This window comes from Candidatus Sulfurimonas baltica (genome assembly GCF_015265455.1).
GTDB classification, from domain to species: Bacteria; Campylobacterota; Campylobacteria; order Campylobacterales; family Sulfurimonadaceae; genus Sulfurimonas; species Sulfurimonas baltica.
Genome location: NZ_CP054492.1, coordinates 2,016,249 through 2,131,591, shown reverse-complemented (window position 1 = coordinate 2,131,591; position 115,343 = coordinate 2,016,249). Strand labels below are relative to the sequence as shown.

Below are 115,343 nucleotides of genomic sequence, written 5' to 3'. Positions count from 1 at the left end.
TGGTCAGTATATAATGTGGGATTTAAGTGGCGGTAAATTTAGACTTCCACATGTACCTTTATTCTCTTGGGAAGAGCTTGGAAAAATGGACCCATCAGTTTTAAGAACTTTAAGACATCTCTATTTTGCAAAATATGAGCCGTCGGCCGATGGAGCATACTGGCTGGCTGACAAAGGTAATTTTGATATGCAGTTAACAGATGAGGCAAAAGCATCGGATGTACCAGAGTCTATTAAGCCACCATTGAAAGAAGAGGAACTTCCTACATTTCTTAAAGAGGATGATGTAGCAACGCTCTCAAAAATAGGTGAAGAAAGATTATATAATGTAGTTGATATTTCTTTAACAGAGCTTATGACACTTGAGGGCATGGAAGAGGATGTAGCAGTGAATATTAAAGAGTTGGTTGAGGAAAAAAAGATTACAACATTTGAAAAGCTGGCTGATTACTTTATATCATCAAAAGAGCAGATCCAGCAGTGGTCTAAATTTTTTCTAAAATAGTATAAGGCGAATAATTGAGACAACAGTATAGTTCGTATGGCGAATGCGTAGAGTTTTTTGAGCGGGCTCAAAAAAGTAATCCAAACCTTTTCAGAGTAGAGTCAATAGGCAAAACTTGGGAAAACAGGGATATTATAGCTGTAAGCATTACCAAAGACATAGATACTCACTTAGACAAACCAGCACTTTTTTATACAGGTACAATTCATGCAAGGGAGTGGGTCGGAATAGAGCTCTCTCTGCACCTTGCAAAATATATATTAGAGCATATAGATTATGATCCTCAGCTTAATAATATTTTAAACAGAGCAACTTTGTATATGGTTCCATGTGCAAATCCAGATGGATTTGAATATTCTAGAAACCATTTCTCTTTTTGGAGAAAAAACAGAAGAAAAAATGCAGATGGAAGTTTTGGTGTTGATTTAAACAGAAACTTCAGTGTAGGTTTTACTACAAATAATGAAACAACATCAAATGTATACTCCGGGCCAAGTGCTTTTAGTGAGCCAGAAACTGTAGCAATTAGGGATTTTGTTCTCTCTCATAAAAATATAACAATTGCGTTGGATTACCATTCACAAGGAAATGTTTTCTTCCCTGCTCATAACTTTATACATGAAGATGCGGTCGATGCGGTCGATTTAAATCTGCTTGCTGGTAATATGGCCGAAGAGATTAGAAAAGAGTCTGGTCGTGAATATGGCATTCATATGGGGAAACCGCCAGTACATCTTATATCAGGAAGCGCAAGAGAGTTTTACTACTCCCAAGGTGCTCTCTCTTTAGTTGCTGAAGTTGGAACTAGAAATATTAGTGACTATATAGAGCACATGAGTGAAAATCTTGATGAAAATATTCCAGCATTAATATTTGCACTCTCTGAGGTTAATAACTATAATAAAAACAATGCAGTCCCAAGAGTAGAGAACTTTGTAGCAGTTGATGTTAGTTCAAGGGAAGTTGAACTATCCTGGGATTACATCAGTGATGAAACTATTTATTTTGAAATATATCGCTCAAATAAGATAAAAGGTTTTACTCAAGCTTCAAATAGAATAGGGATGACAAAGCTAAAGACATATGTTGACAAAAATTTAAGATTTTCAACAAACTATTACTATTATATTCGAGCGGTATGTAAAGACAGAAATGTAAAGTCAGCATATGGACAGATTTTAGGGGTAAGAACCAAACCAGCGTATAACATGTTTTCTAAAATTCTTTATCCGTTGGCCGAAAGTATAGGTTACGTCGGCGAAAAGACAAAGAAAAATGCAGAACACTTTGGAAATAATTCCTTATTTGTTGGAATAAGCGAAGGCAAAGGGGAATGCTTTGGTATTTGTGGATTCTCTTTAAAAACGGTACCACAAAACGCAATTATGACAAGTGCTTCTATCTCATTTTACCCTATGAATAGAGTTTCAGTTCAAGTTGAGAGTTATGGGGAGTGGCGAGTTTCACAAATAGATGAGAGAACACTTGGCAGTATAAGTAGTTTCGAAGATGTTAAAAATGTAAGTGCTCTAAGCTATATAGATAGACCAGTAGGCTCAGCACAGCTATCTCAAGGTGTATGGAAAACATATAATTTTGCAAAACAAGAATTAGACATACTACAGGAGTCATTAAGAAGAGAAGAAGCGTACTTTAAAATGCAAGGCCCATCTTCGCTTCCGCTAGACCGAGCATCACAGTTGATGCAATGGGATATAGGATATGGAAAATTTAGCGGAGGACTTTCATATAGGCCTAAACTTGATATATCATATACAATAAGTGAAACTAAGACAGAACTTAGATCATCATATGAGTATACTGCCTACAAAGATAAATTAGTTGAAAACAAATTGGTAGTAGGTTTTGACAAAGCTGGTAATAAAAAATATGCTTGTTTTGAGTTTGATCTTTCTCAATTGCCAGAGATGGATAATACTGTTATTTCAACTTCTTATATAGAATTGGATGTTCAAACAGTAAACTCAGATAACAGTCTCCGTTTTCATATAGAGATGATTACTCCATATGAAGGTGAAAAAAGTTATGACAAGATTAAATATAGAAAGATAATTGAAAGGATAGGATATGATGTTAGCGTAAGTGATATAAAAAAAGAATCTAAGCAGAGGTTCGTTTTTGATACTCATGCTATAAATGAAATGGTAGAGAAAGCTAAAGCGACAAGAATAAATTCAAAAGCCGTTTTCATTATTTCAGCTTCAACTCAAAAACTGTTTTCAAAAGCACAAAATGTAGATTGGTGCGATAAAAAAAGAGAGAAACGCCCCTCTTTAATAATAAATTATATTAAAAAACGAAGAGTTGCACCAGCTAAAGTTGATAATTTAAGATACTCAATAGAAAATAATATGATAAAGTTAGATTGGGATACGCCAAAGGATGATGGGTATAAAGGTGCAATAGTTGTTAAAAATCCTTTTAAAATTCCATGTTCACCATATGATGGGCAAAAACTTTATGGTGGATTAGACAGTTACACATACGATAATTTTGGAGATACAAAAATACATAAGTATTATGCAGTTTTTTCATATGATGATGTTCCAAACTTTTCAGAGCCTGCATATATAGAAATTAATAGAGAAAAGTAGGTTGTTTTTACTATCTACTTTTCTCTTAACAAATTTTTTTAAATAACTTTCAGCGATTAAGAAATAACTAAGCACAACTTGCCTATAATTCCCATCCACAAACACAGAGACCTTAAGTTAAGGCCTAGAGAGACTTCGAGTAGAAGCTTTTGAATATGTTTGAGATCATTGAAAACTAAGCAAGTAAACAGACGAAATAACTAATATAGTTTAGTTAGTCACTATAAGTTTACTTAGAAATAACTAATATAACAACAACCGTCTATTCTGTTTGGTCTATAGCAATATAGATACCCAATAGAAATAGATACTATACAAAAAGTCCACTAGCTATTTATAGCAAGTGGCAACAAAGCCAATGATTTAATAATCTTGGGCAATGATCAGTAATGCACAGCAATGTGTTCTTTACATAATTAATTATGGAGAGTTTGATCCTGGCTCAGAGTGAACGCTGGCGGCGTGCTTAACACATGCAAGTCGAACGATGATTAAGAGCTTGCTCTTATGATTAGTGGCGCACGGGTGAGTAATATATAGTTAATGTACCTTCAAGACCGGGATAGCCATTGGAAACGATGATTAATACTGGATATACCTTCTCTACTTAAGTAGAGTCGGGAAACGTTTTTTCGCTTGAAGATCAGACTATATCCCATCAGTTTGTTGGTGAGGTAAGAGCTCACCAAGGCAATGACGGGTAGCGGGTTTGAGAGGATGATCCGCCACACTGGTACTGAGACACGGACCAGACTCCTACGGGAGGCAGCAGTGAGGAATATTGCACAATGGGGGAAACCCTGATGCAGCAACGCCGCGTGGAGGATGACGCATTTCGGTGTGTAAACTCCTTTTATGAGTCAAGAAAATGACGGTAGCTCATGAATAAGCACCGGCTAACTCCGTGCCAGCAGCCGCGGTAATACGGAGGGTGCAAGCGTTACTCGGAATCACTGGGCGTAAAGGACGCGTAGGCGGGTTGGAAAGTCAGGTGTGAAATCCTACAGCTTAACTGTAGAACTGCACTTGAAACTTCCAACCTAGAGTATGGGAGGGGGAGATGGAATTAGTGGTGTAGGGGTAAAATCCGTAGATATCACTAGGAATACCTAAAGCGAAGGCGATCTCCTGGAACATTACTGACGCTAAGGCGTGAAAGCGTGGGGAGCAAACGGGATTAGATACCCCGGTAGTCCACGCCCTAAACGATGAACACTAGTCGTCGGGATGCTTGTCATCTCGGTGATGCACTTAACAGATTAAGTGTTCCGCCTGGGGAGTACGGTCGCAAGATTAAAACTCAAAGGAATAGACGGGGACCCGCACAAGTGGTGGAGCATGTGGTTTAATTCGAAGATACGCGAAGAACCTTACCTAGCCTTGACATTGATAGAACACACCAGAGATGGAGTGGTGCCCTTCGGGGAACTTGAAAACAGGTGCTGCACGGCTGTCGTCAGCTCGTGTCGTGAGATGTTGGGTTAAGTCCCGCAACGAGCGCAACCCTCGTCCTTAGTTGCCAGCAGGTTAAGCTGGGCACTCTAGGGAGACTGCCTTCGCAAGGAGGAGGAAGGTGAGGACGACGTCAAGTCATCATGGCCCTTATGGCTAGGGCTACACACGTGCTACAATGGGGCGTACAGAGAGTTGCAATACCGCGAGGTGGAGCCAATCTCACAAAGCGTCTCTCAGTTCGGATTGAAGTCTGCAACTCGACTTCATGAAGCTGGAATCACTAGTAATCGTAGATCAGCAATGCTACGGTGAATACGTTCCCGGGTCTTGTACTCACCGCCCGTCACACCATGGGAGTTGATTTCACCCGAAATTGGGAAGCTAACCTTCGGGGGGCTACCACTTACGGTGGAATTAGCGACTGGGGTGAAGTCGTAACAAGGTAACCGTAGGAGAACCTGCGGTTGGATCACCTCCTTTCTAGAGTAAAGTCAATCATTCATTTGAATTGACATACAAAGAAAATCTCACGAGAGATAATATTAGTTATTAGTTTGTTTGCTTGCTTAGTTTTCAGTGATCTGTGTTCATTTGAAATGGGGAATTAGCTCAGCTGGGAGAGCGCCTGCCTTGCACGCAGGAGGTCAGCGGTTCGATCCCGCTATTCTCCACCATTTCATCATTTATTAATAGAAAAAGCTTAATCTAAGTTCTTAACAGAGAGTTTAGATTAGACTTCAAAGTCTATCGTTCATTAAATTATTATTGTCAAAGTCAACATATATAAAAGATAAAAGAATTTATTCAATTATTAATTATATTAACTAAATAACTACAATCAACAGTACACTGACTTGCTTTAAGTAGAGATACATTAAGTAAGGTAGTGAACGCAAATTAGAAAAAAAGATATTAAGGGCCATAGGTGGATGCCTTGGCTAGTAGAGGCGATGAAAGACGTATTAGGCTGCGATAAGCCTCGGGGAGCTGCCAAAGAGCTTTGATCCGGGGATTTCTGAATGGGGCGACCCAGCATGGCGCGAGTCATGTTACCCTACGGGGGGCGAACTCAGGGAAGTGAAACATCTCAGTACCTGAAGGAAAAGAAATCAAACGAGATTCCCATAGTAGCGGCGAGCGAAATGGGATTAGGGCACTTAGTGATAATATATTTGTTAGCCGAACACTTTGGAAAGAGTGGACATAGAGGGTGATATCCCCGTAAGCGAAAACATTTATATGGTACTAGACTAAGGAACGAGTAGGTCGGGACACGTGTTATCTTGACTGAATATGGGGGGACCACCCTCCAACCCTAAATACTACTACTAGACCGATAGCGAACAAGTACCGTGAGGGAAAGGTGAAAAGGACCGCGGTGAGCGGAGTGAAATAGAACCTGAAACCTATGGCTTACAATCATTCGGAGCACTATTGTCGTAAGACAAGTGTGACGGACTGCCTTTTGCATAATGAGCCTGCGAGTTGTGGTATCTGGCAAGGTTAATCAAACGAGAAGCCGTAGCGAAAGCGAGTCTTAATAGGGCGAATTAGTCAGATGCTGCAGACCCGAAACTGAGTGATCTATCCATGAGCAGGTTGAAGCTGGTGTAAGAGCCAGTGGAGGACCGAACCCGTAAAGGTTGAAAACTTTTGGGATGACTTGTGGATAGGGGTGAAAGGCCAATCAAACTCAGTGATAGCTGGTTCTCTCCGAAATATATTTAGGTATAGCCTCGAGCATTAGCATGAAGGGGTAGAGCACTGACAGGGCTAGGGCTGCTTACCGCGGTACCAAACCCTATCAAACTCCGAATACTTCATGTGTAACCTCGGGAGTCAGGCGGTGGGTGATAAAATCCATCGTCGAGAGGGGAACAACCCAGACTAGCAGCTAAGGTCCCAAAGTCTTGTCTAAGTGGAAAAGGATGTGAAGTTGCTGTGACAACCAGGAGGTTGGCTTAGAAGCAGCCACCCTTTAAAGAAAGCGTAACAGCTCACTGGTCTAGCGATTTTGCGCCGAAAATATAACGGGGCTAAGACAAGCACCGAAGCTCTAGATTCATAGTTTACTATGAGTGGTAGGAGAGCGTTCCATTCAGCGTTGAAGGTACACCGGTAAGGAGTGCTGGAGCGGATGGAAGTGAGCATGCAGGCATGAGTAGCGAGAAAAGAAGTGAGAATCTTCTTCGCCGTAAACCCAAGGTTTCCTACGCGATGCTCGTCATCGTAGGGTTAGTCGGGACCTAAGTCGAGTCCGAAAGGGGTAGACGATGGCAAATCGGTTAATATTCCGATACCGACGGTTGTTCGTTTGAGTGATGGGGGGACGCATAGAGTTAATCGAGCTCACTGATGGAATAGTGGGTCGAAGGACGTAGGTCGACAAATAGGAAAATCCGTTTGTCATTCGACCGAGATCTTACAGGCTCTGCAATGGCTTCGGCCAGCGCGGAGAATCGATGATACTGTCGTGCCGAGAAAAGCCTCTAAACGAGAACAACCGTTGCCCGTACCGTAAACCAACACAGGTGGGTGAGATGAGTATTCTAAGGCGCGTGGATGAACCATTGTTAAGGAACTCTGCAAACTAGCACCGTATCTTCGGTATAAGGTGTGCCCTATTTGTTAGGAGATTTACTCTCCAAAGCATTGACGGGTCGCAGCAAAGTGTCCCTCCCGACTGTTTACCAAAAACACAGCACTCTGCTAACTCGTAAGAGGATGTATAGGGTGTGACGCCTGCCCGGTGCTTGAATGTTAAATGGATTTGTTAGCTCTGCGAAGCATTGAAATGAAGCACAAGTAAACGGCGGCCGTAACTATAACGGTCCTAAGGTAGCGAAATTCCTTGTCGGTTAAATACCGACCTGCATGAATGGCGTAACGAGATGGGAGCTGTCTCAACAATGGATCCAGTGAAATTGTAGTGGAGGTGAAAATTCCTCCTACCCGCGGAAAGACGGAAAGACCCCGTGCACCTTTACTATAGCTTGACACTGCTATTGGGATATTCACGTGCAGGATAGGTGGGAGCCTTTGATTCATAGACGCCAGTTTATGATGAGGCATCCTTGAGATACCACCCTTGAATATTCTGATAGCTAACTCGGTACAATTATCTTGTGCGAGGACAATGTCTGGTGGGTAGTTTGACTGGGGCGGTCGCCTCCTAAAAAGTAACGGAGGCTTACAAAGTTCGGCTCAGGTGGGTTGGAAATCCACCGTAGAGTATAATGGCACAAGCCGGACTGACTGTGAGACATACAAGTCGAGCAGAGTCGAAAGACGGTCATAGTGATCCGGTGGTTCTGTGTGGAAGGGCCATCGCTCAAAGGATAAAAGGTACGCCGGGGATAACAGGCTGATCTCCCCCAAGAGCTCACATCGACGGGGAGGTTTGGCACCTCGATGTCGGCTCATCGCATCCTGGGGCTGGAGCAGGTCCCAAGGGTATGGCTGTTCGCCATTTAAAGCGGTACGCGAGCTGGGTTCAGAACGTCGTGAGACAGTTCGGTCCCTATCTTCCGTGGGCGTAGGAACGTTGAGGAGAGCTGACCCTAGTACGAGAGGACCGGGTTGGACATGCCACTGGTGCACCAGTTGTTCTGCCAAGAGCATCGCTGGGTAGCTACGCATGGATGAGATAACCGCTGAAAGCATCTAAGCGGGAAGCCAACTCCAAGATGAACGTTCCCTGAAGTACGCTTGAAGACTACAAGCTTGATAGGCTGGGTGTGTACGCATAGTAATATGTTTAGCTGACCAGTACTAATAGTACGTTTGTCTTTTTTTACAGTTCTTTGAATAGAACACAACTTCGTTCACTACCTTACTTAGTGTAAACACACTATTTAATGAACCGTGTACTGATACAGTTATTTAGAAAAAATGTTGACTTAAACAATAATGTATACTAGAAATAGTATAAACACTCACTTTAATTGACTCTAACAGTCAAATGTAAGAACATCTAGATGTCTTTACACTTGATTGTCTAGGTGGCTATAGAGAGAGGGAAACGCCTGGCTCCATTCCGAACCCAGAAGCTAAGCCTCTCATCGCTGATAATACTGCATCTTTCAGGTGTGGAAATGTAGGTCGCTGCCTAGTTGATCAATTTACTTCTAATCTTTACTAACAATCATTTAATTAACTTTTTTTCAAACTAACTTTTTTACTAATTATCTAATAAAGAATTTTCTATCTCCCAATAGTGCTCTATAGTTTGCATATTTACTTTATGAAGTCTATCTAAAAAGTATTCTCTATTTACTTCTATTGCTCCTAAACTTTTAAGATGATCAGTTGGTACCTGACAGTCAATAAAGTCATAGCCCCAATATTTTAGATGTTTCACTAAAATTGCATAAGCAGACTTTGATGAATCACTTACAAAAGAGAACATTGACTCTCCACAAAATACTTTTCCAACTACTACGCCATATAATCCACCAACAAGATTACCATCTAAATAACTTTCAATACTATGAGCTATTCCCATTCCGTTAAGTACACTATACGCTTCTATAATTTCAGTACTAATCCAAGTTCCATTTTGATTGTTTCTTGATACTGAACTGCAGTTTTTCATAACTTGTATAAAATCTGTGTCAAATTTATATTCAAATTTTTTAATACTTTTTCTTAGGGATCTAGTTATTTTGAAGTCATCTAACTCCATTATTAAACGTGGGTTTGTAGACCACCATATAATTGGGTCGTTCTTGCTGTACCATGGAAATATTCCTGCTTGATAGGCACGGATTAGCCTTGAAGGATTCAAGTCTCCACCCCAAGCTACGATACCATCTTCGTTTGCATCGTTTGGATTTGGAAAAATCAGCTCATGTTTTTCTATCTTTGGAATCATACTACTAAATTATTCTATATAGATTTGGCAAGTTTAAACAGTATATACTCATTCTGATTCCTTAAACTTTAATATCAACTTTTTATTAAATGATACTTGCACACTACCGCCATTTTTTAATTTTCCAAATAGTATTTCATCACTTAGTTTATTAGTAATATTGTCTTGTATATATCTTTTCAATGGTCTTGCTCCCATCTCTGCCGAGTAAGAACTCTCAGCAATAAAATCAATTGCTCTTTGAGAGGCTGAGACTGTAATTTTTTTCTTTTTTAGTTCGTTATTTAGCTCATTAATGAATTTGCCAACTATACCTTTTACAGTTTGCATATTCAGTTGTTCAAATTCAACTATTGCATCTAGTCTATTTCTAAATTCTGGGGTAAAGAAAGACTTGAGCTCTTCACCTTTAGAGAGTGAGCTGTCTTTATTGAAGCCCATTACATTTCTAGAAGTTGCACCTATATTTGATGTCATTATTAGAATTACGTTTTGAAAATCTGCTTTATACCCATTGTTGTCTGTAAGGGTAGCACTATCCATTATCTGAAGTAGTATATTGACTAAATCAGGATGTGCTTTTTCTATCTCATCTAATAGTAAAACAGTGTATGGATGTTTTTTAATAGCTTCTGTTAAAAGTCCTCCTTGTTCATACCCTACATAACCAGGTGGAGCACCTACTAATCTGCTTAGTGCGTGTTTTTCCATATATTCACTCATGTCAAATCTTTCAAAGTTAATTCCAAGAGTTTTGCTTAGCGATATGGCGAGTTCAGTTTTTCCAACACCTGTAGGTCCTGAGAACAAAAACGATGCAATTGGCTTACTTTGCGGAGTAAGTCCGGCTTTTGATATCTTTATAGCTTTTACAACCTCTTCAACTGCTGCATCTTGCCCTATAACAGATTTTTTTAAATCTGATTGCAGGTTTAATAATGAAACCGTTTCGTCTTTTGTAAATTTAGAGCTCGATATTCCTACTATTTTAGAAATAGTTTTTTCAATATCGTAAGCTTGAACTATATTTTTTTTATTTTTTTTAAGATGAAATGATGCAGCAGTCTCATCTATAAGATCAATTGCTATATCTGGTAAAAACCTGTCCGTAATATATCTTTTGGATAACTCTACAGCAGCTTTTAGCGCCTTGTCTGTGTAGGTAACATTATGATGCGCCTCATACTTGCTTTTTAAACCTTTTAAGATTTTATAACTAGTTTTTAGTGATGGCTCATTAATATCAACTTTCGCAAATCTTCTACTTAGTGCTTTGTCTTTTTCAAAGCCATTTCTGTACTCTGCAAATGTTGTAGCTCCCATGCATCGCAACTCTCCAGAGGCGAGAGCCGGTTTTAGCTGGTTTGCTGCATCCATTGTCCCGCTAGTTGCTCCGGCACCTATAATTGTGTGAATTTCATCAATAAAAAGAATCGCTTCAGGTGTTGATTTTAACTCATCCATTACACCTTTTAGTCTTTTTTCAAAATCACCTCTATATTTTGTTCCAGCCAACATTGCACCTAAATCAAGAGCATATAGTTTGGAGTTTTGTATAATTTTGGGAACATTACCTGCAACTATATTAAGTGCAAGCCCTTCAGCTATCGCCGTTTTTCCGACTCCAGCCTCTCCTACTAAAATAGGGTTGTTTTTCTTTCTTCTACATAAAATCTGAGTAACTCTTTGTATCTCATCTTCTCGCCCTATAACAGGGTCTATTTTCCCCTCTTTTGCTTTTTGCAGTAGGTCAATTGAATATTTGTCAAGAAATGATTCAATTTCATTGGAAGAGGTCTCTGTAGAATCAGTATGCGAGATAGCCTCTAAGATATCTAACCTTGAAATTTTATAATGATTTAGAAGCATATATGTAAATGTGTTTTCTTCATTGAAAAGAGCTGCTAAGAGATCTCCTATATCAGCTGCGCTTTGCTGAGATGCTTGCGTATGCTTTATCATGCTGTCAATCAGACGTGAAAGAGCAACGCTTTCAAAAGGTTCTTTATGTGTATCAGGAGGAAGCTTCTCAATATTAGTATATATATAGTTCTTTATAAGCTCTTTCATTTTTTCTACATCTCCGCCACAGTTAAAAATGATTTTGGCACCGTTGGGAGAGGTGAGAAGTTGATAAAATACATGCTCAACTGTTAAATATTCATGTTTTAACTCTTGTGCATAAAGGATTGATTTTTGAAATATCTCATTTAAATCCGGACTTATCACTACTCTTCCTCCATCTCTGCTCTAAGTGGAAAACCACTGTCTCTAGCTAGTTTATGAACCTGCATTATTTTTGTTTCTGCTATCTCATTTGTATAAACTCCACACACACCTTTATCTTTTTTATGTACCTCTAGCATAACTAGTTCAGCTTCTTGATAGCTTTTATGAAATATTGTCATTAATATATCTATGACAAAATCCATGGAGGTATAGTCATCATTTAAAATTAAAACTTTATATTTTTTAGGGTATTTAATAAGAGTCTCTTCTTTGAGCTCCAATTCTGTATTTGTTGCCATAATTTTCCTATAATAATTACATATTTCGTAAATTATAACAAAATAGAGATAACTATGACCAAAAGAATTTTTGTTACAGCAACGAATACAGATATCGGCAAGACATATACGACTAAACTTATCATGAAAGAGTTTGCTTCGCGTGGTTTTCGAGTTGGTGTGATAAAGCCTATAGAAACAGGTGTTCAAATAAAAGCTGCTGATGGTGAAGAGCTTTTGAAATGTATAAAAGAGATTAATAAAGAATTTTCAGAGCTACATTTAGAAGATATTGTGCCAATTACTTATGAGCTTCCCGCAGCTCCTTATGTTGCTTCTAGCGGTAAAAAATTAGATTTAAAGAAGATTGATGAAGCGATAGAAAAAATAGAAAAGTTGTGTGATGTTTTGATTATTGAGGGTGCTGGCGGATTGTACGTTCCGCTTGATGAAGAATATATGATTATTGATTTAATAAAATATTTTAGAGCTTCTGCCCTTTTTGTAACTCACTGTTCACTTGGTTGCATAAATGATACGTTGCTAAGTAAAAAAGCTCTGGAAGATAAAAAAATTCCACATGTGATTGCATTTAATTGTCGAAAAAACGACGATAGTTTTTCTGTTGTTTCTGAACCCTATTTTTTAAAAACAGGAGTTGAAGTGTTAAAAGTTGATAAAAATATTGACACGATTTGCGATGTCTTGTATAATCTACAAATTATTTAATAAAGATAAAAAAGAAGTATCATGCAACACTTGATTCGTACAGATGATTTCACCATTTCAGAGATAGAAGAGATTTTAGAAGATGCTAAAAAGTTTAGTGATGGAAGATTCGAAAGGATACTTCAAGATAAAATAATTATTACACTGTTCTTTGAAAACTCTACGAGAACAAAAAGCTCTTTTGAGATTGCCGCAAAAAGATTAGGTGCTGAGATTGTCCATTTGGATGTGGCTCAAAGCTCCACAAAAAAAGGGGAAACCTTAGTTGACACTGCAGCAAATTTAGATGCAATGCACCCAGATGCTATAATAGTAAGGCACCAAAACTCAGGTGTTCCAAAAATGCTTTCAAACAATATAAAAGCCTCGATAATAAATGCCGGAGATGGAGCACATGCCCATCCAACGCAAGCACTTTTGGACTTGTATACTTTGAGAGAACATTTTGGTGATTTGAGAGGTAAAAAAATTGCAATTGTAGGGGATATAAAAAATTCACGTGTAGCAAACTCAAATATAGAGCTTTTAAGCAGATTTGGCATGGAAGTGATACTTGCTGCTCCACCACATTTTTTACCAAAGACAGAGTTAAGAACAACACATTTTTTAGAGAGTATCGTGGATGAGGTGGATGTCATTATGAGTCTGCGTACTCAGACAGAGAGACACTCCTCTCAAAGTTATGCTTCGCTTAAAGATTATGCAAGTGATTTTTGTATAACAACCGAATTAATAGGCGACAGAGATATAGTTCTTCTACATCCAGGTCCGGTACATAGAAATATTGACATCTGCGATGCGCTTTTAGCAGATAAAAGATGTAAAGTTTTGAAGCAGGTCACAAACGGCGTATCTATTAGGATGGCCGTTCTCAAAAAGTTGATAACGCAAAGTTAATGAGCTTTGATGACTTAAACTCTTTAGGAAAACAAAGAGAGCCATTTTTATTTATTTGTGACTTTAAAGCAGAAAATTTAAAAATTATCCGTTTGGTTGAACTTGATAAATATGATATTGAGTACTCTATAGATGAAAACTATAATATAAAACAATACAATAACAAAATAAAAAAGTATCCTCTAGAATTTGTCGAATATAAAAAAAAATTTGATTATGTGCAAGAGAGAATCAAATCCGGTGATACATATTTGCTAAATTTGACGGCTCCGACACCAATAAAAACAGAGTTAAGCTTAAAAGAGATTTTTCAAAATGCAAATGCACACTATAAGTTAAGATATGAGGATAAAGAGAATAAATTTGTATGCTTCTCTCCTGAAAAATTTATTCAGATAAAAGATGATTATATTCATACTTACCCTATGAAGGGGACAATTGACGCCTCTGTGATTAATGCTGAACAAAAAATATTGGATAACAAAAAAGAGATGGCAGAGCATGTTATGGTGGTCGATTTGCTTAGAAATGATCTCTCTATAGTTGCAAACGATGTACATGTAAAGAGGTTCAGGTATGTCAATAAAATTGAAGCAGGGGATAAGAAACTTCTACATGTAAGCTCTCATATAAGTGGAAGCATCGGTGAAAATTGGCATGAAAGAATTGGGGATATCTTAAAATCACTCTTGCCGGCAGGAAGTATAAGCGGTGCTCCAAAAAAAAGTACGTTAGAGATAATTAAAGAGGTTGAAAATTACGAGCGTGGCTATTTCAGCGGTGTATTTGGCGTTTATGACGGAGAGTCACTTGATAGCGGAGTTATGATTAGATTTATTGAAAAAATTAATGAGGGGTATATATATAAAAGTGGTGGTGGAATTACGTTAGATAGTGATGTCAAAAGTGAATATAAGGAACTTTTAGATAAAGTATATTTGCCATAAATTGTTAACGAGGAAGATATGAAATACAATATTAAAAATTTTTTCACTAGTGGACATGAATTTAGTGAATTTGAACTAGACTTGAAATATAGATATCAGATTATAAATATAGGTCTTGTTATCTCTGCTATTATACTTATTTACGGAATCACTGGAAATGTTATAAGAGGGATTGAAGGTTTTATCCCTGTTGAGATAGGAATGCTTTTTATTGTTTTTGTACTAATGTTTTTATTGAGAAAATATCGTTTTATTCTTAAATATGTTGCTGTTATTATGACTACTCAATTTTTATTTTTATTTTTATACCTTATTTACTATGGGGACCCTGTAGACTTAAAACATATATGGGTTATAGTATTTCCGGCTGTTTTGCTCTATTTTCAAACATCAAAAAAAATATTTTGTTGGTTGTTTGTAATGCTTTTCCTAATTCTTATAGCACCCTTGCAGACAATGATAGAAGTGCACTACAGTATGTATCAGGTTTCATATATCGCTTTTGTTTTAGTCATTGAAAGTGTAATGATTTATTTTTATCAACTTAAAATGGATGAGTCGCAAAAACTTATTTTAGAACAACAGAAGATGCTTTTGGATTTTAACTCTAAGCTTGAGAAGCAGGTCAAAGAAAAAACTTCTGCACTAACAGAGCTCAATGAACTCTTAGAGAAAAAAGTAGCAAACAAACTAGAAGAGTTAACAAAAAAAGATAAAATTCTAGAGACACAGTCCAAGCAGGCGGTCATGGGTGAGATGATAAGTATGATAGCTCATCAGTGGAGACAGCCACTCTCTACAATCACTCTTCAAATAGCAAATTTACAGCTTGACAAACTATTGGGAAAAGAGGTTAGCAGTGAAGATACTGACGGAGCCTTAAGTAATATAAGTGATACGATAGTATATCTTTCTGAAACAATAGATGATTTTTTAACATATTTTAATAACGATAAAGAGTTGGTTGATGTTGAGGTGCATGAATTGCTTCAAAAAGCAGTTAATTTTGCTATGCCTAGAGTTAAAGGCAAAGGTATTAATATAACTATAGATAAAAAAGCCGACATCCATATAAAAACATATATAAATGAGTTTATTCAGGTTGTGCTCAATATTTTAAACAATGCTATAGATGCTATGGATGAATCTAAAAATGAGAATAAGTATATAAATATTAGTGTTAAAAGTAAAGACGATTTTATTTTACTTGATATTTCAGATAACGCAGGCGGTATTAAAAGCGAAAATGTACCAAAACTTTTTGAGCCATACTTTAGTACCAAAGGGAAGAATGGGACAGGCCTCGGTCTATATATGAGTCAGATGATTGTGCAAAAGCAGTTTAACGGCAGCATAGATGTGCAAACTTCTGAAAAAGGCACTATGTTTACCATAAAGGTTCCAAAAAATATATCTTAGTATGAAACTGTTAAAAAATCTCATATTTTTTATCTTCGCATTGACTCTACATGTAGAGTTGATATGTGTTTTTTCATTAAGCTTTTATCTGCTTTACTTTGTAAATCTGTTTATTGTAATGTACCTGCTACATTTTAGATTTAGCGACTACTCATCTACATTTTTTTTACTATCCTCATTAGCAATTATAATGCTAATCAATCAAGATTTATACGAGGAGCATTTATTTGATTTTTATCTTTTACTTGATATTGTAGATAAAGTACCTTTTATAAGTAGTGAAGTTATGTATTATTTAATTGTAGTTCACTTGATACTTTTTACCAATTTAAAATTTTTTGAGAATGTTTGGGATATAATAGATAAAAAATTATTTAGGATTTGAGATTATGTATATAAAAGATTTAAAGTTTTCGCTCTGGGCTGATTTTATAGAGAGAGACTATCTAGATAATGAATTTAAAGATTTAATAAATAGCGCAACTGTAAATGGCGCAACCTCTAATCCAGCAATATTTAAAAATGCCATTTTAAATTCACCTGCATATAAAGAGTAGTTGTCAACTTTAAGCTCTTTAACTCCAAAGCAAAAGTATGAAGCAGTGGCAATATACGATATACAAAAAGCGGCAGATATACTTAAACCTCTTTATGATGCTGGAAATGACGGCTATGTAAGCATAGAGGTCGACCCATTTTTATGTGACGATGCATCTGCAACGATAGAGGAAGGAAAAAGGCTTTTTGCAGATATAGGGCGAAAAAATGTGATGATTAAAGTACCTGCAACAGATGCCGGCTACATAGCAATGCAAGAGCTTACCTCTTGTGGAATTCCAGTAAACGCGACTCTTATATTTAAAAAAGAACAGGCTCTCTCTTGCGCGAAAGCTTTTGAGGCGGGAGTTGCAAAGTACGGGGATAAAGTAGACACTGTTATAAGTGTCTTTGTAAGTCGTGTTGATAGAGCGTTGGATGAAGAGCTTGCAAAACATGGAGTAGAAGTTGCACTTAGCGGAATATATAACAGTGCAGATATTTATGCGAAAATTCAGAGCATGAATGTCAATGGTTGTAGAACCCTCTTTGCAAGCACAGGTGTAAAGGATGATTCACTTCCTGCACACTATTATATAGAAAAGCTTTTAGCATACAACAGTGTTAATACCGCACCCATCGATACCATAAAAGCATTTGCGAAAAACGGCACAGCCAAAGCTGCTCTGCCTATATCACCTTTGACTATGGAGGAGCATTTCAAAAAGATAGAGAGTTTAGGGATTAACTTTAGTGAAGTTTTGGATAAGCAGATAGTTGATGGATTAGAACAATTTAAAGATGCTTTTAAAGAGATATTGGAGTCATTATGAGTGATAATAAAAATGAAGTAGATATAAGTCAATTAACATTTGAGCAGCTAAAAAAGATAAGAGCATACCTTAAAAAGCTTATTGATAATGGTGGAAGTGACTTACATGTAAAGGCTAACGGGGTAATACGTGCAAGAATTAATGGAAAAATTGTACAGTTTTCCGGAAGTGTATTTACATACGATGAAGCGATGACACTGGCTAAAGAGATTTTAAGAGGCAGATATGCAGAATTTGTTGAAAACAAAGAGGTGGACTTAGTATACCAATTTGATGAGCATAATCGTTTTCGTGTAAATATTTTCTTTCAGATGGATGGACCATCAGCAGTCTTCCGTGTAATCCCAATGAAGGTACCTAACTTTGATGAGATGGGTTATCCAGAAATTGTAAGAACTCTTACCGATGAGGGAAGGGGGATGGTTCTTGTTACCGGAGCAACAGGTAGTGGAAAATCAACAACTCTCGCAGCTATGATAAATGAGATTAACACAAAAGAGCAGCAGCATATTATAACAATTGAAGATCCTATTGAGTTTGTTCATAAAGATAGGGGTTGTATAATTAATCAGCGCTCTATAGGTCAAGATACTCTCTCTTTTGATAGAGCACTAAGAGCTGCACTTCGTGAAGATCCTGATATTATCCTTGTTGGGGAGATGCGTGACCGTGAGACGGTAGAGCTTGCCCTGCATGCTGCAGACACAGGTCACTTAGTGTTTTCAACACTACACACGATAGATGCAAAAGAGACTATTAATCGTATCATAGCGATGTTTCCAACTGATGAGCAAAATCGTGTCAGACTCTCTTTGGCCGGAGTTTTAAAAGGTATCGTATCGCAAAGGCTTATTCCAACCATAGACAATAAGCGAGTTGCTGCCATGGAAATTTTAGTTAAAACACCGATGATAGAAAAGCTCATAACTGAAAACCGTGATTATGAGATAAAAGACGCTATAGAAAAAGGACGTGAACATTATGGGTCACAAAGTTTTGATCAGCATATTTTAGATATATACAATGCAGGTTTAATCACAAAAGAAAAAGCAAAAGATTATGCAACAAGCGCGTCTGATTTAGAACTTAGAATGAGTGGACTAAATAGCGGAAAAGCTAGTGGAAATAAGCCTGGCGACAAAGACGATGGAAGAGCTTACAACGAAGATGTATTTGATTTAAAATAATTTAACAGAATATAAAGTTTAAAGAGGTATAATTCCAAATATTTTTATTAAGGATTCAATATGTTAGAAGGCATTATTAGAGAGAGTATTGGCAAAAAAGGCACGAAAGCGCTTCGCCGCGATGGATATCTAGTTGCAAACATTTACGGAAAAGGGCTTGAAAATATTCATGCTGCATTCAAAATGAATGAGTATATCCGTACAGTTCGCAAAAAAGAGACTTTAGCATTTCCAGTAAGTATAGATGGAAAAGAGATGAACGTTGTAGTACAATCGTATGAGGCACATCCAGTAACATCTTTACTTTTACATGTAGATTTAATGGTTGCACAACCAGGTGTTGTAACTCACTACCACGTACCAGTTGTACCACAAGGTGAGGCATTTGGTCTTAAAAACAAAGGTCTTGTAAATATTTCAAAGCCTCGTTTAAGAGTTAAAGCTGCAATTGAAAATGTTCCAAACAGCATTAATATTGATGTGACTCCTATGGATCTTGGCGATTCTAGACTTATCCGTGATTTAGCTTTAATTGAAAATGTTAAATTTACTGATTCAGATCGTGTAGCTGTAGTAAGTATAATCAAAGCTAAGTAATTATGTTAATAGTCGGACTGGGTAATCCTGGCCCGAACTATGAGCAAACCCGCCATAATATTGGGTTTATGGTCATAGATGAGCTAGTTAAAAGACAAAATGCTCAAAAACTCTCTTCATCACTATTTAATGGTGAGCTTTTCAAATTTTCAAATCATTTTTTATTAAAACCACTAACATTTATGAACCTCTCTGGCAACTCTATTTCAGCAGTTAAAAAATTTTATAAAATTGAAGATGTTGTTGTAATACATGATGATTTAGATTTACCATTTGGAACGCTAAGATTTAAAAAAGGTGGTGGACATGGTGGACATAATGGCCTTAAATCTACAGATGAGAAGATATCTCGCGAATATATTAGAGTTAGAATGGGTATAGGAAAACCAGAACATAAAGGGGAAGTCTCATCTTATGTTTTAAGCAATTTTAACTCTAAAGAACAGACACATCTTAGTGAGTGGATCTCTCTTACATGTGAGGCAGTTGAATATTTATTGCAAAATTCACTAGAAGATGTTAGCTCTATATATACAATTAAAAAATTTCAGCTAAAATAGTGCCAAACTTCTTACACGGACGCAAATGTTAGCTTTTAAATATATATCTTTTCATTATATAAAATACTTTGTAATTATTTTATTGGCACTTATACTATTCCTAGTTGGATTTGATTATATGGGAAGTATGGATAAGTTAGATATATCTGCAAACTTGCTTCTAATTTATTTAGTCTATAAAGCTTTTTACGCCATAGATTTACTTCTCCCTCTCTCACTTATTTTTGCTATGATATCTACAAAAATGTTATTAATACGCTCAAATTCACTGGTCTCTTTTTATTCTCTAGGTTATTCCAGAGTTGATATCCTAAAACCTTTTGTGGTTGTGTCAACATTAGTAATAGTATCATTTATCTCTATTCATGCTATTTCAAATTTCGCGAGAGCAAATGAATTTGCAAATAATATTCGTAAAAATGCACAGTATTTGAGCCCAACAAGAGATCTGTTCTTCACATATAAAGATAAATTCATCTATTTCTCGAAGATGCTTCCACTACAAGAGAGTGCAGAAAATATAAGAGTCTTCAGTTTTAAAAACAACTCTTTAAAAGAAGTTTTAGTTGCCTCAAAAGCTATGTATCGAGATGAGTTTTGGAACATAGACAAGGCAGATATTATTACAAAACCTGATAATGTTAACTTTGATTCACTTGGTATTGAGGTGACTGAGAGTAAAGATTTGAAAATCCTTAAAGGGTTTCGCCCTAAAATGCTAGATCAGGTTTATGAAGGCAAAGTAAACTTTACAATAAAAGATGCTTTTGATGCATATATTCTCTTGCGGGCTCAAAATATAAATACAGATATTATTAAAAGTGTGATTTACAAAATTTTTATTTATCCGTTTTTCGTGCCATTTTTGATTATAATAATTTTTTTCTTTGTCCCAATAAGTGTAAGGTTTTTAAATGTATCAATATTTAGTTTTGCTGCAATAATTGCTTCACTAATGGTATGGGCAATTCTTTTTACACTAAGTGAATTATCTAGCCATAAAACAATTCCAAGTGAAATTGGTATAATTGCCCCAATAGTCATTCTTTTTCTAGTGTCAATGCGTCAATGGAAAAGGTACAGCGTATCTGCGTAGAATAAATTAAAAAATAAAATTATAAGTACTTTTTGGATAAAATTGCTAAAAATTATTTGGGACTTTTATGATAAATTTTAAAGAGTTAGCAAACGAGTATAAAACTCCACTTTATATATATAATTTAGACTATATGACTAAGCAGTATGAGGAGTTGAAAGATGCCTTTAAGGGCAGAAAATCAATTATGGCTTATGCAGTAAAATCAAATTCAAACCTTAGTGTAGTAAAACATTTTGCAGATTTGGGTAGTGGAGCAGATTGTGTTTCCATCGGTGAAGTTCGACGTGCGTTCTTAGCCGGAATTCCTCCTTACAAAATTATTTTTTCTGGTGTGGGAAAGAGTGATGATGAGATTCGTGAAGCAATAAATAAAGACATTCTTTATATTAATGTTGAGAGTGAAGCTGAACTTGGCCGTGTAGAACTTATAGCAAAAGAGTTAAATTCTACATGTAGGATTAGCATAAGAGTAAATCCGAACATTGATCCACAAACTCATCCATATATATCAACTGGACTGCATGACAACAAGTTTGGTGTTGAAATTGATGCAGCAAAAAGAATGTATATTCGTGCAAAAAATTCCCAAAACTTAGATCCTGTTGGAATACATTTTCATATAGGCTCTCAGCTTACAGAACTTAAGCCAATTTATGAATCTGCCGAGATTGTTGCTGACTTGGTTCGCTCTCTCTCAAACATAAAAATTGAGCTAAAGTTTTTTGATATCGGTGGCGGACTTGGAGTGAAATATGACAATGAAACTACAATAACTCCATACGATTATGCCCAAGCGATACTTTCAACATTAAAAGGCTTGGACTTAACAGTAATCTGCGAACCGGGAAGATTTTTAACAGCAAATGCTGGATACTTTTTAACAAAAGTCTTGTATGAAAAACAAAATGGGACAAAAAGATTTGTAGTAGTTGATGGTGCTATGAATGATCTTCTTCGTCCAAGCCTTTATAATGCTTATCATAAAATAGAAGCTATAACAGATAGTAAGTCAGAGCTAAGTAAAGCGGATGTAGTTGGTCCAGTTTGTGAGAGCGGTGACTTTTTTGCAAAAAACTACCCACTGCCAATTTTAGAGCACAATGATTTATTGGTTGTTCATAGTGCCGGTGCATATGGCTTTGGTATGGGCAGTAACTACAACACAAGAGGAAGAAGTGCTGAGATTGCGTTAAAAGATGGCAAAGCAAGACTTATACGCAAACGTGAAAATTTTGAAGATTTAGTAGCTTTAGAAAAAGAATTTTTGGTTTAGGTATCAGAATGACATATCTTGCCAGAGGCAAAGCTTTAGTGACTGAATATTATATGGTTGAGTTCATGCTATACGAGACAAGGGGATAGATTTGTATTTCATAGATGTTCAAGGTACTTTGATTAGTGATACAGATAAATCGCCAATACGCGGGAGTATAGAGTTTATTGATATGCTAAATGAAAAAAAAATCCCATATATGGTAATTACAAATAACACCAAAAAAGACTCTTTAGATTTTTATTCATTTTTGCAATCAATAGGTTTTAGTTTTGAATTTTCTAAGTACCTTGACCCTTTAATGCTTTTGGACTCTCGTGTAAAAAAAGAAGCTGTTGCTGCTTATGGCACAAATGAATTTTTAGAGACGTTGGTCAAAAGAGGGTATTTACTCAATTATAAAAATCCAAAAACGGTATTGGTCTCAGTAAAAGATGATTTTACAGCTGATGAGTATGCGCAGATGATAGATTTTTTATTGAGTGGAGCCTCTTTGGTAGGAATGCATGAAACATCAATATATGCTAAAAACAACAAAAGATACCCAGGTGTTGGAGCAATTTTAAAGATGCTTGAGTTTGCTACATCTGCAAATTATGAAGTTGTGGGAAAACCTAGTGAAATTTTTTACAAAGAGGCTTTAAAAATGCTGCGTAATCAGGCTAGAAATGCTGAGTTTAGCGAAATAACTATAATTAGTGATGATGTTAAGGGAGATCTCGGCGGAGCCAAGGAGATGGGGATGAAAACTGTATTTGTAACAAGCGGAAAATATAAATCAGCAGATGAGATAGTTCCATTTTTAGAGCCATCTCTAAGACCAGACTCTATATATGGTGATATGCAAGAAATTTTGGAATACAAGAATATGGAGATAATATGAAAACTTTAGATGATTGTCGGGTTATTATAGATTCTATTGATGATGAAATATTAGAACTTCTCAACAAAAGAATGAAAGTTGTTGAGCGTGTTGGCGAGATAAAAAGTAACACTGGCGGAGCAATATACAGACCTGAGAGAGAAAAAGCAATCATACAAAGGTTGTCTGAAAATAGTTTAAGAAGTGGAGGGCTTTTAAACAGGAATGCGATTGAAGCAATATTTTTAGAAGTTTTTGCAGTTTCTAGAAACTTAGAACTTCCAGAGAGAATTGCCTATTTGGGACCAGAAGGAAGCTTTACTCATCAAGCTGCTGAGAGCCGTTTCGGAGCTATGAGTGACTATCTATCTTTGGGCTCTATATATTCAGTATTTAAGACATTAGAAGCAAAGAGAGCAAAGTTTGGTGTTGTGCCAATTGAAAACTCAAGAGATGGAATTGTAGGTGAAACATTGGACTTGCTTGCAAAAAGTTCCGTAAAAATTGTTGCTGAATTATACATGCCAATCCATATGTCTTTTGCAACCAAAGCTAGAAATCTTGAAAGTATCAAAAAAATATACTCTAAAGATAAGGGTTTTGGACAGTGTAGAGAGTTCCTTCAAGAGCATGGGCTATCAAATGTAGAGCTTATACCAGTTGAATCAACAGCTAAGGCAGCAATATTAGCGACAGAAGATGAGAATTCTGCAGCAATATGCAGTCATATAGCTGCAAAACTATATGGTATTCCAACAATGTTTGATGATATTGAGGATGACATAGGCTCTCAAACAAGGTTTGTTATACTTAGTGACTTTAAAAATGAAATAAGCGACGAGGATAAAACTTCAATCTTAGTTAGACTAAAAGATGGAGTTAAGGCTGGATCTCTTGTCCATTTTTTACAAGATTTTGATGAAAAGAAAATAAACTTATCTAAAATTGAGTCTCGTCCATCTAAGGATGAGGGCGGATTTGGTTATTGGTTTTTTATAGATTTTTACGGGCATATTGATGATGTTGATATTCAGAGTGTTTTACAAAAACATGATGGAGAAGTGACTTGGTTAGGCAGTTATATTAGAGGTGATAATAGTGAAATTTAATAAAAATTTAGAAAGTATAAGTACATATGAGGCTGGAAAGCCCATAGAATTAGTAGTCAGAGAGTTTGGAATAGATGCAAAAGATGTTGTAAAGCTTGCTTCAAACGAGAATCCTTATGGATGTTCAATTAAAGTGCAAAATGCCGTAGGTGCTATATTAGCGAATATGGCTCTTTATCCTGATGATTCAATGATAAAATTAAAAAATGCCATAAGTTTAAGATTTGGTGTTGAATCAAGTAATGTTATTATTGGCTCAGGTAGTGATCAAGTAATAGAGTTTTTAATGCATGCGAAGGCAAACTCAAGCTCTAAAATTTTAGTCAACAGTGTAACCTTTGCAATGTATGAGATATATGCAAAACATGTTGGTGCTAAGATAATAAAAACAGCTTCTCAAAAACATGATTTAGATGAGTTTTATAAAATTTATAAAGAACAAAAACCAGAAATTATTTTTTTATGTACACCAAATAATCCGACTGGTGATGCGATTGATAGAGATGAGCTTTTTGAGTTTATTGAAAAGATTGATAGTGACACATTAGTTGTAGTTGATGGCGCTTACATGGAGTATGCGATTGCTAAGGATAGTTCAAAAGAGATTTCAGCAAAAGAGCTTGTGAATAAATTCAGCAACGTGATATACCTTGGTACTTTTTCCAAAGCTTACGGTCTTGGTGGAATGAGAGTTGGATACGGTATAGCAGATGAAAAAATAATAAAAGAGTTGTATAAGCTCAGACCGCCATTTAACATAACTACTCTCTCTCTTGAAGCTGCTACAATAGCACTTAGTGATGAAGAGTTTGTGCAAAAAAGTGTTACTCTTAATTTTGAGCAGATGAAACGTTATGAAGAGTTTGCTTTAGAGCAAAAAATAGATATAATAAACAGTTATACAAATTTTGTTACTTTATGTCTAAATAATAATCAAAACTCCACAGAAATATCAAACTCTCTTTTACAAAAAGGGATGATAGTTAGAAATTTAAGTGGTTACGGTATGAATGCAATTAGAGTTACTGTTGGAACAAAAGATCAAAATAGTCGTTTTTTTGAGTTGCTAAAACAGTGTTTATAATTTTTAAAATGGGAACTTGATGGATTTTAAAGTACTTTTTTCACAGTTAGTTATTCTATATGACAAACTGACCAATCAGCAGAAGGTTATTATTGCTTCAGCTATTATAGGGATAGTCTCATTTTTGATATTTATGGTTGTTTATACAGCTAAAAAAGATGAAAACAACAAATATGAAACTCTTTTCGATTCTTTAAGTTCAGAAGAGGCAGCTAAAATTGTTGAGCATCTGGAAAAAGACAATATACCTTACCAACTATTGGACAAAAATGTTATAAAAGTTCCAAAAAATGTAGTATACAGAGAGCGAATTGCTATTGCTTCGCTTGGTATACCAAAGAATAGCGGTGTAGGCTTTGAACTTTTTGATACTCAAGAGTTTGGAGCAACTTCGTTTGACCAAAATATTAAGTTTCTACGTGCAATTGAAGGTGAACTATCTAGGACAATCAATGCTCTTGCTCCTATAGAATCAGCAAGTGTAAGCTTGGCTTTACCAAAAGAGACGCTTTTTGTATCTAAGCAGGTAGAGCCGACTGCCTCAATAATGGTTAGTATGGTTGAAGGGCGCAGGCTGTCTGCTAAGCAAATAAGAGGAATAAAAAATCTCGTAGCTGCTGCTGTCCCTAAGCTGACTCCCGCAAATGTAATGTTGATAGACAATGAAGGCGAAACGTTAGGGGATGAGGATGAGATGGCTCAGATGGGCGAACTCTCAGCGACACAACAAAAATATAAAGCAAAAGAAGAGAAAAAAAATCAGAATAAAATTATAGATGTAATATCTCCTTTTGTCGGTGGAAGTAAAAAAGTAGTAGCTCAGGTAACTATTGATTTTGATTTTTCAATACAAAGTTCTACTTCTGAGGTTTATGACCCTGAAAATGTTGTAAGAAGTGAGCAGGTTAGTGAAGAGAAGAGAGAGGGAGCAACTCCGGCAGAAGTTGGAGGTGTTCCAGGAACTGTCAGTAATATAGGCCCAGTAGAAGGGCTAAAGAGCAATAAAACTAATGAAAAATATGAGAAAAACTCTGGTACAACAAATTATGAAGTTGGAAAAACTGTTTCAACAACAAAAAGTCAGTTTGCTCGTATAAAAAGAGTTACAGCCGCTGTTATGGTTGATGGAAAATATAAATATAAAACTGATGAAAATGGCAATGTAACTGAAGAGTTGGAATATGAGGCACTCTCAGAGAGCGATTTGCAGGCGCTAACTTCTCTTGTTAGTCGCTCAATCGGTGTTGATGAAGCCAGAGGCGATCAGATAACTGTTAAAAATTTACAATTCAAAAGAACTGCTGGTCTAATTGGAGAAGATGGAGTAAGTAAAGCAATGAAATTTTCTCAAACATACTTAACTCCTTTCTCTGCAGTTTTCAAGTATATGTTTGTACTTTTGATGCTTTTAATTTTATACAAAAAAGTTATTAGTCCGTTTGCAGAGAGAATGTTAGAGATTTCCAAAGAAGAGGATGATCATATTAAACCTTATTTGGATATTGAGGATAGTGATGATGAAGATTTGGTGGAAAAAGTTCAATCAATGCGTAAAAAAGTTGAGGATCAGCTTGGCTTAGGCGAGGGCTTTAGTGAAGATGCCTTAAAATATGAAGTTCTTCTTGAAAAAGTTAAAACTATGGCTGAGGAATCTCCTGAGCAGATTGCATTAGTATTGCAGGCTCTTTTAACAGAAGAAGCTGACGGTATAATTAGATAAAAGGGGGTCGCATGAACTTAAATCCATTACAGCAAGCAGCATTTGATGAGATGAGTATGGGAGAGAAGGCAGCAATCCTTTTAATGCAACTCGGAGAAGATATAACCGCTTCACTATTTGCGCTGATGAGTGTTGAAACAATTACAGAGATATCCAAATATATTGCAGGTAACAGGACGGTAGATAAAGCAGTCGCAGCAGCAGTTCTCGAAGAGTTTCATGCAATAATACAGTCGGGTCAGTTTATTACATCTGGCGGTATGGAGTATGCTAGAGAGTTGTTGTATAGGACACTTGGTCCAGAAGAGGCAAAAGTAATTTTAGAAAAACTATCAAAAAGTATGCAGGAGACTCAAAATTTTTCATATCTATCAAAAATTAAGCCTCAACAACTTTCAGACTTTATTATAAATGAGCACCCGCAAACAATAGCACTTATACTGGCACATATGGATGCAACGCAGGCTGCTGACACTATTCAGTATTTTCCGGATGATTTACGCTCTGAAGTTGCAATGAGAATGGCAAAACTTGGAGATATATCCCCTTCTGTTATCAAAAGGGTTTCCGCGGTTCTTGAGTCTAAGCTTGAATCACTTGCGACCTACAAAGTTGAGGTTGGTGGACCTCGTGCTGTTGCCGATATCTTCAATCGTCTTGGCGCAAAAGCATCTAAAGACACTCTCTCTAAGATTGAGGAGAGAGATGAAGAGATGTCAACACTTATTAAAGAGATGATGTTTACATTTGAAGATATTGTTACTCTTGATAAGAATGCTATCGTAGAGCTACTCAAAACAGTTGAGAAGCCTGACTTAATGCTTGCTCTCAAGAGTGCTCCTGAAGATTTAAAAGAGAAATTCTTCTCTGCAATGAGTGAAAGAGCTAAGGCTGCATTCGATGAAGAGATGCAGTTTATGGGTGCTGTTAAGATGAAAGATGTAGAAACAGCTCAGAGAAAAATTGTTGAGCTTGTTAATGGTCTTGCTGAAGCTGGGGCTATACAAATGGGTTCAAGTGAAGAGATGGTGGAATAGTTTTGGCTCCTATAATCAGTAACGAAAACAGAGAAAATCATACTGTTAGCAAGTATAGCTTTAAAGTGCTGGCTGTTGGACCTCATGAACCTCAAGATGATATGTTTGAGTCTAGCCTGATACATGAGAAAAAAGATGTGTTTACAAAAGATGTGCACCCTGATAGAAGAGAGAATGATATTGACGCTAGTGCTATGAGTCAAAGTTCTAAAGACTCATTAATTGAGTCGCTGATGAAAAAAACTGATGAGATGTCATCTAACTTTATTAAACTTCAAATGAAGTTAGAAGAGATGACAGATGAGCATAAAAAAGAGCTTATTAAAGCTGAAGAAGACTCATTTGCAAAGGGTATTGAAGCTGGTAAAAAACTCTCATCTGAGAATGATGATAATAATATGACAAAGGTATTGAATCAGTTTTCATCTTCTGTTGCAACCTTAGAGAGTAGTGCAAAAGAGTTTTACAGTGCATTAGAGGGGATAAAAAAAGAGTTAATTAGCGCAGCGATAGACATATCAAAAGAAGTTATAAATATAGAACTAGGTGAAAATTCTAACCATATAGCTACAATCTTATCCAACGAACTAATTAGAGAGTTGCAGAGTGCCTCAAAAATAAAGTTAAAAGTAAATCCAAAAGACCATGGTGCTTTGTCGGAGAGTCTTGGTTCCATGAAACATGTAGAGATTATATCCGACAGTGCAGTTAGTCCAGGCGGTGTAATAGCAATAAGTGATGCCGGCAATATTGATGCTGAGATTTCAAAAAGATTTGAACGTGTTAAAAGAGCTGCATTAAGTGAGTAAAGTAATAAAATGAATATAAAAGAAAAAAGTATATTAGAACTAGATAATATTTGTAAAGATATCAGGTCAGAGATATTAAGAGTTGTAAGTAAAAATGGGGGACATCTAAGTTCAACTTTGGGCGCTACAGAGTTAATTGTTGCAATGCATAAAGTATTTGATTCGAAAAAAGACCCTTTTGTTTTTGATGTTTCACATCAATCATACGCACATAAACTTTTAACAGATAGATGGGATGAGTTTGATACTCTGCGTCAGTTTAATGGATTATGCGGATATACGAAGCCAAGTGAGAGTGACGATGACTATTTTGTGGCTGGGCATAGTTCTACTTCTATATCTTTAGGGGTTGGAGCAGCTAAGGCAATAGCTCTAAAAGGTGAGCAAGATTCACGTGTACCGGTTATTATGATTGGTGATGGCTCTATGACAGCCGGTATGGTTTATGAGGCACTAAATGAGTTGGGTGATAGAAAGTACCCGATGGTTATTATACTTAATGATAACGAGATGAGCATCGCTAAGCCAATTGGGGCAATAAGCAGAATGTTGAGTTCTGCAATGGCAAGCCCCTTTTATCAAAAATTCAAAAAACATACTGAAAATTTTGTTGATAATTTTGGTGAGGCTGCTCATTATATGGCGAAGAAAGCCGAAGAGTCCCTTAAGCTAATTACACCAGGTATAATGTTTGAAGAGATGGGAATTAACTATATTGGTCCGGTAGACGGTCATAATTTAACTCAGCTGATAGAGATATTTGAAAAAGCAAAAGAGTTAAAAAGGCCCGTGATAGTTCATGCTCAAACTATTAAAGGCAAGGGGTATGATATTGCGGAGGGTCAAGAAGAGAAGTGGCACGGTGTCGGTCCATTTGATTTAGATAGTGGAAATGCATCTAAAAAAAGTGCTGCAAAAAGTGCAACTCAAATCTATACAGAGGCTCTTCTTCACCTTGCAAAACATAATGACAAAATAGTAGGTGCTACAGCTGCAATGCCAAGCGGAACAGGTTTGACAGAACTGATGGAGCTATACCCTGATAGATTTTGGGATGTAGCAATTGCAGAGCAGCACGCTGTAACATCAATGAGTGCTCTTGCAAAAGAGGGCTTTAAACCATTCTGTACAATCTACTCAACATTTTTACAACGAGGATATGATCAGATAATTCACGATACATGTCTTATGGACTTACCAGTTGTTTTTGCACTTGACCGTGCCGGAATAGTTGGTGAAGACGGGGAGACACATCAGGGTGTCTTTGATATTAGTTTTTTAAGAGCTATTCCAAATATGACACTTTTAGCTCCAAGAGACGAGAAGTCTATGCATCAGTCACTTGCATTTGCAGCTGAGTATAATCACCCTTGTTCTGTCCGCTATCCAAGAGGTGCATTTACTCAAACAGATTTACCTGAATCTTCTCCTTTTGAATTGGCAAAATCTCAGCTTCTTCGCTCGTGTGATACAGATATACTTTTTATCGGTTACGGAAATGGTGTTGGCCGTGCATATGAAACAGCAGAAATTTTAGAGAGTGAAGTAAGTATTTTAGATTTACGCTTTGTAAAACCTCTTGATGAAACTATGCTTAGAGCTATGGCTAAAAAACATAAAAAATGGTTTGTGTTTAGCGATAGCTCAAAAATGGGCGGAGTCGGTTCTGCAATCTTAGAGTTTTTAGCAAAAGAAAAAATTCTACATGTAGAAGTTGAAAGCTTCGAATATGAAGACAGTTTCATAACTCATGGAAATACAAAGTTGGTAGAGGAGTCTTTGGGGCTTTTACCGAAGCAACTTGCTAAGAGAGTTCAAGAGCTACTTTAGCTCTATAACACCGGCAAATCTTCCAGTAAGAGAGTCGTCTCTGTAGGAAAAATATTTATCGGAGTTGCATTTTGTGCACTCGGTAGAGATCTCAATATTGTCTTTTTTAATCCCACATGCCAAAAGTTGTTTTTTTAAAATTTTACTTATATCAAGATAAAAACTCTCATCTTTTTTCTCAATTGCATACTCTAAGTTCAGCTCTTTGGCTTCATAGAAAATTTCAGTTCCAACTTCATAGCAGCAAGAACCTATACTGGCTCCGATAGTTACATGTATATTATTTATTTCACTGTTAAAATTGTTTACAAAAGAGTCAATTACATTTTTAACTATATTTTTAAAAGCTCCAGCACGTCCAGCATGAGCAACTGCTATTACTTTTTTTTTATCATCATAAAAGAGAATTGGGCTACAATCAGCAACCATAACCATAAGTGGAGTGTTTAACCTGTCTGTTATTATTGCATCACATGTAGGGGGATTCGTAAAGCTGTCATTATCATTTACTACATGTACAATATCGGAATGGATTTGTTTCATATGAATAAGTGAGTTTAGATTGTAGCTTAGCTCTTTGGCTAAAATATCATGATTCGTCCTTACATGTAGAATGTTGTCATTTACATGAAAGGCTAAATTCCCACTCTCTCTTAATGTGAAAACCTGACTAATATTCGAAAAGTTATTTAATAAGTTACTTTGATAAAATTTCATATAATGATTATAACAAAATAAAAGGGTGTTTTTTGAGCAAGTTTAGTTTATATCCCGTCACGCTAGATGGTGGTGACATACAAAAAAAACGAGAAGAGATAAGGGAATATTTTTACAATACAAATATGATATTTGAAAAAGTGTTCGAGTTGTTAAAAAGTGATGAAGTCTTTTATAAAAAATCTGAAATAACTCGCCATCCTATGATATTTTATTTCGGACATACGGCAACTTTTTACATAAATAAACTTATAAATATGAAGATAATAGACGAAAGAATAAATCCAGATTTTGAGTCTATTTTTGCCATCGGTGTAGATGAGATGGATTGGGATGATACTGAGTCTAAAAACTATACTTGGCCAAAAGTGCAAGATGTTAGAGAGTACAGAACAAAAGTAAGGGATTTGGTTGATAAATTAATTATGAATATACCTTTATCTCTTCCTATAACGCAGGACTCTGATATGTGGATTATCCTTATGGGAATTGAACATGAGAGAATTCATATAGAGACTTCTTTGGTTCTTCATAGACAGATGCCATTAGAATATATAAAAGAAGTGGATGGACTCACTCCTTGCTTCGAAGCAGGCGATGCTCCTAAAAATGAGATGGTAGAGATACCTGAAGCTCAAGTCAATTTAGGAAAAGATAGTTCTCATAATCTTTATGGCTGGGATAACGAGTACGGAGAAGAGTCCATACATGTAGATAAGTTTCAAGCTTCAAAATATCTTGTCTCAAACAGTGAGTTTATGGAGTTCGTCAAAGATGGAGGATACGATAACGAGGAGTATTGGGATGAAGAGGGGAAAAAGTTTTTAGATATTACATCTGCGAAACATCCCCCATTTTGGGTTATGCAAAACGGCGTCTACAGATATAGAGCTTTAAGTAAAATTATTGACATGCCAAGCAACTGGCCTGTTGATGTAAATGCTTTGGAAGCCGAAGCCTTTTGCAGATATAAAACGCAAAAAGAGGGTATTGCTTATACTTTGCCAAGTGAAGCGGAGTACGGTGCAATAACTCTACATGTAGGACTTAAAGATATTCCAGAGTTTGATGAAAATAGTGCGAACTTGAACCTAAATAATTTTAGTTCATGCCCAGTAGATAAGCATAACTTCGGCGATATTTATGATGTTGTTGGTAATGTATGGCAGTGGAGCTCAACACCTATACATGGCTTTGAAGGTTTCAAAGTGCATGAGGCATATGATGACTTTTCGGTCCCAACTTTTGACAACAAACACGCACTTATTTTAGGTTCTTCATGGGCTAGCAGCGGAAACCTGATAATGAAGCACTCCCGTTACGCCTTTAGAAGACACTTCTATCAACATGCAGGTTTCAGGTATGTTGTTTCGGCTTTGCATAAAGAGGCGAAGATAGATATCTATGAGAGTGATGAGCTTGTTTCTCAGTATTGTGAATTTCAGTACGGCGAGGAGAAGTTTGGAGTTGAAAATTTTGCAATTGCATGTGCAAAACTGGCCTCTAAGTTTGCGATTAACAGAGGCAAAGCGCTTGATTTAGGATGTGCCACCGGTCGAGCAACATTTGAGCTGGCAAAAACATTTGATGAGGTTGAGGGGTTAGACTTTTCTGTTCGTTTTGTCCAAGTCGGTTCAAAGCTGAAAAATGATGGTTATGTGGCTTTTCATACCTATGAAGAGGGTGAAATTTTTACAAATAAAAAGGTTACAATTGAAGAGTTAGGCTATGAGAAGATAAGAGAAAAAGTCTCTTTTTGGCAGGGCGATGCTTGTAATCTGAAGCCTAACTTCAACTCATATGATTTAGTTATAGCAACCAACCTAATAGACAGACTCTACAACCCTAAACTCTTTTTGGAGACTGTTGTCGATAGGCTAAACAGAGATGGAATCTTGATTTTAACATCACCATACACTTGGCAGGAGAGCTCAACAAAAAAAGAGTTTTGGCTTGGAGGCTACAGAGATAAGAATGGCAAAGAGGTTAGGACTTTAGAGGCATTAAAAGAGATACTAGGCGCTAAGTTTGAGCTGATACATACTCAAGATATTGAGTTTGTTATAAAAGAGACAAGCAGAAAGTATCAGCATACTATCTCTCAGGCTACTGTTTGGAAAAAAAATTGAGTTATGATTTTTCAGAGTCTGCATGTAGGAAAGATACAAATGCAGAAAAATACACACTAAGAGAGAAGCTTTTCAAAACAGAAGATGTACAGCCTGTTTGGGTCGCAGATATGGATATAAATACTCCGGATTTTGTTATAGAAGCTGTAAAACAGAGGCTTAACCATCCTATATTTGGATACGAAGATGTTCCGCAAAGTGCATTTAAAGCTCAGATAGAGTGGATGAAGAGAGAGCATAGTATAGAGTTTTTATTAGAAGATATGCTCTACTCCCATTCCGTAGTAGCATCCATGAATGTGGCTATTGAAGCGTTTAGCGAGATTGGCGACAAGATTATAGTACAAACTCCTGTCTATCCTCCGTTTTTTCACAGTGTAATTGAGCATGACAGAGAGCTGCTGAAAAATCCACTCAAGCAAAACAGTGATGGGAAATATGTTTTTGACATAGAAGATTTAAAGTCAAAAATAGACAAAAAAACTAAGCTGCTGCTTTTGTGCTCTCCACACAACCCTGTCGGCAGAACCTGGCGAAGAGAAGAACTTGAGGAGATATTAAGTGTGTGTCTTCAACATAATATTGTAGTGTTTAGTGATGAGATCCACTCCGACTTGGTATATAAACCGAATATACATATCCCTTTTGCCTCTTTAAATGATAAGGCAAGAGATATAACTATTACGGCAATCGGCGCAGGAAAAACATTTAATATGGCTGGTTTTGCTATGAGCAGTGTAGTAATTACAAATAAAAAGCTTCGTGAACAATATTTAAAAATTTATAAACGTGTCCATTTTGCTCAGGGCAGTGTACTCTCACATGTAGCATATGAATCAGCATATAAAAATGGCAAAGAGTGGTTGGAGGAGTTAAAAGTTCATCTGCAAAAAAATTATAATATGTTAGAAGCAGTATGTTCTCGATACCCGTACATGATAAAGATAGTACCTATAGAGGCGACATATCTGGCATGGCTTGACTGCCGGGGTATGAATCTAAGTGATAAAGCTTTACGAAATTTTTTTGTAAAAGAGGCAAAACTCGGCTTAAATGCAGGTCTTAGTTTCGGCAGAGAGGGGAGTGGCTTTATGAGATTGAATTTTGCACTCTCTTGTGCTAAAATGTCACAAGTTATTGACAAACTGGAATATGCATTAGAAAAAAAAGGGAAATATAGTTGATTGATATAAATTGGGAAGAGTTTAAAATTTTTAAGCAGCACTCCGCAAAACAAGATAATAATTTTGAGACACTTTTAGATTTTTTAAAAAGTTACTACAGTATGACAAACCCTTCGGAGATGTATGAGACAATGGCTAATGATGATATAGCTAAACTTATGCTTAGAAAAAGAGATCTCAACAGCAATGCTGATTTAGAGAAGCATTTGTTTAAATGTTTTGAGTAGTAACCTAGATAAAATAGACTCTTTCTTACAAGAGCATCATGTACTGAGTTTAGCCACAATGAGTGAGAATGAGCTAAGCGCATGTAATCTTTTTTATGCATTTGACAAAGAGAAACTATCATTTGTTGTAGCTAGCAGCGATGATACAACTCATATTAAAAATATTCTAAAGAACTCCTCTGTTGCCGGGAGTGTAGTCTTGGAGACTAAAATTGTCGGTAAGATACAGGGAATTCAGTTTACAGGGGAGTTTGTAAGTTTGGATGAACAAGCTCTTAAAAACCTATACTTCAAGAGATTTCCTTATGCTCTAGCAATGAATCCAAAACTTTGGTCAATAAAGATAAAAGAGTTTAAAATGACAGATAATAAGCTAGGTTTTGGTAAAAAAATTATTTGGACGTGCTCTTAAGTTTAAACATTGTGCAATCAGTGCCGCTGCTTTGAAAAACCACAATTGATGGTATTTGTGGAGATTTAAAGCCATAAGCTTTACAACCGTAAGGTTTACTGGCTTCCCAAGTAATAAAAAAATATTCACATCTTCTACAATTAATTCTCTTCATAATTACCTATACACCTGCTTTAAGTGTGGTATTTTATCATATTTGGTACAATACGTAAATTAATTTCACAAGATATATATAGTAAATTTTTGTGTAATAAACTAAAGGAAAACAGTGGATAAAATTTTATTAATGTTACAACTTCAAGCTGGGCTTAATGAGGCTACAAATGGTGAAAACTGGACTGATGGAATAACTAAAAACGGCAAAATTATCAACTGGAGAAGATGCATATATATGGAGTGCGCTGAGATGATTGACAGTTTTGTCTGGAAGCACTGGAAAAATATAGATGCCCAGGCTGATTGGGATAACCTTCAGATTGAGGTTATAGATGTTTGGCATTTTATAATGAGTTTAGCAATAGAGAACTACTCACAAAACTTAAAAGGTGGCGTTGAAGACTTAGCAATAAATATATCTCAGCTAAATAGTTTTAATAAAATTGATATACAAAGCGAGCTGTTTGCTCCCCAAAATGATGTTATAGCTAAGGTTGAAGATATTATGCTTTGCACGCTATCCAAAGATGCACTAAACATAGAAGAACTGATAGAAGATTTTTTTGATTTAGTTTTAATGAGTGGCTTGGATTTGCAGAGTCTCTATAAACTATACGTTGGAAAAAATATTTTAAACCAGCTTCGCCAAGATAATGGGTATAAAGACGGCTCATATAACAAAATGTGGGGCGCAGAAGAGGACAATGTAGTTATGAAAAGAGTTTGGGAAGAAAACAGTGAGTTAAAACCTGATTCTCTCTATATAGAACTTACTAAAATATACCACTCTTTTAATAAGTAAGAGTTCTCCTTTGAAAAATATTTTAGAGGTAAAAAATCTATCTTTCGGGTATAAAAAAGATTCTTTACTTTTTGATAATTTTTCTATAACTCTAAAAAAAGGTGAGATAAAAGCTATAGTAGGGGCAAGCGGAGCTGGTAAAAGCACACTTTTTGAATTGATATTAAGCAATTTAAAGCCATTTTCAGGTTCACTCTATTGTGCAAAATCCTCAGAAGTTTTTCAAGACCCTTATAGCTCATTTCATCCTAGTTTCACCCTTTTAAATCAAATATCAGATGTAGCACCATTAGATGAACTAGATAATTATTTAAAAAGTATAAATCTTGAGTATGAGCTACTCTTAAAACTGCCACATGAACTATCCGGTGGACAACTTCAGCGTGCTTCAATCTTGAGAGCGATGCTTATGAAGCCAGATTTACTTTTGCTTGATGAGCCAACATCTGCCCTTGATAATGTTATTCAGCTAGAGGTTATGAGTATGTTGATGAAAAATCTAAACTCTATGGGAATGCTGTTGATTACACATGATTTAGAGCTTGCTAAGTGGTGTGCCGATGATATTATTATGATATAATTATAATAATTATAATAATTATAATAGAAAGTGAACAGTACATTTTAAGTATATTTACACATTATTTTTTATTTAAGCGATGATATTTTCAAGGATTCAAATATATGATAGGATGGGAACTCTTAGCTGTAGTATCGGTATTGTTTGCAATTTTTATTTACAGATATATAGAGATAAAAAAGTACAATAAAAAAATAAATAACGATATGAAGATAATAGATAAATATGTTCTTCTCTCGTATTCTGATACTAAAGGGAGAATCACCTATGTTAGTGAAGCTCTGTGTGAATTAAACGGCTATACAAAAGAGGAACTTATTGGAAGACCTTATAATATATTTAGACATCCAGATAGCGAAGAAGAACTTTTTAGAGATTTATGGAAAACAATTCAAAGCGGTAAAAATTGGAGAGGAGAAGTAAAAAACATACGCAAAGACTCGAGTACATATTGGGTTGATTTGTTTATCTCACCAAATTTTGATGACAGCGGAATTATAGAGGGTTATACCGCCCTTAGATATGATATAACAGATAAAAAGCGTATTGAAGAACTCTCTGTAACCGATCAATTAACCAAACTCTCTAACAGACTGTTTTTGGACAAAAGTTATGACGCTGAGCTAAAGCGTGCTTTAAGATACAATAGTAAATTCTCTGTAATTATTTTAGATGTAGATAATTTTAAAAATGTTAATGATACTTTTGGTCATGACGTTGGAGACAAAGTTTTAGTAGAGATGGCAAATATATTAGCAAGTAGCGTAAGAAACACAGATAGTCTAGGTAGATGGGGAGGGGAAGAGTTTATGATTATTTGTTATGAAGCCGAACTTAAGCAATGTGTTGAACTGGCAAATAAAATAAGAATAAAAATTCAAGAGTCTGAGTTTAACAGTGTAGGAAAGATGACATGTAGTTTTGGTGTCTCACAATTTCAAGCAGATGACAAATCAAAAGAGGTAATTAAGCGCGCAGATATAGCCCTTTACAAAGCAAAAAATAGAGGTAAAAACTGTGTGGTATTTGAGTAAAGCTATTATTTTACAAAATACTTTACAATATAAAAGCCACTTCCGGCCATAAAAATAGTTCCTAATGCATTAAGTGAAATATTTGCTAGAGCCAGCATTATATGACCACCCTCCAAAAGAAAAAAGCTCTCTATTGCAAAAGTTGAATAAGTCGTTAACGCACCCAATATACCTGTTGATAAAAATGACTTTACATGTAAAGAAAAAAATGATGTGTACATAAAGTATGCTATTAAAACACCCATTAAAAAACTGCCGACTAAATTTACGCCAAGAGTCCCATATGGTAAATCATGAGGAAGTTTATGTGAAATAAGGCCGTTCAGGTAAGCACGAAGTACCGCACCTATAAATCCACCGCTACCTATGGCTAGGATTGTTTGCCAGCTCATTGTCATACGTCCTTTGCATTTTTTCTCTTAAGTTATTCAACCAATCTTTATCGCTTTTATCAGCAATAAACGAATCAAGAAAAATTACTTTTATCCTTCCTGGTTTGTAGTACAAGTTTTTAACATTATAGTATTTTGAGGTCTGCATTAAAATAACAGGCTGCACGCAAAGTTTATACTTATCTGCAACCATTTTCGCACCACTTTTAAAAGGGAGCATTTTTTCTTTAGTTGAGCGAGTCCCTTCTGGAAACATAGTAATCACTCTATTGTTGTCTAAAACATGTTTGGCATCTCTTACAAGCTTAATCAGCGAAGTTTTACTCTCTCTCTCAACTGCTATATCTTTTGCCAGCTTAAGAGATAGTCCAAAAAACGGTATATCAAAAAGTTCTTTTTTTGCAACCCAAGCGAGATCTCTTCTTGAGATTGTCTCCATTATTGCTATATCCAAATCACTTTGATGATTAAGCAAAAACATTTGAGCTTTTGGGTCCTCTTCCCCTTCAACATCTACATGAAATAAAGTAGAGAGTCTGATTATCCACGCAGAGAGTTTTCTGCTGTAAGGTTTTGGTAGAAAATAAAAAGTTAATATCATTAAAGCAAGGGATGCAAAAATGACTATTGTGGCAAATAGCCAACTAATGTGAGCAAATATCTTCATTTTTAACCCATCCTATTTTTTCATTTTTTAGTTTTACTTTGGTGAACTCTTTTGTGCTACCCTCTTTTTGAAAGTACTGCATATTTGATGTAGTGTCAAAAATTGTACCATTTGATACCGGAAGAAGATGTATATCAGAACCTTCTTTGATGCATACATCTTTAGATGGCAAACCTATATAGATTATATATGCTAAAGGAATAATTACTAAAATCAAATATATATATTTTTTTCTCCATAAAATTATTAAAAATCCAATAGCAGCAACGGCAGCTGCTATACTCATTTTTAGTCTTTCACGAGATTGGTCTTTGGGTTTTAGGTCACTTTGCGTTGTTACGCTATCATCATTTACTATTATTGGAATATTTACAAGTATAAATTTATTTTTTTTGAGATTGAAGTATGAAAATGAGAAACTTTCTACATTTTTATCTATAACCGCATAGTATGTAATTTTTGAATCAAAATAGGAGTCTATCACAGACTCAATCCCTTGCTTGAAAATATTTTTCAGTTTAAACGAAGTGATGTCACAATTTGTTGCAATAGCTGCAAAAACTACTATATTGTGTCTCTGATCATAGCTGGTAGTCTTGTAGTCTAAAAGCTCGAATGAGTTTGCTAGTATATTTGAAAAATCTTTTTTTGGATTGAGTGCAATAACATTTAATTTGCTTCCGGCAAGCGTTGTATTCCTAAACTGTTTATTGCTATAGCTTAATAATGTGGCAGTAAAATTTGGCAGTTTAGCATTATCTTCAGTGGTTAAAAAATAAAAAGTATCATAGTAGTATTTTGAGTCTATCTCTCTTGATGGGTACTCGTTTAGTAGTCTTAATCCAGCTGAATCAGTAAGTTCATATATGATATCTGTGAACTCTTTGTATGTGGAGAGTGCTTTTAGAGTTACTGTGAATATTTCACCTTTTAGAACTCTTGTAGGGATTTTCTCATAGCTTAGATAAATAACTTTTGGTAACTTTAGTAACTCTTCTTCGCTAAGTTGATTTTCACTGTTATCTAGAGTAGAGTTGTTCTCAAGAACTACAGAAATATTACTATCTTCAATATTTATTGCATTTGCACTTAAAGCATTAAATAGTAATAGCCCTGCTATAAGAAAACGAATCACGCTTTTAAGAAACCTTGTAGCATTTTAATACCATCGTCACTACCTAAAAGCAACTCCATTGCACGCTCTGGATGAGGCATAAGACCAAAAATATTTTTTTCTTTATTACAAATACCGGCAATAGAGTCAACGCTGCCGTTAGGGTTGCTTATCTCTCCATTTTTGTCCGTATACTTTAGAAGAACCTGATTGTTGTCGTACATCTCTCTAAGTCCGTCTTCATTTATGTAGTAGTTTCCATCATGGTGGGCGATAGGGACATTAACAACATCATTATTATTTAGCTTTTCTAAAAATATGTTGTCATTATTTACAACTTTTAGGTGGTGATATTTAGAGATGAAGTGCAAATGCTCATTTCTTTTTAGAGCACCAGGCAGCAGTCCTGCTTCTGTCAAAACTTGAAACCCATTACATATCCCGAGCACTTTCCCGCCATTTTTAGCATATTCTACTACAGCTTTCATAACAGGGCTGAACTTTGCAATAGCCCCACTTCTAAGGTAGTCTCCATAGCTAAAGCCACCGGCCACTACTAAAAGGCTAGTGTCACTAGGTATTGATTCAGATTTGTGCCATACTATCTCTGTTTTCGCACCAAGCTTTTCAAATGCATGTTGCGTGTCATACTCACAGTTAGTTCCAGGAAATTGAAGTATAGAGACTTTCATTATACTAGCTCTATCTCATAATCTTCGATTACAGTATTTGCCAAAAGGTCTTCACACATTTGTTTTACATCAGCCATAGCTTTTGTTTTATCAGTTTCATTTAGTTTAAGAATTATTTGTTTTCCAACGCGAACATCGGTTACGCTGTTAAAGTGCAGAGAGTCTAGAGCATGATGAACTGCTTTACCTTGAGAGTCTAAAACACCTGCTTTTAAAGATACATTTACTATTGCTGTCATAATTATTTTCCTAAAATTCTATTTAATACTTGTTCGTATGCTACTGTTAAGCCACCAAGACCTTGACGAAATCTGTCTTTATCCATTTTTTCACCACTTTTCATATCCCAAAAGCGACAGTTATCTGGACTTATCTCATCTACAAGGATAATATTGCCACTTTTGTCTTTTCCAAACTCAAGTTTAAAATCAACTAAATTTAAACCCTTCTCTGCAAAATATGGCTTAAGTATGTCGTTTATCTGTCTTGCCATTCTACGAAGCTTGTCCAGCTCATCTTGGTAATCAACAAGTCCTAATATTAGTGCATGTTGGTCATTTAATTTTGGATCACCAAGAGCATCATCTTTGTAATCAAACTCTACTAGAGTGAACGGAAGAACTGTCCCATCTTTTATACCTAGATTACGAGTAAGACTGCCCGTTGCAATATTGCGAACAATTACTTCTATTAAGATAACATCAACTTTAGTGTGCAACATGTGGTTATCATCAATCATCTTTACAAAGTGAGTTTGAATGCCGTTTGCCTCTAGCAGTTTAAAAAGCTCAGTAGAGATTTTATTGTTTAGTGCACCTTTGCCTGCTTCACTAGATTTCTTTTCACCGTTAAACGCAGTTAAATCATCTTTGAATTCTGAGATTACTAAATTCTCATCATCTGTTAAAAATAATTTTTTTGCTTTTCCCTCATAAAGTAATTCTCTTTTTTCCATTATTCTGTCATCCTTTTGTTATTATTAGTGCTTTTAAAATATTTGCAGCCTCTTTTAGCTGCATGTCTTTATTCATCATTTCTTGTGTTATTATAAGTTTCGAATCTTTTTTACCCTCTTCTTTTCCATCAACTTTTTCTAATTCTTCTTCAAGATGCTTTTTTAAGTCGGCCTCTTTAAGTGCATACTCATTACTACGAGTTTTAACTTCACCAGGTAAAACTTCTATGTCCGGAATTACGCCCACAGCTTGAATAGTCCTTCCGCTTGGAAGATAGTATCTTGCAATTGTAAGCTTAATTGCTTCATTATCTGTTATTGGAAGGATAACTTGCACACTCCCTTTTCCAAATGTATTTTGACCAACTACAATACCGCGTTTGTGATCTTGAAGTGCGCCACTTACAATTTCACTAGCACTAGCACTTCCTCCGTTTATTAAAACAACCAACGGCACTTTCGTTATAGTATTTGAAGATTTTGCAGAGTAGACTTCATTGTCCGACTCTTTTCTCCCTTTTTGAGAGACTATATCTCCGTTGTCAACAAATAGGTCAACAAGCCCAACAGCCTGATCAAGAAGTCCACCTGGATTATTTCTTAAATCAAGAATAATTCCTTTTGTGGATGTAGCTCTTTTTTTGATTGCTTTAGCTACATCATCAACAACTTTTTTATCAAAGCTTGTAACTCTTATGTATTGAATATCATCACCTATAGTCTTCGCATACACAGACTCAATTGTTATTATTCCTCTGATAATGTCAATTTTAATAGGTTTTGCTTCACCTTCTCTAACTATTGTTATATTGATTGGCTCACCAACTTTTCCACGCATAATCGCTACAGCTTCGTCTATAGTCATACTCAGTGTAGACTTTTCATTTATTTTTAATATGATGTCACCGGCTTTTAATCCGGCTTTATCTGCCGGAGTCCCTTCAATAGGAGCTATAACAGTAAGCGCACCGTCTTTTATCCCCACTGTAATCCCAAGACCACCAAATTCTCCATTAGTCTGCACTGTTAAATTTTTATAATCTTTTTGCTTTAAAAAGTTTGAGTGAGCATCAAGATTACTCATCATGCCCTCAAGTGCTTTGTCCATTAGCTCTTCAATAGTTATATCATCAACATTGTATTGTTCAACAATACTTATGACTTTTGTAAATTTTGCTAGAGCTTCAAGTCTAGTAGCCTCTTTTTTGGCACTACTATCTTTTGGCGCTGCAAATACATTTGTAGAAAACAGTATCGATAAAGCAACCGTAACAGAGGCAAAACCAAGGGTTATAAACTTTTTGTTTTTCATAATTTATCCTATATTTGTATAATTAAATTTAAAAAGGATATTATAGTAAAAAGCTGTTTAAATAACAATGATAAGAAAATAGATTAAATAATAAAACCTCTTTAATATATCTACATGTGGGCTATTACGTTTGCGAAAACATTAGCTTTGCCCAAAATCAAAAGAAGGGGGTTAACTTTATTGAGTTTATTTTGTATATAATTTCAATAATTATTAATAAAGGTGTCAACATGAGTACAATTAAAGAGTATTTAAGCGAAGACCATAAGCGTTGCGATGAACTGTTTGCCAATATGGAAGATGCAGTGGCAAAATCAATAGATAGCGCAAGAGAGGCTTATGAGCTTTTCGCAGGGGAGACAGAGAGACACTTCCAGATGGAGGAGCGTGTAATGTTTTTAGAGTTTGAGACAAAAACAGGAATGACACAAGGTCCTACAGCTATGATGAGGATGGAACATTCTCAAATGAGAAATTTGATTAAAGATATGGGCTTAGCAATCGATAACAAGGACAAAGATAAATTTTTCTCAAACAGTGAAACTTTAATGATATTGATGCAGCAACACAATATGAAAGAGGAACAGATGCTTTATACAATGGCTCAGCAACACTTAAGTGCGGAATCTGATCGAATAGTAGACATGATGCAGTCAATGGTGGTAGAGAAGTAGGAAATAAAATTGGATTTAAATGGCTTAAGTGCAGATCAAGCACCACCGATATCAGTACCTTTTAGATTTTTTTTAACAGCGCCTCTTTTTGGAATTTTAGCTGGAATATTGATTCTTTTTAGTGATGCCAGTACGCTAAGTAACCGTTTTTCTATGGAATCAATAGCAGTGACACACGCTCTAACAATTGGATTTTTAGGTTTTGTAATGCTAGGGGCATTGACTCAGATGCTTCCTGTATTGGCAGGTGTAAAAGTTCCAAAGGTTGGGATAATATCAAAAATTTCTTATCCGTTTTTACTCCTTGGAACAATTTTTATGATCATCGGTCTTATGCAAGAGTTCTCAATATTTACTCTGATTTCCGCAGTTTTATTAGGTGCAGGTTTTTTAGTTTTGACAATCTCTATGCTAATAGGATTAAGCAAAGTAACAAATGTCACTTCTAGTGTAAGAGCCATAATAACAAGTTTGATTTTTTCAATTTTTGTAGTTTTAATGGGTATATATCTCCTTTTTTCTCATGGAATTAACAGTTTTTCATCTCTACATGTAGTAATTGCGAATGTGCATAGTGTTTGGGGTGTTTTTGGCTTTGCCGGACTCTTGATTATTGGAGTTGCATTTCATGTATTGCCAATGTTTTATGTAGCACCAAGATTCAAAAATTTTTGTAAAACAAAAGTTGTTGGTCTTGTAACTATTGGGTTAATTATGTGGCTTGTTTTAAACCTCTTTGTAGATTCTCACAGCATAATAGCAAAGATTTGGATAGCAGTTTTTTTCTGGGCATTTGCTACAACTGTCTGGAAAAAATTAAACGATAGACGCCGCCCCATTGTAGATGTTACCATCTGGTACTGGAGAAGTTCAGCCGTGTTTATGACACTGGGTGCATTTGCTTGGGCATTTAACGACTTATATGATTCAGTTTACATAGTTGTTGTTTCTATCTTAATTGGCAGTTTTATTCTCTCTATTATGATGGGAATGCTTTATAAAATAATCCCTTTTCTTGTATGGTTTCATCTAAATGCAAGAGGTTACATGTCAATTCCAACTATAACAGAGATGATAAATAAAAAGTTAGCAAAAACTCAGTTTGCATTTTTTATTATCTCTGTCTTTGGTTTTATAGTTTCATTTTTTATGCCAACTCTTTTACCACTGTTCGCAACTACTTTTATAATCAGTATGCTCATGCTTGAGTACAACATTATCTCTCCAGTTTTAATATATGCTAGAATTGTAAAAACAAAACCAGATTTTGATATGAGTCTGTTTTCAATACCGATAGAAGGAAGTTAGTGAGAAATATTATTTTAATTGGTTTTATGGGTGTAGGAAAAGGCAGTGTGGCTCGTGAAGTTGTTAAGAACTCAGACTACATTGCAATAGATACGGATGATCTTATAGAGAGTATGGAAAACAAAAGCATAAAAAAAGTTTTTGCAGATGACGGGGAAGAGTATTTCAGAGCATTAGAGTATAAACTGTCAAAATGGCTTGAGAGTAGTGTTCAAAATACTCTTATATCTACAGGTGGCGGATTTTATAAACAAAAAAATTTAAAAGAGATAGGAATAGTTGTGTTTCTTAACTCTCCTTTTGATAAAATACTAAAACGGATTAAAGCTCACCCGAATTCAGCAAGTAAACTCAAAAAAAGACCACTTTTAGCTGATATGAAAAAAGCTAAAGAGTTATACAATGAGCGTTTGCCTGAGTATTTGGCTTTAGCTGATGTGGTAATAGACGTTACAAATAAAAGTGCAATGGATTGTTCTAAAGAGATTTTAAAAAAGGTAAAAAAATATGCGTAAAATTTTTATATATTTGTTGTTAGTGTTTTCAATTGGACTAACTGCTTCAGAGATAACATGGGCAAAAGACTTCAATTCTGGAATGGAAGAGGCGGCAAATGTTAATAAGCCTGTATTATTTGTTTCATCAAGACATACATGTAAGTACTGTGTTATGTTGGAAGAGACTACATTTAAAGACGAGGAAGTTATAGCAGAACTAAATAAAGAGTTTATCTCAATCGTTGCATATAGTGATGAACAGGACTTTATGCCTAAAGAGTTGTGGCAACCCGGAACACCGGCTATATGGTTTTTGTATCCGAATGGACAACCGATGTTTCAGCCGCTAATGGGTGCTGTTGATGCAAAGAATTTTTTAGAAGCATTAAAAATTGTAAAAGAAGACTTCAATAAAAGGAAAAATGCAAAATGATTTTCACTGATTCAAAAAGTAGTAATTTTAGAGCTGAGTTTGAAGAGCTTTTGCAAAGAGGGAAGATGGATATAGCCCATGTCAGTGCAATAGTGGGAAATATAATAGGCGAAATTAGAACTGACAAAAACAAAGCATTAAAAGAGCATATAGCAAAGTTTGACAATTGGACTCCCGTAGATGATAGTGATTTGAAAATATCTACAGAGTCTATGAAAATAGCTTATGACAACATTGATGAAAAACTAAAAAAAGCCTTGCATTTGTCTTATGACAGAATTAAAGCTTACCATGAAAAACAAAAACCAAAATCTTGGTTTGATACAGAAGAAAATGGAACAATTTTAGGTCAAAAAGTTACAGCCGTTGACAGTGCAGGGCTTTATATTCCTGGTGGAAAAGCTGCATATCCATCTTCGCTTTTGATGAATGTTATTCCGGCTCAAGTCGCTGGAGTTGAAAATATTGTGGTCTGTACGCCAACCCCAGATAATGAGCCAAATGAGCTTCTTCTTGCTGCTTGTCATCTGTGCGGAGTTGAACAAGTTTATAAAGTTGGAGGTGCTAGTGCAATTGCCGCTATGGCTTATGGGACAGAAAATATACCTAAAGTTGATGTAATAACGGGACCAGGAAATATTTTTGTTGCAACTGCAAAAAAGATGGTTTTCGGTGATGTCAACATTGATATGATCGCAGGCCCAAGTGAGATAGGAATTCTAGCAGATGAAAGTGCAAATGCGAACCATTTGGCCATAGATTTGCTTTCTCAGGCTGAACATGATGAAATGGCAAGCTCAATCTTAATCACACCATCGCAGAAGTTGGCTGATGAGGTAAAAATTGAACTTGAAGTTTGGTTGCAAAAACTTCCTCGCCAAGAGATTGCTAGAAAATCTATAGAAGAGAGAGGTGCTATCATAGTTACCTCTGATATGGATGAAGCAATTGCTTTAATGAATGAGATAGCACCTGAGCATTTGGAAGTAGCAACTGCTTCACCTTTTGAACTGCTCCCATTTATAAAGCACGCTGGAGCTATTTTTCTTGGACACAACACTCCTGAAGCAATTGGAGACTACGTTGCAGGCCCTAACCATACTTTACCTACTGGTGGTACAGCTAAGTTTTTCTCCCCGCTTGGAGTTGAAAACTTTATGAAAAAGACATCTATTATCTCATTTAGCCAAAAAGCTATTAATGAAGTAGGTGAGGAGTGCGCACTTATTGCTAATACGGAAGGTTTAACCGCACATGAACAATCAGTCAGAGTTAGGCTTAAAAAATAAAATTAGTTTTACTATTGTAAATAAAGATAATCTTTAAAGTGTAAAATTTCTTTATAATTCAATATAAGGATTTTTACATGATACATCCGGCAGTAGCTCACTTCGCGGTATCTCTACCAATCATCTCTTTAGTTTTAGGATTGCTTTATCTTTTCAAACCGACAGAGATAATGTCAAAAATATCAACACGCTTTATAGCTTTTGCAGCAGTTTTTGTTGTAATAGCATATTTTACAGGTAAAGAAGACGGGAGTGAAGTATACAAGTTTTTATCGATAGAGGGTAAAGAGTTATTAAAAGAACATGCTCAACTAGGTTTGTATTTAGCAATCTCAATGACTATAGTAGCATTAGTGAAAATATTTGGCTGTTTTAAAAATATTTTTAAAGTTGAAATTTTTGCAGTTGTATTGCTTGCCTTAATCAGTGCAGGAATTCTTAGTCAAGGTAAAATTGGTGGTGAGCTTACATACAGCTATGGAGCACATGTAAAGGATCACGCTGAAGGTCGTGCATGCCTTGCTGAAAACAGTATGGATGATTAGTAATAAACTTCAATTATCAACTTCTTAAAGGCATACCATTTTAAATGGTGTGCCATAGATGTTTTCAAATCATAAAAATCATATAATATTCATTCTTCTTCTGCAAATATTCAAATATACACAAGTATATTTTTATATAATATTTTTATCACTTTTTATAACTAGTTTAAGCTTTATGTAGGTAGTATTCCCTCAGTAAGATATCCTATATTATTATTAATAAGGGATTCTTTTTTTAGAGATTAGTTATAGTTATAAATCTTAACAATTGCCAAGCAAAAGGCTATAAGGAGAATATATGCAATTAGGCTTCCTAGTTGATTTGCATCTGTGTATGGGATGTAAAGGGTGTGAAATCGCATGTAAGGTGGAAAATGAAGTTCCACTAAGCACATGGAGACTTCGTGTTAAATATGTAGATGTGGGAACTTTCCCAGAAACTAAAAGAACATTTACTCCACTTAGATGTAATCATTGTGAGAATGCACCATGTGAGAGAATATGTCCAGTATCTGCACTTCACTATTTAGATAATGGTATTGTAAATATTGACAAAGAGCGTTGTATTGGTTGTGCTGGTTGTGTTATGGCTTGTCCATACGGAGCTATCTACATTGATCCACAAACTCAAACTGCTGATAAGTGTACATATTGTGCGCATAGAGTTGCTTCATCAATGATGCCAGCTTGTGTTGTAGCATGTCCAGTTCAAGCAAATATTTTTGGAGATTTAGATGATCCTAAATCAAATATATCTAAATATATAATGAAAAACCAAGGTGGAGTGCAAGTGCGTAAGCCTGAAAAGGGAACTAATCCTCATCACTATTACGTTGGAGGCGGTAATGTTAACTTGAACCCACTTGCTTCTCATAGAGTTGATGGACACTCCCTGTTTAACAAAATTACAACACTTCCTGTAGGAGGACACCACTAATGGCGGCACATGAAATATTAGCAGCTACAAACGCTGTAGTAACTTTAGATGTAGCATTACCAGGTATAGTTTGGCCTTGGTTGGTTACGGTTAATACATGGGCAAAAAGTATAGGTACGGGTGTTATTTTTATGCTATTTATGCTTTTAAGAATGTACCCTGCGCAAAGTGAAAAATTAAGACTTCCAACAGCTATAGTAGCTTTTGTATTTATTAATATTTTCTTGCTGTTTACACTTGCAGATTTACATCAACCACTTAGAATGTGGCATATATTTGTTTATTCACATTTTACATCTGCTATTGCAATTGGTTCGTTTATGGCTTCAGGCTTCTTAGGTCTGTTGACTCTTCTTGTGTTTTTAGGATGGAAGAAAAACTATGAAGCTTATGATAAAGTCTTGTTTTGGACAACGCTTCTTGCTATTCCAGTAACACTTTATACAGCAGCACTTCTGTCTCAATGTACAGCTCGTGAATTATGGCAAATGCCAGCAGAGTCTGCACAGATGATTTTAGCTGCTCTTCTTTCTGGCGCAGCAGCTATGATTTTACTTTCTGGAAACAAGCTTACTTATGAGGCTAAACAAACATTAGGCGTAGTTCTTGGATTAAGTGCGCTAATGGCATTTATTATCTACATGTCAGAGTATGTATTTGGACCAATGAAAGCAGAAGAGGTTGCGGCAACTTTAGAGTATATTAAAGGTGACGGACCATATACTGTTATGTTCTGGTTAGGTCAATGGATGACTTACATTTTACCAATGTTACTTATAGTATTAAGTAGAGCAAGTAAAAGTGAAAGTCTTTTGAAACTAGCAGCTATTTTATCACTAGTGGGTCTATATTTAGTTAAACATGTATGGCTAATGATTCCACAATTATTACCAATGAGTTAGGGAGAATATTTTAATGTATTTACAAAGTAGAAGAACATTTTTAAAAGGCGCTGCATTCACTGTTGCGGGTGCTAGTATTGCGAAGGGTGTGTTTACATCAGATGCTATCGCTGATTCAATCAGCGATAGCAAGTTTACAAATACACCAGACTCACTATCATTTTATCCTCCGATGGATCAATGGGCTGACTTTAAAGAGTTAGATGGAGATGATTGGAAAAGAGGCGGTATTGACCGTAAAGGCGTTAGAAGTGATTCTAATCCAGATGGTATTGAAGTAAACGATTATGCTATTGTTCCAACAGCATGTTCAAACTGTGAAGCTTCTTGTGGTTTGACTGCGTGGATTGATAAAAAAACTTTTACAGTTAAAAAGTATATGGGTAACCCTCTTCATCCAGGTTCTCGTGGTCGTAACTGTGCTAAAGGTTATGCAACACAATCTCAAATGTATGATCCAGATCGTATAGCATTCCCACTTAAAAGAGCTCCAGGTTCTTCTCGTGGTGAAGGTAAATGGATTCGTACTACTTGGGACGAGGCAATGACTACAATCGGAAACAAGATGCATGATGCAATGAAGGGTGACGATGAGTTATCTAAAAAATCATGTATGTTCCATGTTGGTCGCCCAAATGAGAATGGGTTTACTGGTAAAGTATGGCAAACTCTAGGTCAAGATTGTTTTAATTCACATACAAATATTTGTTCTGCTGGTGGTCGTACACCTACTATTCAATGGGCAAATGATGATAGAAGTTCTCCTGACTGGGCTAATGCGAAACTAATTTTCCTTAACTCATCTCATGCTGCAGATGCTGGTCACTATTTCCAACAAGCAGCTGGACATATAGCGGATGCTCGTTCAAAAGGTGCTAAACTTGTAGTTATGGATCCTCGTATGTCAAACTCTGCTGGTATGGCAGATTTATGGATTGCTGCATGGCCTGGTACTGAAGCTGCCATTTACCTTTACTTAGTTCAACGTATGTTAACTGAGAATAAAGTGAATAAAGCTTTCGTAAAAAAATGGTTTAACTGGGAAGTTATGATGGATAATAAAAATTATCTAAACTTTATGGTAGAAAAAGGGTATATCTCTAAAGCACCTAAAGGTAACGATTTTGAATCATATTTAGATATGCTAAAAGAGCTTTATACCCCATATACACTTGATTATGCCGTAAAAGAAACACATGTTCCAGCTTATAAATTAGAGCAGTTATATGATATGGTTATTTGGGCTGATACGTCTGTTTCTACATACTTCTGGCGTGCAGCTGCTGCTGGTAACCTTGGTGGTTGGACATCTGGTCGCTCAGGTTTCTTAATGCTTGGTTTACGTGGTGCAATCGGCCCAGTAGGTGGTACATTCTTTCATCACTTCCATGTTATTTCTGTGGCTGGAAAAGGTGGTAGTGCAACTGTTGGTCAAGGTAAACGTGGTTCAGATGTACCTAAAATTGATGTATATAATGAACTTTCGTGGCCACCTGAATGGCCTCTGTCAACTTATGAAATGTCATATCTTTTACCACACCTTCTTGCTGATAAAAAATGGCAGAAAAAATGGCAAGATAAAGGTCTAAAAGTAGCTGAGAAATTAGCTGTTTGGATTCCTCGTATGTACAACCCGGTTTGGATTAATCCAGATGGTTTTAGATGGATTGAGACTATTAAAGATGAGTCTAAAATGGAACTTACATTTAACTTGTCTCCTACATGGTCTGAGACTAACTGGTATGTTGATTATATCTTGCCTGTAGGTTTAGCTGGTGAGAGACACGATCAGCACTCGGAAGCTACTATGCCTGCAAGATGGACTTCTTTCCGTCAACCGGTTATGCGTGTTGCTTTAGAAAAAGCTGGATGGAAGCCTAAGAACCCTGCAAGGGCTACACTTGAGGCTCACATTAAAGCTGGTCTTGGTGAAGTTTGGGAAGAGAATGAGTTCTGGTTTGATATGTGTGTTAACTACATCGACCCTAAGGGTGATATATTCTTAGACGCTGCTAAAACTAAAACTATCAAGTCTATGTGGGAATCTAAGAAAACTCCTGGTACTCCTGTAACAATTGCGGAGTGGTATAATGCTGCATTTGGTGACAACTTACCAAATCTAAAGAAAACTGCTACTTCTGATGACAGATATAAAAATGCAGAATTTCCAGTTTATGAGTATATGAGAGATCATGGTGCTTGGATGGAAGAGAACCATATCTACTCTTCTCAAGAGAAAGTGATTAAAGATGATGGCGAAAACTATATTTCTCACGGTCATAAATATGATAAAAAACATGTAACTATTAATAAGCGTACGGGTGTTATGACTGCAGATTCTCATGGCAAGAAAAAATCTATCGGTATTGAAATCGATGGTGTTAAGATGGAAGGTTTCGCTACACTTGATAAGAAACTTGACTTCTTCTGTGAGTGGTTCGCTGATGACTGGAAATGGCCAGAATATGCTATTCCAATTTATCCAAGAAATGAAGCTGAGAAAAAAGAGATGAAACACATTGTGTCACATGTTAATCACTCTTATATGACAGAGAAAGATTCGTATGCACTTAATACAGTTTTCCGTTTGCCATATAATATTCATACTCGTTCTGCTAATAGCAAGCACCTTATGGAGATTTCACAAAACCATGACCCTATCTGGATTTCGACTCCGGATGCTAAACGTCAAGGGTTTAAACGTGGTGATGCAATTCGTGTAAGAATTACAGACAGTATAACTGGCTTAGATTCTGGTTACTTTGTAGCTATGGCTGTTCCAACTGAGGGTGTACTTCCAGGTACACTTGCTTGTTCACACCATGGTGGTCGCTGGAAACTTGTTAACTCTATTACTATCCCTAACGGTGTTACGGACGGTAAGGTTGACTCTCAGCCTATTGTTAGAAATATGAACGATCCTAAATTTATGGCACACTCACCTGAGAATGCTGGTAAAGTTGCTGGACAAATTAAGATTGAAGATTATGATGGAACTTCTGGGCTAAATAGCTATGGTGTTCCAACAGCAGAACTTCAGATGGATGGTAAAGAGGGTAAACTTAAATATATTAAGGGAATTACACCTTTCCATACAGACAGATTCGCTGATCAAAATAGAGATAGTGGAAATATCTGGTGGGATGGACTAAGTGGTTCATGGCAAAATGCTGTTGCTGCTGCTCATCCAGATCCAATTTCAGGTATGCATTGTTGGCATCAAAAAGTTATCTTAGAAGCTGCACAACCAGGTGATAAGATAGGTGATATCTATGTTAATTATGACAATAACTTTAAAATATATCAGGGTTGGAGAGACGACCTTACTCGTGGGTTAGATGAAAATTCTACGCTACGTCGTCCTCAACACATCAAGAGACCTTGGGTACCACTTTCAGACAAAGCATATGCTGTAAAAATTACTAAGTAGCCCCCTTAGTAATGCATAGCTGTAAGACTAAAATATAGCCTCTTAAGAGGCTATATTTAGTTGCTGAACGCAGCGATTATAAATGAGCTTTTCCTCATTTATGAATTAAAGTAAGTAGCCCACCACATTCTCATCCACAATCCAAAAGTACTTGTATATCCAACATCACTAAATAGAACTTTTCTATTCTTATCATATATAATAGTTGTTGGAAATATCGAAACATCAAAATCAGCAGTAACTAAACCACTGCTGTCATTAATAACTTTATAATTTAAATTATTGACAGATAAATACTCTTGTATTTCACTGTCACTACCTGATTTAAGCGCGATAGTTATAACCTGAAAATTATCAGATATTGTTTGAATATTGCTTGCTTCTGCCTTACATACAGGGCACCAGGTGGCCCAAAAATGAACTAATATAGGTCTATCATCTTTTAGTATATAATCTATGTTATTTAAAAGTGTCACTGTTTTAATTGATAAAGGCTGTTTATTTAAATCTACACTTCTGTACAGGCTAAGAAGATTAGCAAATATAGTTATAATTACAATAAATACTAGAATCTCTTTTATATATTTAATTATTTTTTCTTTCATATTAATCCAATGTTTTATAGTTTTATTTTCGTAGTAATTGTACTATGATTAGCGAGGTATATTGATAAGAAAATTGAAGGATTATTTTGGAAATAGACTATTGACATGTAAGTCACACTTACATGTCATGAAGTTGATTATGACATTATGCCTTTTATCATAAAAAATAGTATTCCTGAAAGAACTGCTGCCGCTGGGACAGTTATAACCCAAGCAGCAACAATTTTCTTTATAGCATCTCTTCTAACATACTCAACTTTTTTAGATTTTTTAATATTTTTCTTAGTAGATTTAATTATTCTTTTTTCGTTAGCAATTAGTTTATACAGCTCCACTATCCTAGTGTAATCTTCTTTTTCTTTGTTGCTTTTTTCCTCTAAAGTTTTAAGCTCTGCACTATATGCTTCTTTATTCTCCTGCTCATCTTTTATTATTAGTTGGTCCTCTTCGACCGTATTCCCTTTATCATCTGTTACATGTAGCCACTCTCTTAAAAAACCGACTCCAAATACACCACCAATTGCAATATGTGTAGAACTAACTGGAAGACCAAGTTGTGATGCAATAATAACAGTTATCGATGCTGCCATAGCTATAGAAAATGCTCTGATTTGGTCAAGTTCAGTAATTTCGCTACCGACAGTTTTTATAAGCTTAGGGCCATACAGTGCAAGTCCTATAGCTATACCTATTGCTCCTACTCCCATTACCCATAATGGAATAGCAGCCTTGGAGGAAACACCACCGCTCACTATAGCATCATGTATAGCTGCTAATGGCCCTACCGCATTTGCTACATCATTAGCACCATGAGCAAAGCTAAGAAGAGCTGCTGAAAATATAAGAGGAATAGTGAACATAGTATTTACTGATGCTCGACTGTTCTCAAGAGTAGTAGTTTTTGAATTTATTCTATTTTTTACAAGAGCATAAACAATCACAGATATTATAAATCCTAGGGTCAGCGCTGTCATAAGAGTTGGTTTTTTTGTCATCTCCATTGATACCAGGGGAATCATATTTAAAACTTCAACAACATGAGGCCATATTTTTTTAAGTCCTTTTAGTGTTAAATAGGTTACAAAGGCCCATGACATAATTGCAACAAATAGAGGTACCCATTTTTTTGCTGCAGCTACCTTGTCCTCTTGAAAAACAATAGATTTCTTTATAGAATACAAAAACAGAGCTGCAATAGCACCCCCTAGAATTGGAGAGATAACCCAAGATGCAGCAATTTTACCCATTGTAGCCCAATTAACAATGCTAAATCCGGCGGCAGCAATACCTGCACCCATAACACCACCAACAATAGAGTGAGTTGTTGAAACCGGAGCACGCATCATAGTAGCAAAATTAAGCCATAGCGCTGCTGCTAAAAGAGCAGCCATCATCGCCCATATAAAAGTATCAGCATGTCCTCCAAAAGCCGCAATATCAATAATCCCTTTTTTGATAGTCTCTACAACTTCACCGCCTGCTATCATTGCTCCAGATGCTTCAAAAATAGCAGCAATTATTATTGCAGTAGTCATTGTTAGTGCTTTGGAGCCAACCGCCGGACCTACATTGTTTGCTACATCATTAGCGCCGATATTCATGGCCATATAAGCACCAATAAGTGCAGCTACAGCCAAGAACATATTGTTAGATATTCCACCATTGCTTAGTAAACTAAATGTTAAAACACCTATCATGAAAAATAGTGCAAATCCTAATCTTGTAAAATCAGTTCCGCTCTTCTTAAGTGCCTCTTGTTCAAGTTTCTTAATAGTCTGTATTTCCATAAATCTCTCTCTTTTTTAATTTGTGGTATTGTATGCAACTCGTCTGCATATAGATTTAAAAGTTATTTTTTAATATATGCTTTGATTATAACTTGATTTTCAATTGGTCTATCTCCTCTGGAGCGACCGGATGTAGGAACATTTTCAAGCTTTTCTACCGTTGCTAGGGATGGTGTCGTTACTCTGCCAAAAATAGTATGTTTTCCATTTAACCAAGGTGTCGGAGCTGTTGTTATAAAAAACTGACTTCCATTTGTATGAGGTCCAGAGTTTGCCATAGCAACTACTCCGGAACGGGAAAAAACTTCACTTTTGAACTCATCTTCAAAAGCTTCTCCCCAGATGCTATTGCCACCTCGACCTGTTCCTGTTGGATCTCCACCCTGAATCATGAAGTTTTTAATTATACGGTGAAATATAATTCCATTATAGTAGCCATTCTTTACATGTGTAGTGAAGTTTTCAACAGCTAATGGTGCTATTTCTGGGAATAACTCCATCTCAATTACCCCTTGTGTTGTTTCTAAAACTACAAAAGGGTTTTTAGTTTCCGCAAAAAGATTTACAGATAATACCAGCAGCAGTGTAAGTATAATGTTTTTCATTGTCTCTCCTAAGAAAATTTACTGCAATTGTATCTATATTAGACTAATTTAGTTATAAGATTATTTATTTTTTCAGATTCATTATCATATATAATATATGTGGTGTCGCTACATCTCTTGGCAATGTATTCTACTATTTCCAATGGAATACTCTCAACATCAAGCAGTAGAATAAATTTTGAGCTTATTGTAGAGATGTTCTCATATGTGTGAAGAAGTAGTTTGTTTAAATCTTGGTCTATTAGGTTGTTTGAACTATCAAACAGTCCGCTTTTGCCGGGAATTAAAAGTTCTAACTGATTTAGAATTATTTCTCTGTTGTCTGAATTGCAAAAGAGTAAAATATCTTTGGCACTGTTGCTATAAAGAAGATTGGTTATTATCTCTAGAGCTTTATCAATATGATTTGATTGTTCAAACAAAAAGTTTTGAGTTTTACATATAAATTTTTTAGTGAACGAGAAATCAGCATCAGCATCCTTCTTACTAGTGACTAATATAAGTGGACGATTTTTTTGTATGGTTTTTATTTTAGTTAAAAAGTTTTGCTCTAGCAGTTCTATATCATCACAAATAATTAAATCGGTTTTTTTTATTTTTTTAGAAATAAAATCTTTTGGAGTAATTATATCTATAGAATCAATATCTATTTCTATCATTGAATGCTCTATGGTTATATTGAGCAAATGTTTCAATACGTCACAATCAAATAGAGTTGGCTTAATTATCAGCAGATTCTTTTTTGGATGTTTTAATATATAAAGTAAAGCTTTCAAAACAATAGCACTTGTTTTTCCTGAACCTTCTTCAGCATAGAGTGTTACAGTATTATTAAACTCATGATCTATAAATTCAATTTGTTCTAGTGTAGCAATATATTTTTGCCCATTATAATCGAGCACTGTATATTGGACAAATAGATTACCGATTATATCTATTAATTTAGATGGCTTAATCTGTAGTGATATATTTTCTTGAAGCTTTGTAGACATTTCTAATTCATTAGAATCTTTAAATATTATTTTTTCAAAAGGGAGCAATCTTTTAAAAGAATCATCAAGGTGCTCATATTGATCTCTATCTAAATTTTCCATAAGTAAAAAGTTATAGATATGAACCCCATCACAATGAATCAACTCATTAAATTTTTGTTTTATAAACTCTTGTCTATTTTCATAAGATAGCCCATTGTCAGTAGAGGCTTGATGGCTTGATTCTGATATAGTAGAGTTTTTTAAATCATCAAACGACCACAATTTTTGCTCAAATATGTAAAGTCCTCGATTGATATCAATTAGCAGTAGGGGGAATGTAAGTTTTTTTGAATGATGATATATTGTAATATCTTCATATATTAAAATAGAATTTTTTTTACAGATTTTTCTTAGATTTTTTATTAAAATTGTTTCTAAATATTTTGTAGAAAGAGTATTTTGTTTAAATATAGAGTGAAGAAAAGATAATTTCATTTATCTAAGAGAGAGCCTATCATAAGAGTTGTTATGATAGGCCAAGGTTTTTATTTGCCAGCTGCAATACGGTCTTTAAGACCTTTACCAGCTTTGAATTTAGGAACCATTTTATCTTGTGTAGTATAAGTTTTATCAGTACCAGGTACTTTTCCACTTTTACCTTTTTGAAGATTTGCTGAAAAATTACCAAATCCCACTAAAGAAACATCTTCTTTTTTTACTAAAGCTGCCGTAACCGCCTCTGTAAATGCTTTTATAGCTGCTTCTGCTTCAACTTTAGTTTTATATCCACCACTTGTTTGTACTAGTTCAACGAATTGAGCTTTATTCATAAATCGACCCTTGAATTTATAAAGATTTTCCGAAACTATAAAGACAAAAACAGATGTTTGTTGCCAAATAGTTCAGCTAGAGATACTTTATAGTTTATTTGCTTAAAGATTTCTTCTTTTTATCAAATAATGATATAAATTGTGATGTTTTAGCTTTTTTTAGTCCGAATTTCGCACGTTTGAGTAGTTTTGATACAACAGTGCTAATTTCACTAGCTATTATTAAAGATGATAAATCTTTGATTTTTTTATACCCGCTAACATTTGAATGTATGGATAAAAATACATCTTCTAAAGCATCTCTCTCTTGTTTTGTTAGTGTTCCCATCAACTTAATCCTCAAGCCTATTTATTTTTCTTACAGCTCTTATAATCTCAGCATCTTCTAATCTTCCAAGCATTCTTATTACAGCAGAAGCAGCCTGCGGTTTCGCACGACCAAGTTTCCAGTCTTGATATGTACGCATAGAAATGCCTAATGAAAGGGCCATATCTTTAAGAGATATTTTCTTTCCATTATTTTGGGATTCTATGGAGTTATGAAGAATATTAAATAGATCATTAATTTGCATTCAAGTATTGTAGGGAATAAATACTTAAATATACATTTAAATCATATTAATATGATATATATATACTATAAAACAGTGTATAGCGTATTAAATATAATCATTAAGCAATTAAAAATATACAATATTATACAAAACATACGGTAAACCGTATTATAATTGCGTTAAAATATCTATGCTATTTTCGTTTTTTAAACTTTATGTGTATATATTTAAGATTCTGTAGGGATTTTTTTATTTGTGGGGTGGAGGATAATATAATCTTCTGATTCTTCTATGTAAAAAGGCTTATACAATCTAGCATCAGTTTTATATGTAAGTTCATCTTTATCATTTAGAGTGAATGTTATTGTGTTTAGCCCTTTTAGTGGCTCTGTAATAGTTATTTTTGCACTTTTTGCACTGTTTACTATTTTGTATTTTTGATTTTGTAGTTTTTTTATCTTATCTTTAAGAATTGGAACTTGAGATTGAGTATGCTTTAATGCTCCATCAAGCGTATACTTAAGATCCTCTATCTCCTTATCTAAAAAGTTAAGTTTACTATTCAAAGTTGGGATGTCTCTATAATTAATCTTAAAAAGATTATCTTCACCACTGACAAGTCTTATGGTGATTGAATTTGAAGCATAAACTTTCAGATTGTTTTTAACATGTCCTATTATTACATCTTCGGCATATATAGTGCCGCCTAGAGATGCCTCTACCTCTACATGTGTTGCGTGAATCACTCCACCTTCTAATAGTTTTATTTTTGCTTTATGACACCTCAGTTTTCCTTTGTGTCTGTTTATATCAGCAAATTTTGCTTTTTGAATAGACTCAGTATGCGTTGCTCCGTCAATTTTTAGGTTAACAGCTTCAAGTACGCTTTTAGCACCGATGTGCCCATTTATGTGGATACTCTCTGATGTCAATCTAACACCCTCACCAATACTATCTATGGATGTGTCATTTTGAGATACTGTCACTTCTATATTATTGTCTTCATCTTTTGCCAAAGCATTTTGAACACGTGAAAGCTTGCTAATCTTTAATTTATTGTCAATATACAACTCTTTTTTATTGAACTGTACATATCCTTTGATTTTGCTTTTGTAGATTTTTGTTTTTTCATCTTCTATTATCTCTATTGTATCGCTGTCAATATCCGCTTCTAAATCATCTTTATTATTTGAATAATTATTTGTGATAATCTCACCAAAAGCATTAAGGCCATTTTTTCCAAAAATCGGTTTTATAAACTCAACTAGCACCTCTCCTTCATTAACTTCTGCAACTTGATGATTATTTTGTTTTTTTAAAAAGTGCATTATAAGTTTGCTATTTCTGCTAATCTCCGGCTCAATACCATCAAAAAGAGGAATCTTGATTTTTTTACTAAACTTACCCTGATATAGGTGTTTAGTAAAAGCTTTTAATTTATCTTTCATCTGATTGTCAAAAATATTTACTAAAATTTTATTTTGAGCTTTTATTTTATTTAGCTCTTTTAATAGAAGCAAATATATCTCTTTGGGTTTGTATGTTTTGTAAGGTATGTGAGAGTCGGGATTTAAAATTATATAAGCGCTCGTGTTGTTGTCCGTATATTTGATGGTGTAGTCAAGGCTAAGTACACACTTTATCGGTGCTTTTATTGTTATGATATAAAATTGCTGAAACTGTACATGTTCATTGATTAATTTATTTTTATCATTATAGTAATTTTTAGGATCATCTTTGTAAAGCAAAAAGTCATCATCAGCAATTGTTTTTATGTAAGTGTCAACCTGGTTTATATTGAAATCATATTCTGATGTTTTCAGTAAATGTTCTGCGGCAAACTTGCCTATGGAGTTACTGATATTTTTGGTCTTTATTTTTTTATTATGCAAGTAAATCACTATAATCATATTTTGAAAAATCTAAGTATAGTTTTCCAGATTCTCTAATTATTCTTATGTCACTGTCATATACTTCTAAAAAACGATTTTTTATAATTTTTCTTTGAGAAGACTTTATGCCTAGTGATTTTAGATACTCTTTAAGCTCTACTTTCCCATTCTCTACAAGTTCAGCCTCGCCCTGGTGCACAAAACTTTCCAATTCATGCATTTTAGTGTGTTCGCGCTCAAGCATCATTTTATTATTCACAAGTTCTAAAATATTTTTTAACTGTGCATCTTTAGCGCTGTAAACTTGCTCTATTTTATCCCTTTCATCCCGAAGCATCTGCTCTTTGTCACCTATGAGTTTATCTACTTTCATCTCTAGTTGCATTATTTTCTCTTTAAGAAAAGCATTCTCTTTTTGGTAAAGAGCAATAACGGTCGCAACGGTAGTTTTAGTTTTGATTACTTCTACCTCTTTTTTTCCTTGATCAATTCCGACTCTTCTGTCACTCTCAAGAGAGCTTCTTGTTACTATTATAAATGTAGCGCCATCTTCGATAATATAGTTTAATTTTTTTGCTTTTAGTTTTGAGTTAACCATCTCTTTTGACATTTTAAAGTGCTTGCAGTATTCATCTAGTGTTAATCTCATGAGGCTTCCCAACTTGTTTTTTAGTATTTTAGCATAAAAAGTTTTTAAAAAAGTTATTTTAAATGTACCCTACAATATAATGGCACAATAATAAATATATAAAAAGTAGGGATTTGATTATGGGTATTTTAGATATTGTGAAACCAGGTGTATTATTTGGTGATGATGTGCAAAAAGTTTATCAACATGCAAAGGATGCGGGGTTTGCTATTCCAGCAGTAAATGTTGTAGGTACCGACTCCATAAATGCGATACTAGAGTCTGCTGCAAAAGTTAATTCTCCTGTAATTATTCAGTTTAGTAATGGCGGTGCATCATTTTATGCTGGTAAGGGTTTAAGTAATGAAAATGAAAAAGCAGCGATAGCAGGTGCAATTTCTGGTGCCATGCATGTTCACATGATGGCAGAGGCTTACGGTGTTGCGGTAATTCTTCATACTGACCACGCTGCAAAAAAGTTGCTTCCATGGATAGATGCATTGCTTAGCGCAAGCGAAGATTACTTTAAAACTCATGGAAAACCTCTTTTCTCATCTCACATGTTAGACCTCTCTGAAGAATCGTTGGAAGAGAATATATCTACATGTAAAGCTTACTTGTCACGCATGAGTAAAATAGGAATGAGCATCGAGATTGAGCTAGGTTGTACAGGCGGAGAAGAAGATGGTGTTGACAACAGCAGTATCGACAATGCTCTTTTATACACTCAGCCAGAAGACGTTGCCTATGCATATGCAGAGTTAAAAGAAATCTCACCAAACTTTACAATTGCTGCATCATTTGGAAATGTTCATGGTGTTTATAAGCCTGGTAATGTGCAATTGACTCCAAAAATTTTAGACAACTCCCAAAAATATATTCAAGAAAAATTCAAAACAGGTGAAAAGCCTGTAAACTTTGTATTTCATGGCGGTTCTGGTTCAGAGCCTAGCGAAATTGAAGAGGCTATCGGTTATGGTGTTATTAAAATGAACATAGATACAGATACTCAGTGGGCTACTTGGATTGGTGTAAAAGATTATTATGAGAAGAATAAAGATTACCTACAAGGTCAAATTGGAAATCCACAAGGTGAAGATAAACCAAATAAAAATTATTACGATCCAAGAAAATGGCTAAGAGCAGGGCAAACTACGCTTATTTCCAGAGTAGAAGAGGCATACTCAAACTTAAATGCAAAAAATAGAAACTAAGCTATTTTAAATTTTCATAAATATCCGCGATGCTTTTAGCATGTGGATATTTTATGTAATAGCTATTTAAAATAATATTTAGCCTATTTTTATTAAATCTCCAGTAATGTTTTTCATTAAAATTTTCACTACTTTTTATTTTTTCATACAACTCATCTAAAGAGAGTTCAGCACTGTTTGATTTTATTACATGTAGAACTAGTTTTGTAAGTTCTTCTTTGGACTCTTGAGTAGTGTCATCATCTTCTAGTTGCTCATTTGGTAAAAAAGCATAAATTTTCCACATACTAATGACAAATAATATAATGAAAAATACAATCATAAGAGTTGATATATCAAATTCCATAATAGTTAAACCTTTATTCATAATTGTATCATAAGAATTTTGCTAGAATTGCGTTATGAATGATAAAGTATTTACAAAACCAATAAAAAAACAATTTGAGTTTGATGAAGAAGTTGCAGCAGTTTTTGATGACATGTTAAACAGAAGTGTCCCTTATTATAGAGAGTCACAAAAAATTACTGAGTTCTTCTCCCTAAAGCACTTAGAAGATGGCTCTATTATGTATGATTTAGGTTCATCAACAGCATCTCTGCTTATAAATATAAGTAAACAACTAAAATGCAAAGCTACTTTAGTTGGACTTGATAATTCAGAAGCCATGCTAGAACAAGCAAGGAAAAAGTGCTTGGCACTTGGTGCTAATGTTGAGCTTGAAAATGCTGATATATTAGAATATGATTATAAAAAGGCTGATGTAATCGTTAGTAATTATACTCTTCAGTTTATCCGTCCGCTTGTTCGTGAGGAGCTCGTAAAGAAGATAGCAGACTCACTAAAAAAAGAGAAAGTTTTTATATTTAGTGAAAAGGTGATAAGTCACCATTCAAAACTCAATAAAGATTTGATAGAGTGTTATTACGACTTTAAAAAAGAGCAGGGCTACTCGGAGTATGAGATAATGCAAAAACGAGAAGCACTAGAGAACGTCTTAGTCCCATATAGTGAAGAAGAGAATATTAAAATGGCTAAAAATTGTGGGTTTTCTCATTGTGAAGTAGTATTTAGATGGGCAAATTTCGCAACATTTATAGCAATAAAGTAAAAGCCACTTTATTGCTAAGTGTTAATGAAGCATAAGGATTATGCTTCATCACTCCACGAAGCATTCATTGCTTCTTCTATTGGACAAGTAGAATTACTTAGTTTAGCATTACTAGCTATAGTGTTTCTTTCAGTTGAATGACCTTCGCCATTACAATAACCTGATTTTAAAGCTTTTTCAAGAACTAAATCAGATCCGCTTTTCTCATATTTAACAAGAAGAGCTCTAGCATTGTCAGACATACTCACCTTATGACCTTCACCATTGCAGTAACCTGCGTCTAAAGCGATTTCAACTACATTTGCATTTAATGCACCTATCATTATCATACTAGCTAATACTACTTTTTTCATTTTATTTCCTCTTAATTGCAGTTTGTTAATTTAAGATATTTTATTGATACCTTGTTTGCATTCGAAAGTTTATAGTTATAAAGTAAATGAATAGTAAAGATAATTATACACTATAATAGTCAGTAAAAAGTCGTTATTTATGTTATATTATAAGTAGAATGTGACTAAAAACTTATAATTGTAGTGTTTAATAGAAAATAGATTAGTTTTGTTTTTAGTATAGCGTTTTGTACTAATATGAAAGTAGTAGATTTATTAAGAAGATTTTACTTACCAAACATTACCTTTTGGTTTTTCATCCTCACCGCTAACATAGTCAATAGCTTTTTTAGCCACATCTTCTAGTTGCTTATATGTGACAATGTCATCATCTCCACATTTTTTATGGTAGAAGCCCTGTAAATCATAATACTCATTGCAGTCACTATAGTATTTAGCTGAGATGCCGTGCTTATTCACACATGCCGATAATAGGAAAAGTGTTGAAGTAAGTAATAATAATTTAATCATAAGGTGTACTAAGCAAATAGTAATCCAATATTAATACTAAACCTTGAAACTCTCTTTAGTTTTACAATACTGAGTTAAAAAACACTCTTCGCAAGAAGGGTTTTTTGCTTTACAAATATAGCGACCAAACAGCACCATCCCCTGATGAAGCGCATGGAGATTATTTTTAAACTTTTTAACTAAAGTGGCTTCTGTTTTTATAGCAGTTTTGTCATCACTTAGACCAAGACGGTGCGAAACTCGAAATACATGAGTGTCAACTGCCATAAGGTTTGCCCCCGTGTACTCTATCATGACAACATTTGCAGTTTTTTGACCGACACCAGCAAGTGTTATTAACTCTTTTTCATCCATCGGTATTTCACCATTATATATTTCAACAACTCTTTTTGCCATCAGTAATATATTTTTCGCTTTATTATTAAAAAATGAGCAGCTATTTATAAGTGCTTTTACATCATCTAGTTTTGCATTCGCCAAAGATAACGGGTCTGGATATTTTAAAAACAGTTCAGGAGTTATAAGGTTTACTCGTTTGTCGGTACACTGAGCAGATAGCGCAACAGCAACAACTAATTCATAGGCATTTTTGTATTCAAGCTCGGTTACTGCGTCACTGTATCTATCAATAAATAGCTGATGAATCTCTGTAATTTCTTTTTTTGTTGCTTTTTTTATTTTAATCATATAAGCAATATTACACTCTGTTTAATAATCATTAGTATTAAGTTACTAAAATTTTTAACTTAATAAGGAATCTTAATGAAAATAACAACTAAATTGGTAGTGTCTTTGGCACTTCTATCGACAATTGTGACAGCACAAACACTAGCAACGGTTAATGATACCGCGATTACTCAAGAAGATGTTGACAGAGAGTTAATGCAAGCAACACAGGGTAGATTCAATCAAGTTCCGGTTGACAAGCAAGCAGAGTTTAGAAAGCAAGTTTTAGAGCAGCTGGTTGCAAAAGAGTTAATATATGACGACGCAAAAAAGACAGGCGTCTTAAAGTCAAAAGATTTTAAAGATAGATATGAAGAGGTAGTAGCTAGTATTAAAAAAGAGATTGCAATTCAAGTTTGGCAAAAAAGAGAAGTAGATAAGATAAAAATTTCAGACAAAGATCTTAAAAGCTATTACGATAAAAATAAAGAAGAGTTTAACGAAAAAGAGAGCGCTCACGCTCGCCATATTTTAGTTGAAACAGAAGATACAGCTAAAAGCATTGCTAAAGAGTTAAAAGGTTTAAAAGGTGTTGCTTTAAGAAATAAATTTATGGATTTAGCAAAAGCAAAATCAACAGGACCAAGTGGACCAAAAGGTGGGGACTTAGGATATTTTGCTCCAGGACAGATGGTACCGGCTTTTAGTGATAAAGTATTTAGCATGGAAGTTGAAACGGTATCTGCTCCGGTTAAAACACAGTTTGGATATCACCTGATTTACCTTGAAGACAGAAAAGATAAACAAACAAAATCATTTGAAGAAGTTAAAGAAGAAATTTCTCAAAGATTAAAAATGGAACAAGCTAAAGCTGTAATGATAGAAAAAATGAAAGTTTTAGAGAAGAAAGCAACAATTAAATAATAATATGATTAAAAAATCTCCTATCTCTAAATTAACTTTAGAGAGTAGGACATTTTATGTAAAACGAGACGATTTAATAGATCCATATCTAGCTGGTAATAAATATCGTAAACTATATACACTTTTAAAAACTCCTTCTCATAAATTTAATAAAATAATTTCTTATGGTGGAACTCAATCGAATGCAATGCTTGCTATTGCCGCAATGTGCGCAGAGAAAGATTGGGAGTTTGTCTACTATACAAAGCCGATAGGTGAAACCCAAAAAAGTGAAAACCATGGTAATTTTTTTATAGCAAAAAATCTAGGAATGTTACATGTAGAGGTTGATTATGAATTTTATAAAGATTTTATAGCCTCTATAAGAATGAATTTGGATGATAAAACATATATTGTCGACCAAGGCGGTGCTACTGAAGAAGCCAGAGCTGGATTGGAAGTATTGGCGCAAGAGATAAGAGAACACGATTTACATGTTAAATCTCTTGCTACCCCATCAGGCACAGGAACAACAGCTTTGTTTTTAGCTTTATCTCTACCTGAGTACAAAGTTTATACTACTCCTTGTGTAGGAGATGTAACTTACCTAAAAGAGCAGATGAGTGCATTCCACGCTATCCCCGAGAACTTAATATTTTTAGAACCTGAAAAAAAATACCACTTTGCAAAGCCATACCCAGAGTTTCTACATGTACAGAAAAAACTTTTAGAAGCAGGAATTGAGTTTGATTTGCTCTATGCTCCTGGAATGTGGAAATGTTTGCTGGAGCAAACGGATGAAGAGATTATGTATATTCATAGTGGCGGAGTTACAGGAAACGAGAGTATGTTACAGAGGTACAAGCAAAAAGGGATTTATCCCTTTTGAAAACTTCTATATAAAAATCACATTCTCTTTAAGCTCAACTCTCTTTGGTTGGTAAGAGTTTATTTTTGCATCTTTATCTTCATAGCCCAAAACAACGCTGTAAAGAAGTGCCAGGTTGTCTGGAATATCTAAAACTTGAGCAACAACCTTTCCAAACTCTGTTGTAGAGCCCTGAGGGCAACTATCTACTCCATACTCCTGAGCAGCCAGCATAATGCTCTGCATGTATGCTCCACAATCAAGCAGGGCACCCTGTGAACCATCAATATTAGCTTTATCTGTAAATACAAAAAAAACAGTTTGAGCACCAAACCATCTAAAATTATCATGCCACATTTTTGTGCGAGTATCGATATCTTTTCTATCAACTTCCATAAGCTTATATAGTCCGGATCCAGTTTCTACTCGTCTTTTTTTATATGGAGCTACCCAATTTACAGGATAATACTGAATAAATTGATCTTTTTCAACACCACTTTGCATTTTTGAAATGATAGCATCACCTATACTCTTAAGTACATCTTTGTTGCTAATAGCATAAGTAATCCAAGGTTGCATATTTGCCCCACTTGGTGTCATCGCTGCTGCATTTAAGATTTTTTCTTGAATATCTTTTGAGATTTCCTTAGGAAGATAGGCTCTTTTTGATGAGCGGTTCTTGATAGCCTCTAAAATTGTTGACATATTAAATCCTATTAAATAATTATGCAATTATAATACAAATAACTAAATTTTATATTGATTTTTTGCAGTGAGAAACCTTGACAATGAGTGACTCAACTTGCTATAATGCACAAAAGTTAAATATAATTATATTTAGTTTGGATTATCTAAGCATTAAAGGATTTATAAATGAGCGGTATCTTTGAAAAATTAACAAATAATATGACTGAAGCAATAGAGTCATCAATATCTTTAGCACTACACAACAAAAATCAGGAAGTTGAGTCGATTCACTTCTTGTGGGCTCTTCTTACTAATTCAAACTCTGTACTAAATCAGATGTTTAATAAAATGAATATAGATAAAATTGCAATGGAGTTAGATGTAAAAAGTTTGAGCGAAAAACTTCCGAAATCTTCAACAGTTTCAAAAGAGAGTATCAGGTTATCTAAGAATTTTGTTCAAACCTTAGAGAACGGGGCAGGGTTAATGACAAAAAATGGAGACTCATTTTTGGCAGTTGACACTTATATATTAGCTAATTTAAAAAATGAACCATACTCTACAATATTAAAAAAATATATTGACATGTCAGAACTTGCAAAAAATATTGAAGCATCAAGGGGTGGTTCAAAAATTGATTCACAAAGTTCAGATGAGACTCTAGAGTCATTAGAAAAATATGGAATAGATTTAACGGCAGAGGCAAGGGAAGGAAAGCTTTCCCCTGTCATAGGGCGTGATGAAGAGATAACTCGTATGATGCAGATACTAATCCGTAAGACAAAAAATAATCCTATGCTTCTAGGTGAGCCAGGAGTCGGTAAAACAGCGTTAGTAGAAGGACTTGCTCAAAGAATTACAGATGGTAAAGTTCCAACATCTCTTCAAAACAAAAAAGTAATAGCGCTTGATATGAGTGCACTTATTGCAGGGGCCAAGTATAGAGGGGAGTTCGAAGATAGACTTAAAGCGGTTATTAATGAAGTAAAGAAAAGTGGAAATATTATACTTTTTATTGATGAGATTCACACTATTATTGGAGCAGGAGCAAGTGAGGGTAGTATGGATGCGGCAAATATCCTAAAACCTGCTCTTGCCCGCGGTGAGCTTCATACTATTGGGGCAACAACACTAAAAGAGTATAGAAAATATTTTGAAAAAGATACAGCTCTGCAAAGACGTTTTTTACCAATTAACCTTGATGAGCCAACAGTAAACCAATCTTTGCAAATTCTTAGGGGGATAAAAGAGCGTTTAGAGACCCACCATAATGTAACAATTACAGATAGTGCTCTGGTCGCAGCTGCTAAACTCTCGGACAGATACATTGCAGACAGATTCTTACCCGATAAGGCAATAGATCTAATTGATGAAGCGGCAGCAGAACTCAAAATGCAGATAGAGTCAGAACCACATGTTTTAAGTCATGAAAAGATAAAAAGTTCAGAGTTACATGTAGAGCAAGAAGCTCTTAAAATGGAAGACACGCCGGCGAATGCAAAGCGACTTGTAGAGATAACAAAAGAGTTAGCAGATGTTGATGAGAAAGTGAGAGATTTGGAAGTTCAGTTTGCGACAGAAAAGGAGGTATTTGAAAAAATATCAACTGTTAAAAATGAGATAGAGGCTAAACGTAGAGAAGCAAATATAGCAAAAAGTTCATCTGAATTTAATCGTGCAGCGGAGATAGAGTATGGTGAAATACCGGCTCTTTTAGAAGAAGAGAAAAAAATAAACAGCAACTGGGAAAAACTTCAAAGCGCAGGAACCCTTCTTAAAAACAGTGTTGATGAGGAGGCGATAGCTTCAATTGTCTCAAGATGGACAAAAATCCCGGTGCACAAGATGCTTCAGGCGGATAAAGATAAAATCTTAAATGTTGAAGATGAACTGAATAAAGATGTAGTCGGACAAGGTAAAGCAACACACGCTGTTGCTCGCGCTATTAAAAGAAACAAAGCAGGTTTGTCAGATGCATCTTCACCAATAGGAAGTTTTCTGTTTTTGGGACCGACGGGAGTTGGTAAAACACAAACAGCAAAAACTTTGGCAAAGTTTCTTTTTGATTCACAAGATGCACTTATAAGAATAGACATGAGTGAGTACATGGAAAAACATGCAGTCTCACGTTTGGTTGGAGCGGCTCCGGGATATGTAGGCTATGAAGAGGGTGGGCAGCTAACAGAGGCAGTTAGAAGAAAACCATATAGTGTTGTACTTTTTGATGAGGTGGAAAAAGCACATCCTGATGTTTTTAACATGTTGCTGCAGGTATTGGACGATGGCAGACTTACTGATAACAAGGGAGTGACAGTTGACTTTACAAATACTATTATTATTTTAACTTCTAATATTGCGAGTGATAAAATTATAAATAATCCAAATTCAGAAGAACTTCAAAACATGGTTTTAAGTGAGTTAAAACAAGCATTTAAGCCGGAATTTCTAAACCGTTTAGATGATATAGTTATTTTTAATGCACTAGGACGCGAGCAGATTGTAGATATAGTAGATATATTCTTTAAAGAGATTGCCAAAAAAGTTGAGCAAAGGGATATACAGCTTACTCTGAGTGCGGACGCAAAGGCTTACATAGCAGAGGCTGGATTTGACCCTGTTTATGGTGCTAGACCTCTTAAGCGTGCATTGTATGAGATAGTAGAAGACAGACTAGCCGACCTTATACTTGAGGGGAATGTTGTTGAAGGCTCACATGTAGAGTTTAATATGCAAAACGGTGAGATAAAAGTAAAAGTATCGTAAATAAAAAGAGGCTATAATTTCACTATGAAATATTTGGTACTAATGGCATTTTTAACTTTATCTGTATTCGCTTGTACGGGGGATTGTTTGACATGTCACCCTAATCTTGTCCCCACAATAAATGAAGATTTAAGGCATAAGCCTATGCTCACATGTATAAACTGTCACTCCGCAGATCCAAACAAGATGGCAGATTGTGGGGCAGACTGTTTTGCATGTCATCCAATGTCCAAAATCAATGCATCGAATGTGAGAGAACACGATGTAATTCAAGGGTGCAGAGATTGTCATGTTGGCGAAAAAGAGAAACTTTTTGATTTTTCAAACTCTTTTGACCAGTCTCATTCGGCGACATTAAAAGAGTTTATAAGTAAGTAGCAAAAGCTTTTACAAAACTTAACCACCCTTTAAGTAAGTTTTATGTAATATTTCGAACTTAATTTTAAATAAGGATATGTCTATGAAAAGAACATACCAACCCCATAATACGCCGAGAAAAAGAACTCACGGTTTCAGAGCTAGAATGGCAACAAAGAATGGTCGTAGAATAATAAATCGTCGTCGTGCTAAAGGTCGTAAAAGATTGACAGTTTAGGCAACTTCTATACACTGAAACTCCATCGCGAGTTTCAGTATATATATAGAAAAGGAAAAGATTCTCACTCAGGCAGTGTAGTACTCTTTTTTCTTCCCACACAAAACACTCACAAAGTTGGATTTACTGCTACTAAAAAAATTGGCAATGCTGTAAAAAGAAACAGAGCTAAGCGAAAACTTAGAGCTGAATTTCGTGAATATTCCCCAAATCTTAAAGATGGCACATATATTTTTGTTGCAAAAATTGCAATAAATGATATTACTCATGACGTCTTTCAAAATGATTTCAAAAAAGTTTTAAATAGACTGCATGTAATAGAGCAAAAGTAGATGATTAGAGAAGTATTGCTGAAGCTTTTATGGCTTTATCAGAAATTTTTTACGCTTATTGGTTTTGGAAGTTGTAGATATTACCCATCTTGCAGCGAATATGCAAGAATTCATTTTGAAAATAATTCACTTTCAAGTGCTTTTTACCACACTTTCACTAGAATACTCCGTTGTAATCAATTATTTGACGGTGGTATTGAGTACCCACTACTTGACAAACTGTCTTTAAAGCCCGCAAACTTAAGGGTTGATTCTATAAAATATTGGTTGGTTCCAAATAAAAAAAACCGTTTTCATATTATAAAAAATTTTTCATATAAAGGGTGACCGTGTTAGACAAAATGACACCAAATCAAAGATTAATGGTAGCCGTGCTACTTTCAGTCGTATTTTTCGTAGCTTATACAGCAATTTTCCCACCAGAGCAGCCAGAAATGGCACAAGTAAAACAAAGCAATAGTAAAAGTGATGTGGCTTCTAAAAATCAACAAGCTTCAAACATATTACCAAACTCAGTCTCTAATGTAGCAGGACATGAAATTTCACCGCAAGAGAGTAAGGTGGCAAATGACTTAAGTACTTTAGTGACAGTTTCGAATAAGCACTTTATACTTAAAATGGACACACTAGGTCGTATCTCATCTACAGAACTTCTGGATGAAAAGTTTAATGACAAAGAGGATAATCATGCGCAACTTATCCCAGCTACAGGAACAAAACCTCTCTTTATTAGATTCTTAGACACAAACCTAAACGAAGAGGCGACTAAGACTGCATATATTGCAAATATTTCAGCGCTTGATGTAAAAGATGGTGCAAAAAAAGTTGTTTTAACTCAAAAATTATCTAATTTAACAGTTACTAAAGAGATTACTTTTTATCCTGATGGACATTATGATGCTAAAGTTTTGCTTTCTGATAATAAAAGATATTTTATTTATTTAGGTCAAAGACCAGAGATAACTGAGCAAATGATGACTGTCTCGGGAGCAATGGTTTACACAGATGACGGCATTGTAACTATCGTTGAAGATGGAGATGCTGAAGGTAGAAAAACTTTTAGTGGAGTTGAACTTATATCTGCATTTGATCAATACTCTGCATCAATAATGTACGGATTTACAAAAGACACAAATATTGTTATAGAAAGAGATAGAGATGATAATCCGGTAGTATATTTTGAGGCAACACAAAATATTGATTTTAATGGTTATATTGGGCAAAAAGAGTACAAAACATTAAAAAGTATAAACCCAGTCTTAACAAATGCTATCGAATATGGCTGGTTTACTTTTGCTTCTAAACCACTTTTTCAGCTTCTATTGTGGTTACATGGAATTCTAGGTAACTGGGGTTGGTCTATTATTGCACTTACTCTTATTATCAGGGTTGTTCTTTATCCTCTGACATATAAGGGCATGGTCTCTATGCAGAAGATGAAAAATATTGCACCACAGGTTAAAGCTGTTCAAGCAAAATACAAAGGTGACCCGCAGCGTATGAATGCAGCAGTAATGGATTTGTATAAAAAGCACGGAGCAAATCCACTTGGGGGCTGTCTTCCAATGCTACTGCAAATACCTGTGTTCTTTGCAATCTATCGTGTTCTTTTAAATGCTGTTGAACTGCAAGGTGCTCCTTGGATGTTGTGGGTTCAGGATTTGTCAAGAATGGACTCTACTTTTGTGCTCCCTATTCTTATGGGTGCATCAATGTACTATCAGCAAAAGCTTACTCCAAGTAATTTTACAGACCCAATGCAAGAGAAGGTATTTAAGTTTTTACCAATAATTTTTACTTTCTTCTTTGTGACATTCCCATCTGGTCTAGTGCTTTACTGGTTTGTAAACAATCTTTTTTCAATAGCGCAGCAATTTATTGTAAATCAACAATTTAAAAATGCAAAAGATATAGAGGTGGCTATTGCCCATAAAACGGAGAAAAAAAATGATTAAAATAGAATCAGTAACTTTAGAAGAAGCTTATAAAAGTGCTGCTTTAAAACTAGAGTGTTCTGTGACTGAGTTAAATGTTGAAGTTGTTCAATCTCCAAGTAGCGGCTTTTTAGGACTTTTTAAAAAGAGTGCTATTATTATCGTTACAAAGAAGATTGCAAGTTCTGAAAATTTATTCAAAGAACCAATTCAAGAGTATAAAAAAGAAATTAAAGAAGAAGTTAGAGAAGTTGCAAAACAAGAAATTAAGCAGACAGTAAAACAAGAGAGTGAACAAAAACAAAATAGAAAAAGATCTAAGCCTAAGCAAACAAATAAAAAATCTGAGCACAATATTTTTAATGACACAATAATGCCAGAATCATTTGTAAGCACTCAAGATGATGAAGATTATGATATGGCAGATATTAACTTCACAGCAGATTATGATGAAGATGAAGCACATACGCATAAAGAAGATGTTAAAGATAATACAAACGCCAGAGAAGTTGCTAAAACTGTTGAAAAAGAGATAAATACACTTTTTGACCTAACTTGTTTTAAAATTGATAAGATCGAAGTAAGTGCATATGATGATGCTACACTACTTATTGAATTTAAAGGAGAAGATGCGGCTCTTCTTATCGGTAAAGAGGGATACAGATATAAAGCTCTTTCATATATGATATTTAACTGGATTAATACAAAGTACAAACTACAGCTTCGTCTTGAAATTGCAGAATTTCTGAAAAATCAGGAAGAATCTGTAGTAAGATATTTAGAAGGTGTTTATGAAAATATTGATAGAGATGGAAAAGCGCAAACTAAGATACTAGATGGTGTTCTTGTTCAAATAGCCCTAAGAGAGCTTCGCGAAAAATATCCTAACAAGTATGTAGCAATCCGCTCTACTCGGGACGGACTAAAATTTATAATAATAAATGAGTATTACAACTAATTAAAAACGAGTTTTTTCTTTGAGAACTTGTTTTTCAAGCAAAGGAGACCAATAAATGAACAGCGACACTATTAGTGCCATTGCAACAGCTAATGGTATTGGTTCCATTGCTATAATCCGAATAAGCGGAGATAGAGCTTTAGAAATAGCGACAAAACTTACGAATAAAAAAGATTTCCCACCAAGATATGCTAGCTTATCAAATGTATATAATCAAAATGGTGAATTAATTGACGAATCAATAATTATATACTTTAAAGCGCCATTTTCGTTTACTGCTGAAGATGTAGTAGAGATTCAATGTCACGGCGGTTTTATAGTTGCACAGAGTATATTAAAAGCAACGATTGGTTTTGGTGCTAGGCTAGCAAATGCAGGAGAATTCAGTAAACGTGCTTTTTTCAATGGTCGAATAGATTTAAGCGAAGCAGAGGCAATTGCGCAGTTGATTGAAGCAAAAAGTGAAGATGCCGCAAAAATTTTAGCTAAACAGATGAAAGGCTCACTTAAAGAGTATATAGAGAAAATCCGAGATGATATTATTCATATACTTGCTTATTCTGAAGTTAGCATTGATTATGCAGAGGAAGATTTACCTGAGGATTTAGTGCTACAAATTGAGAAAAAACTTGAAGAGTTAAAAAAATCTCTAAGCTCAACTCTTTTGGCTAGCAAGGCGAGAGAGGGTTTAATGCAAGGGTTTAAGGTAGCAATAGTAGGGAAGCCAAATGTTGGTAAAAGCTCACTATTAAACTCTCTGTTAAATTATAATCGAGCAATAGTTAGTGAAATAGCCGGCACAACAAGAGATACTATAGAAGAGCAGGTGAAAATTGGAACTCATCTAATTCGTATTGTTGATACTGCAGGTATACGAGAAGCTAGTGATGAGATAGAGCGTATAGGTATTGAGCGCTCATTAGAGGCAATAGAACAGAGCGATATCGTTATAGCACTCTTTGATGGCTCCAGAGAAGCGGACGGTGAAGATGAGCAGATATTATCTTTAATAAACTCACATACACAAAATAAACATGTTTTATTTGTCAAAAATAAAATAGATTTAAATTCAAAGTTCTTACATGCAGGCTTAGAATTTGACATGCAAATTAACTCTAAAGAGAGTGTCGATGAGCTTATCGAAACACTAAAAAAGATTATGGACACAACAAATAGTTCTGATGAGATGATGTTAATATCTCAAAGACAGATATCGGCAGTTGAGAATACTTTGGCAAATATCGAAGAGGCACTATTCCCGCTTAAAGATCAAGAGCTAGAAATATTCTCTTTTCATCTAAATGAAGCTGTAAAAGAGATGGCTTCTATAACCAGACCTTTTGAAAATGATGAGATGCTTGATAAAATGTTTGGCAGCTTCTGTTTAGGAAAATAAGAGTATGAAATACATAGCAATAGACTTAGGCCTCAAAAGAATAGGATTAGCGTACTCTGCTCATAAAGATATTGTATCTCCGTTAAAAGGGGTTGAGAGAAAAAATCGTAATCAAGCCTCATCCGAAGTTAAAAAAGTCATTGACGAGTGGGAAGCTGATGCGGTAGTTGTTGGAATCCCTATAGGTGGTAGTAGCGAAGATGAAATGCGTCGCAGAGTTACTCATTTTATGAATCTGGTTGATTTTAAAGGTGAAGTTTTTTACCAAGATGAAAGTCACTCATCACTTGAAGCAGAAAATATGATGAAAGGTGAGATAAAATACATTCGTGATGGACGAGTTGACTCAATTTCAGCAATGATTATCCTTCAGAGGTATCTTAAAACTCTAAAAAATTAGAAACTAAACAGTAATAATTTTATAATTTACTTTGTGATAGAATTATGCTTATACAAAAAAATAGGATTTTTATGAACAATCAAACAAATTTGCAGTTACTAAATGAAAAAGTGTCAGATATATTACATAAATATCACTCACTCAAAGGTGAAAACGAAAAGTTCCGGATTGAATTGGTTACATTAAAGGCTGAAAGCGAAATAAAGAGTCAAGAGATAGAAAGATTGATAGAACAAAATAGCTTGAAAGACTTAGAGATTGAAGAAATAGTAGATAAAATTGAAAGTATTTTAGGCTAATAAAATGAGTGTAAAAATAGGCTTAAATATAGGTGGCCGTCACTTTGATGTTGATGTTGAAGAGGAGTTTTCACTATTTTTAAAGCAAGAAATGGCAAAAGATTTTAACATAAACGGCAATAATGATTTAAAGGTTTTACTTCAATCATATGTTAGAAAAAATCATGAGCTGTTTACTCAAGAACAAAAAATGAAAGAAATTATAAAAAAGTGCGATGATTTAGGATAAAATAAGCTTGAGATGGTATAATTTCGACCTACTTAAAATGTGCGCTCGTAGCTCAGCTGGATAGAGCATCGGTTTGCGGTACCGAAGGTCACAGGTTCGACTCCTGTCGGGCGCACCATATTTCGTTAGAACCCTAAAGAATAATACTCCACACATAGAATTCTTACCATTTTTTTAATTAAGTATCAACAGATTTAGAATCTACAATACCCATTTTGATTTATTTACAGTAATTTATTTCATAAAGTTTAAGAGAACAACATATAAACAGCATCTGCGATCGTGATGCTGTTTCTTTATTCACAATAAACCGACAATCTTGCTCTTTTAGTTTATAGATGAAGATTAACTATTTATCTCATTTTTTAAGATATTAGCTAACTCACCACACTCTTTAATTTTTTGTGCATAGTTCAGGTTTTCTTTTAAAAGTATATCAACAAATGCACTACCAACAATTACACCGTCTGCACCTTTTACTTTTTCCTTTGCACTATTTTTATTTACCCCAAAACCTACATAAGTTGGTGTTTTAGTATATTTTTTTATTGAGTGTAAAAATGGTTGTAAATCTTCTGCCTTACCTGATCCGGTTATCCCTGTATATGCAACCATATATATGAATTTTTGAGAATTTGTAACTACATCTTTAATTCTTGCCTCACTATCTGTCGGAGCAACAAAACTTATATTTGATATGTCGTTTGACTTAAATAGTTCACTGTAGATTAATGCTTCCTCATGTGGTAAATCAGGGATAATTAATCCGCTAACTCCAAGCTCTTTTGCATGTGGAATTAGTTTATTCATATCTTGCTGGTAAAAGCTATTGAAATACCCCATCCATAATGTATCAACATGTGGTGCAACCTCTTTTGAAATCTCTAAAAGGTGCTTGAATTTAAAGCCAAGTTCCAACGATTTATGATTTGCTTTTTCTATTAACGGTCCATCTGCAACTGGGTCAGAAAATGGAACTCCCAATTCAAGTGAATCAACACCACTATCTCCTAGGGCTAAGGCTAAGTCAACTGTGAAAGATTTTTCTGGATACCCAGAAGTTATGTATGCTACTAGTTTTTTCATTTATATTATTTTTCCAAATCAGGTAATTTAAGCAGAGTATATTTAATGTGGCTAAGTGAGTTGTTGAGCTTTAAATCTTCATTCCATTGAGCATACATATCACTAATTCTAAGTAACCAATTGACTGTCTCTTCATTTACGCTTTGATGGCTAGTTCTTATTTGCTCAAGAGAGTCTTCAACAAAAGCTGATAGTTTTGACATCTGCTCAATTTTTAAATATCCAGATGCAGATTTAATATTATGAAATACACGAAAGAGTTCATTTATACTCTGCTCAAACATGTTAGGTCTTGATAAATCGATTATCATGGTTTCCATATTATCAACCATCATAGAGTAGTGGTCCAAAAATTCATCAACTATTTCATAATCAAAGCTAGCATCTAAATCACTTCTTATGCCCATTAAATATTTCTCCTATATAGTTATAATTATAGCAATTTTTGGTTAAAATACCTGTATGAATAAAAAAATGACAATAACTTCTATTAAAAAAGCTAAAGGTGACAGGCCTTTGGTGATGGTTACTTCGTACGATGCACTTTTTGCAAAACTATTAGCACCATACTCTGATATGATTTTAGTCGGTGATAGTTTAAATATGAGTTTTGCAGGTAAACGTGACACGTTGAGTGCTACTTTGGAACAAATGATATATCACACTAACGCAGTGTGCCAAGGTGCGCAAAGTAGTTTTATCATCTGCGATATGCCATTTGGAACCTACACAAATAAAGAAGATGCACTTAAAAATGCAATAAGAGTCTTTCAAGAAACTTCTGCAGATAGTATTAAAATAGAGGGAGGAGAAGATAAAGCTGATATTGTTTCATATCTTTGCTCAAACGGTATAGCTGTGTGTGGACATATTGGCTTACTCCCTCAAGCTGTACGTGGTGAGGGTGGCTATAAGGTTAAAGGTAAAACAGAAGAGGAGAAGCTTCAGCTTATTAAAGATGCAAGAGCAATAGAAGATGCCGGGGCATTTTGCATGGTTATAGAGGGTGTTAAAGCTGAAGTAGCTGCTGAAGTAGCTGCTTGTGTCTCTATTCCAGTTATAGGAATCGGTGCTGGTAAAGATGTTGATGGACAAGTTCTTGTTTTCTCTGATATGTTGGGACTTTTTGAAGAGTTTACACCAAAGTTTGTAAAAAAGTATATGGATGGCGCTTTTTTGGTTAAGCAAGCAATGTTAAGTTATTCCAATGATGTAAAAACTAAAGAATTTCCAAAAGAGGAACACACTTATTAATGGAAAGATTGGTTGAGATCGAGAAGTTTGAGAATGAAGAAACCATAGAAATAACTCTTCGTCCTAATGCTTGGAATGAGTATATTGGTCAAGAGCAGATTAAAAAAAATCTCGGAGTTTTTATAGAAGCCAGTAAAAAAAGAAATGAGGCTCTAGACCATGTTCTGTTTTTTGGACCTCCAGGGCTTGGAAAAACTACTTTAGCTCTAATTATTGCGAGCGAGATGAATGCAAATATTAAAGTCACTGCTGCTCCAATGATAGAAAAAAGTGGAGATTTAGCGGCTCTGCTTACAAACCTAGAAGAGGGCGATATACTTTTTATAGATGAAATTCATCGTCTCTCACCAGCAGTAGAAGAGATACTATACTCGTCAATGGAAGATTTTCGCATAGATATTATAATCGGTAGTGGACCAGCTGCTCAAACCGTTAAAATTGACTTGCCGAGATTTACTTTAATAGGCGCAACAACAAGGGCTGGGATGCTTTCAAGCCCTTTACGAGACAGATTTGGTATGAACTTTAGAATGCAGTTTTACACTCATGACGAGTTGTCAAAAATTATAACGCAAGCATCTACTAAATTAGATAAAAAGATAGTGTATGATGCCAGTATGGAAATAGCTAAAAGAAGTCGTGGAACTCCTAGAATAGCATTGCGTCTTTTAAAACGTGTTAGAGATTTTGCAGATGTTGCAAACGAGAGGGATATAAGACACTCAAGAGCAGAGTATGCATTAGAGGAGCTTGGTATAAACTCACATGGATTTGACGAAATGGATATAAGGCTCTTAAATCTTTTAGCAGGTGCAAATGGGAGAGCCATTGGACTAAGTACTATAGCAGCTGCTCTAAGTGAAGATGAGGGAACAGTTGAAGATGTTCTTGAACCTTATTTGATTGCAAACGGGTATCTAGAGAGAACAGCAAAGGGAAGAAAAGCAACAAGAAGCACATATGACATTTTGAATATTTCGTTTCCAGACCAAGAAGAGCTTTTATTTTGAAACCACAATATTTTGTAGCCATACTTTTTGCAACATCTCTTTATTGGATGTATTTATTGTATTCTCCATTTTTATTAGTTATTACAATCGCCGCACTTTTGGCAATCTCTACTTCTGATATTCAAGAGTTATTTGAACGATTATTTAAAAACAAGCTATTGGCAGCTTTGAGTTCAAGCTTTTTATTAGCTATTTTATTCTTTGCTCCACTAGGATACTTTTTAGCTACTTTAACTATAAAACTAAATTCTCTTGAGCCACAGGTATTTGATAGTATAGAATTATATATAAACAATACAATACAAAATCCACCAAAATTTTTAGCTTTTTTAAAACCATATACAGTTGAGTACTTGGAAGAGATAGATATAAACTCACTTGCATCTAATGCCATATCTATAACAGGGAAGGTTGGTGCATTCAGTGCAGGTTTCTTGAAAAATGCTTTTTTAGTGATAATTTTCTATTTTTTTGCTCAATATAATGGCTCAGCAATAGTGGAATTCCTAAAACGAGTTGTGCAGATGTCTGTTGATGAGACCACCCTTCTCTCTAAAGAACTATCATCTGTAATGAGTGTTGTATTTTACTCTATATTGATAAATGCAATGTTTCAAGGTGCACTCTTTGGCATTGTCATATCTTTTATGGGGTACAATGGACTTCTTTTTGGAATTATGTATGGATTTGCATCTCTTATTCCCGTAGTTGGGGGAACACTAATGTGGCTTCCATTTAGTATGTATGAATTTTCAACTGGAGATAATACAAATGCGGTATTCATTGCTCTATATTCTATTTTGATGATTTCAGTAGTTGCAGATACATTCATTAAGCCATTAATTATAAAAGAGATAAGTACAAGACTTTTAAAAGAGGATGATGCCAGAATGAATGAGCTTGTAATATTTTTTGCAATAATAGCTGGGCTCGCGACTTTTGGTTTTTGGGGTATGATTTTAGGACCTGCTATAACAGCTTTTTTCTTAACAATCATGAAGCTTTTTGAAGCGAGAACAAAAGAGTGTGAAGAAAAAACTCCGTAGATTTATTTTTTATATATCTCTGGATATTCACTCTTCCATCTACGATGAATCCAAAACCAAAATTTTGGCTCATCGCTGATAAGTTTAGTTAGCCAATCTGCTTGAAGTTGAGTGGCTTTTTGAATGTCAGCTGACTCATCATCGCTCTTTTCAACCACAATTTCATCAAAAAGCATAAGTGTATAGTTGTCCTCATCATCTGTGCGAATGGTTATTGGTATAATAGCAGCGTTGTATTTTCTAGCAAGATATGCCGGTGTCGAGGTTTGACGAACACTTTTACCTAAAAACATTACTTCTAACCCTTCTCTTGGATTAATAGCTGTATCTATAACTATGCCACAAGCTTCACCTTTTTTTATTAGTTTTATAAGTGGCTTTATAACATTTGCTTTTTCTAAAGACTTGTTGCCAAACTTGCCTCTTGACTCTAGTACCCACTCTTGATATTTTTCATTTTTCATTTTTTTAAAAACTGCCGTAATTGGTTCTATAAAGGCAGCGATAGATGTTCCTCCAAGTTCCCAAGCTGAATAGTGGGGAGTCACATAGATAACCGAGCGACCAGCTTCATGTGCTTTTTTAACAGATTCAATATTTTGTATCGTTATCTTGTTCTTTAAATCATCAATACTCATATGTCTAATTTCCATAAGATGCAAAAAGTTAAACAGAAGGTTTTTAAAACTGTAGCGTACTATTTCATCTTTCTCTTTTTTACTCATCTTGCCATCAAATGCAAAGTCAAGATTTTTATATGCAACATCTCTGTATCTAGAAGAAGCGTAGTAGGCAATAGTCCCTAGTGTAGAAAAAAATTTCTTTCTAAAAGTATTTGGTAAAAGCATTAAAATTTTTTCAATTAGTGTAAATAGTTTAAATCCCATCAGTTAAATAACTCCTATAGTTAATAAATGCAATTATAGCAAAATGCTTATATATAAAAAGTAACATATAATCTTCTTGTTATTAAGCCTTTGCTATAATCACGCTAATTTTAAACAAGGCAATAAAAGATGGTTGCAGCAGATATACAAAATTTTTCAGAGGGTCGTACAAAGGCTAGAGCATATTTTTGTTATCTATTTTCTAAAAATATTCCAAATAGATTGCCTTCTCTTTCTGTTGATATGATAATGCCTCGTCTTTTAAAGATAAAAGCAGATTTAGAAAATTGTGAAGGAGTTTATCTTCTTGACAAGCGTGGCGTTCAAGTTACTCCTACACACACGGCTCATAAACAGATTGAAAGTGATATTGGAAAGATAAGGGCTGACAGAGCCTATTATTACCGTGCAGTTAGAGAGGGCAGATGTACTATTACAGACCCTTACCCATCTCTTATTACGCAAGAGTTGACGGTAACTACCTCTCAACCTATTTTTGATGAAAATGGAAATCTATTATATGTGGCATGTTTTGATATGCCTCTAGATGAAGTAATAAAAATATCTCATCAAAATACGTTTGACTCATTCTTTTCGAAGTTGTTTATGTATTCTTATCTGGCCTTTTCAGTAGCACTTATAGGAATAGCAATGTTGCTTTTTTTTAAAGGGGTACAGAGCTTTTTTGAATATGAAATATCACCTTCGCACTTTGAAATAAAATATGTCTTTGAAGCAACTATTCTACTTACTTTAGCCCTTGCTATATTTGACTTGGCAAAAACATTGATAGAAGAAGAAATATTAGGAAGACATAAAGAGTATAATATTTCAGGACCGCATAAGACAATGGTTCGGTTTTTAGGCTCTATAATTATTGCTTTATCCATTGAAGCATTGATGTTAGTATTCAAATTTGCTATAACAGATCCAGAAAAGTTACTGTATTCAATGTATATAGTGGCAGGAGTAGCAATGCTACTTGTAACATTGGCAGTGTACATAAAATTTACAAAAGTGAAAAGTGAAGAATGATAGCAATAGTAGATTATAACATGGGAAATTTGGCAAGCGTGCAAAATGCATTTATAAAGTTGGGTGAAGAAACAGTTGTTGAGAGCGATCCTGCAAAGTTTAAAAATTATGATAAATTAATTCTTCCTGGTGTTGGAGCTTTTGGCGATGCAATGGAACACTTAAGAGAGCGAAACATGATTGAACCTTTACGAGAGTACGCCAAAAGTGGCAAGTACATGTTAGGCATTTGTCTTGGAATGCAGTTACTTTTTGAATCTAGTGAAGAGTTTGGTCAGCATAAAGGATTAGGCTTAATCAAAGGTAGTGTAACGGCTTTTGATGTAACTAAATTTAGCGAACCACTTAAAGTTCCACATATGGGATGGAATAGAATGTTCACCAAAGAGCATCCACTATTTGAAAATTTAGATGAAGAACATTATCTCTATTTCGTGCATACTTTTCATGTTAATTGTACAGATGAAAAGGATATCATAGGGCGAACCAACTATGGGTACGAATTTACATCAGCTGTTTCTCATTCTAACGTGATGGGAATTCAGCCTCACCCTGAAAAAAGCCATGAAAATGGTCTTAAAATATTAGAAAATTTTATTAAACTATAGGAAAATAAATATGACTTTATACCCAGCTATTGACTTAAAAGATGGAAAAGCAGTAAGACTAACAAAAGGTCTTATGGAGAGTGCAAAAGTTTACTCAGACGAACCATGGATTCTTGTGAAAAAGTTTGAAGAGATGGGTGCTGAATGGGTGCATTTAGTTGATTTAAATGGTGCATTCGCAGGTGAGCCAAAAAATCTAGAACAAATTATTAAAATTAGAGAAAACTGTAATGTAAAGCTTGAGCTAGGCGGAGGTATCCGTGATGAAGCTACAATTAAAAAAATGCTAGATATAGGGATAGATAGAATTATCCTAGGCTCTATCGCTGTTAAAGACTCTGCGTTTGTTAGAGAAATGGCAGCAAAATACCCAATAGCGGTTGGAATAGATGCAATCGATGGCTATGTAGCAGTTGAGGGCTGGGGAGAGGTAAGCACCATGAAGGCAACAGATTTAGCAAAAGAGTTTGCAAATGCTGGTGTTGAGGCAATTATTTGTACTGATGTTGGTAGAGATGGAACACTCAGCGGAGTTAATGTAGAGTTTACTGTTGACATAGCAAATGCAAGTGGAATTAGTACTATTGCTAGTGGTGGAGTTAAAGATGAGAGTGATATAGAGGCATTAATTGCAACCAATGCAGTTGATGGAGTAATCATAGGAAAAGCTTACTATGAGGGCACATTAGACCTAGCGAATATGTTTAAGCTTCTAAATTAAGCTTTACTTAATCATAATATAAATAGAATTTAGATACTATTACTTAAATAAAATTATAAATATATATAAAAGGATTTCAATTGAAATTACTTGTTGTTGATGACAGTTCCACGATGCGCCGTATAATTAAAAACACGCTAGCAAGACTTGGACATAAAGATATTCTTGAAGGTGCTGATGGTCTTGAGGGTTGGGCAGCATTGGATGCAAGTCCTGACGTACAAATGCTTATAACAGATTGGAACATGCCGGAGATGAATGGTCTTGAACTTGTTAAAAAAGTTCGCGCAGATGCACGTTTTACAGACTTGCCTATTATTATGGTAACAACTGAGGGCGGTAAAGCAGAAGTTATTACTGCATTGAAAGCCGGCGTGAATAACTATATAGTTAAACCATTTACTCCTCAAGTATTAAAAGAGAAACTAGCTGCCGTTATGGGTATCGAAGTGTAATGCAAGAGCATTACTTTGAATTAGTAGTTAAGCCCTCTTCTCATCATTCTCTTTTTTCAGATTTTTTAGCAGATACTTTACCTGTTGGTTTCGAAGAGACAGATGATAGTTTTATCATTAGAAGTGAAGATGATCTTGACACTATAGTTTGGGGACTAGAGCAGTTTACAGAGGCTTTGCAAAAAGCACTTGGTGAAAATATAGAGCTAGAATGCATTCAATCTAAACTGAAAAACAGTGATTGGGTAGAAGTTTATCAAAACAGTATTCAGCCAATACAAATTGATAAATTTTATATTCATCCAACTTGGGATGAGCCTAGCAAGGATTTAATAAATATAGTTATTGACCCTGCTTTAGCCTTTGGAACAGGTCATCACCCAACAACCGCATCATCATTAAGAGCAATAGCAAAGTATGTGAAAAAAGACAGTAAAGTCTTAGATGTTGGCTGCGGTAGTGGAATATTAGGGGTAGGGGCATTGAAGCTTGGCGCTCTAGTAGATGCATGTGACACAGATATAGTATGTGTTGATAATAGTGAATTGAATGCAAAATTAAATGAAGTTAAATTCAATAACCTTTGGGAAGGATCTTGTAGCCTTGCTAAAAGTAACTATGATGTAGTTGTTGCAAACATAGTGGCAGATGTTTTAACCTTTATAGCGAATGATTTGAAGAGTGTCCTAAAAGATGATGGAATTCTTGTTCTTTCTGGAATTTTGGATAAATATGAGAAAAAAGTTTTAAAATTTTACAAAGAATTTAATATTGTTGAAACAATAAGAGAAGATGAGTGGGTAACACTTATTTTAAAAAAAGGATAAGAATAGACATGCAAGATAATAACAAAAACAACAATTTTTTTAATAAAAACCCACTAATAACTTTTGCGATTTTTTCAGTTGTAATAATCCTTCTTTTTAAAACAATTGTTGGTGATACTCAAGGTACTAATGAAAATGTAGCTGGTGCGAGTAAACGAGCAAAAACAGTTAGTTATTCTGAATTTAAATCATTGATCTCATCTAAGCAGTTAAAGAAGGTTGATATTGGTCAAAGTTATATAAAAGCATATGGATCTGACAACTTATCGGTTTACACAACAAGAATTCTGCCTGGAGATGTGAATCTTATTGAAGAGTTAGAAAAACAAGGTGTTGAATACACTGGTTTTAGTGAAACTAATTGGTTTACTGAAATGTTTGGATGGCTTCTACCGTTTTTAATTATTATTGGTATATGGATGTTTTTTGCAGGTCGTATGCAAAAAAGTATGGGTAGTGGAATACTTGGGATGGGTAATTCTAAAAAGATGGTCAACTCTGAAAAACCAAAGACAAAATTTGATGATGTGGCTGGTGTAGAAGAGGCAAAAGAGGAAGTTCAAGAGATAGTAGATTTTCTAAAGTTCCCTGCTCGTTATGTGGAAATAGGTGCCAAAATTCCCAAAGGTGTTCTTTTAGTGGGTAGTCCCGGTACTGGTAAAACACTATTAGCAAAAGCTGTTGCAGGTGAAGCGGATGTTCCTTTTTTCTCAGTTAGCGGATCTAGTTTTATTGAGATGTTTGTTGGGGTAGGTGCAGCTCGAGTTCGTGATTTATTTGAACAAGCAAAAAAAGACGCCCCAAGTATTATATTTATAGATGAAATTGATGCTATAGGTAAAAGCCGTGCTGCTGGCGGTGTTATGGGTGGAAATGATGAGAGAGAACAAACTTTAAATCAACTACTTGCGGAGATGGATGGTTTTGGAACAGATACTCCTATTATTATTCTAGCTGCTACAAATAGACCCGAAGTACTTGATCAGGCATTGTTGCGTCCTGGTCGTTTTGATAGACAAGTTTTAGTTGATAAACCTGACTTTGAAGGACGTGTTAAAATACTAAATGTGCATGTTAAGGGCGTTAAGATGGACGATGACGTTGAGCTTAAAGAAGTAGCTCGTTTAACAGCAGGACTAGCTGGTGCTGATTTGGCAAATATTATCAATGAAGCAGCACTCTTAGCAGGTAGAAAAAGTCAAAAAACAGTAAAACAGAGTGATTTATTTGAATCAGTTGAACGTGCTTTAGCCGGACTTGCTAAAAAGTCTCGCCGTATTAATCCAAAAGAGAAGAAAATTGTTGCATATCACGAAAGTGGTCACGCCCTTCTTGCAGAAACTACCAAAGGGGCAAAAAAAGTTTCAAAAGTATCTATTGTTCCTCGTGGTTTGGCTGCGTTAGGATACACTTTAAATACTCCAGAAGAGAACAAATTTATGATGCAAAAACATGAACTCTGGGCTGAAGTTGATGTTCTTCTTGGTGGTCGTGCTGCTGAAGAGGTATTTATCGGTGAGATATCAACAGGCGCCGGAAATGACCTTGAGCGTGCAACAGATATTATAAAATCAATGGTTCAAACCTATGGTATGAGTGATGTTGCAGGACTTATGGTCTTAGAAAAAAGCAGACAATCATTTTTGGGTGGCGGAATGCAAGCTACGCGTGAATATAGTGATAAAATGGCTGAGAATATGGATGAGTTTATAAAAACATCCTTGAGAGAAAGATATGATGTAGTATTGGTTAGACTTGAAGAGTATAGAGAAGCTATTGAAGATATGGTTAAGCTATTATATAAAAAAGAGAATATTACCGGTGAAGAAGTAAGAGAAATTATTGTTTCTTTTGAAAAAAAGAATAATATTGATTCTAAAGTTACAAAAGTAGTAGATGAAATTAGAGATGAACTAGAACAAGATGCAAAAATGGCAGATGAAGCTAAAGATGCAGAAGAGAAAAGCGATGAGAAATAATCTTTTACCAATAGCAAAAGAGGGTATAAATTATATTCTTTGGGCTATTTTATCTTTTGTAGTTTTTACATTTTTAGATTTTGGTTTTTTACAACTTTGTGCCTTTTTAGTAACTTTATTTTTTGTGTTTATTTTTAGGAATCCGGAAAGAGAAAATATAATTTTTCAAGAAGGGAGTGTTGTTGCACCTGCTGATGGTGTAATATCACTAATTGAAGAGCTTAAAGATGACAAATATGCCTATAGAGTTGAAATTGAGAGTAGCTACTTTAATGTAACACTTTTGCGAGTTCCTCTTACTTCCTCACTCCGCAATATAGAAATATATAAAGGCTCTAGACTATCACCTTTCAACAATTTATCAAAAAATATCAACGAAAATGCAGTGCTTGTTTTTAGTGATAACAATAATAATAGTGTTAAAGTTGTACATAGACTAAAACAGAGTTTTATGAGTATAAAAATTGATGCAATAATAAATCAAAACCTACTTAAAGGGTCTAGATATGGGGTTATGGTTAATGGTATTACAACTATTTATTTACCTAAAAACTTTAGATTAAATGTGAATATAGGTACTGAATTAGCAGCTTCTCAAACGCTTATAGGATACTTTACAAATGATAAAAAGAATAAATAATTTTACTTTATTTTTGATGTTGCTTTTCAAAAATTAGTTTATCAACATCAATATCAAAATTAAAATATTCAGAGTTGAAGTTGTTTTTATTTACTCTTGATAGTTGAATAACAGCACCTTTATTATTTTTTGCTTCAAGATAAAGAAGACCAAGTGCATATCGACTCTCTAAAAAATTAGAGTCTTTCATTTTTGATAACTCTAGCAGAGCTATTGCATTTTCATGGTGATTGGCTGCTGTAGATGCAACAGCAGCTAAAAAGAGAGTATAAGAGTCTCTAACTTTAAGATTATCTATAAGATTATTATAAAGGGTGTATGACTCTTCGAAAGCATTGTCATACAGTGAGGCAAGGGCTAGAGAACTTGTTAACTCATGCGTCTGTTCTGTTGTTGATTCTAAGACTTGTTTTAGTTGTTTTCTTAAAAAATATAGACGGCCAGTTATCAAGTTTTGCTGAATGTAGAGATATCTTGTAATATATGGACCGTAGTATAGATCATTAAAATTAAAGTTTTGTTTTTTCAAGTAGTTAGCAACTTCATTTGAATATTTTTTTGGAGAAAGTTCGCTGAAACTTGTGTCAATATTCATTAAATGAGGTAATATCTCATCTGGGAGTAATATAGTTAGTTTTTGTGATGATTTTTTTGCAGTATCAAGATTATTTTGTTTGAGCGCTATTATAATATCTAAGGCTAAGTATAGAGGTCTTTGTTTGTAATCGTTTTTAAGCCAGTCTGCAGATTCCAATATTTTATCCTCACTAATAAATAGAAGAGTTTTATATAGATCAATATTTTCATTAATTTCTTCATTATTAAGCGATTCTTTGATTATGGAGAGTAGTTTTTTATTCTCTTTGTGAACTATTTGAGAACACATAACAGCATATACTCCGGATAAGTAGTTTTTTGCATCTAAGTGGTATGAACGTAAGAAGTGTTCATGTGCATCGGTCATATTTCCCATCTGAGCAAATGTAAGGGCTAAGTTGTAGTGTAATATTGAGTGTTTTGGCTGAATTTTTATTAGTTCAAGTAGCATGCTGTTCGCTTCTCTAATTTTATAAGAGAGTGCTTTTTTGATTGCCTTTGTTATTCCAATATTTACATTTGAAGATGAGTAGCTCTTTTTTAAATAGTCTTTTGCAGAATTAACATTATCAATAAATATATTTGCATTCCCTTTTCGAATATAACTTATTGTTTTATTTGCATTAAATATTTTATATGGAGAAAAATAAAATATTTTTTGATATGTAAGTAATTTATCGTGTAGTGTTATTTCTCTGTATCGTTTTTGAGCCTTATCAATATCAAAAAGAGACTCTTTAAGTTTTACTTTTATCGGATAAGGCTTATATGCTTCTTCTTCAAACATGTCTGTAATATTGTTTATCTCTTTGGCAGCATCTTGAACCTGTCCAGCTTTTAAGTTTACAAAGCTTAATGCTAATTGAGATTTTACAGGCTCAATATTCTTTACGATTGCATTTTTTAAATGTTTTTTTGCAAGAGTTAAATCACCAACTCTTGCATAAAGAAGTCCTAAGCTAAAATCATTTTTTATTGGCTGATTTTGCTCCATATTTTCAATTGCATCATAGTCGTTATCAAATAGAGCATTTATCTTTGTACCTAAATTATTTTGTATTTTTAAATATTCAGCAGTTGTTGGATTTTTAAGAGCACTGAGAGCTTCGAGATAGTTCTCGTTATAGTAGTTAATAAGAGCGTAATAGTATGAATAGAGAGGTGACTGCCTCTCCGCTGGCAAATATGCATATGCCAAATCAATGTAGTATCTAAAATTTTTGTTATTTTTTAGATGCAGTGAGCATACAGCTGCATTAATAGCACTGACGCATCTTTTTTCATTATTTTGTATTGCTTTTTGGAATGATTTCAAAGCTACATCATATTGCTCATCTTTAAGTTGAGCTACACCCAAATTATAAGCTGAGACTGCTTCACTGTAGAGAGCTATTTTTTCAAAAAGCGACAATGCTTCACTTTTTGATCCCGTTGAATATAAATAGTTTGCTTTTGCAATCATATTTTCTATTTTAGTAGGTTCTACTGGCTTTTTAGATTCATCTTCTAGTTTATTTTCTATGTATTTCATGGATACATCATCATATTTTTTTGATGATTTTGATAATATAAGTGAAGTAATTAATACAATCAAAATAAGTATAAACACTCCAGCAGCGATGAGAAGAAGTTTATTGTTTTTTGAAGAGCTCTCCCCTATAATATCATTAGTATGAAGACTTTTTACATAAGCAGCATCACTATCTTCAATAATGATTATACTTTCTTCTACTCCCTCTGCTGCCATTATATGCCTTAGTATTTTAGTCTCTTTAAGCAAAAAAAGTTCCAATAAACCGATACGGAGCCTTGTTGATATATGCTAGTTAAATGATTTGAGATATAATAAACATTAACAAGATAATATTTTTCAAAAAAAAGCGGTATTAATGCAAAATAGTTACAAAAGAGTAGATGCTCATCTTTCAAGCCTTGGGTATTGCTCAAGAAGTGAAGCTAAAAAATTTCTAAAAATATTTCGAGTTTGTGTCAATGGAGTGAGAGTTTTTGATACAAATAAGAAGGTTTATCATAATGATGTGACAATAAATGAAAAAGTACTTGACCCTGAGTCTTTAATTATTTTGATGAATAAGCCAAGTGGTGCGATTTGTTCTCATGATGACAAAGGCTCTCTTATATACTCCATTCTACCTGATCGTTGGCAAAGAAGAAATCCAAAAATTTCAACAATTGGAAGGCTAGACGGTGACACAACAGGTGCTATTTTACTTACAGATGATGGAGTTCTAAACCATCGCCTTACCAGTCCAAAAAGTGATGTGTCAAAACTATATAAAGTGACACTTTTCAATCCAATACGAGGTGATGAAGAGGAAATATTTGCAAGCGGGACACTTCTTTTAAGTGGTGAAAAAAAACCACTGCTTCCTGCAAAAATGAAGATTATAAGCGAAACCGTAGTCCACCTAGAAATAAGTGAGGGGCGTTATCATCAAGTGAAACGTATGTTTGGAGCTGTTGGTAATAAGGTGGTAGCACTTCATAGAGTAGGATTTGGGAAATACAACGTTGAGGGTATTGAACTCGGTGAGTATAAAATTCTAGATTCTCAATAAAGTTTTTATTTAATATGATATAATTTTATCTAACCTAATATAATCTTAAGAGGAATTTGAAATGAAAAAAATTATCATAGTAATAGTTACTTTAACCGCGACAACAGCTTTAATCGCTGGCGTGAACAGTGAAGCTTGTACAGGTTGTCATGGGGCTGACTGGAGCAAATCTGCTCTTAATAAGTCAAAAGTTGTTTCTGATATGACTCATGCGGATATTTCTACTGCGCTTAAAGGGTATAAAGCTGGCACGTATGGAAGACCAATGAATATGATGCAAGGCCAAGTTGCAAAATACTCTGATGCTGAATTAGAGACTTTCGCACAAACTATTGGTAAATAGTAATTTTGGAGCAATAATGCTTCTATCTTAGTTTTAAAAGTTTTACATCATTACTGCAAGTGTGCTACCAATATCTAAAGAAGAGTTGCTAAGTGCATGTGTGAAAGAGTTTTTACCGCCATATTTAAAACGGATTTTTAAACGTCTTTCTTGAAATTTGCTTGTGTATTAGAGAGAATGAATTTTATGGTTAAAATTTTGGCTCTGTAGTCACGGCCTTATTTCTACTAATAATATGCTACTGTAAAAATTATAAAAGGAAAAATTATGAAAAATGTTTTAATTATAAATGGACATCAAAGATATGATCAAGTTGCAGAGGGAAATTTAACAAAGATGTACATTGCATCTGCATCTGAGTTCTTTAAGAAAAACAACTTTAACCTGAAGCATAGTGTAGTAGAGAGTGATTATAATATAAAAGATGAAGTTGAAAAGTTTGTTTGGGCTGATTATATCCTACTCCAATATCCTGTCTACTGGATGGGTGTTCCTTGGATTACAAAAAAATATATAGATGAAGTTTTTTCTGCCGGTGATCATAATGGTTTATATATAAATGATGGAAGAAGTAGAAGTGATGCGACAAAGCGCTATGGTAGTGGGGGCCTTATGCAAGGTACAAAGTATATGATTTCACTTACTTACAATTGTCCAGCTAGTGAATTTTCCGCTAAGGATGGTTTTTTTGACGGCTTATCATTAGATGAAGCGAATATAGCTACGCATAAAACATTTCAGTTTTGTGGGGCTGAGCCTCTAGAGACATACTCTGTTCATGATATATTTAAAGGTGATTTGGACATGAACAGTGAGCTAGAGAAGTTTGCAAAAGTGTTAGAGAAAAATTTTATTTAATTGAGACCTCTGATTAATTAATAAACTAGATTCCAAGTCAAGCTTGGAATGACGATATTTTCATCATTGTAGATTTTCTTTAGAATTTAGTTACTAAGTATTATCACTGCGAAATAAAAAGATACAAAGGGAAGTGATGAGTAAAAATGCAGAACTAATAGCAGATGGTCTTGACTGTTTTGCAGAAGATTTTGAGAAGGTTTCCCTTCATGGAGAAACTATAAAAAATGCAGAATTTGAAGAATGTACGTTTGTCTCATGTGATTTTAGTGAGACTCTTTTTCGTTCGTGCCGCTTTATAGATTGTCGGTTTGAAAACTGTAATCTGAGCCTGATGAAGCTTACTGACTCTAAGGTAAGTGGGTGTGAGTTCATCTCATCTAAGTTGATAGGCATTGATTGGACTATGTGTGATTGGAAAAGTTTGTTGAGTAATGAACCGATGAAGTTTAAGCAGTGTATATTAAATGATAGCAACTTCTATGGACTCTTACAAGATAGGATTGAGATAAGAGAGTGTAGTGCAAAAGATCTTGATTTTCGTTCTGGATCATTTAAAAATGCGGACTTTAGAGGGAGTGACTTCAAAGGAGCGCTCTTTGGTGATACTCATTTAGAATACGCAAATTTCACAGACGCAAGTAATACGAATATAGACCTAAAAAACAACTATATAAAAGGTGCTGTATTTAATCGTTATGAAGCGCTTTATATGCTTGAGAGTATGGGGATTGTTTTGGTTGACTAAATATGACTTTTGATAGGCAGTTTTTTATAAAGTAGCTGCCTATTTATTGAAGTTACATCCCTAAATAAGGTTTTAAAACTTCTGGAATAGTAATACTTCCATCTTCATTTTGATTGTTTTCCATAATAGCTACAAGAGTACGACCAACAGCTAAAGAAGAGCCGTTTAGTGTATGTACGAAAGAGTTTTTACCGCCATCTTTAAAACGGATTTTTGCACGTCTTGCTTGAAACTCTCTAGTGTTTGAGATAGAAGAGATTTCACGGTAAGTTGCTTGACCTGGTAACCAAACCTCTATATCTACTGTATTAGCTGCGCTAAAACCTAAATCTCCTGTACAAAGAGTTACAAGACGGTGAGGAAGTTCAAGTGCAGTCAAGATATCAGATGCACATGTAACCATCTCATCAAATATTTCATCACTTTGTTCAGGTTTTGCCAGAGAAACAAGTTCTACTTTGTGAAATTGATGCTGTCTAATCATCCCTCTTGTATCACGCCCGGCAGCTCCAGCCTCTTTTCTAAAGCACGAGGTATAAGCTGTCATTTTTATAGGTAGTTTGTCTTCAGGAAGTATCTCATCTTGGTAGAGGTTAGTTACTGGAACTTCTGCTGTAGGAATTAAAAATAGTTCTAAAGAGTCAATTTTATACAAATCATCTTCAAACTTAGGAAGTTGCCCTGTCCCCTCTAGAGCAGTTCTGTTTACAAGTGCTGGAACACTGACCTCTTCAAAGCCTCTTTGGCGATTAAAGTCAAGCATAAAGTTTATAAGTGCACGCTCTAATCTCGCCCCCATACCAAAGCTTACACTAAAACGGCTAGTCGCAAGTTTTACACCACGCTCAAAGTCTATCCAGCCATTTTGCTCAGCTAACTCCCAATGCTCTTTAGGGGTAAAGCTAAACTCTTTTGGAATTAAAACTTTTCTAATTTCTACATTGTCATTTTCATCAGCACCATCTGGAACTTTGTCATCTGGTATATTTGGAATACTCATGGCAAGAGTCTCTAAATCTTCTTGTTTTACTCTTTGAATATCTAACGCCTCAGTTATTTTTATTTTATTTGCATCAACTTTAGCCTTAAGTTCGCTAACGTCTTTACCTTCTCGTTTGTAAACTCCAAACTCTTTGCTCATGCTGTTTTGTAATGCTTGAAGAGTTTCAAATTCAGATTTAGCTAACTTCAGTTCCTCATTTTTAGTTTTTAAATTTTCAATAAGTTTAGCATCAACGCCCTTGCGCATTAACTTCGTACTAACGCCATCAAAATCTTTTTGTAATAGTTTTAAATCAATCATTGTTTTCCCATAAAATAAGTAGTGTGATTATATCAAAATATAATAAAGCAAAGCTAGTAAGTAAATTTTAAATATATTGTGCTGTAATATGATAAAATACAATATAAATACCAAGATAATTGAGAGACATTGAAATGCATTTAAAACAAGAGCTATTTAATGGTGAGCTCATACTTGATTCACTTGAGCAAAATATTTTTGTAAAAGATGTCAACTCTGTATACATTTTTGCAAATAATACTTATGCCAAATTACTTGGTAAGAAGCCTTCTCAAATAGTAGGTAAAAATGATTTAGATTTATTTCCTAAAGAGATTGCCCAAAAATATAGAGATGATGATACCATTGTTATACAAAGCGCACAAGTTATAGATATAGAAGAAGATATTATAGTCGGTAATAAAAAAAGAGTAATAAGAACTATAAAAAAACCAATCTACTCTAATGGTGAAATTGTTGCAGTTGTGGGTATTTTTTGGGATATAACAAATGAAAAATTAGAAGAAAAGAAGTATGAAAAACTTCAATCAGGACTTATGCAGGCGCAATCTCTGGCAAATATTGGGCATTGGGAATTAGATTTAGTAACAAATAGTCTGTATTGGTCCGATGAGGTTTACCGTATTTTTGGTCTTAAGCCTCAGGAATTTGGTGCCACATATGAAGCATTTTTAAAACATATTCATCCAGATGATATTGATTTGGTTAACAATAGTTATATGAACTCGCTAGAAGCAAGGATTGGATACCACGTTGAGCACCGTATTGTTCGCGAGAACGGAGAGATAGGGTATGTTGAAGAGACATGTGAACATGAGTTTGACGCTGATGGGAATCCGGTTAGATCTATAGGCACAGTACATGATATAACTAAACAAAAAGTTGTACAAAATGAACTTCTTTTAGCTTCTACAGTTTTTGAAAAAATGAATGACGGTGTACTTATTACTGATTCACAGCAACGTATTTTGGCTATAAATAAAGCGTTTAATAAGATATCTGGATATACACTTGAAGATGTTAAGGGCAAAAGACCTGCTATGTTAAGTTCTGGTTGGCATGACAATATTTTTTATAAATCAGTATGGGATGCTATTATTAGCAAAGGTCAATGGAGAGGTGAAATTATTGACCGTAAAAAAGATGGGGAACTATATACGGCAGAGCTTAGTATAATTGCTTTGTATAATGATGATGGTATATTGACAAATTATATATCTATTACTAACGATATTAGTGCTAAAAAACAGCAAGAAAAATTAATACATAACCTTGCATACTATGATTATCTAACAGATTTACCAAACAGAGTGTTGTTTGAAGAGCGTTTTGTTAGCAGATTGTCTGCAGCGAAGCGTAGTGGCAAAAAAATGGCCATACTCTTTATAGATATGGATAATTTCAAAAATATAAATGATACACTTGGACACCTTGTTGGTGATAAATTCCTTATAGAAGTGGCAAAATCTATAAAGGCTCTTCTTAGAGAACAAGATACCTTTTCGCGTTTAGGTGGAGATGAATTTACAATTCTTATAGAGGATGTGGATTCTATTATTGATATAGTTCCAGTTGTTAAGAGGATAGTTAATACATTTCATACTCCAGTTGAGATAGAGGATAAAAAACTGTATTCCGGTGTTAGTATGGGGATAAGTGTCTTCCCTGATGATGGTGAGACATATGAAGCGCTTATAAAAGCAGCTGATACAGCCATGTATCATGTAAAAGAGTCAGGAAAGAATGGCTACCAGTTTTTTGCTCAATCTATGAATGATAAGATAACAGAGCGTGTATTTTTAGAAAATAATCTGCGTAATGCAATTAGTAAAGATGAGTTTTTTTTGGTATACCAGCCAAAAGTAAACCTTGAAACAAGGTCTGTATATGGGATGGAAGCACTGATTCGTTGGAATCATGGAGAGTCTGGTCTTATACGACCTGATAAATTTATACATGTGTCTGAGGAGACAGGACAGATACTGGAAATAGGCTTATGGGTGGCAAAACAGGCATTTATAGATACTAAGATACTTCATGACGAAGGGAATATGTTAACTGTATCTATTAATGTTTCTAGTAAGCAGTTAGAAGATGAATCTTTTGTTGATGATATCTGCACTCTTGTTCAAGACACCGGTATTGAAATAAGTTATGTTGAGTTAGAGATAACCGAGAGCCATATTATGAATAATGTCGACAAAGCATTAGCAATATTAAATAGGTTGCATAAAAAAGGTTTTAAACTCTCTATTGATGATTTTGGAACAGGTTATTCATCACTGAGTTATCTTAAGAAACTACCAGTACAAACTATAAAAATAGATCGTAGTTTTGTGCTTGATATTGATAAAGATGAGGATGATAGAGTTATTGTTGCCACAGTAATAGCAATGGCTAGGTCTTTAGGAAAGGATGTAATTGCTGAGGGTTCGGAAACCAAAGAGCATATTGACACTCTAAAACTTTTGCACTGTCATAAGATACAAGGGTACTATTTTAGTAAACCGATAAAAATAGATGCTTTTAGAGAGTTTATACGTGATTTTAAAGGTGAGGGCAAATCAGCTTAATAAATCTTTTGCCAGTGTAAACTGATTCGCCGTCATTAGATGGATTTTAGGATGAAGTTTTTTTACATCATCAAAAAGTTTTTTGCTAAGTTCAAATCCAACTTTGTACTCTTCATCAGCACCTTTTAGATTGGCTTCTCTAAGTGCTTCTAACCAAGAGTTTGGAACATTTATTCCAGGTACGTGAGCAGATAGAAATTGAGCAGTACGGAGCTTAGTTATAGGGAATAGACCAATAATAAGTTCCCCTTTTTTATCTTCGCTGCAACACTCAGCATTTGCTGCATCGCGAAGTTCTAAAAGCTGTATGGCATTTTGCACGTCATAAACAGGCTGGGTGATAATTCCAATTGCTCCATGTTTTATCTTTTTTTGTATTTTCTTTTGAAGTGTTTTTGGATTTTTTGCATAAGAGTTGACCACAGCAAAAGGGTAGAGTGTTTTAGGTTTTACAGCAAGTGGCTTTCCGGCATAGTTCATGCCAGAGTTAAAAGCAGAGATAATATCTAGTAAAAGAGAACTGTCCCCCTCAAATACACCCTTTGCATGTGGCTGGTCAGATATCGTTGCCGGGTCGCCTGTAAGTGCCAAAATAGCTCTAATATCTACTTCATTCGCACCAAGCAGGTCAGATTGCAATGCTATTTTATTTCTATCACGCATGCTCATGGTCGCTATAACTGGTTTATTAAATCTGTCTTGCAATATTTTTGCTGCAAAAAGAGCGTTGTATTTTAGTTTTGCCAGCGGATTGTCAGTGGTAGTAAACCCATCTACTAGCTTATCGAGTCCCAGCTCTGCAATCTTATCTACTGTTGGAGTGAAAACAGGGGAGTGACCGGGTGTGGTTTCCAAGGTAATATATGTATCGTTTTTTAATTTATTTATCAGTTCATCAAACAAAAAAAGTCCTGCTTTGTAGTATTGTTAGTCGCGCTAATAAATCAAATGTAACTAAGTTTTTAGTTAGCGGTGCTATAATTGCGACATTATAACTAAAGAGAGAAAAATATATGTTAAAACTGGCTGTTTTTGATTTTGATTCTACGCTTATGGATGGCGAGACAATAGATTTTTTTGCTGAGGAGCTCGGACTTGGTGAAAAGGTTAGTAAAATAACTGAAGCGGCAATGAGTGGCGAGTTGGATTTTTTTGAATCACTTCAGCAAAGAGTTAGTCTTTTAAAAGGTCTTGACTTTAGTATTGTTGAAAAGATAAGTCATAATCTTCCTTACATGCCAGGTGCTAAAGAGACAATAGCAGAGCTTAAAAAAAGAGGTATGACAGTAGTGTGTTTTAGTGGCGGTTTTAGGACTGCAACTACCTACGCTAAGGATATTTTGGGTTATGATGCCGACTTTTCAAATGCGCTACATGTAAAAGATGGAAAGCTTACAGGACTTGTCGGTGGTGACATGATGTTTAACTTCTCAAAGGGTGACATGTTGGTAAGACTTCAAAACATTCTTGGAGTTAGCGAAGATGAGACGCTTGTGTGTGGTGATGGAGCAAATGATTTATCTATGTTTGCTCACGCTGGAACTAGAGTAGCTTTTTGTGCTAGAGATATCCTGAAAAAAGAAGCAAATATTATAATAGAGACAAAAGATTTAACACAAATATTAAAAGAGTTGGACTAACTTTTTTTGACGAAGCCAAAGCTTCAGTAACAGAATACAATCAGGACTTAGTCCCTTTGTATAAGAAATAATAATAGGAAAATATAATGCTTGAAAACAGTATCTGGAGACAGTATAACGGTGAGAACAGTTTTAGAGAAAAATTGGCAGAATTTTGTAAAATGTCTGCAGTAGATCTTATTGAGGATGACAAAGCACTTTATGCGGTAATAAAGGCAAAGCTTACTAAAAAAGAATTAAGACTTTTCGCAATGGATAGTGCAGGATTAGGTAATGATGAACTGAAATCTACTTTTGCATACAGTGATGAAGAGTTAGAACAAGCTAAATTTAAACTTTACAAAAAGCTAAAACAGGACAAAGTTCGTCTAGATTTTAGAGCTTCAACAATAGAAGACTAAACTACTTTAGAATAATCTTGAAGGAGACTCTTCTTGATTTTTCTTTATCTTCTTTTTCATCAAACATTACTCTCTTTGAATAGCTAAGCCCACTACCTTTAATTATACTTGATAGCCAGTTTTGAGTCTCTATGTCTTGATTTTTAAACATGTAGGCAAGAGTGTGATATGAGCGATTCATTGATAACTTTTCATTTAGCAAATAGTTGCTTGTAAAGTTTGTTTCTGCCCATTCGCTTGATGTATGACCATTAATCTCTAATGTATTAATAAACACTTTGTGAGCATATAAAAAAGGAAAAAGTTTTTTAGCAAATATATTTAAAAATTTTTCTTGATCTTCAGTTAGTATATATTGTGCGGTTTTAAAATATAAATTTTTATCAATAAACCTAATTGATAAATCTTCTTTAATAGTTAGTTTGTGGGATTTAATCTCATCTTTGAATACTCTACATAACTCTTTATAAAAATCAGTTACTTTAGGTGCGATTTGAGCTATTGAAATATCTTTGTTGAGCTTTACTAGCCACATGTTAGACTCTTGAGACTCTTTATCTGTATGTACTCCAACGGCAACAGCTTGAGAGTTATGCAAGATTTTAACCGCACTAAACTCATCGTAGTTCTCTTCACCGAAGTGCTCTTGCTGGAGCATATTAAACTCGCTATCTAAAAGCATTGCTAGACCATCTCTGTTATATGTATCACTTACATATCCAACCCCAATTAGTTTCGAGTCCGAATACTCTTTTATATCTCTTAGTGCACTAGCATATGTTGTATGGATTGTTTTGTCAAGTAAAATATTTTTTTGTATATCAAATTTTATAAGCCTTATCTGCTGTTTATGCATCTCATCTTCTTGACTCAAAGATACAACAAAGTTATTGTTTTTGAGTTTAATAATTTTGTATGGAGTAGTAAGCTTTTCATTTTTGTAATGATGTAGCCAGGTTTTATCCCCATTCTCTGTTAATCTCATAATAGAGATGTTTTTGAATCTATCATAATTTGTTTGACTCAAAACAACAATAGAGCCGTCATTAGCTTCTACCGCGTCCACTCCTTTATCATCATGCTCAGTCCCAAATTTCTTGCTCCAGAGCTTGGCACCGTCTTTTGAAAATCTACTTATAAATATATCATTAAGACCAAGTCCACTCTCAAAGAGTTTGTCATTTTGTGATCTTGTTGTTGCTGAAGAGCCGATAGCCAGAACACCACCGTCTTTAAGCAATACAAGATTACTCATTTTGTCATAATTGCTTGTCCCAAATACTTTTGTAAAAATAGTATTGCCATTTTGGTCAAGTTTGAGAATTAATAATGAGCCATCAAGCGTGTAACCGCCTATATAGTGCCCATCTTCTGGTGTTTTAAGTATTGAAACAGGTTCGTTGAAATTTTGAAGCTTTACAGACTTTCTCAGTGTGATATTCGCCTGATTATCAACTTTTACTAAATGTATTTGAGAGCCATGAGTATTTGAGATAGATGATAAATAATCAAATGCATTAGTGTATGTAGTCCCCTTTTTTGAGGTAATATTGTTTTGTGTTTTTACGAATCCTACAGCACTAACGGTGCGGTCATGATTCTCTGTTACATCAAGTAGAGAATTATTGAATGGCTCATCTATGACTACAGAGAACTCTTTTGCTTTTGCATATATGGAGGTTACGAGTAGGATAATTGTTAAAATATAGTGCATGTGAGTACTTTTTTACTATTCTGATAGCAAAAAATATTCCTAAATCAATAGTAAGTGACCAAGAGCAGAGAAAAACCTCTGCATACGAAGATATAGACTTGATATCTTCGAAGTTGCTAAGTTGTTCTCTTTACTTCATATATATCTTTTCTTCTATCTTTTAAGTTTTTGACACTTCCAAATTCATGTAGCTCCGTTAAAAGGTCTATGTCAACATCGGCTATTAAAACCATTTCCGTATTTGGCGTAGCTTCCGCTTTTATCCCATTTGTTGGAAAAGCAAAATCACAAGGAGTAAAGACCATAGACTGAGCGAACTGCATATCCATATTGTGTACATTAGGTAGATTCCCCACGCTTCCTGCAATAGCAACATAACATTCATTCTCAATAGCTCTTGCCTGGGAGCAATGTCTTACTCTTGAATAGCCGTTTTGTGTGTCTGTTAAAAAAGGGACAAATAATATGTCCATTCCATCTTCTGCAAGGAGTCTGCTGAGCTCAGGAAATTCAGAATCGTAACAGATTAGCACCCCGATTTTTCCACAGTCCGTATCAAAAGTTTTTATCTCATGACCACCCTGCATCCCCCATATTTTTACCTCATCCGGTGTTACATGTATTTTCTCGTAACGATCAATTGTCCCATCGCGTCTGCATAAATAACCGACATTGTATAAGTGACCATCTTTTATCTCAGGCATACTTCCAGAGATAATGTTAATGTTGTATGATATAGCAAACTCTGAAAATTTTTGAATAATATCATGTGTGTGTTTCGCCAATTCTCGAATTGCTGCAGGCTCTGAGAGGTGATTGTTCTCAGCCATCAAAGGTGCATTGAAAAATTCCGGAAACAACGCAAAATCTGAACGATATCCTGAAACAGTATCTATGAAATATTCAGCTTGCTGAATTAACTCTGCTAGATTTTTATAAGGTCTCATTTGCCATTGAATCAAGCCCAAGCGAACTATTTTTTTCTTTGCTGACGTTATCTTACTTGGTTTTTCATAATAGATATTATCCCATTCTAGTAAAACTGCAAACTCACCAGATGCTTGATCCACTTCTAAATACCCTTTTAATATTTTTGATGGGTGAAAATCATTTGATATTTGAAAATTGAGTACAGGATCGTGAATCTCCTTTCTTTTTACCTTTTCAATATACTCTTTTGGTGAAAATTCATTTTCATATTTGTGATAGTTTGGAATTCTACCACCAAAAGCAATCCCTTTAAGATTTAACTTTTCACATAACTCTTTTCTGTAATCGTACAAACGCCTTCCTAGTCTAAGACCCCTAAATTTAGGTTTGACAAAGACATCAATTCCGTAAAGTATATCTCCCTTGTCTGTATGCGTATCAAAAGTATAGTTACCTGTTATTTCTTGATATGTGTGATGATTTGCAAATTCATCATACTTTACTATAATTGATAATGCACATCCGGCTATTTCACCATCAATTTTTATAATAATCTGACCCTCTGGAAATTTATCAATCAATGATTTAAATTGATGCTCTTTCCAATAAGCGTCGGGCATAGTCTCATATGATAAGAGCATAACCTCTTTTAACTCTTGATAATCATCCATGCTTAGATATTTTAACTCAATGTTTTCTTTTATCTGCGTTTCCATATGTCTCCAACTATTTCTACAAATTTTCATTATTTTAAAGTTTAAAGATAAGTCAATATATAAATTTTTTGACTAAGGATTATAGCTTAATAACGTTATAAGATAGATGATTTGCAAGTGTAAATTTTGCTAGTAATGTTTGGGATGAAGAGGTCGAAAGAATGTTGATATTGTTGAAATGAATGTTTACTAAAAGTTATTTAAACTAAGAGGGAAGCTGAGTTAGTCCCCAGAAAAGGGGATTTGTAAAAACCTATCTAAGGTTTTCGAATGGTGCAGTTACAACTGTTTTACGAGTTACAGTATATGGAACTAATGCTGCTGCACGAGCTCTTTTAATAACTGTTGATATCATGTCTTGGTGACGTTTACAGTTACCTGTTAAACGACGAGGCATGATTTTATATCTCTCTGAAAGTGAAAAACGTAGTGCTCCTACATCTTTATAATCCATGAAATCTACTTTTGATTCACAATATTTACAAAATCTTTTTTTGTATTTTCTTCTTTCTGCCATGTTACTTCCTTTTGTTATCTAATTTCTAAAACGGAATTTCATCTTCATCTATGTCAATCACTGGAACAGAGTCGCTACTTGGCATTTGCTTAGAGTAAGCATTAGCATTTTGCTGAGCCGGCTGTTGATAGCTTTGTGGCTGCTGCTGATAGCTCGGTTGTTGATAACTTTGTTGCTGCTGAGGCTGATTCTGTTGACCTTGAGGTGCTTGATAATTACTACCGCCACCTTGGTTGTCACCTTTAGAATCTAACATCTGCATAGTCTCAACAACTACGGTATGCTTAGAGCGTTTCTGTCCATTTTGATCTACCCATTGATCAAAGTTAAGTCTACCTTCAACTAGGATTTTACTCCCTTTTCTAAGGTATTGGTTAGCAATCTCCGCGCTTCTTGCAAAGAATGTGATATCTACAAAACAGACTTCCTCTTTTTTCTCACCATTGGTAGTGAATTTTCGGCTTGTTGCTAGAGAAGTAGTTGCTATCCCCATTCCGCCTTGAGAGTATCTAAGTTCGATATCGCGAGTTAAGTTTCCAACCATAATAACTTTGTTATACATGAATATTCCTTATTTGTTTAGGCTATTGCCAATTACTCTGCTACTGCTACTTCAGCTTCTGCTGTTACTTCAGCTTCTGCTTCAACTTTAGCAGGCGCTGCTGCTTTCTTTTGAGCTTTTTGCACTAGTTGATTAAAAGCTACTACTTCACGGTTAGTATCATACTTGATAGTAACAAAACGAAGAATATCTTCATTAATGCGAAAGCGTCTCTCAATTTCAGTAATTGCTGATGGAGCAACTGAATAGTAGATAACATGGAAGTATCCACGCTCATTTTTATCAATAGAATATGCTAATTTTCTCATACCCATTGCGTCTGTTGTGGCAATTTCGCCACCGTTAGAAGTGATAACTTCTTCGATAGCAGTAATGCTAGCTTGAATTTCTTCTGCTGTTAGTGTCGGTTTTACGATTACTAGGTTTTCGTAATTTCTCATAGAGTAAACTCCCTTTGGTATTTTGTTTACATTTATACATAACGTACATGTAAGCTTTTGTTTCCCTTTCGGATCATAAATATATCATTTAATGTAATGATACAAAGAGAAAGGAACGCGGGATTATACATAAAATATACTTAATTTGTAATTATCTATTTTTGCTTGATGTAGAAATATGAATATATGTCAATATGCCATATTAATCTAAATGAGTTTACTTTTTAGATATAGTTTTATAATAAAAGACAGAAGTAGGATTTAAACTTAATGAGAAAAAGAAAAAATAAAAGTTCTAAAAAAAGTTCAAATATTTTAATGTACACAGCGTGGACCTTGGCAGTAATAGCAATAATCTTAGGTTCTCTTATAGCAGGGTACTACATAGGTTATGAAGAAGCCAAAGATAAAATGGTAAAAAAAGAGCTAAGAAAAGATAAAAAAAAATTGGAGATGCTTAGAAAGCTTGAGGCTGTTAGTGCACAAAAAGATAAAAGCAGCGTAAGCAGTCGTCTTAAAGAGGTGTTGAAAAAAGATGAGGAGAAAAAGCTAGATAAAGAACCAGAAATCAGCGTGAAGCACATCAGTGCGTCACATGAATATGATGATGAAACTTTACCCAATGCGCCAGAGAGAGAGGCAAAAATAGTTTTTACAAAACCAAAGTTGGCGATTATTATAGACGATGTGAGTGTAAAGTCACATGTGAACGCAATTAAGAGTCTAAATTTACCACTTACCATGTCTTTTCTGCCACCAAGTGAGTTTAGACCTAACTCGGCAATACTAGCTTCACATGAAAATTTTTATATGGTTCATTTGCCTATGGAAGCTAAGAGCTTTACAAAAGAGGAGCCATTTACTTTAAGAGTTGCTGATTCGCAGACAAAGATTTCTCAAAGAATTGCAAGTATAAAGAAACTGTTTCCAAACGTGAAATATATAAACAATCACACAGGAAGCAAATTTACATCTAACGAATTAGCTGTAAATAAACTAATCTATGCCCTGAAAAAACAAAATATAGACTTTATAGACAGCAGAACTATCGCTTCAACAAAAGTACCTGTTGTTATGAAAAATTATGGAAAAAAATATATGGCCAGAGATATATTTTTAGATCATGAATTGGAAAAAGAATACGTCAAAAAGCAGATTAAAGAAGCGATAAAAGTAGCAAAAGTACATGGAACTGCCATAGCCATAGGACATCCACATGCAAATACAATTATGGCACTGAGTGAATCAAAAAAACTTTTTGAGGATGTTGAGCTAGTCCTTATAGATAGACTGTATTAAAATGAATATAGTTGAAGATAAAATTGAAGAGCTTTCGTGCATGAAAAGCTATCCAAACCAGCTTTTTTATGATGGAAATCTTGAACTTTTAAAGCGAACCAAAATCTCAATTGTTGGAAGTCGAAGACCTACTAAATACTCCCGCTTTATGATTCAAAAACTAGCATCTCAATTGGCTAAAAATGGGATATGTGTTGTTAGTGGAGGAGCTATGGGTATTGATGCTGTTGCTCATAGTGGAGCTGGAGCTTTGCACACTATATCTGTATTGCCGTGCGGTGTTGACATTAGATATCCAGCGGTGAATAAAAACTTACTAAACGATATAAAAAACAATGGACTTTTACTGAGTCAATTTGATTCAGGTTTTTTGGCGACTCCTTGGAGCTTTGTTGTAAGAAATGAGCTTGTTGTGGCGCTTGGCGATGTTTTGGTTGTTGGTGAGGCTGAGCTGGGTAGTGGAACCATGAGAAGTGTTGAGTTTGCTTTAAAGATGGGGAAAGAGATTTATGTTCTTCCCCAACGACTAGGTGAGAGTGAAGCTACAAATAGACTGCTTAAGGATAATAAGGCAAAACTGATTTACGATATAGATGAATTTGCAGCGAGATTTTCTACATGTAAAGGTATACATGTAGAGAATAAAATAGACGATTTTTTAGAATTTTGTAACAATAATCCAACTTACGATGACGCTCTAAAGAAATATCCCAGCAGAGTTTTTGAAGCTGAACTAAACGGTGATATTGAGATTAGAAATGGACTACTTTTTTTAACTTAATTTTTTTGTAAGCAACCCTTTTGTTTTTTATAAAATTGTAAATTTAAAGCTACCGAACGATTACCAATTAGATTCCAAGTCAAGTTTATAATTTAATCAGAAGGTCCAATTAAATTATAAGCATGGCATCGCCATAGGAGTAAAATCTATACTTGTTTTCTATAGCGACTCTATAGAGTTCTTGAGCCTTGTCTACACCTACGAAAGATGCAACTAACATAAGTAAAGTTGATTTTGGAAGATGAAAATTTGTAAGTAGATGATTTACTCTTAACGGTTTGTTGTTTGGGTGTAAAAAGAGGTTGGCCTCTCCTCTTTGCATAGATGTATTCCTCGCATAAAACTCTATGGTTCTTGTTGAAGTTGTTCCAACACTGAGTATTGGTATATCAGAATCGAGTAACTTTTTTGCTTTGTCTGAAATATCATAATATTCTGAGTGCATTGGGTGGTCTGTTATGGTCTCTGCTTCAACAGGCTTGAAGGTTCCGCTTCCTACATGTAGAGTTACAAAAGCGTGATCAAATGCTGAACAAACTCTTTTGTGTTGCTCATGTGTAAAGTGTAAAGATGCAGTTGGTGCAGCAACTGCTCCCTCATTCACTGCAAATACGCTTTGGTACTCACTCTCATCCTCTTTGTTGTCTTCTCTTTGAATATATGGAGGTAGCGGTACATGACCAATCTTGTCTATAATAGGAAGTAATTCTTCAAACCTTAGGAGTTTATCATCACTAAAAAAATGGACAACTCTGCTTCCGTCATCATTTAACTCTTTTACTTGTGCAACTAAATTTTTACAAATATTTTTTGTTTCATCTGTAAAGAAAATTTTAGAATCTATTTTTACTTTTCCTCGTATGTACACATTCACATCATGGGCATTGAGTGCTCTGTTTATAAGCAGTTCAAGTTTACCGCCGCTTGACTTTTTGCCAAAAAGTCTGGCTTTTATAACCTTCGTATCATTAAATATAAGTGCACATTTTTTGGGAATAAACTTTTCAAAATCAGAGAAAACAGAATGTGTAATTTCATCTGTAGCTCTGTTGTATACCAAAAGTTTAGCGCTGTCTCTGGGTGAGGCTGGGTGAGTAGCTATAAGTTCACTAGGAAGTGTGAAGTTATAGCTGGAGGTTAAGTATTCTTTTTGAGACATCTATATTTTGCCTGTATCACACATCTTATTTTTGCTCTTCAAACAAATGAATTTTTGAATCTGGCTTGGATTCATTCTTTTAGTCTAAATCTTTGTTTATTGCTTTAAGCTCATCAAATAAGTCTACTTCTTCTTCATTCTCATCCTCTTCTTCAAGAGGCGGGGCAGGGTTTACTACTCTAACAATAAGAATAGAAAAACCGTAAAGAATCACAAGCGGTCCAGCCATTAGTAGCTGCGTTAGTACATCAGGAGGTGTTAGCATCGCTGCAACAATAAATATGATAACTACTGCGTATTTGAAAAAATCTCTCATCATTCTATCATCGATCATACCTAGTAAAGCTAGAAAATATGCAAAAATAGGGAGTTCAAAAGCTATTCCAAAACCAAACATAATTTTTGTGAAAAAACCAACATAATCTTCTATATTAATAAGTGGAGTAAACTTGAAACTACCAAAGGTAATTAAAAAATCAAAGCCAAAAGGTGTAACAACATAGTATGCAAATAAAACTCCTAGAGCAAACATGATTGTTCCACCTAGAATAAAAGGGATAATCATCTTTTTTTCATTAGCATACAGAGCAGGAGCAATAAACATCCAGATTTGAGCTAGAATGATTGGCAAAGCACCTACAATAGCAGCAAAGAAAGAAACTTTTAGCGCAACGAAAAAAGCACCGCCAATTTGACTGGTTGTTACCTTGCCATCTACTGCGTAGTTGACACCGCTAGCAGCATCCGCTATAGATTTTTTACCAACTTCTATTAGCGCATTGTTTAGTGGTTCAACCATCCAGTTTAAGATTGGTTCATGAAAGTAAAACATAACAAAAAACATAACAATAAGGCTAGCAACTGATATGCCTAGTCTTTTTCTTAGCTCAACTAAGTGGGGCTTTATTTCATCAAACATCTGTATCTTCTTTTATGGTGTCACTCTTTTTTTTCTTTACAAGAGTTACTTCTTCTGGTTTATTTTGCGTTGCTTGAGTAGTATCTTTTGGTTTATCAAAGAAGCCATCATCCGAATGTGAATCATCATCATCTAGTGTTGTTAATTTTGCAGCCATACTTTTAATGTCGGTTGCACTTTTTACTTTGTTGCTTGCATCAAGCAACTCTTTTTTATATGAAAGAGCTTCTTCTTTCATCTCTTTAACATGCAACTCTTCTTCTAGAGACTCTTTCATTGAGCCAATAGTATTTTTAGCACTTCTTAAAAATTTTGCTATCTCAACCATAGCACTTGGTAGCTTATCCGGACCAAGAAACAAGATGGCGATAACAGCAATAATCATTATCTCTGTAAAACCCATACCAAACATAAAATATCCTCTGAATTATAAACTTTTATTTAAAGGTAGGAGTTTATCTAAAGAATAATTAAATTACGATATAAACAGTGTAATCTCATCAGCTAAAAGATAATCTATGTTGTAAAAAGTGCCATTTTTAAAAGTTAACTTCTCCTCATTGAGTAAAAGATTCGCTTTTGCTAGCTCATTTTTATTTAAAATATTTTCATTAACACCAATGCAAGAGCGAAGTCCTAAAAATATTTGTTCAATTTTTTTGTCTTCGGGAGTTAATATTTCTATTTTTATATCAAGTGGATTTATAATGTAATTCTCTAAATCACAAGTAGGATAAAATCTTTGCAAATCAAGCTTTCCAACGGCGCCGCTTCCTAATCCTATATAGTCTTTATATTTCCAGTAGCCGAGGTTATGGGAACTTGCGTATGAGCCAAAATTACTTATCTCGTATTGCTTTAAGCCGCTATCTTGCAACTCTTTAAAAAGCCATTTTGTAAGTTTAATAGTCTCTTTTGACATGTGAGGTTTTAACTCAAAAGGAGTTCCCTCTTCTATTGTTAAAGCATAAGCGCTTAAGTGGTTTATTGGTAAAGAAAAAGCAGTTTTTATATCGTTTGACAATAGCTCTTTCGTATCGCCAAGGGTTGCATATATTAAATCCAGAGAAATGTTTTTAAAACCGATATCTTTGGCATTTTTAACTGCTTCTATAGCTTGGGTCTTTGTATGGGCACGATTAAGAAGTTTGAGTTTATCTTTGTTAAAACTCTGCACACCAAAGCTTAAGCGGTTTATGCCAAGGTCGTACATCCCTTTTAGCCACTCCGGTGTTGCACTGTTAGGATTGGCTTCGGAGGTTATTTCTATGTCAGGTTTTAAATATGGGTTTATAACTTTAAAAATATTCTTATATAAGCTAGGCTCTATAGTTGATGGTGTACCGCCACCTATAAAAACAGACTCTATCTCTTTTTCTTGGACATTAAACCTTTTTAGTTCATAATCTAGCTGAACAGAGAGGGCTTTCATGTACTGTTGTTTGAGATGAAACTTGTCAACATATGAGTTAAATGCACAATAAGAACATTTTGAATCACAAAATGGAATGTGAATATAGAGTAGCATCTTTCCTCATTTGTTAAAGTGTTAGTTTATATTTTATTTTGAAACACTGTTTAGAGTTTCAATAATCTCATCCATTTTATTACTAATGAGGCTAACTTCGTCTGAAATATCATTTACTTCACTAGCATTAGAATTTAGTGACTCAGAAGTCTCAGAAATAGATTGAATTAATACATTTGTGGTTGCTGAAGTCTCAGCTAAACTTTTTTGTGTTCTTTCAGCCAGTTTTCTGACTTCATCAGCAACAACCGCAAATCCACGTCCATGTTCGCCGGCACGGGCTGCTTCTATAGCGGCATTCAATGCAAGTAAATTAGTTTGGTCTGCTATATCGCCAATAGTTGCCAAAATTGCCTTTGTCTCATTAGCATTTGAGACAAGAGTCTGAAGATTATCAACCATCTCATTCTCTTTTTGAGAAACGGTGTGTATTCTGCCTACAGTTGTGTGAATCATGTTTTTTAAATCTGCAATCGTGCTGTTTGTCAGCTCTTCAATAGTTTTATTCAACTCATTGGAAGTTTTTACAATTTGGTTTTGTTTGTTTATATTTTCTTCTTCCATCCCTTGAAGTGCTTCACCAAGGCTGTTTATATTGTTAAGCAAGGCTGCCATTTTAGCTTCAACGTTTACCTCGCTTCTTGATGTAAAAGAACCGTCTGAGAACTTTTGAAGAGTTGCTATCGCATTGTCAAGATTTTTCTCAGAAGCATCAATCATATTATTCATGCTGTTTCTAAGTACATGCACATAGGGTGTTTTACTGTCAGAAATAACCCTGCAGTTATAATGCCCTTTAGAGATCTTGTCTGCTAAAAGCACCATTTCACCGGCAATTTTTGTATCTTCTAGTACAGAATTTTGATAACTAGTTACTATCTCATTGAAGTTTAGTTCAGCTTCATCTGTAGCGTTTTTATTTATCTCTACTTTGTTTCTTTCAAACTTCATTACTTCAACTAATTCTAATCTTTTTTTGTTTAGCTCTGTAGAACTAGCTGAAGTTACTGCAGAGTTTAAAATAACTGCTGCTATAAAAGTTATTGCAACTATAACTGCTTGAATTATGGATGAATCAGTTAAAAATAAAGAGGCCATAAGCATGGCGAAAAGCACAGCTAGTACGATGTTTTTTTGTGTTGTGTTAATATTCATAAGGCAATTTCCTATTTTAAAGTTTTATAGTGTTTTTCAATTTCTTCTATCTCGTTTTTTGAAGGCTTTCTTCTGCAAGAGAGATATGTTTGTTGCTTTGTTTGCGGGTCGATAGAGGAAAATACTGTTGCATATACCCAGTAAAATCCACCATCTTTGGTTCTGTTTTTTACATAACCAGTCCACACTTTACCATTTTTTACTGTTTCCCATAAGGACTTGAAAGCAGCCTTTGGCATATCCGGATGTCTTACAATGTTGTGCGGCTTGCCGATCAGCTCCTCTAGCGTATACCCTGCAACTTTGCAAAAATCATCATTGGCAAAAAGTATATTCCCCTTCGCATCTGTCTGCGATACTAAAAAATCATTTGATTTTAATACATATTCCTGCATCTTAGTAAACTCTCCATAAATATAAATTTCGACATTATATTGTACTTTATCTTTGTTAAAGTATGAAAAAATTATTTTTAAAAAATAATAAAGAAAAGAATTAGTTTATTTTAATCGCATATTATGTATAATCGCCTTAATTATTACGCAGGTGCTTTTATGAGTAAAAAAGATTTATATCGTCCAAATGTTGCAATGATAATTGTTTCAAATAATTATCCTCAAAAAAAAGAGATCTTTTTGGCACAGAGAAATGACTTACGCGATGTTTGGCAGTTTCCTCAAGGTGGGATTGATGAGGGGGAAGAGGTTCAAGAGGCTCTTTTCCGTGAACTTGAGGAGGAGATTGGAACTAATAAAGTTAAGATAGTTTCGGAGTACCCGGAGTGGATTTCCTATGATTTTCCTCCAAGAATTGCTGAAAATATGAAGCCTTATGTTGGGCAAAAACAGAGATATTTTTTAGTTAAATTAAAAAAAAGCGCAATAATCGATATAAATACTTCTCATCCGGAATTTAGTGACTATAAGTTTGTAGATATAGATGAGGTTTTAGAGTTGAGTGCTAGTTTTAAGCAGAATGTGTATGAAGTTGTAATAAAATTTTTTAAAAATGAGGGGTTTTTGTAGATGCTGATAGTGCAAAAATTTGGTGGAACGAGTGTGGGTGATTTGAGTCGCATACAAAATGTAGCTAATCGTGTAGCTGAGACTAAAAAAGCTGGACATGACGTGGTTGTAGTTGTTTCTGCTATGAGTGGCGAGACAAATAAGCTGGTGGGGTATGCTGAGCATTTTTCATCCAATCCATCAAGAGCTGAGATGGATATGTTGCTAAGTTCAGGGGAGAGAGTGACAGCTTCACTCCTCTCTATTGCGCTCAATGAGATGGGGTTCGCATCAGTTGCGATGAGTGGAAGAAAAGCTGGGATTGTGACAGATAGTATTCACACCAAAGCTCGAATAGAAGAGATAAACCCAGATGCTATGAATAGTGCTATCAAAGAGGGTAAAATTATTGTAGTTGCTGGTTTTCAGGGTGTAAACGAAAATGGTGATGTAACAACTCTCGGTCGCGGGGGAAGCGATTTGAGTGCAGTTGCAATTGCTGGAGCTATTAAAGCAGATTTATGCGAGATATACACAGATGTTAGTGGCATTTACACAACGGACCCTCGCATAGAACCAAAAGCAAAAAAACTTGACATAATCTCATATGATGAGATGTTGGAGTTAGCAAGTTTAGGTGCGAAAGTGCTTCAGAATCGATCAGTAGAATTAGCAAAAAAATTAAATGTAAATTTAGTAACAAGAACAAGCTTCTCAAACGAAGAGGGGACATTAATAACTAAGGAAGAAAATATTATGGAAAAACCTTTAGTAAGCGGAATCGCACTAGATAAAGACCAGGCTCGTATCTCTTTAATGGGCGTGGCAGACAGACCTGGAATCGCTTCAGAAATATTTAATAAATTGGCTAAGGCAGAAGTGAACATAGATATGATCATTCAAAATAAAGGACATGACGATACAACGAACATAGACTTTACAGTACCAAAAGGTGATTTGCATGATGCAAAAACTGTTGTGCATGCATTTATTAAAAGTGGTGAGATTAAAGATGACTCTTACAACGAAAAGATTTGTAAGGTTTCTGTGGTTGGTGTCGGAATGAAGTCACATGCAGGCGTAGCAGCTAAAGCATTTTCGGCTATGGCAGCAGAAAATATAAATATAAATATGATTTCAACATCAGAGATAAAAGTCTCTATGATTATAGATGAAAAGTATGCAGAACTTGCTGTTAGAAGTCTTCACAACGCGTACGAGTTAGATAAATAATAAATGCAAGATTTTGCACAGTGGAGCTTAGATACCATTAGGGAAGAAGGTAGTAGTTTTAGTTGGTTGGAAGAGCAGAGATTTGACTGGGCAACGACAACTTCGCAAGCCTTGGAACAAATATTAAACGGCAAAACAATTATTTTAATAACCGATAGAAATAGAAAATGGTTAGAGACCTATATACTTTGTTTGATTAATGGAGAAAGACAGGAGCGCCCGCTTATCCCTATTATCAGTATTGACAGCATGTACAAACACTACAATGGCGTAAGCGGTAGTGAGATGATAAATGTTGTCGAAGATATGATTTCACTTTCACATAAGCAGGACTATTTTTTTTGGTACATTGGCAAAGGTGATGATAAAAGAGCAGATATAGCCAAAAGAAAAGACAACAGCTATTTTTGGATTTTTGATGAAGATTACCTAAATGCTTTTAATCTAAGGTCATATGACAAGTCTCTTGATATTAAGCTATTGCAGCTTTACCGTCTTTTTGATGCATCTCTAAATTCAGCGATGTTTGGAGAGGTAGATGTTAATTCATGAATCTAAAAAAGGGTACATATTAATCTCTACAGAGATACAAGCAGAGTTTGAAAGGCTATCTCAAGAACTTAAGCCAAACCGTGTTGTAGGTTTTATAGAAGATGACTTTAAGATAGAACATGCAAAAGCTGTTGTGGCCGAAGCTTATATAAGTGAAGCTCAAACTAAATATATTATTATAGGCTCATCAAGTTTCACTAACGTTGCACAAAATTCACTTCTAAAGGTTTTAGAAGAACCTCCAAAAAATATAGAGTTTATAATTATCTCCCCTACAAAATCAAATCTGCTTCCAACAGTTCGCTCAAGATTACCTATTGTAAAAGGTAAAATAATTCACAGCGTGCAAAATATAGAACTAAATCTTGCAAAGATTGACTATGCAGAAGTTTTTGCGTTTTTAAAAGCCAATGCCAGAATAACAAAATCAGATGCTAAAACTCTAGTTGAAGCACTTTACTATCGTGCTACTGTCGTAGATATGTTGATACTCTCAATCTCTCAACTAGATAATTTTGATAGAGCATATAGGCTTTTAGAGCTAAACTCAAGACCACAAAGTGTGCTAGCTCTTATACTGATGAGTTTTGTAGGAGATAAAAATGCAGGTTAATAAACTATCAAACTCTATTGATGCTAAAAAGTATTTAAACAATCTTGGAGTAGACAGCGGCGGAGTGAACATACTCTCTTCAAAGATGTCACATCATATTATCTATATAAAAGAGCTACATGTAGGCGGTGCAAATATACTAAAACAAGATGCTCTCAGCATAGGAGCTGACTTGGCCGTGCCTCGTGGGACAGTCATCGCTAAAACTCCACATGTAGATTGTATTCTCATCGCTACAACTGCTCAGTTGAAAACTCTTAGTAAAAAAGAGTTGGCTCAGCCCTTTGGACTAAAAGAACTGGCTAGTAAACTGCAAGATATATTAAAAGTTGTAAAGCCTTTACATGTAGATGTTATGGGTGTAATAAATGCTAACGACGATAGCTTTTTTTCTGGTTCTAGATTTAATGGAAGTGATGCAATAAATAAAATAGAGCAGATGATAGAAGATGGCGCGCAAATTATAGATATCGGCGGGGTTTCATCTGCTCCAAACTCTTTACATGTAGAGAGTGACGAAGAGCTAAGAAGAGTAAAACCAATAATTGATGTGATTAAAAAAGAGAAACTTTATGAAAAAGTAAAGTTTAGCATCGACAGCTATGAGCCAAAGGTAATCTCCTATGCCCTTGATGGCGGTTTTAAAATAGTTAATGATATTACAGGTTTAGAAAATGATGAGGTCTGTAAACTTTGCGCATCCTACAATGCTACTGCCGTTATAATGCATATGCAGGGTTCTCCTCAAACAATGCAGAAGAATCCTCAATATGAAGATATTTTAAGTGACGTTTACTTATTCTTGGAAAATAGAATTAAAAAAGTTGAATCTTTTGGAGTAAACGATATTATTGTCGATATAGGGATTGGATTTGGTAAAACTCTAGAAGACAATCTTATATTGATTAAGCATTTAGAACACTTTTTAACTCTAAACAAACCTATATTAGTAGGTGCTTCAAGAAAGTCAATGATAGATAAAATTTCATCCTCTTTACCGAATGATAGGCTTGCTGGAAGCTTGGCTTTGCATTTAGAAGCGGTTAAAAATGGGGCTTCTATGCTCCGTGTTCATGATGTAAAAGAGCACATACAAGCTATAAAAGTTCAACGAGCAATAGATAGTATTTAAAGGGCATATATATATGAAATTTCCAATAATCGGAGACATAGCAAGTAAATCGGTAATATTTATTGATGTTAAAAGTTCAATGTCAGATGCGATAGAGATGATGTTTAAGAACGGACATAGAAATATAATAATAAAAGATAATGATGTTTTTCGTATTTTGACTGTTGTTGATATTTTAAACATACAATCTAAAAACATAGATTTAGAAGCTCCAATAAAAGATTTTAAATTATCAATAGTTCCTACGATAAATAGATATAAAAATGTCTTAGATACAATAGAATTTTTAAATGGCAGTGTAGAGTATATATGTGTAACAAATGAAGATGGCTCGTTATATGGATTAGTTACTCATACTGATATTACAAGCAATATTGATCCAGATACACTTATGGATAACTACCGTCTACATGATCTTTTAAGACTTGGCAGTAGAATGAAGTGGGTAAATAAAGATGATAAAACATCTACATTACTCAGCGAAATGACTTCAAGCTCATTCGATAATGTAATTGTTGTTGAAGATTCAAGGCCTC

The 115,343-nt window shown here is 34.8% G+C and carries 117 protein-coding genes, 2 tRNA genes, 3 rRNA genes and 1 pseudogene (2 of these 123 cut by a window edge); 81 read left to right on the top strand and 42 right to left on the bottom strand.

From position 1 onward, the window contains the following. The 6 genes from HUE88_RS10725 to rrf form a co-directional block, all read left to right on the top strand. Positions 1-505, top strand: partial view of an ATP-grasp domain-containing protein gene (locus tag HUE88_RS10725; RefSeq protein WP_194368894.1) — the 3' end only. 821 nt of this gene lie to the left of the window's left edge; only the last 505 of its 1,326 coding nucleotides appear in the window; its start codon lies beyond the left edge, outside the window; it ends in the stop codon at positions 503-505. A gap of 14 nt (positions 506-519) precedes the next feature. Further along, positions 520-3,120 (top strand): M14 family zinc carboxypeptidase, encoded by a 2,601-nt coding sequence (locus HUE88_RS10720; RefSeq protein ID WP_194368892.1) that lies wholly within the window; start codon positions 520-522, stop codon positions 3,118-3,120. Positions 3,121-3,539: 419 nt separating this feature from the next. Next, positions 3,540-5,055 (top strand): 16S ribosomal RNA (locus HUE88_RS10715). 118 nt (positions 5,056-5,173) lie between these two features. Beyond that, positions 5,174-5,249: transfer RNA gene (locus tag HUE88_RS10710), tRNA-Ala, on the top strand. 228 nt (positions 5,250-5,477) lie between these two features. Further along, positions 5,478-8,371, top strand: a 23S ribosomal RNA gene (locus HUE88_RS10705). A 201-nt stretch (positions 8,372-8,572) separates the two neighbouring features. Beyond that, positions 8,573-8,688: ribosomal RNA gene (rrf, locus tag HUE88_RS10700) — 5S ribosomal RNA — on the top strand. The 16S, 23S and 5S rRNA genes sit together here with 1 tRNA gene alongside, the layout of an rRNA operon. A 67-nt stretch (positions 8,689-8,755) precedes the next feature. Here rrf and aat read toward each other — a convergent pair. Genes aat through HUE88_RS10685 form a run of 3 tightly spaced genes read right to left on the bottom strand, consistent with a single transcriptional unit; the run spans position 8,756 to position 11,976 of the window. Then, the gene (gene aat / locus HUE88_RS10695; RefSeq protein WP_194368890.1) at positions 8,756-9,448 is read right to left on the bottom strand and encodes a leucyl/phenylalanyl-tRNA--protein transferase; all 693 of its coding nucleotides are present in this window, start codon (positions 9,446-9,448) and stop codon (positions 8,756-8,758) included. Positions 9,449-9,496: 48 nt separating this feature from the next. Beyond that, entirely contained in the window at positions 9,497-11,677 is a 2,181-nt protein-coding gene (gene clpA, locus HUE88_RS10690) for an ATP-dependent Clp protease ATP-binding subunit ClpA (protein WP_194368888.1), read from the bottom strand. Continuing rightward, on the bottom strand, positions 11,677-11,976 hold the full coding sequence (locus HUE88_RS10685) for an ATP-dependent Clp protease adaptor ClpS (RefSeq protein ID WP_194368886.1): 300 nt from the start codon (positions 11,974-11,976) through the stop codon (positions 11,677-11,679). Before HUE88_RS10685 ends, clpA begins: the two co-directional genes overlap by 1 nt. 54 nt (positions 11,977-12,030) lie before the next feature. Between HUE88_RS10685 and bioD the strand changes: the two genes are divergently transcribed. From bioD to dxs, 18 genes and pseudogenes are all read left to right on the top strand, one after another. Further along, positions 12,031-12,684, top strand: a complete 654-nt coding sequence (bioD, locus tag HUE88_RS10680) for a dethiobiotin synthase (protein ID WP_194368884.1) — start codon at positions 12,031-12,033, stop codon at positions 12,682-12,684. 21 nt (positions 12,685-12,705) lie between these two features. Next, positions 12,706-13,581 (top strand): aspartate carbamoyltransferase catalytic subunit, encoded by an 876-nt coding sequence (locus HUE88_RS10675; RefSeq protein ID WP_194368882.1) that lies wholly within the window; start codon positions 12,706-12,708, stop codon positions 13,579-13,581. Further along, a complete protein-coding gene (locus HUE88_RS10670) occupies positions 13,581-14,528 on the top strand; it encodes an aminodeoxychorismate synthase component I (protein ID WP_194368880.1) in 948 nt (315 codons plus the stop codon). The genes HUE88_RS10675 and HUE88_RS10670 overlap by 1 nt, the downstream gene beginning before the upstream one ends. An 18-nt stretch (positions 14,529-14,546) precedes the next feature. Then, on the top strand, positions 14,547-15,947 hold the full coding sequence (locus HUE88_RS10665) for a sensor histidine kinase (RefSeq protein WP_194368878.1): 1,401 nt from the start codon (positions 14,547-14,549) through the stop codon (positions 15,945-15,947). Position 15,948: 1 nt separating this feature from the next. Next, entirely contained in the window at positions 15,949-16,332 is a 384-nt protein-coding gene (locus tag HUE88_RS10660) for a hypothetical protein (protein ID WP_194368876.1), read from the top strand. Between the two features lie 4 nt (positions 16,333-16,336). Continuing rightward, positions 16,337-17,317 (top strand): annotated as a pseudogene (locus HUE88_RS10655) (transaldolase). Continuing rightward, positions 17,314-18,504 (top strand): type IV pilus twitching motility protein PilT, encoded by a 1,191-nt coding sequence (locus HUE88_RS10650; RefSeq protein WP_194368874.1) that lies wholly within the window; start codon positions 17,314-17,316, stop codon positions 18,502-18,504. Before HUE88_RS10655 ends, HUE88_RS10650 begins: the two are co-directional and overlap by 4 nt. A gap of 60 nt (positions 18,505-18,564) precedes the next feature. Then, entirely contained in the window at positions 18,565-19,101 is a 537-nt protein-coding gene (locus HUE88_RS10645; protein WP_194368872.1) for a 50S ribosomal protein L25/general stress protein Ctc, read from the top strand. Then, positions 19,101-19,661, top strand: coding sequence for an aminoacyl-tRNA hydrolase (gene pth / locus HUE88_RS10640; RefSeq protein WP_229860204.1), 561 nt, complete (start codon positions 19,101-19,103; stop codon positions 19,659-19,661). The genes HUE88_RS10645 and pth overlap by 1 nt, the downstream gene beginning before the upstream one ends. 25 nt (positions 19,662-19,686) lie before the next feature. Then, the gene (locus HUE88_RS10635; RefSeq protein WP_194368868.1) at positions 19,687-20,757 is read left to right on the top strand and encodes an LptF/LptG family permease; all 1,071 of its coding nucleotides are present in this window, start codon (positions 19,687-19,689) and stop codon (positions 20,755-20,757) included. A gap of 67 nt (positions 20,758-20,824) precedes the next feature. Then, positions 20,825-22,033 (top strand): diaminopimelate decarboxylase, encoded by a 1,209-nt coding sequence (lysA, locus tag HUE88_RS10630; protein ID WP_194368866.1) that lies wholly within the window; start codon positions 20,825-20,827, stop codon positions 22,031-22,033. Between the two features lie 91 nt (positions 22,034-22,124). Beyond that, positions 22,125-22,916, top strand: a complete 792-nt coding sequence (locus HUE88_RS10625) for an HAD-IIA family hydrolase (protein ID WP_194368864.1) — start codon at positions 22,125-22,127, stop codon at positions 22,914-22,916. Continuing rightward, on the top strand, positions 22,913-24,004 hold the full coding sequence (gene pheA / locus HUE88_RS10620) for a prephenate dehydratase (protein ID WP_194368862.1): 1,092 nt from the start codon (positions 22,913-22,915) through the stop codon (positions 24,002-24,004). Before HUE88_RS10625 ends, pheA begins: the two co-directional genes overlap by 4 nt. Further along, positions 23,994-25,088, top strand: a complete 1,095-nt coding sequence (hisC, locus tag HUE88_RS10615; RefSeq protein ID WP_194368860.1) for a histidinol-phosphate transaminase — start codon at positions 23,994-23,996, stop codon at positions 25,086-25,088. Before pheA ends, hisC begins: the two co-directional genes overlap by 11 nt. Positions 25,089-25,107: 19 nt before the next feature. Next, positions 25,108-26,808 carry a flagellar basal-body MS-ring/collar protein FliF gene (gene fliF, locus HUE88_RS10610; protein ID WP_194368858.1) on the top strand — a complete coding sequence of 567 codons (1,701 nt, stop codon included), beginning with the start codon at positions 25,108-25,110 and terminating at the stop codon, positions 26,806-26,808. 11 nt (positions 26,809-26,819) lie between these two features. After that, positions 26,820-27,845, top strand: a complete 1,026-nt coding sequence (fliG, locus tag HUE88_RS10605; protein ID WP_194368856.1) for a flagellar motor switch protein FliG — start codon at positions 26,820-26,822, stop codon at positions 27,843-27,845. A gap of 2 nt (positions 27,846-27,847) precedes the next feature. Further along, complete coding sequence (fliH, locus tag HUE88_RS10600) at positions 27,848-28,654, top strand: flagellar assembly protein FliH (RefSeq protein WP_194368854.1); 807 nt, start codon at positions 27,848-27,850, stop codon at positions 28,652-28,654. Between the two features lie 9 nt (positions 28,655-28,663). Beyond that, positions 28,664-30,484, top strand: a complete 1,821-nt coding sequence (gene dxs, locus HUE88_RS10595; RefSeq protein ID WP_194368852.1) for a 1-deoxy-D-xylulose-5-phosphate synthase — start codon at positions 28,664-28,666, stop codon at positions 30,482-30,484. Here dxs and pgeF read toward each other — a convergent pair. Further along, positions 30,476-31,201, bottom strand: coding sequence for a peptidoglycan editing factor PgeF (gene pgeF, locus HUE88_RS10590; RefSeq protein WP_194368850.1), 726 nt, complete (start codon positions 31,199-31,201; stop codon positions 30,476-30,478). The two genes, dxs and pgeF, sit on opposite strands and share 9 nt — an antisense overlap. Before the next feature lie 32 nt (positions 31,202-31,233). Between pgeF and ovoA the strand changes: the two genes are divergently transcribed. The 7 genes from ovoA to HUE88_RS10555 all read left to right on the top strand — a co-directional run bounded on the left by ovoA (position 31,234) and on the right by HUE88_RS10555 (position 37,725). Further along, entirely contained in the window at positions 31,234-33,330 is a 2,097-nt protein-coding gene (gene ovoA / locus HUE88_RS10585; protein WP_194368847.1) for a 5-histidylcysteine sulfoxide synthase, read from the top strand. Continuing rightward, complete coding sequence (locus HUE88_RS10580; protein ID WP_229860070.1) at positions 33,315-34,514, top strand: PatB family C-S lyase; 1,200 nt, start codon at positions 33,315-33,317, stop codon at positions 34,512-34,514. The genes ovoA and HUE88_RS10580 overlap by 16 nt, the downstream gene beginning before the upstream one ends. Further along, positions 34,511-34,741 carry a hypothetical protein gene (locus HUE88_RS10575; protein ID WP_194368845.1) on the top strand — a complete coding sequence of 77 codons (231 nt, stop codon included), beginning with the start codon at positions 34,511-34,513 and terminating at the stop codon, positions 34,739-34,741. The genes HUE88_RS10580 and HUE88_RS10575 overlap by 4 nt, the downstream gene beginning before the upstream one ends. Continuing rightward, a complete protein-coding gene (locus HUE88_RS10570; RefSeq protein WP_194368843.1) occupies positions 34,734-35,153 on the top strand; it encodes a PNPOx family protein in 420 nt (139 codons plus the stop codon). The genes HUE88_RS10575 and HUE88_RS10570 overlap by 8 nt, the downstream gene beginning before the upstream one ends. A gap of 268 nt (positions 35,154-35,421) precedes the next feature. Then, entirely contained in the window at positions 35,422-36,111 is a 690-nt protein-coding gene (locus HUE88_RS10565; protein ID WP_194368841.1) for a dUTP diphosphatase, read from the top strand. A 10-nt stretch (positions 36,112-36,121) separates the two neighbouring features. Then, entirely contained in the window at positions 36,122-36,691 is a 570-nt protein-coding gene (locus HUE88_RS10560) for an ABC transporter ATP-binding protein (protein WP_194368839.1), read from the top strand. 104 nt (positions 36,692-36,795) lie between these two features. Continuing rightward, the gene (locus HUE88_RS10555) at positions 36,796-37,725 is read left to right on the top strand and encodes a sensor domain-containing diguanylate cyclase (protein WP_194368837.1); all 930 of its coding nucleotides are present in this window, start codon (positions 36,796-36,798) and stop codon (positions 37,723-37,725) included. Between the two features lie 5 nt (positions 37,726-37,730). Here HUE88_RS10555 and crcB read toward each other — a convergent pair whose 3' ends face one another. The 7 genes from crcB to HUE88_RS10520 are packed head-to-tail and all read right to left on the bottom strand — an operon-like array spanning position 37,731 to position 42,857. Next, entirely contained in the window at positions 37,731-38,117 is a 387-nt protein-coding gene (crcB, locus tag HUE88_RS10550) for a fluoride efflux transporter CrcB (protein WP_194368836.1), read from the bottom strand. Further along, positions 38,086-38,784, bottom strand: a complete 699-nt coding sequence (locus HUE88_RS10545; RefSeq protein ID WP_194368834.1) for a lysophospholipid acyltransferase family protein — start codon at positions 38,782-38,784, stop codon at positions 38,086-38,088. The genes crcB and HUE88_RS10545 overlap by 32 nt, the downstream gene beginning before the upstream one ends. Further along, the gene (locus HUE88_RS10540) at positions 38,762-39,919 is read right to left on the bottom strand and encodes a hypothetical protein (RefSeq protein ID WP_194368832.1); all 1,158 of its coding nucleotides are present in this window, start codon (positions 39,917-39,919) and stop codon (positions 38,762-38,764) included. The genes HUE88_RS10545 and HUE88_RS10540 overlap by 23 nt, the downstream gene beginning before the upstream one ends. Next, a complete protein-coding gene (gene purQ / locus HUE88_RS10535) occupies positions 39,916-40,590 on the bottom strand; it encodes a phosphoribosylformylglycinamidine synthase subunit PurQ (RefSeq protein WP_194368830.1) in 675 nt (224 codons plus the stop codon). The genes HUE88_RS10540 and purQ overlap by 4 nt, the downstream gene beginning before the upstream one ends. Then, complete coding sequence (gene purS, locus HUE88_RS10530) at positions 40,590-40,829, bottom strand: phosphoribosylformylglycinamidine synthase subunit PurS (protein WP_194368828.1); 240 nt, start codon at positions 40,827-40,829, stop codon at positions 40,590-40,592. The genes purQ and purS overlap by 1 nt, the downstream gene beginning before the upstream one ends. 2 nt (positions 40,830-40,831) lie before the next feature. Next, positions 40,832-41,545 (bottom strand): phosphoribosylaminoimidazolesuccinocarboxamide synthase, encoded by a 714-nt coding sequence (gene purC / locus HUE88_RS10525; RefSeq protein ID WP_194368826.1) that lies wholly within the window; start codon positions 41,543-41,545, stop codon positions 40,832-40,834. Between the two features lie 7 nt (positions 41,546-41,552). Beyond that, positions 41,553-42,857, bottom strand: coding sequence for a S41 family peptidase (locus HUE88_RS10520; RefSeq protein WP_194368824.1), 1,305 nt, complete (start codon positions 42,855-42,857; stop codon positions 41,553-41,555). A gap of 230 nt (positions 42,858-43,087) precedes the next feature. On the opposite strand from HUE88_RS10520, the gene HUE88_RS10515 reads away from it, so the two are divergent. The 9 genes from HUE88_RS10515 to HUE88_RS10475 all read left to right on the top strand — a co-directional run bounded on the left by HUE88_RS10515 (position 43,088) and on the right by HUE88_RS10475 (position 52,872). Beyond that, entirely contained in the window at positions 43,088-43,531 is a 444-nt protein-coding gene (locus HUE88_RS10515; protein ID WP_194368821.1) for a hemerythrin domain-containing protein, read from the top strand. A gap of 9 nt (positions 43,532-43,540) precedes the next feature. Next, on the top strand, positions 43,541-44,839 hold the full coding sequence (locus tag HUE88_RS10510; protein WP_194368819.1) for a hypothetical protein: 1,299 nt from the start codon (positions 43,541-43,543) through the stop codon (positions 44,837-44,839). Further along, a complete protein-coding gene (locus tag HUE88_RS10505; protein WP_194368817.1) occupies positions 44,839-45,354 on the top strand; it encodes a shikimate kinase in 516 nt (171 codons plus the stop codon). Before HUE88_RS10510 ends, HUE88_RS10505 begins: the two co-directional genes overlap by 1 nt. After that, positions 45,347-45,769: a thioredoxin family protein gene (locus HUE88_RS10500; protein WP_194368815.1), complete on the top strand. Its 423-nt coding sequence runs from the start codon at positions 45,347-45,349 to the stop codon at positions 45,767-45,769. The genes HUE88_RS10505 and HUE88_RS10500 overlap by 8 nt, the downstream gene beginning before the upstream one ends. Continuing rightward, the gene (gene hisD / locus HUE88_RS10495; RefSeq protein ID WP_194368813.1) at positions 45,766-47,058 is read left to right on the top strand and encodes a histidinol dehydrogenase; all 1,293 of its coding nucleotides are present in this window, start codon (positions 45,766-45,768) and stop codon (positions 47,056-47,058) included. The genes HUE88_RS10500 and hisD overlap by 4 nt, the downstream gene beginning before the upstream one ends. Before the next feature lie 77 nt (positions 47,059-47,135). Beyond that, positions 47,136-47,603, top strand: a complete 468-nt coding sequence (locus tag HUE88_RS10490) for a DUF2231 domain-containing protein (RefSeq protein ID WP_194368811.1) — start codon at positions 47,136-47,138, stop codon at positions 47,601-47,603. A 298-nt stretch (positions 47,604-47,901) separates the two neighbouring features. Continuing rightward, on the top strand, positions 47,902-48,540 hold the full coding sequence (locus HUE88_RS10485; RefSeq protein ID WP_194368809.1) for a 4Fe-4S dicluster domain-containing protein: 639 nt from the start codon (positions 47,902-47,904) through the stop codon (positions 48,538-48,540). Then, positions 48,540-49,442, top strand: coding sequence for an NrfD/PsrC family molybdoenzyme membrane anchor subunit (nrfD, locus tag HUE88_RS10480; protein WP_194368807.1), 903 nt, complete (start codon positions 48,540-48,542; stop codon positions 49,440-49,442). Before HUE88_RS10485 ends, nrfD begins: the two co-directional genes overlap by 1 nt. Positions 49,443-49,455: 13 nt before the next feature. After that, complete coding sequence (locus tag HUE88_RS10475; protein WP_194368805.1) at positions 49,456-52,872, top strand: molybdopterin-dependent oxidoreductase; 3,417 nt, start codon at positions 49,456-49,458, stop codon at positions 52,870-52,872. A 98-nt stretch (positions 52,873-52,970) separates the two neighbouring features. Here HUE88_RS10475 and HUE88_RS10470 read toward each other — a convergent pair whose 3' ends face one another. From HUE88_RS10470 to HUE88_RS10430, 9 genes are all read right to left on the bottom strand, one after another. After that, positions 52,971-53,477, bottom strand: a complete 507-nt coding sequence (locus HUE88_RS10470) for a redoxin domain-containing protein (protein ID WP_194368803.1) — start codon at positions 53,475-53,477, stop codon at positions 52,971-52,973. Between the two features lie 137 nt (positions 53,478-53,614). After that, on the bottom strand, positions 53,615-55,264 hold the full coding sequence (locus HUE88_RS10465) for an inorganic phosphate transporter (protein WP_194368801.1): 1,650 nt from the start codon (positions 55,262-55,264) through the stop codon (positions 53,615-53,617). A gap of 62 nt (positions 55,265-55,326) precedes the next feature. Further along, positions 55,327-55,869, bottom strand: a complete 543-nt coding sequence (locus HUE88_RS10460) for a peptidylprolyl isomerase (RefSeq protein WP_194368799.1) — start codon at positions 55,867-55,869, stop codon at positions 55,327-55,329. Positions 55,870-55,907: 38 nt separating this feature from the next. Next, positions 55,908-57,338: a hypothetical protein gene (locus HUE88_RS10455; protein ID WP_194368797.1), complete on the bottom strand. Its 1,431-nt coding sequence runs from the start codon at positions 57,336-57,338 to the stop codon at positions 55,908-55,910. Positions 57,339-57,388: 50 nt separating this feature from the next. Further along, positions 57,389-57,673, bottom strand: a complete 285-nt coding sequence (locus HUE88_RS10450) for an HU family DNA-binding protein (RefSeq protein WP_194368795.1) — start codon at positions 57,671-57,673, stop codon at positions 57,389-57,391. 94 nt (positions 57,674-57,767) lie between these two features. Next, on the bottom strand, positions 57,768-58,001 hold the full coding sequence (locus HUE88_RS10445; RefSeq protein WP_194368793.1) for a hypothetical protein: 234 nt from the start codon (positions 57,999-58,001) through the stop codon (positions 57,768-57,770). A 4-nt stretch (positions 58,002-58,005) separates the two neighbouring features. Continuing rightward, positions 58,006-58,245, bottom strand: a complete 240-nt coding sequence (locus HUE88_RS10440) for a helix-turn-helix domain-containing protein (protein ID WP_194368791.1) — start codon at positions 58,243-58,245, stop codon at positions 58,006-58,008. A gap of 209 nt (positions 58,246-58,454) precedes the next feature. Then, positions 58,455-60,128: a flagellar assembly protein A gene (locus HUE88_RS10435; protein WP_229860203.1), complete on the bottom strand. Its 1,674-nt coding sequence runs from the start codon at positions 60,126-60,128 to the stop codon at positions 58,455-58,457. Beyond that, positions 60,112-60,768 (bottom strand): hypothetical protein, encoded by a 657-nt coding sequence (locus tag HUE88_RS10430; RefSeq protein ID WP_194368786.1) that lies wholly within the window; start codon positions 60,766-60,768, stop codon positions 60,112-60,114. The genes HUE88_RS10435 and HUE88_RS10430 overlap by 17 nt, the downstream gene beginning before the upstream one ends. A 119-nt stretch (positions 60,769-60,887) precedes the next feature. Between HUE88_RS10430 and fbaA the strand changes: the two genes are divergently transcribed. Further along, on the top strand, positions 60,888-61,961 hold the full coding sequence (gene fbaA / locus HUE88_RS10425; RefSeq protein ID WP_194368785.1) for a class II fructose-bisphosphate aldolase: 1,074 nt from the start codon (positions 60,888-60,890) through the stop codon (positions 61,959-61,961). Between the two features lies 1 nt (position 61,962). On the opposite strand, the gene HUE88_RS10420 is transcribed toward fbaA, so the two are convergent. Continuing rightward, the gene (locus HUE88_RS10420) at positions 61,963-62,328 is read right to left on the bottom strand and encodes a hypothetical protein (RefSeq protein ID WP_229860069.1); all 366 of its coding nucleotides are present in this window, start codon (positions 62,326-62,328) and stop codon (positions 61,963-61,965) included. A gap of 34 nt (positions 62,329-62,362) precedes the next feature. Here HUE88_RS10420 and cmoA point away from each other — a divergent pair, with 34 nt between their 5' ends. After that, positions 62,363-63,070, top strand: coding sequence for a carboxy-S-adenosyl-L-methionine synthase CmoA (gene cmoA, locus HUE88_RS10415; protein WP_194368783.1), 708 nt, complete (start codon positions 62,363-62,365; stop codon positions 63,068-63,070). Positions 63,071-63,108: 38 nt separating this feature from the next. On the opposite strand, the gene HUE88_RS10410 is transcribed toward cmoA, so the two are convergent. The 3 genes from HUE88_RS10410 to nth all read right to left on the bottom strand — a co-directional run bounded on the left by HUE88_RS10410 (position 63,109) and on the right by nth (position 64,611). After that, positions 63,109-63,423 (bottom strand): hypothetical protein, encoded by a 315-nt coding sequence (locus tag HUE88_RS10410; protein ID WP_194368781.1) that lies wholly within the window; start codon positions 63,421-63,423, stop codon positions 63,109-63,111. A gap of 270 nt (positions 63,424-63,693) precedes the next feature. Next, positions 63,694-63,933, bottom strand: a complete 240-nt coding sequence (locus HUE88_RS10405; RefSeq protein ID WP_194368779.1) for a hypothetical protein — start codon at positions 63,931-63,933, stop codon at positions 63,694-63,696. Positions 63,934-63,969: 36 nt separating this feature from the next. Further along, positions 63,970-64,611: an endonuclease III gene (gene nth, locus HUE88_RS10400; protein ID WP_194372632.1), complete on the bottom strand. Its 642-nt coding sequence runs from the start codon at positions 64,609-64,611 to the stop codon at positions 63,970-63,972. An 84-nt stretch (positions 64,612-64,695) separates the two neighbouring features. Here nth and HUE88_RS10395 point away from each other — a divergent pair, with 84 nt between their 5' ends. Continuing rightward, positions 64,696-65,523, top strand: a complete 828-nt coding sequence (locus HUE88_RS10395; protein ID WP_194368777.1) for a peptidylprolyl isomerase — start codon at positions 64,696-64,698, stop codon at positions 65,521-65,523. Between the two features lie 4 nt (positions 65,524-65,527). Further along, positions 65,528-66,391 (top strand): 1-aminocyclopropane-1-carboxylate deaminase, encoded by an 864-nt coding sequence (locus tag HUE88_RS10390; protein WP_229860068.1) that lies wholly within the window; start codon positions 65,528-65,530, stop codon positions 66,389-66,391. A 6-nt stretch (positions 66,392-66,397) separates the two neighbouring features. Here the strand turns inward: HUE88_RS10390 and HUE88_RS10385 are convergent, their stop codons facing one another. Next, the gene (locus HUE88_RS10385) at positions 66,398-67,075 is read right to left on the bottom strand and encodes a nitroreductase (protein ID WP_194368775.1); all 678 of its coding nucleotides are present in this window, start codon (positions 67,073-67,075) and stop codon (positions 66,398-66,400) included. A gap of 168 nt (positions 67,076-67,243) precedes the next feature. Between HUE88_RS10385 and HUE88_RS10380 the strand changes: the two genes are divergently transcribed. From HUE88_RS10380 to HUE88_RS10325, 12 genes are all read left to right on the top strand, one after another. Further along, complete coding sequence (locus HUE88_RS10380) at positions 67,244-69,820, top strand: ATP-dependent Clp protease ATP-binding subunit (RefSeq protein ID WP_194368774.1); 2,577 nt, start codon at positions 67,244-67,246, stop codon at positions 69,818-69,820. A 24-nt stretch (positions 69,821-69,844) separates the two neighbouring features. Next, on the top strand, positions 69,845-70,198 hold the full coding sequence (locus HUE88_RS10375; RefSeq protein WP_194368772.1) for a hypothetical protein: 354 nt from the start codon (positions 69,845-69,847) through the stop codon (positions 70,196-70,198). Positions 70,199-70,280: 82 nt separating this feature from the next. After that, positions 70,281-70,415, top strand: coding sequence for a 50S ribosomal protein L34 (gene rpmH, locus HUE88_RS10370; RefSeq protein ID WP_194367164.1), 135 nt, complete (start codon positions 70,281-70,283; stop codon positions 70,413-70,415). Continuing rightward, positions 70,403-70,747 (top strand): ribonuclease P protein component, encoded by a 345-nt coding sequence (gene rnpA / locus HUE88_RS10365; protein ID WP_347401034.1) that lies wholly within the window; start codon positions 70,403-70,405, stop codon positions 70,745-70,747. Before rpmH ends, rnpA begins: the two co-directional genes overlap by 13 nt. Further along, positions 70,748-71,074 carry a membrane protein insertion efficiency factor YidD gene (gene yidD / locus HUE88_RS10360; RefSeq protein ID WP_194368770.1) on the top strand — a complete coding sequence of 109 codons (327 nt, stop codon included), beginning with the start codon at positions 70,748-70,750 and terminating at the stop codon, positions 71,072-71,074. Positions 71,075-71,076: 2 nt separating this feature from the next. Further along, the gene (gene yidC, locus HUE88_RS10355) at positions 71,077-72,702 is read left to right on the top strand and encodes a membrane protein insertase YidC (RefSeq protein WP_268245915.1); all 1,626 of its coding nucleotides are present in this window, start codon (positions 71,077-71,079) and stop codon (positions 72,700-72,702) included. Further along, positions 72,695-73,639: a Jag N-terminal domain-containing protein gene (locus HUE88_RS10350; RefSeq protein ID WP_194368768.1), complete on the top strand. Its 945-nt coding sequence runs from the start codon at positions 72,695-72,697 to the stop codon at positions 73,637-73,639. Before yidC ends, HUE88_RS10350 begins: the two co-directional genes overlap by 8 nt. Positions 73,640-73,694: 55 nt before the next feature. Continuing rightward, the gene (gene mnmE, locus HUE88_RS10345) at positions 73,695-75,035 is read left to right on the top strand and encodes a tRNA uridine-5-carboxymethylaminomethyl(34) synthesis GTPase MnmE (protein ID WP_194368766.1); all 1,341 of its coding nucleotides are present in this window, start codon (positions 73,695-73,697) and stop codon (positions 75,033-75,035) included. Positions 75,036-75,039: 4 nt separating this feature from the next. Continuing rightward, entirely contained in the window at positions 75,040-75,435 is a 396-nt protein-coding gene (ruvX, locus tag HUE88_RS10340) for a Holliday junction resolvase RuvX (RefSeq protein ID WP_194368764.1), read from the top strand. 71 nt (positions 75,436-75,506) lie between these two features. Next, entirely contained in the window at positions 75,507-75,734 is a 228-nt protein-coding gene (locus tag HUE88_RS10335) for a hypothetical protein (protein ID WP_194368762.1), read from the top strand. A gap of 4 nt (positions 75,735-75,738) precedes the next feature. Then, positions 75,739-75,963 (top strand): hypothetical protein, encoded by a 225-nt coding sequence (locus HUE88_RS10330; RefSeq protein WP_194368760.1) that lies wholly within the window; start codon positions 75,739-75,741, stop codon positions 75,961-75,963. Between the two features lie 41 nt (positions 75,964-76,004). Beyond that, a tRNA-Arg gene (locus HUE88_RS10325) sits at positions 76,005-76,081 on the top strand. Positions 76,082-76,308: 227 nt separating this feature from the next. Here HUE88_RS10325 and trpA read toward each other — a convergent pair. Then, positions 76,309-77,049 carry a tryptophan synthase subunit alpha gene (trpA, locus tag HUE88_RS10320; protein WP_194368758.1) on the bottom strand — a complete coding sequence of 247 codons (741 nt, stop codon included), beginning with the start codon at positions 77,047-77,049 and terminating at the stop codon, positions 76,309-76,311. 5 nt (positions 77,050-77,054) lie between these two features. Further along, positions 77,055-77,456 carry an Hpt domain-containing protein gene (locus HUE88_RS10315; protein WP_194368756.1) on the bottom strand — a complete coding sequence of 134 codons (402 nt, stop codon included), beginning with the start codon at positions 77,454-77,456 and terminating at the stop codon, positions 77,055-77,057. Between the two features lie 55 nt (positions 77,457-77,511). Between HUE88_RS10315 and panB the strand changes: the two genes are divergently transcribed. The 3 genes from panB to HUE88_RS10300 are packed head-to-tail and all read left to right on the top strand — an operon-like array spanning position 77,512 to position 80,359. Then, the gene (gene panB, locus HUE88_RS10310; protein WP_194368754.1) at positions 77,512-78,303 is read left to right on the top strand and encodes a 3-methyl-2-oxobutanoate hydroxymethyltransferase; all 792 of its coding nucleotides are present in this window, start codon (positions 77,512-77,514) and stop codon (positions 78,301-78,303) included. Beyond that, positions 78,303-79,313 (top strand): Holliday junction branch migration DNA helicase RuvB, encoded by a 1,011-nt coding sequence (gene ruvB, locus HUE88_RS10305; RefSeq protein ID WP_194368752.1) that lies wholly within the window; start codon positions 78,303-78,305, stop codon positions 79,311-79,313. The genes panB and ruvB overlap by 1 nt, the downstream gene beginning before the upstream one ends. Further along, a complete protein-coding gene (locus HUE88_RS10300; RefSeq protein WP_194368750.1) occupies positions 79,310-80,359 on the top strand; it encodes an AI-2E family transporter in 1,050 nt (349 codons plus the stop codon). The genes ruvB and HUE88_RS10300 overlap by 4 nt, the downstream gene beginning before the upstream one ends. A gap of 2 nt (positions 80,360-80,361) precedes the next feature. On the opposite strand, the gene HUE88_RS10295 is transcribed toward HUE88_RS10300, so the two are convergent. Continuing rightward, a complete protein-coding gene (locus tag HUE88_RS10295; RefSeq protein WP_194368748.1) occupies positions 80,362-81,246 on the bottom strand; it encodes a lipid A biosynthesis lauroyl acyltransferase in 885 nt (294 codons plus the stop codon). Positions 81,247-81,375: 129 nt separating this feature from the next. On the opposite strand from HUE88_RS10295, the gene HUE88_RS10290 reads away from it, so the two are divergent. The 7 genes from HUE88_RS10290 (at position 81,376) to HUE88_RS10260 (ending at position 87,511) form a co-directional block, all read left to right on the top strand. Continuing rightward, on the top strand, positions 81,376-82,281 hold the full coding sequence (locus tag HUE88_RS10290) for a PDC sensor domain-containing protein (RefSeq protein WP_194368746.1): 906 nt from the start codon (positions 81,376-81,378) through the stop codon (positions 82,279-82,281). Further along, entirely contained in the window at positions 82,278-82,889 is a 612-nt protein-coding gene (hisH, locus tag HUE88_RS10285; protein ID WP_194368744.1) for an imidazole glycerol phosphate synthase subunit HisH, read from the top strand. The genes HUE88_RS10290 and hisH overlap by 4 nt, the downstream gene beginning before the upstream one ends. Before the next feature lie 10 nt (positions 82,890-82,899). Then, positions 82,900-83,610, top strand: coding sequence for a 1-(5-phosphoribosyl)-5-[(5-phosphoribosylamino)methylideneamino]imidazole-4-carboxamide isomerase (gene hisA / locus HUE88_RS10280; protein ID WP_194368742.1), 711 nt, complete (start codon positions 82,900-82,902; stop codon positions 83,608-83,610). Positions 83,611-83,690: 80 nt separating this feature from the next. Continuing rightward, complete coding sequence (locus tag HUE88_RS10275; RefSeq protein ID WP_194368739.1) at positions 83,691-84,065, top strand: response regulator; 375 nt, start codon at positions 83,691-83,693, stop codon at positions 84,063-84,065. After that, entirely contained in the window at positions 84,065-84,892 is an 828-nt protein-coding gene (locus tag HUE88_RS10270; RefSeq protein WP_194368737.1) for a 50S ribosomal protein L11 methyltransferase, read from the top strand. The genes HUE88_RS10275 and HUE88_RS10270 overlap by 1 nt, the downstream gene beginning before the upstream one ends. An 8-nt stretch (positions 84,893-84,900) precedes the next feature. After that, a complete protein-coding gene (gene ftsH, locus HUE88_RS10265; protein WP_194368735.1) occupies positions 84,901-86,871 on the top strand; it encodes an ATP-dependent zinc metalloprotease FtsH in 1,971 nt (656 codons plus the stop codon). After that, positions 86,843-87,511, top strand: a complete 669-nt coding sequence (locus tag HUE88_RS10260) for a phosphatidylserine decarboxylase (RefSeq protein ID WP_229860067.1) — start codon at positions 86,843-86,845, stop codon at positions 87,509-87,511. The genes ftsH and HUE88_RS10260 overlap by 29 nt, the downstream gene beginning before the upstream one ends. Before the next feature lie 7 nt (positions 87,512-87,518). On the opposite strand, the gene HUE88_RS10255 is transcribed toward HUE88_RS10260, so the two are convergent. Next, entirely contained in the window at positions 87,519-89,855 is a 2,337-nt protein-coding gene (locus tag HUE88_RS10255; protein WP_194368733.1) for a tetratricopeptide repeat protein, read from the bottom strand. A 142-nt stretch (positions 89,856-89,997) separates the two neighbouring features. On the opposite strand from HUE88_RS10255, the gene HUE88_RS10250 reads away from it, so the two are divergent. The 4 genes from HUE88_RS10250 to HUE88_RS10235 all read left to right on the top strand — a co-directional run bounded on the left by HUE88_RS10250 (position 89,998) and on the right by HUE88_RS10235 (position 92,636). Then, positions 89,998-90,687 (top strand): pseudouridine synthase, encoded by a 690-nt coding sequence (locus HUE88_RS10250; protein WP_194368731.1) that lies wholly within the window; start codon positions 89,998-90,000, stop codon positions 90,685-90,687. 61 nt (positions 90,688-90,748) lie between these two features. Next, the gene (locus HUE88_RS10245) at positions 90,749-91,030 is read left to right on the top strand and encodes a c-type cytochrome (protein WP_194368729.1); all 282 of its coding nucleotides are present in this window, start codon (positions 90,749-90,751) and stop codon (positions 91,028-91,030) included. 267 nt (positions 91,031-91,297) lie between these two features. After that, on the top strand, positions 91,298-91,888 hold the full coding sequence (locus HUE88_RS10240) for an NAD(P)H-dependent oxidoreductase (protein ID WP_194368727.1): 591 nt from the start codon (positions 91,298-91,300) through the stop codon (positions 91,886-91,888). Positions 91,889-92,024: 136 nt separating this feature from the next. Continuing rightward, complete coding sequence (locus HUE88_RS10235) at positions 92,025-92,636, top strand: pentapeptide repeat-containing protein (protein WP_194368725.1); 612 nt, start codon at positions 92,025-92,027, stop codon at positions 92,634-92,636. Positions 92,637-92,688: 52 nt separating this feature from the next. Here HUE88_RS10235 and serS read toward each other — a convergent pair whose 3' ends face one another. Next, positions 92,689-93,939 (bottom strand): serine--tRNA ligase, encoded by a 1,251-nt coding sequence (gene serS, locus HUE88_RS10230; RefSeq protein WP_194368723.1) that lies wholly within the window; start codon positions 93,937-93,939, stop codon positions 92,689-92,691. A 134-nt stretch (positions 93,940-94,073) separates the two neighbouring features. Here serS and HUE88_RS10225 point away from each other — a divergent pair, with 134 nt between their 5' ends. Next, on the top strand, positions 94,074-96,512 hold the full coding sequence (locus HUE88_RS10225; protein WP_194368721.1) for a sensor domain-containing protein: 2,439 nt from the start codon (positions 94,074-94,076) through the stop codon (positions 96,510-96,512). On the opposite strand, the gene HUE88_RS10220 is transcribed toward HUE88_RS10225, so the two are convergent. Next, a complete protein-coding gene (locus HUE88_RS10220) occupies positions 96,504-97,415 on the bottom strand; it encodes a methylenetetrahydrofolate reductase (protein WP_194368719.1) in 912 nt (303 codons plus the stop codon). The two genes, HUE88_RS10225 and HUE88_RS10220, sit on opposite strands and share 9 nt — an antisense overlap. A gap of 110 nt (positions 97,416-97,525) precedes the next feature. Here HUE88_RS10220 and serB point away from each other — a divergent pair, with 110 nt between their 5' ends. Both serB and HUE88_RS10210 read left to right on the top strand, forming a co-directional pair. Next, the gene (gene serB / locus HUE88_RS10215) at positions 97,526-98,152 is read left to right on the top strand and encodes a phosphoserine phosphatase SerB (protein WP_194368717.1); all 627 of its coding nucleotides are present in this window, start codon (positions 97,526-97,528) and stop codon (positions 98,150-98,152) included. Between the two features lie 86 nt (positions 98,153-98,238). After that, positions 98,239-98,553 (top strand): hypothetical protein, encoded by a 315-nt coding sequence (locus HUE88_RS10210; protein ID WP_194368715.1) that lies wholly within the window; start codon positions 98,239-98,241, stop codon positions 98,551-98,553. Between the two features lies 1 nt (position 98,554). Here the strand turns inward: HUE88_RS10210 and HUE88_RS10205 are convergent, their stop codons facing one another. From HUE88_RS10205 to rpsF, 5 genes are all read right to left on the bottom strand, one after another. Further along, positions 98,555-100,267: a hypothetical protein gene (locus tag HUE88_RS10205; protein ID WP_194368713.1), complete on the bottom strand. Its 1,713-nt coding sequence runs from the start codon at positions 100,265-100,267 to the stop codon at positions 98,555-98,557. Between the two features lie 116 nt (positions 100,268-100,383). Continuing rightward, positions 100,384-101,913 (bottom strand): carbon-nitrogen hydrolase family protein, encoded by a 1,530-nt coding sequence (locus HUE88_RS10200; RefSeq protein ID WP_194368711.1) that lies wholly within the window; start codon positions 101,911-101,913, stop codon positions 100,384-100,386. Between the two features lie 253 nt (positions 101,914-102,166). Further along, positions 102,167-102,430 carry a 30S ribosomal protein S18 gene (rpsR, locus tag HUE88_RS10195; RefSeq protein WP_194368709.1) on the bottom strand — a complete coding sequence of 88 codons (264 nt, stop codon included), beginning with the start codon at positions 102,428-102,430 and terminating at the stop codon, positions 102,167-102,169. A gap of 25 nt (positions 102,431-102,455) precedes the next feature. Then, positions 102,456-102,992 (bottom strand): single-stranded DNA-binding protein, encoded by a 537-nt coding sequence (locus HUE88_RS10190; RefSeq protein ID WP_194368706.1) that lies wholly within the window; start codon positions 102,990-102,992, stop codon positions 102,456-102,458. A 32-nt stretch (positions 102,993-103,024) separates the two neighbouring features. Then, entirely contained in the window at positions 103,025-103,432 is a 408-nt protein-coding gene (gene rpsF / locus HUE88_RS10185; RefSeq protein ID WP_194368704.1) for a 30S ribosomal protein S6, read from the bottom strand. 270 nt (positions 103,433-103,702) lie between these two features. On the opposite strand from rpsF, the gene HUE88_RS10180 reads away from it, so the two are divergent. Continuing rightward, on the top strand, positions 103,703-104,731 hold the full coding sequence (locus HUE88_RS10180) for a divergent polysaccharide deacetylase family protein (protein ID WP_194368702.1): 1,029 nt from the start codon (positions 103,703-103,705) through the stop codon (positions 104,729-104,731). Between the two features lies 1 nt (position 104,732). Further along, positions 104,733-105,512 carry a DNA-processing protein DprA gene (locus tag HUE88_RS10175; protein WP_194368700.1) on the top strand — a complete coding sequence of 260 codons (780 nt, stop codon included), beginning with the start codon at positions 104,733-104,735 and terminating at the stop codon, positions 105,510-105,512. 109 nt (positions 105,513-105,621) lie between these two features. Here the strand turns inward: HUE88_RS10175 and queA are convergent, their stop codons facing one another. From queA to HUE88_RS10145, 6 genes are all read right to left on the bottom strand, one after another. After that, positions 105,622-106,671 (bottom strand): tRNA preQ1(34) S-adenosylmethionine ribosyltransferase-isomerase QueA, encoded by a 1,050-nt coding sequence (gene queA, locus HUE88_RS10170; protein ID WP_194368698.1) that lies wholly within the window; start codon positions 106,669-106,671, stop codon positions 105,622-105,624. A 79-nt stretch (positions 106,672-106,750) separates the two neighbouring features. Then, positions 106,751-107,590 (bottom strand): twin-arginine translocase subunit TatC, encoded by an 840-nt coding sequence (gene tatC, locus HUE88_RS10165; protein WP_194368696.1) that lies wholly within the window; start codon positions 107,588-107,590, stop codon positions 106,751-106,753. Next, entirely contained in the window at positions 107,583-108,002 is a 420-nt protein-coding gene (tatB, locus tag HUE88_RS10160; RefSeq protein ID WP_194368694.1) for a Sec-independent protein translocase protein TatB, read from the bottom strand. The genes tatC and tatB overlap by 8 nt, the downstream gene beginning before the upstream one ends. A gap of 63 nt (positions 108,003-108,065) precedes the next feature. Beyond that, a complete protein-coding gene (hemW, locus tag HUE88_RS10155) occupies positions 108,066-109,118 on the bottom strand; it encodes a radical SAM family heme chaperone HemW (protein ID WP_194368692.1) in 1,053 nt (350 codons plus the stop codon). 33 nt (positions 109,119-109,151) lie between these two features. Continuing rightward, positions 109,152-110,273: a methyl-accepting chemotaxis protein gene (locus tag HUE88_RS14170; RefSeq protein ID WP_430733189.1), complete on the bottom strand. Its 1,122-nt coding sequence runs from the start codon at positions 110,271-110,273 to the stop codon at positions 109,152-109,154. A gap of 11 nt (positions 110,274-110,284) precedes the next feature. Further along, positions 110,285-110,668, bottom strand: a complete 384-nt coding sequence (locus HUE88_RS10145) for a PAS domain-containing protein (protein WP_194368690.1) — start codon at positions 110,666-110,668, stop codon at positions 110,285-110,287. A 159-nt stretch (positions 110,669-110,827) separates the two neighbouring features. On the opposite strand from HUE88_RS10145, the gene HUE88_RS10140 reads away from it, so the two are divergent. The 6 genes in view from HUE88_RS10140 to HUE88_RS10115 are tightly spaced (at most 13 nt apart) and all read left to right on the top strand, a layout consistent with a single transcriptional unit that may run on beyond the window. Then, entirely contained in the window at positions 110,828-111,298 is a 471-nt protein-coding gene (locus HUE88_RS10140; RefSeq protein ID WP_194368688.1) for an RNA pyrophosphohydrolase, read from the top strand. Then, on the top strand, positions 111,299-112,510 hold the full coding sequence (locus tag HUE88_RS10135; protein WP_194368686.1) for an aspartate kinase: 1,212 nt from the start codon (positions 111,299-111,301) through the stop codon (positions 112,508-112,510). It abuts the gene before it with no gap. Between the two features lie 3 nt (positions 112,511-112,513). After that, the gene (locus HUE88_RS10130) at positions 112,514-113,062 is read left to right on the top strand and encodes a HobA family DNA replication regulator (protein ID WP_194368684.1); all 549 of its coding nucleotides are present in this window, start codon (positions 112,514-112,516) and stop codon (positions 113,060-113,062) included. Then, the gene (locus HUE88_RS10125) at positions 113,049-113,675 is read left to right on the top strand and encodes a DNA polymerase III subunit delta' (RefSeq protein ID WP_194368681.1); all 627 of its coding nucleotides are present in this window, start codon (positions 113,049-113,051) and stop codon (positions 113,673-113,675) included. The genes HUE88_RS10130 and HUE88_RS10125 overlap by 14 nt, the downstream gene beginning before the upstream one ends. After that, the gene (folP, locus tag HUE88_RS10120; RefSeq protein ID WP_194368679.1) at positions 113,665-114,807 is read left to right on the top strand and encodes a dihydropteroate synthase; all 1,143 of its coding nucleotides are present in this window, start codon (positions 113,665-113,667) and stop codon (positions 114,805-114,807) included. The genes HUE88_RS10125 and folP overlap by 11 nt, the downstream gene beginning before the upstream one ends. Positions 114,808-114,820: 13 nt before the next feature. Continuing rightward, a protein-coding gene (locus HUE88_RS10115; protein WP_194368677.1) for a diguanylate cyclase crosses the window boundary here: on the top strand, positions 114,821-115,343 show its beginning. It continues 812 nt past the right edge of the window; only the first 523 of its 1,335 coding nucleotides appear in the window; its start codon is at positions 114,821-114,823; the stop codon falls past the right edge of the window.

What these genes read in the sequence shown, in the direction of transcription:
- trpA (WP_194368758.1), bottom strand. Translation starts at nt 77,049, where the DNA reads ATGAAAAAACTAGTAGCATACATAACTTCTGGGTATCCAGAAAAATCT.
- rpmH (WP_194367164.1), top strand. Translation starts at nt 70,281, where the DNA reads ATGAAAAGAACATACCAACCCCATAATACGCCGAGAAAAAGAACTCAC.
- HUE88_RS10210 (WP_194368715.1), top strand. Translation starts at nt 98,239, where the DNA reads ATGCTTGAAAACAGTATCTGGAGACAGTATAACGGTGAGAACAGTTTT.
- HUE88_RS10675 (WP_194368882.1), top strand. Translation starts at nt 12,706, where the DNA reads ATGCAACACTTGATTCGTACAGATGATTTCACCATTTCAGAGATAGAA.
- HUE88_RS10235 (WP_194368725.1), top strand. Translation starts at nt 92,025, where the DNA reads ATGAGTAAAAATGCAGAACTAATAGCAGATGGTCTTGACTGTTTTGCA.
- HUE88_RS10245 (WP_194368729.1), top strand. Translation starts at nt 90,749, where the DNA reads ATGAAAAAAATTATCATAGTAATAGTTACTTTAACCGCGACAACAGCT.
- HUE88_RS10175 (WP_194368700.1), top strand. Translation starts at nt 104,733, where the DNA reads ATGAATATAGTTGAAGATAAAATTGAAGAGCTTTCGTGCATGAAAAGC.
- HUE88_RS10180 (WP_194368702.1), top strand. Translation starts at nt 103,703, where the DNA reads ATGAGAAAAAGAAAAAATAAAAGTTCTAAAAAAAGTTCAAATATTTTA.
- HUE88_RS10485 (WP_194368809.1), top strand. Translation starts at nt 47,902, where the DNA reads ATGCAATTAGGCTTCCTAGTTGATTTGCATCTGTGTATGGGATGTAAA.
- HUE88_RS10490 (WP_194368811.1), top strand. Translation starts at nt 47,136, where the DNA reads ATGATACATCCGGCAGTAGCTCACTTCGCGGTATCTCTACCAATCATC.
- HUE88_RS10645 (WP_194368872.1), top strand. Translation starts at nt 18,565, where the DNA reads ATGTTAGAAGGCATTATTAGAGAGAGTATTGGCAAAAAAGGCACGAAA.
- hisD (WP_194368813.1), top strand. Translation starts at nt 45,766, where the DNA reads ATGATTTTCACTGATTCAAAAAGTAGTAATTTTAGAGCTGAGTTTGAA.
- HUE88_RS10200 (WP_194368711.1), bottom strand. Translation starts at nt 101,913, where the DNA reads ATGGAAACGCAGATAAAAGAAAACATTGAGTTAAAATATCTAAGCATG.
- HUE88_RS10130 (WP_194368684.1), top strand. Translation starts at nt 112,514, where the DNA reads ATGCAAGATTTTGCACAGTGGAGCTTAGATACCATTAGGGAAGAAGGT.
- HUE88_RS10240 (WP_194368727.1), top strand. Translation starts at nt 91,298, where the DNA reads ATGAAAAATGTTTTAATTATAAATGGACATCAAAGATATGATCAAGTT.
- serB (WP_194368717.1), top strand. Translation starts at nt 97,526, where the DNA reads ATGTTAAAACTGGCTGTTTTTGATTTTGATTCTACGCTTATGGATGGC.
- tatC (WP_194368696.1), bottom strand. Translation starts at nt 107,590, where the DNA reads ATGTTTGATGAAATAAAGCCCCACTTAGTTGAGCTAAGAAAAAGACTA.
- ruvX (WP_194368764.1), top strand. Translation starts at nt 75,040, where the DNA reads ATGAAATACATAGCAATAGACTTAGGCCTCAAAAGAATAGGATTAGCG.
- bioD (WP_194368884.1), top strand. Translation starts at nt 12,031, where the DNA reads ATGACCAAAAGAATTTTTGTTACAGCAACGAATACAGATATCGGCAAG.
- crcB (WP_194368836.1), bottom strand. Translation starts at nt 38,117, where the DNA reads ATGAGCTGGCAAACAATCCTAGCCATAGGTAGCGGTGGATTTATAGGT.
- HUE88_RS10260 (WP_229860067.1), top strand. Translation starts at nt 86,843, where the DNA reads ATGCAGAAGAGAAAAGCGATGAGAAATAATCTTTTACCAATAGCAAAA.
- HUE88_RS10470 (WP_194368803.1), bottom strand. Translation starts at nt 53,477, where the DNA reads ATGAAAGAAAAAATAATTAAATATATAAAAGAGATTCTAGTATTTATT.
- serS (WP_194368723.1), bottom strand. Translation starts at nt 93,939, where the DNA reads ATGATTGATTTAAAACTATTACAAAAAGATTTTGATGGCGTTAGTACG.
- ruvB (WP_194368752.1), top strand. Translation starts at nt 78,303, where the DNA reads ATGGAAAGATTGGTTGAGATCGAGAAGTTTGAGAATGAAGAAACCATA.
- rpsF (WP_194368704.1), bottom strand. Translation starts at nt 103,432, where the DNA reads ATGAGAAATTACGAAAACCTAGTAATCGTAAAACCGACACTAACAGCA.
- HUE88_RS10475 (WP_194368805.1), top strand. Translation starts at nt 49,456, where the DNA reads ATGTATTTACAAAGTAGAAGAACATTTTTAAAAGGCGCTGCATTCACT.
- HUE88_RS10555 (WP_194368837.1), top strand. Translation starts at nt 36,796, where the DNA reads ATGATAGGATGGGAACTCTTAGCTGTAGTATCGGTATTGTTTGCAATT.
- hemW (WP_194368692.1), bottom strand. Translation starts at nt 109,118, where the DNA reads ATGCTACTCTATATTCACATTCCATTTTGTGATTCAAAATGTTCTTAT.
- HUE88_RS10665 (WP_194368878.1), top strand. Translation starts at nt 14,547, where the DNA reads ATGAAATACAATATTAAAAATTTTTTCACTAGTGGACATGAATTTAGT.
- HUE88_RS10465 (WP_194368801.1), bottom strand. Translation starts at nt 55,264, where the DNA reads ATGGAAATACAGACTATTAAGAAACTTGAACAAGAGGCACTTAAGAAG.
- panB (WP_194368754.1), top strand. Translation starts at nt 77,512, where the DNA reads ATGAATAAAAAAATGACAATAACTTCTATTAAAAAAGCTAAAGGTGAC.
- dxs (WP_194368852.1), top strand. Translation starts at nt 28,664, where the DNA reads ATGAATATAAAAGAAAAAAGTATATTAGAACTAGATAATATTTGTAAA.
- hisH (WP_194368744.1), top strand. Translation starts at nt 82,278, where the DNA reads ATGATAGCAATAGTAGATTATAACATGGGAAATTTGGCAAGCGTGCAA.
- purS (WP_194368828.1), bottom strand. Translation starts at nt 40,829, where the DNA reads ATGACAGCAATAGTAAATGTATCTTTAAAAGCAGGTGTTTTAGACTCT.
- HUE88_RS10450 (WP_194368795.1), bottom strand. Translation starts at nt 57,673, where the DNA reads ATGAATAAAGCTCAATTCGTTGAACTAGTACAAACAAGTGGTGGATAT.
- fliG (WP_194368856.1), top strand. Translation starts at nt 26,820, where the DNA reads ATGAACTTAAATCCATTACAGCAAGCAGCATTTGATGAGATGAGTATG.
- HUE88_RS10225 (WP_194368721.1), top strand. Translation starts at nt 94,074, where the DNA reads ATGCATTTAAAACAAGAGCTATTTAATGGTGAGCTCATACTTGATTCA.
- HUE88_RS10190 (WP_194368706.1), bottom strand. Translation starts at nt 102,992, where the DNA reads ATGTATAACAAAGTTATTATGGTTGGAAACTTAACTCGCGATATCGAA.
- pheA (WP_194368862.1), top strand. Translation starts at nt 22,913, where the DNA reads ATGAAAACTTTAGATGATTGTCGGGTTATTATAGATTCTATTGATGAT.
- rpsR (WP_194368709.1), bottom strand. Translation starts at nt 102,430, where the DNA reads ATGGCAGAAAGAAGAAAATACAAAAAAAGATTTTGTAAATATTGTGAA.
- HUE88_RS10445 (WP_194368793.1), bottom strand. Translation starts at nt 58,001, where the DNA reads ATGGGAACACTAACAAAACAAGAGAGAGATGCTTTAGAAGATGTATTT.
- aat (WP_194368890.1), bottom strand. Translation starts at nt 9,448, where the DNA reads ATGATTCCAAAGATAGAAAAACATGAGCTGATTTTTCCAAATCCAAAC.
- HUE88_RS10145 (WP_194368690.1), bottom strand. Translation starts at nt 110,668, where the DNA reads ATGCAGGAATATGTATTAAAATCAAATGATTTTTTAGTATCGCAGACA.
- HUE88_RS10515 (WP_194368821.1), top strand. Translation starts at nt 43,088, where the DNA reads ATGAGTACAATTAAAGAGTATTTAAGCGAAGACCATAAGCGTTGCGAT.
- HUE88_RS10135 (WP_194368686.1), top strand. Translation starts at nt 111,299, where the DNA reads ATGCTGATAGTGCAAAAATTTGGTGGAACGAGTGTGGGTGATTTGAGT.
- ftsH (WP_194368735.1), top strand. Translation starts at nt 84,901, where the DNA reads ATGCAAGATAATAACAAAAACAACAATTTTTTTAATAAAAACCCACTA.
- HUE88_RS10140 (WP_194368688.1), top strand. Translation starts at nt 110,828, where the DNA reads ATGAGTAAAAAAGATTTATATCGTCCAAATGTTGCAATGATAATTGTT.
- hisA (WP_194368742.1), top strand. Translation starts at nt 82,900, where the DNA reads ATGACTTTATACCCAGCTATTGACTTAAAAGATGGAAAAGCAGTAAGA.
- HUE88_RS10410 (WP_194368781.1), bottom strand. Translation starts at nt 63,423, where the DNA reads ATGAAAAAAGTAGTATTAGCTAGTATGATAATGATAGGTGCATTAAAT.
- HUE88_RS10500 (WP_194368815.1), top strand. Translation starts at nt 45,347, where the DNA reads ATGCGTAAAATTTTTATATATTTGTTGTTAGTGTTTTCAATTGGACTA.
- fliF (WP_194368858.1), top strand. Translation starts at nt 25,108, where the DNA reads ATGGATTTTAAAGTACTTTTTTCACAGTTAGTTATTCTATATGACAAA.
- HUE88_RS10350 (WP_194368768.1), top strand. Translation starts at nt 72,695, where the DNA reads ATGATTAAAATAGAATCAGTAACTTTAGAAGAAGCTTATAAAAGTGCT.
- purC (WP_194368826.1), bottom strand. Translation starts at nt 41,545, where the DNA reads ATGGAAAAAAGAGAATTACTTTATGAGGGAAAAGCAAAAAAATTATTT.
- HUE88_RS10390 (WP_229860068.1), top strand. Translation starts at nt 65,528, where the DNA reads ATGATTAAAAAATCTCCTATCTCTAAATTAACTTTAGAGAGTAGGACA.
- HUE88_RS10520 (WP_194368824.1), bottom strand. Translation starts at nt 42,857, where the DNA reads ATGAAAAACAAAAAGTTTATAACCCTTGGTTTTGCCTCTGTTACGGTT.
- HUE88_RS14170 (WP_430733189.1), bottom strand. Translation starts at nt 110,273, where the DNA reads ATGAATATTAACACAACACAAAAAAACATCGTACTAGCTGTGCTTTTC.
- fbaA (WP_194368785.1), top strand. Translation starts at nt 60,888, where the DNA reads ATGGGTATTTTAGATATTGTGAAACCAGGTGTATTATTTGGTGATGAT.
- HUE88_RS10290 (WP_194368746.1), top strand. Translation starts at nt 81,376, where the DNA reads ATGGTTGCAGCAGATATACAAAATTTTTCAGAGGGTCGTACAAAGGCT.
- HUE88_RS10395 (WP_194368777.1), top strand. Translation starts at nt 64,696, where the DNA reads ATGAAAATAACAACTAAATTGGTAGTGTCTTTGGCACTTCTATCGACA.
- HUE88_RS10125 (WP_194368681.1), top strand. Translation starts at nt 113,049, where the DNA reads ATGTTAATTCATGAATCTAAAAAAGGGTACATATTAATCTCTACAGAG.
- pgeF (WP_194368850.1), bottom strand. Translation starts at nt 31,201, where the DNA reads ATGAAATTTTATCAAAGTAACTTATTAAATAACTTTTCGAATATTAGT.
- HUE88_RS10270 (WP_194368737.1), top strand. Translation starts at nt 84,065, where the DNA reads ATGCAAGAGCATTACTTTGAATTAGTAGTTAAGCCCTCTTCTCATCAT.
- HUE88_RS10670 (WP_194368880.1), top strand. Translation starts at nt 13,581, where the DNA reads ATGAGCTTTGATGACTTAAACTCTTTAGGAAAACAAAGAGAGCCATTT.
- HUE88_RS10650 (WP_194368874.1), top strand. Translation starts at nt 17,314, where the DNA reads ATGAGTGATAATAAAAATGAAGTAGATATAAGTCAATTAACATTTGAG.
- folP (WP_194368679.1), top strand. Translation starts at nt 113,665, where the DNA reads ATGCAGGTTAATAAACTATCAAACTCTATTGATGCTAAAAAGTATTTA.
- HUE88_RS10635 (WP_194368868.1), top strand. Translation starts at nt 19,687, where the DNA reads ATGTTAGCTTTTAAATATATATCTTTTCATTATATAAAATACTTTGTA.
- tatB (WP_194368694.1), bottom strand. Translation starts at nt 108,002, where the DNA reads ATGTTTGGTATGGGTTTTACAGAGATAATGATTATTGCTGTTATCGCC.
- HUE88_RS10375 (WP_194368772.1), top strand. Translation starts at nt 69,845, where the DNA reads ATGAAATATTTGGTACTAATGGCATTTTTAACTTTATCTGTATTCGCT.
- HUE88_RS10255 (WP_194368733.1), bottom strand. Translation starts at nt 89,855, where the DNA reads ATGGCAGCAGAGGGAGTAGAAGAAAGTATAATCATTATTGAAGATAGT.
- HUE88_RS10330 (WP_194368760.1), top strand. Translation starts at nt 75,739, where the DNA reads ATGAGTGTAAAAATAGGCTTAAATATAGGTGGCCGTCACTTTGATGTT.
- HUE88_RS10315 (WP_194368756.1), bottom strand. Translation starts at nt 77,456, where the DNA reads ATGGGCATAAGAAGTGATTTAGATGCTAGCTTTGATTATGAAATAGTT.
- HUE88_RS10250 (WP_194368731.1), top strand. Translation starts at nt 89,998, where the DNA reads ATGCAAAATAGTTACAAAAGAGTAGATGCTCATCTTTCAAGCCTTGGG.
- HUE88_RS10545 (WP_194368834.1), bottom strand. Translation starts at nt 38,784, where the DNA reads ATGAAGATATTTGCTCACATTAGTTGGCTATTTGCCACAATAGTCATT.
- purQ (WP_194368830.1), bottom strand. Translation starts at nt 40,590, where the DNA reads ATGAAAGTCTCTATACTTCAATTTCCTGGAACTAACTGTGAGTATGAC.
- HUE88_RS10660 (WP_194368876.1), top strand. Translation starts at nt 15,949, where the DNA reads ATGAAACTGTTAAAAAATCTCATATTTTTTATCTTCGCATTGACTCTA.
- cmoA (WP_194368783.1), top strand. Translation starts at nt 62,363, where the DNA reads ATGAATGATAAAGTATTTACAAAACCAATAAAAAAACAATTTGAGTTT.
- nrfD (WP_194368807.1), top strand. Translation starts at nt 48,540, where the DNA reads ATGGCGGCACATGAAATATTAGCAGCTACAAACGCTGTAGTAACTTTA.
- HUE88_RS10440 (WP_194368791.1), bottom strand. Translation starts at nt 58,245, where the DNA reads ATGCAAATTAATGATCTATTTAATATTCTTCATAACTCCATAGAATCC.
- HUE88_RS10430 (WP_194368786.1), bottom strand. Translation starts at nt 60,768, where the DNA reads ATGAGATTAACACTAGATGAATACTGCAAGCACTTTAAAATGTCAAAA.
- HUE88_RS10685 (WP_194368886.1), bottom strand. Translation starts at nt 11,976, where the DNA reads ATGGCAACAAATACAGAATTGGAGCTCAAAGAAGAGACTCTTATTAAA.
- HUE88_RS10380 (WP_194368774.1), top strand. Translation starts at nt 67,244, where the DNA reads ATGAGCGGTATCTTTGAAAAATTAACAAATAATATGACTGAAGCAATA.
- yidD (WP_194368770.1), top strand. Translation starts at nt 70,748, where the DNA reads ATGATTAGAGAAGTATTGCTGAAGCTTTTATGGCTTTATCAGAAATTT.
- HUE88_RS10295 (WP_194368748.1), bottom strand. Translation starts at nt 81,246, where the DNA reads ATGGGATTTAAACTATTTACACTAATTGAAAAAATTTTAATGCTTTTA.
- HUE88_RS10385 (WP_194368775.1), bottom strand. Translation starts at nt 67,075, where the DNA reads ATGTCAACAATTTTAGAGGCTATCAAGAACCGCTCATCAAAAAGAGCC.
- queA (WP_194368698.1), bottom strand. Translation starts at nt 106,671, where the DNA reads ATGTCTCAAAAAGAATACTTAACCTCCAGCTATAACTTCACACTTCCT.
- HUE88_RS10420 (WP_229860069.1), bottom strand. Translation starts at nt 62,328, where the DNA reads ATGAATAAAGGTTTAACTATTATGGAATTTGATATATCAACTCTTATG.
- HUE88_RS10405 (WP_194368779.1), bottom strand. Translation starts at nt 63,933, where the DNA reads ATGATTAAATTATTATTACTTACTTCAACACTTTTCCTATTATCGGCA.
- HUE88_RS10460 (WP_194368799.1), bottom strand. Translation starts at nt 55,869, where the DNA reads ATGAAAAACATTATACTTACACTGCTGCTGGTATTATCTGTAAATCTT.
- lysA (WP_194368866.1), top strand. Translation starts at nt 20,825, where the DNA reads ATGATAAATTTTAAAGAGTTAGCAAACGAGTATAAAACTCCACTTTAT.
- HUE88_RS10335 (WP_194368762.1), top strand. Translation starts at nt 75,507, where the DNA reads ATGAACAATCAAACAAATTTGCAGTTACTAAATGAAAAAGTGTCAGAT.
- mnmE (WP_194368766.1), top strand. Translation starts at nt 73,695, where the DNA reads ATGAACAGCGACACTATTAGTGCCATTGCAACAGCTAATGGTATTGGT.
- HUE88_RS10455 (WP_194368797.1), bottom strand. Translation starts at nt 57,338, where the DNA reads ATGAAATTATCTTTTCTTCACTCTATATTTAAACAAAATACTCTTTCT.
- HUE88_RS10205 (WP_194368713.1), bottom strand. Translation starts at nt 100,267, where the DNA reads ATGCACTATATTTTAACAATTATCCTACTCGTAACCTCCATATATGCA.